Origin of the sequence: Marinobacterium aestuariivivens (assembly GCF_042661465.1) — a bacterium.
Taxonomy (GTDB): domain Bacteria; phylum Pseudomonadota; class Gammaproteobacteria; order Pseudomonadales; family Balneatricaceae; genus Marinobacterium_A; species Marinobacterium_A aestuariivivens.
In genome coordinates, this window is record NZ_JBHSWE010000001.1 from 3,342,837 (window position 1) to 3,456,756 (window position 113,920).

Sequence of the window (113,920 nt, forward strand, 5' to 3'; positions counted from 1 at the left end):
GGTCTCAAGCAGGGCCTGTTCACGCATCAGGCGGTGGACTATACCGGCGAGGTCGAGTTCGACAGCCTGCTGGTGCCCGAGGCTGTCTACGAAGAGGTGCCGGTCAGTGCCTTCCGCACCCAGGCCGAGGATCTGGCCGCGGCCCTGGGACCGCGGCCGCGCAGCAGTCACAAGGGCGGTTTCGGGCATGTGCTGGTGATTGGCGGCGATCGCGGTTACGGTGGCGCCGCGATCATGGCGGCCCAGGCGGCGCTGCGGGCCGGTGCCGGGCTGGTGTCGCTGGCGACAAGGCGCGAGCATCTGACCGCGGCGCTGGCGCGCCAGCCGGAGCTTATGGTCAATGGCGTCGAGTCGGGACAGGATCTGGAACCGCTGCTCGAGCGCCCCGACCTGCTGATCGTCGGGCCGGGTCTCGGCCGCCGGGCCTGGGGTGACCAGTTGCTGCAGCAGGCGCTGGAGTCCGGCAAGCCGATGGTGATGGACGCCGACGGTCTGAACCTGCTGGCGGAAAAGAGCTGGCTGCAGGGCGCTCGCCGGGATAACTGGATACTGACGCCTCACCCTGGCGAGGCGGCCCGGCTGCTGGATGAGGATGTCGCGACCATCAACCGGGATCGTTTTGAATCGGTGCAGCGCCTGCAGGCCCAGTGCGGAGGTGTTGCGGTCCTCAAGGGAGCCGGGTCCCTCAGCAGTGACGGCGATGCGCTGCACCTGTGCTCGGCCGGCAATCCGGGCATGGCCTGTGGCGGCATGGGCGATGTGCTCTCTGGCATTGTCGGCGGGCTCTGGGCCCAGGGACTGAAGCCGGTGGATGCGGCCAGACTCGGCGTTTTCGTGCATGCCTCGGCGGCCGACCGGTGCGCGCACCGGCGCGGCGAGCGGGGGCTGATGCCGACGGATCTGCTGGGTATCATTCCAGCAGTCATCAACGGGTGGGATGAAACAGCGAAGGACAGGTAACGTTAAAACATGGCAGAGACACTGGAATATATCGCCGACGACGAGGCGGCGATGGTCCACTTCGGCGAGGTGCTGGGCCGGGTGAGCGGCGGACGGGGCGTGATTTTCCTCGAGGGCGACCTGGGTATGGGCAAAACCACCCTGTGCCGCGGGGCGCTGCGGGCCTTCGGTCATCGGGGCGCGGTGAAGAGCCCGACCTATACGCTGGTCGAGCCCTATGAGCTGGGCGCGCACAGGCTGTATCATTTCGATCTGTATCGTCTTGCCGACCCAGAGGAGCTGGAATATCTCGGCATTCGGGATTATTTTGCTGAACAGGAGCTCTGTCTGGTCGAGTGGCCGGAACGCGGTGCCGGCTGGCTGCCGGTGCCCGATCTGCAACTGCGGATCGAGGTTCAGGGGGCGGGCGGCGCATTCGCTGCCGGGCAATGACAGAACGGGGGCGGCAACTGATTGGCGCCCTGCAGGAACAGATCGCGCAACAGGAGTAGAACCATTGAGCGGTATCGCGAAGGGGATCGGATGGCTGCTGCTGGGCCTGTGCCTCGGCTGGCAGTCCGCGATGGCGGCTGATATTCAGAATGTGCGGCTCTGGCTGGCGCCGGACCATACGCGGCTGGTGTTTGACCTGTCGGGGCCGGTGCGGCACAAGGTGTTCGCGCTGGACAACCCCGATCGTCTGGTGGTGGACATGGCCGGGTCGCGGCTGAGCGCCAGCCTGGACAGCCTCGGCATCGACGACAGCCCGATCAGTCGCATCCGGCACTCGCGCCAGCCCGATGGTACGCAGCGCATCGTGCTGGACCTGAGTCGCGGCATCAAGCCGCGCAGCTTCGCGCTGGCGCCCAACGATCAGTATGGCCATCGGCTGGTGGTGGATCTGCTCAATAACGGCACCTCGGGGCCGACCAATCGCATTGGGCCTGAACCCGCGACGGTTGTGGACGACCCGGGCGTTCTGCGCGATATCGTGGTGGCGATCGACGCTGGTCATGGTGGCGAGGATCCGGGGGCGCTCGGGCCTGGCGGGTTGCGGGAGAAGGATGTGGTCATGGCCATTGCCCGCGAGGTATACCGGCGGCTGGAGGCGACGCCGGGATACAGGCCGGTCATGGTGCGCGACGGCGATTATTACGTCAGCCTCAGAGGGCGCACCAAGCTGGCGCGACGCACCAATGCCGACCTCTTCGTCTCGATTCATGCCGATGCCTTCAAGGACAAACGTGCCAATGGCGCCTCGGTATGGGTGATCTCCGATCGCGGCGCCACCAGTGAAGTGGGCCGCTGGCTGGCCCAGAAGGAGAACGGCGCGGACGCCATCGGGGGCGTGGTCAGTCTCGACGACAAGGACGAGGTGCTGGCCAGTGTCCTGCTGGACATGTCTATGACCTTCAGCATGGAGGGCAGCCGCCAGGTCGCCGAGCGGGTGCACCGCAATATTGGCAAGTTCGCCCGCATGCACAAGCCCTTCGTCGAGCAGGCCGGTTTCGTGGTGCTGAAATCGCCGGGCATCCCGTCGATACTGGTTGAAACCGGCTTCATCTCCAACCCGGACGAAGCGCGCAAGCTGAAATCCAGGAGCTACCAGCGTGAGATGGCGGCGGCGATTGCCGACGGCATCCAGGACTTCTTCTGGAACCGTCCTCCGGCGATGACCCATATCGCCCACCGCAAGAGTGGCGGTCAGCTGCCGACGCTGGCTGCGCGGACCTACAAGGTGGCACGCGGCGACACCCTGTCGGTGATCGCGGTGCGCAACGGCGTTACCCTGGCAGACCTGAGGGCCGTCAATGGTCTCTCGAACGACACCATCCGGGTGGGGCAGGTGCTGAAGATTCCGTCCAGTTAAAACGGGTCGCCTGTGGTAGAGTTTGCCTTTTCAAACCAGGCACCGGTGCGAGGCTTGTTCTGCCTTGCCCGGGGCCCGTCATCCGATAAGTTGTCTATGTCACGAATTCATCTGCTGTCGCCGCGTCTGGCCAACCAGATCGCGGCCGGCGAAGTGGTCGAGCGTCCCGCCTCGGTCATCAAGGAATTGCTGGAAAACAGTCTCGATGCCGGCGCCACCCAGATCGAGATCGACGCCGAGCAGGGGGTCAAGCTGATGCGCCTGCGCGACAACGGCGACGGTATCGAGCAGGAGGACCTGCCACTGGCGCTGAGCCGGCACGCCACCTCGAAGATACTGGCGCTCGAGGACCTGGAAGCGGTCTGCAGCCTGGGCTTTCGCGGCGAGGCCCTGGCCAGTATCAGTTCGGTCTCGCGCCTGACGCTGACGTCGCGCCGGACGGGAGCCGACAATGCCTGGCAGGTCCAGACCGAGGGGCGGGACATGGAGCCTAGCGTCAGTCCGGCTGCGCACCCGCAGGGGACCAGCGTCGAGGTACGGGATCTGTTCTTCAATACCCCGGCGCGGCGCAAGTTCCTGCGCACCGAAACCACCGAGTTCAAGCACCTCGAAGAGGTGGTCAAGCGGCTTGCTCTGAGCCGTTCCGATGTCGCTTTCCAGTTGCGCCACAACGGCCGTGTGATTCATCAGTTGCGCCCGGCGCAGACCGAAGCGGAACACGAGCGCCGCATCGCCTCGGTCTGCGGACCGGCCTTCATCGATCAGGCGCTGTCGCTCGATGTCAGCGCCGAGGCCAGCGGGCTGAGGCTCTGGGGCTGGATCGGGCTGCCGACCTTTTCCCGCAGTCAGGCCGATCTGCAGTATTTCTTCGTCAATGGTCGCATTATTCGCGACAAGCTGGTCGCCCATGCGGTGCGTCAGGCGTATCAGGACGTGCTCTTCCATGGCCGGCATCCGGCATTCGTGCTCTATCTCGAGCTGGATCCCAAGCTGGTTGATGTCAATGTACACCCGACCAAGCACGAGGTGCGCTTTCGCGAAGGCCGTCTGGTTCATGATTTTATTTTCCGCACCCTGCACCGGGTCATTGCCGATGTACGGCCCGAGGCGGCCCCGGCCGGAGCGGCGGCCCCGCCACTGCAGCCGGCGCCGGGGGCCGCCTTCAGCGAACCGCGCTACGAGCAGGGGCGGATGCCGCTGAGCAGCGGTGCCGCCACGCCGTCCCCGTCGGCGGTGCGGGACCAGATCAGTGCCTATGGCGCCCTGCATCAACCGGCGCCGATGCCAGTGGCACCGGGGGTTAATGGCACTCCGGTACCCGGCGCACAGCCCGCGCCGCTGCCGTCCGATGACGCCGGGACGCCACCTCTGGGCTATGCGATCGCCCAGCTTCATGGTGTCTACGTACTGGCGCAGAACGAGCAGGGGCTGGTGCTGGTCGATATGCATGCGGCCCACGAACGTATTGTCTACGAGCGCATGAAGCAGGCATGGGAGAGCGAGGCGGCACGTTCCCAGCCGCTGCTGGTGCCGCTGAGTATCGCGGTCAGCCAGCGCGAAGCCGATTGCGCCCAGGAGCAGGACGGCGTATTCAGGCGCCTGGGCTTCGAGCTGTCGCGCATGGGCGAGGAAAATTTGCTGGTACGACAGGTGCCGGTGGCGGTAGCCAGGGGCAATGTCGAGCAGCTGATCCGTGATGTGCTGTCGGACATGCTGACCTACGGCAGCAGTCAGCGCGTCGAAAACCACATCAACGAACTGCTGGCGACCATGGCCTGTCACGGCGCGGTGCGTGCCAACCGTCAGCTGACGATCCCGGAGATGAATGCGCTGCTGCGGGACATGGAAATTACCGAGCGCAGCGGCCAGTGCAATCACGGCCGCCCGACCTGGACCCAGCTGTCGATGGGCGAGCTCGACAAGCTGTTTTTGCGGGGGCGCTGATGTCATGAGCGAACAGAAACGGCTGCCGCCGGCGATCTTCCTGATGGGGCCGACGGCATCGGGCAAGACGGCGCTGGCGATGGCGCTCCACGACCGTCTGCCCTGCGAGATCATCAGTGTCGACTCGGCGCTGATCTATCGCGGCATGGATATCGGCACCGCCAAGCCGACACCCGACGAACTGGCGCGCTATCCCCATCGGCTGATCGATATCCGCGATCCGGATGAAAGCTATTCCGCCGCCCGGTTTCGCGACGATGCGCTGGAGGAGATGGCGCGCATCACCCGGGCCGGGCGCATACCGCTGCTGGTGGGGGCACCATGCTCTATTTCAATGCGCTGCAGCATGGGCTGGCGGACCTGCCCGGAGCCGATGCCCGGGTGCGGGCGCGGCTGGAGCGGGAGGCCTCCGCCCATGGTTGGCCGGAAATGCACCGCCGTCTGGCGCAGCTCGATCCGGAGTCTGCGGCGCGACTCAAGCCCGGTGACGCCCAGCGCATCCAGCGCGCACTGGAAGTCTGCGAGTTGAGCGGGCGCGCGATGAGCGAACTCTGGCGCGAGCAGCAGCGCAGCGCGCTGCCGTACAGCCTGGTATCGCTGGCCGTGATGCCGCCCGAGCGCGCCGAGCTGCACCGGCGTATCGAGTTGCGCTTCGGGCAGATGCTGCAACAGGGGCTGGTCGAGGAGGTCGAGCGGGTGCTCTGGTCGCGAGGCGATCTGGATCTTGCGTTCCCGTCGGTGCGCTGTGTCGGTTATCGCCAGGTGTGGGAGTATCTGGAGGGGCGCTGGGACTATGAAACCATGCGGTACAAGGGTATTGTAGCGACCCGCCAGCTGGCCAAGCGCCAGATTACCTGGCTTCGAGGCCGTGACGATCTCCACTGGCTCGAGACGAATGATCCCCAGTTGCTGTCTAAAGCCTTGAAATTAGTGGACTCAGCCATTATATAATGAGCGGCTGGCAGAACTTTGCCTGTGCAAGGCTGTCACTTTGAGGTCGGGGTGCCGGAAGGGGGTAACAAACGGTCCCGGCCCGATAACCTATAACGATTTTTCAGGAAGGAGTTTGCAATGTCAAAAGGGCAGTCTTTACAAGACCCTTATCTCAATGTGCTGCGCAAAGAGCGCGTACCGGTTTCCATCTTTCTGGTCAACGGCATCAAGCTGCAGGGGCAGATCGAGTCTTTCGATCAGTTCGTCATCCTGCTGAAGAATACCGTCAGCCAGATGGTCTACAAACATGCGATCTCGACCGTCGTACCTGCACGTCCGGTGAAACTGCCGCAGGGTGACGAGAAGCAGCCGGACTGAGGCCATCTTGTTTTTCGAACGTCCCGAGTCTGGAGAAAAGGCGGTTCTCGTTCACATCGATTTTGGTGACGAGGACAAGGCTGAAAGTCCCCAGGAGCTCGAAGAGCTCGCACTCTCGGCAGGCGCGGATCCGGTAGAATTTCTGCTCGGAAGCCGCGCCCATCCGAGCCCCAAATTTTTCCTCGGCAGCGGCAAACTGGAAGAGCTGCGTGAACTGGTCAATCTTCACCAGGCCGAGCTGGTTATCTTCAACCATGCACTGTCGCCGGCCCAGGAGCGCAATATCGAGCGCGAGATCAAGTGCCGGGTGCTGGATCGCACCGGACTGATCCTCGATATCTTCGCCCAGCGGGCGCGCACCCATGAAGGCAAGTTGCAGGTCGAGCTGGCGCAGCTCGATCACATGTCGACGCGCCTGGTACGCGGCTGGACTCACCTCGAGCGCCAGAAGGGCGGTATCGGTTTGCGCGGGCCGGGCGAAACCCAGCTCGAGACGGACCGGCGTCTGCTGCGTGCGCGCATGAAAAGCATCCACAAGCGGCTTGAGAAGGTGCGTCGCCAGCGCGACCAGGGGCGGCGGGCGCGTCAGCGCGCCGAAGTGCCGACGGTGTCGCTGGTCGGCTATACCAATGCCGGCAAGTCGACGCTGTTCAATCGCCTTACGACGGCCGACGTCTATGCTGCCGACCAGTTGTTCGCGACCCTGGATCCGACCCTGCGCAAGATTCAGCTGGCCGATGTCGGGCCGGCGATCCTGGCTGATACGGTGGGCTTCATTCGCCACCTGCCGCACAAGCTGGTCGAGGCTTTCCGGGCGACGCTGCAGGAAACGTCCGAGGCGACATTGCTGCTGCATGTGATCGACTGTCACGACGATGAGCGTACAGGGCATATAGAACAGGTCAAACGGGTGTTGCAGGAGATCGGTGCGGACGAGATCCCGGTGCTGGAGGTGTACAACAAGATAGACCTGCTCCCGGGGCAGGAGGCGCGTATCGACCGTGACGAGGAGGGTCGCCCCTGGCGGGTCTGGCTGTCGGCGGTGTCTGGCGAGGGAGCCGATCTGCTGTTTCAGGCCGTCAGTGAGCGTCTGTCGGACGATCTCTTCCACGACACTCTGTGTCTGGAGCCCGGCGAGGGGCAGTTGCGCGCCCACCTCTATGAGCAGGGGGCGGTGGTGCGCGAGCGCACCGACGAAGCCGGCCAGATGCTGGTGGAGGTGCGCCTGCAGCGCAAGGATCTGTTGCAGTTGTTGAGTCGGCTCGGGATTCCGTCCGACCGTTACCTGGTACGGGCGGCGTCCTGAAACAGGTGACGACCGAGGTTGCACCTGTTACGGTGGCTACCTACAATTTTCTGAGTTGAATCAAGTATTTTGTAACGGAGAACGGTATGGCTTGGAATGAGCCCGGCGGGAACGGAGATGGCAACAACCATGACCCCTGGAGCGGCGACAGTCGTGGCGGCGGCAAACGCGGCGGTGGCAATCGGGGTGGTGGCGACCAGGGGCCGCCGGATCTCGACGAGGCCCTGCGCAAACTGCAGGAGAAGCTGAGCAGCATCTTCGGCAAGTCCGGCTCCGGTGGTTCCGGCGGTGGCAGCGGCAGTGCGTCAGGATCGGGCTTCATCTGGGTGCTGCTGGTCGTGGTGGCCCTGGGTTGGGCCGGTATGGGGTTCTATACCGTCGACCAGCAGGAGCAGGGTGTGGTGCTGCGTCTGGGCAAGTACTACGAGACCGTCAATCCCGGTCTGCAGTGGAATCCGCCGCTGATCGACGAAGTGACCAAGGTCAACGTCACCCGTGTCCGTACCCATGACCACCGGGCGCTGATGCTGACCGAGGACGAAAACATTGTCGATATCGACATGACCGTCCAGTATGTGGTCAGGGACCCCAAGGCCTATCGACTCAACGTGCGCGATCCCGAAAACAGTCTGGCCCATGCCGCCGAATCGGCTCTGCGTCAGGTTGTCGGTACATCCGAGATGCATTCGCTGCTGACGGAAGGGCGTGAGGCGCTGGCCGTCAGCGTGCTCGGGTTCCTGCAGAACTACATGGAAACCTACGGAACGGGTTTGCGCATCTCCAAGATCAACGTCAAGAACGCCCAGGCGCCGACTCAGGTGCAGGATGCCTTCGACGACGTGATCAAGGCGCGGGAGGACGAGCAGCGTGTCAAGAACGAGGCCGAATCCTATGCCAACGGTATCGTGCCGGAGGCGCGTGGTGAAGCCCAGCGTATGCTCGAGGAGGCCAACGCTTATCGCGAGCAGGTGGTCGCCCGGGCGGATGGTGAGGCCAAGCGTTTTCTGGCGCTGCTCGGCGAATACCAGAAAGCGCCGGACGTGACGCGCGAGCGCCTCTATCTGGACATGATGCAGACCGTGCTGGAGAAGAATCCAAAGGTGCTGGTCGATCTCGAGGGCGGCAACAACATGATGTATCTGCCGCTGGACAAGTTGATGCAGGACAGTGCGGTGCGTCGCGAAGCCGCGCGTTCGGGTCAGCGGCTGGATGACCAGAGTATGAGAGATTTAACGGACAGGGTGGTCGAAGAGTTGCGTCAGCGCCAAAGCACCACGACGCGTAGGGAGGGTCGGTAATGAAACCCAGGTCTATGTTTGTACTGGCCGTGCTGCTGCTGGTGGTGATGGCTGCCTCGAAGTCGATCTATATCGTCAAGGAAACCGAACGTGCGGTCCTGTTGCGTTTCGGTGAAATTGTCAATGACGACGTGCAGCCGGGGCTGCATTTCAAGATCCCGTTCGTTAATGTGGTGCGCAAGTTCGATGGCCGGGTGCTGACCCTGGATGCTCGTCCGCAATCCTTCCTGACGCTGGAGAAGAAGCGTCTGGTGGTCGATGCCTTCATCAAGTGGCGTATTCAGGATGTCGGCAAGTACTACACCGCAACCTCGGGCGACGAGTTCCGTGCCGGTGATGTCCTGTCGACCCGTGTCGAGAACGAGCTGCGTAACCAGTTCGGTGCCCGTACCCTGAACCAGGTCGTCTCCGGCGAGCGCGAGGAGCTGATGGAGGAGGTGATTCGCCAGCTGAGTGTAGTTGCGCAGGACGAGCTGGGGATCAATATCATCGATGTCCGGGTCAAGCGGGTCGAGCTGCCGGCCGAGGTGTCGGAATCGGTGTACCAGCGCATGCGCACCGAGCGTGAGCGTGAGGCGCGGGAGCTGCGCGCGCGCCGCGAGCTGGCCGAAGGTATCCGAGCCGATGCCGATCGCCAGGTAACCGTGATCAAGGCCGGGGCCTATCGCACGGCGGAAGAGCTTCGCGGTGAGGGCGATGCGCTGGCGGCGAGCATCTATTCCGAGGCCTTCAATCGCGATCCGGAGTTCTACTCCTTCTACCGCAGTCTCAATGCGTATCGCCAGTCGTTCGGTGGCGAGGGGGCGATGTGCTGCTGCTGGATCCAAGCAGCGACTTTTTCAAGTACCTGTCGCAGCCGATGGGGCGCTGACCTCCGGCGAGAAAGCAGGCTAAAACCACGGAAGCGGGTGCAATTTGGCACCCGTTCCGTGGTAGAATCCGCGAACCGGGCACAGACCCGGTTTTTTTGTGGCAGTGTGGCGCCGGTGGACGAGGTTTCCAATGTCTTCGGTTTTTTGGCGTGAGTTGTTAATCGGCTTCTGCCTGATGCTGGTGCTGGAGGGGTTGATGCCTTTTCTGTATCCGCAGCGCTGGCGCAGGATGGTGCAGCAGCTGTCACAGATCGATGACAGGGCGCTACGCTTTTTCGGTCTCGCGAGTATGCTGACCGGGGTGGCGTTGCTGTACTGGATCAACTGAATCTGAATACCGGGATAGTTTTGGAGTACTGCATGGCATTGGCAGATCGCTGGTTGTTGCCGGATGGCGTTAAAGACATACTGCCGCCCCGGGCGCGCCAGATCGAGGCGCTGCGCCGTAGACTGCTGGATCTCTACGACAGCTGGGGCTATGAGCTGGTCATGCCGCCGCTGATGGAGCACCTTGAATCCCTGCTTACCGGCGTCGGCCGGGATCTGGATCTTGATACGTTCAAGGTCACCGACCAGGTCAGCGGACATCTGTTGGGCATTCGTGCCGATATCACCCCTCAGGTTGCGCGCATTGACGCTCATCGCATGCGTAGTCAGGGGGCCAGTCGACTCTGCTACTGCGGTTCCGTGCTGCATACGCGGCCAGCCAATATGCTGGCGTCGCGCAATCCGCTGCAGGTCGGGGCCGAGCTCTACGGTCATGCCGGAATCGACAGCGATGTCGAGGTGATCGCGCTGATGCTCGAGACGCTGCTGGCGTCCGGCATCGAGGCACCGATCAGTCTGGATCTCGGTCATGTCGGTATCTTCCGCAATCTGATGGCGGACGCCGGGCTCAGCGATGCCCAGGAGGCCGAATACCTCGAGAAGCTGCAGCTCAAGGCTCTGCCCGAGATCGAGGTGTTCCTCAACGAGCTCGAGGCCGACGCCCGTCTGCTGGATCGTCTTGCAGAGCTGCCGCGCCTGCATGGTGGTGTCGACGTGCTCGCCCGTGCCCGGGTGCTGTTCGCGGATGCCTCGCCTGCGGTGACCGAGGCTATCGACTATCTTGAACAGCTGGCCGATCGTGTCGGGCGGCGTTACCCGCAGGTTCGCCTCTATTTCGATCTGGGCGAGCTACGCGGCTACAACTATCACACCGGTATCGTTTTTGCGGCCTATGCCGCAGGTTTTGGTCAGGCGATCGCCAAAGGTGGTCGCTATGACGAGATTGGTCGCGATTTCGGTCGCGCCCGGCCGGCGACGGGCTTCAGCTCCGATCTGAAAAGCCTGTCCGACCTGTCTGCTTCCGTGCTCGAAGTGCGCGGTGGCGCTATCCTGGCGCCGGCGGGGCAGGACCCCTTGCTGATCGAGCGGATCGGGGAGTTGCGTGCTCAGGGTGAGCGCGTTATTCAGCAGTTACCGGATGTGACGCTGGCGAATCTGTCCAGCTGTGATCGCCAGTTGCTGCGCCAGGAGATGACTGGGTCCTCGCGGCCCTGTAAGCGAATTTTCGATTAACGCTAAACACTTAGAGACAACAATGGGCAGAAACGTAGTTGTTTTGGGGACCCAGTGGGGTGACGAAGGCAAAGGTAAGATCGTCGACCTGCTGACCGAGCGGGTTGCTGCGGTAGTGCGTTTTCAGGGTGGTCACAATGCCGGCCATACACTGGTTATCGACGGCAAGAAAACCGTCCTGCACCTGATTCCGTCCGGTATCTTGCGCGAGGGGGTGCTCTGCCTGATCGGCAACGGTGTCGTGCTGTCGCCGGAAGCGCTGCTGAAGGAGATCGAAGGTCTGGAGCAGGCTGGCGTGCCGGTGCGCAACAGCCTGCGTCTGAGCCCGGCCTGTCCGCTGATCCTGCCTTATCATGTGGCCCTGGATCAGGCTCGCGAACAGGCGCGCGGCGAGAGCAAGATCGGCACGACCGGGCGCGGTATCGGGCCGGCGTACGAAGACAAGGTTGCGCGTCGCGGGCTGCGTCTTGAGGATCTGATGCATCCGGAGCGCTTTGCGGCCAAGCTCAGGGAAGTGATGGAATATCACAACTTCGTGCTGCAGAACTACTACAAGGCGGAGCCGCTCGATTATGATACGGTGCTCGAGCAGGCGCTGGCGATGGGCGAACAGCTGCGCCCGATGGTGGCCGATGTGACGGCCATTCTGCACGATCTGCGCAAGCAGGGTGCCAGCATCATGTTCGAGGGTGCCCAGGGCTCGCTGCTGGATATCGACCACGGCACCTATCCATTCGTGACCTCGTCCAACACCACGGCCGGTGGTACTTCGACGGGGTCGGGCTTCGGTCCGCTTTACCTTGACTACATTCTCGGTATCACCAAGGCTTATACCACCCGTGTCGGCGGCGGTCCTTTCCCGACCGAGCTGGGTTGCGAAGTGGGCCGGCGGCTGGCCGAGCGCGGTCACGAGTTCGGAGCGACCACCGGACGTGCCCGTCGCTGTGGCTGGTTCGACGCCGTTGCGCTGCGGCATGCCATCCAGATCAACTCCATTTCCGGTATCTGTCTGACCAAGCTCGATGTGCTGGACGGGCTGGAAACCATCCGGATCTGTACCGGCTACCGCGATGCCGAAGGCAATGTGGTGACTTCGCTCAGTGGCAGCGAGGACTACGAAGTGGTCGAGCCGATTTACGAAGAGATGCCGGGCTGGCAGGACTCCACCGTTGGTGCGAAATCGATCGATGCGTTGCCTGCCAATGCCGTCGCCTACATCAGGCGGCTGGAGCAGCTGATCGAGGCGCCTGTGGATATCATCTCCACCGGTCCCGATCGTGCCGAGACCATCGTGTTGCGTGATCCCTACGCGGGCTGAATGTAGCAGGCACAAAAAAACCGGCTGATGCCGGTTTTTTTGTGCCTGGATATGCTTCCCTGAAAGTTGCTCCTGCACTTTCAGGATTTCCACCATCCCTGGTGGTTGTCCTGCGAATGCAGGGATGTGCAGGAGCAGGGTTTGTGTCTGTGTAGGTCGGGCGGAGGTCTGCGGTTTTTACGCGTTACCTGCCATCCGTTCACCGGGTTATTTCAGGCGCTCGCCCAGTGCCGGGCGGATCACCTGCAGCAGTGCCTTGAACATTTTCGGATTGCCCGCAACCAGGTTGCCGCTGCTGCGGTAACTGTTGCCGCCGCTGAAATCGCCGACCAGTCCGCCTGCTTCCTGCAGCAGCAGGATGCCGGCTTCCATTTCCCACTGGTTGAGCCCGCTCTGGTAGAAGCCGTCGAGGCGTCCCGCCGCGGTGTAGGCCAGGTTCAGTACCGGTGAGCCGCCGCTGTAGATGCTGCCGCCCCCGAGGCTGATATTCTTGAACATCTCGAGAAATTCGTTGAGGTAGGGCTTGTCGCTGGTGCGACCGAAGAAGCCGCTGCCAATCAGGGCGCCTTCGATGGTCTTGCGGTTGCTCACGCGCAGGCGCTTGCCGTTGAAGTGGGCGCCATAGCCGCGGCTGGCCGTGAACTCCTCGCCGGCAATGGGGTTGATCACCACGGCATGCTCGATGCGGTTGTTGTGGTGACCGGCAATGCTGAGGGCGAACACCGGCAGGCCGTTGGCGAAATTCAGAATGCTGTCGACCGGATTGATGTTCCAGGTGAAGGCCGGGCCTTCCTTCAGCGGCGGATGCTGGCCGGTGTATTCGCCGACTAGGGTATGGCTGGGATAGGCTTTCTGAATCGTATGGACGATGGTCTGCTCGGCGTGCTTGCAGGTCTCGTTCAGGAACTCGGCAACGCTGGGCTGCTCGGATTTGATCAAATCAAGCCGCTCTACGGCGCGAGCGATCTGTTCTCCTGCAAGGCGTGCTGCGCGCAGGGCAATGTTAACCATCGGTTGCATCAGTCGGGAACCTAATCATCATCGAACCAAACGCGACATTATACAGAACCAGGGCGGTGGGCAGAATAGTCTTTCGCCATACTTCTGGTAGAATGTTGGCCCCTTGAAATCTTAAGGCTGGAAGATGCTCGAGAATATTCGCATCGTGCTCGTCAATACCACTCATCCTGGCAATATCGGCGGGGTGGCGCGGGCCATGAAGAACATGGGGTTGTCGGATCTCTGTCTGGTGGCGCCCAAATCCTTTCCCAGCGAGGTGGCCGACGCTCGTGCCTCGGGCGCCACGGACGTGCTGGAGCGGGGGCGGGTGGTCGACAGTCTGGAGCGGGCTGTCGAGGACTGCCACCTGGTGGTGGGGACCAGTGCGCGGGGGCGGCACATTCCCTGGCCGGTGATCGATCCCCGTGAGCTTGCCGGCATCGTCTCCGAAGTGCGTCCCGGGCTGCGGGTCGCGATCGTTTTTGGTCGCGAGGACCGGGGGCTGACCAATGAAGAGCTGCAGTGCTGTCATCATCATGTGCATATACCGGCGCAGGAGGGTTTCAGTTCGCTGAATCTCGCGGCGGCCGTGCAGGTCATTGCCTACGAGTTGCGGATGATGGTGCTGTCGGGCCATCCTGTCGATGCGCCGCGCTGGGGTACGGCCTGGGATATCGATCTGGCCGAAAGCGGTGAGCTCGAACGGATGTTCGACCATCTCGAGCGCACTCTGGTGGAAATTGAGTTTCTGGATCCGGATAATCCGCGCCAGTTGATGCCGAGACTCAGGCGTCTGCTGTTGCGGTCGGTGCCCGACAAGGTCGAGGTCAACGTCCTGCGCGGCATACTGACGGCGGTCAACAAGAAGGCCTCCGGCGATTGAGTGGGGGTGTTGCCGGTCGTCGTCGGGCAGGTTCGTGGCGTGCGGGCGTCGGTGCCGGCAGTCCGTCGTGCTACCATGGTGCCGAATGTCTTGATTAGTCGACTATTTTACTAGGTTAAATAGTTGATCGTTTTTGTAGGCTATTGCATAATGCTCGCAAGAATCGCCTGGTGTCGAGAGGAAGCTTATGCGATTAACCACCAAGGGGCGCTACGCCGTGACGGCAATGCTGGATCTGGCGTTGCACGAGGGCAAGGGGCCGATCAGTCTGGCCGATATTTCGGAACGTCAGGGGATATCCCTGTCGTACCTCGAGCAGCTGTTCGCCAAGCTCAGGCGTAACGAACTTGTCCGCAGTGTCCGGGGACCCGGTGGTGGTTATCAGCTGAGCCGGGAGCAGAAGCGCATCAATGTGGCTGAAGTGATCGATGCGGTCAACGAGTCCGTCGATGCCACCGGCTGTAACGGCAATGGTGGCTGTCAGTCCGGTCAGACCTGCCTGACGCATCACCTCTGGTGTGATCTGAGCGACCAGATTCATGCGTTTCTGAGCGGCATCAGTCTGTTTGATCTTGTGCAGCGCAAGGACGTGCAGGAAGTCGCATTGCGACAGGATCTGAAGCGTACGGACCAGCTGATAATGAGTACGGGTGAGCCATCGTCTGCCGAGCGCAAGGCAGCGGTTTAACCATTTTGTACCGGAGATAGAGAATGAAGTTGCCGATTTATCTGGATTATTCTGCCACCACCCCGGTCGATCCGCGGGTTGCAGAGAAGATGATTGACTGTCTGACAATGGAGGGTAACTTCGGTAACCCCGCTTCGCGCTCCCACCTGTTCGGCTGGAAGGCCGAAGAGGCGGTCGAGAACGCGCGTCGTCAGGTGGCAGACCTGATCAATGCGGATCCGCGGGAGATCGTCTGGACTTCAGGGGCAACCGAGTCCGACAACCTGGCGATCAAGGGTGCGGCGCATTTCTATCAGAAGAAGGGCAAGCACATCATCACCTCCAGGATCGAGCACAAGGCGGTGCTGGATACCACGCGCCAGCTGGAGCGCGAAGGCTTCGAGGTGACCTATCTGGAGCCCAGCAAGGAAGGCATTATCGAGCCTTCGGCTGTTGCGGATGCGATCCGCGAGGACACCATTCTAGTGTCGCTGATGCACGTCAATAACGAGATCGGCACCATTACGGATATCGCGGCGATCGGCGAGATCACCCGCTCGAAGGGGATTATTTTCCACGTCGATGCGGCTCAGAGCACCGGCAAGGTCGAGATCGACCTGGATAAGATCAAGGTCGATCTAATGTCGTTCTCCGGCCACAAAACCTATGGGCCCAAGGGTGTTGGTGCGCTGTACGTGCGTCGCAAGCCGCGTGTTCGCATCGAGGCACAGATGCACGGTGGCGGGCACGAACGGGGCATGCGCTCAGGCACGCTGGCGACCCATCAGATCGTCGGCATGGGTGAGGCGTTCCGTATCGCCAAAGAGGAGATGGCTCAGGAGCACGAGCGCCTGGTCGCTCTGCGCAACCGTCTTCTGGATGGCGTCAAGGACATGGACGAGGTGTACGTCAACGGCTCTCTGGCTCAACGGGTTCCGGGCAACCTGAATATCAGTTTTGCGTTCGTCGAGGGCGAGTCGCTGCTGATGTCGCTGAAGGATCTTGCCGTGTCTTCGGGTTCGGCCTGCACCTCGGCGAGCCTGGAGCCCTCCTATGTGCTGCGCGCTCTGGGATTGAACGACGAGCTGGCGCACAGCTCGATCCGCTTCTCCATCGGACGTTTCAGCACCGAGGAAGAGATTGATCACGTTATAGCGCAGATCCGGACCGCTGTGGGCAAGCTGCGTGAGCTGTCGCCGCTCTGGGATATGTACCAGGATGGCGTGGATTTGAGCAAGGTCGAGTGGGTTCACCACTAAAGCATCCGCGGACGAATTGAGGAGGTCGATTGTGGCTTACAGCGAACAGGTAATAGATCATTACGAAAACCCGCGTAACGTCGGCAAGATGGACGCGGCTGATGCCAGTGTCGGTACCGGCATGGTCGGTGCACCGGCATGTGGCGACGTCATGCGGCTGCAGATCAAGGTCAGCGAGTCGGGTGTCATCGAAGATGCCAAGTTCAAGACCTACGGCTGCGGCTCGGCGATCGCGTCGAGTTCCCTGGTCACCGAGTGGGTCAAGGGCATGACGCTGGACCAGGCGGCCGATCTGAAAAATACCCAGATTGCCGACGAACTCGCACTGCCGCCGGTCAAGATTCACTGTTCGGTTCTGGCTGAAGATGCCATCAAGGCGGCAATCCAGGACTACAAGCAGAAACAGGGCAAGTAAGCAGCGCTCTGGAATTTTAAATCTGAAGCACCGCTCGCGGCGGTGCGGGGATGTTTGAGCTATGGCAATTTCCATGACGCCGGCGGCTGTACAGCATGTGGTCGGCTATCTTGAAAAACGCGGGCACGGAGCGGGCATTCGTCTGGGTGTCCGAACCACCGGCTGCTCCGGGATGGCCTACGTGCTCGAGTTTGTTGATGAAATTCAGGACGAAGACCAAGTTTTCGAAGCTGATGGCGTCAAGGTCGTGGTGGATCCGAAGAGCCTGATCTATCTGGACGGGACCGAGCTGGACTATGTGCGCGAAGGGTTGAACGAGGGTTTTCAGTTCAACAACCCGAACGTGCGTAACGAGTGTGGTTGTGGCGAAAGCTTTAACGTCTGATCGGAGCCCCGGTTGCCCGGAGTCGCATGGATATCAAACAAAACTACTTTGAGTTTTACGGCCTGCCCGAAGCTTTCGATCTGGACCTCGGGCAGCTGGCCGACCGCCATCTCGAGCTGCAAAAGCAGCTGCACCCCGACCGTTTTGCCCATCTTTCCGACCAGGAGCGCAGGCTGTCCGCGCAATATACCGCCTATCTCAACGAGGGCTACGCCACGCTGCGCTCGCCGCTGTTGAGGGCGCAGTATCTGCTCAAGCTGCGGGGTATCGATACCCATAATGAAAGCAGCGCACCGGTCGATCCGGCTTTCCTGATGCAGCAGATGGAGCTGCGCGAGCGGGTCGAGGAGGCGCCCTCCCATGCCGACCCCGACTCCGAGCTGGAAGCCCTGGCAGAGGAGGTGTCCAATGCCATGGAGCAACTGAGGCTCGAGTTCCGGCGCGAGATTTCGCAGCCAGGCGAGACCTCGCTGCAGGGCGCCGCGGCGGCCGTACGGAAAATGCAGTTCCTGGACAAGCTGAGTCGCGAAATCGAGCGGCTCGAAGACGAGTTGTACTGATATCGAGTTGATTACATGGCCTTGTTGCAAATAGCTGAACCCGGACAGAGCCCGGATCCCCACAAGCGCAAGCTTGCAGTCGGGATTGATCTGGGTACCACGAACTCACTGGTGGCAACGGTGCGCAGCGGCGAAGCTGTCACCCTGGCTGACGCGCAGGGTCGCCATACCCTTCCGTCTGTCGTGCGCTACCTTGCGGAAGTCGCGCCCGAGGTCGGCTACGAGGCCCATGCCAGGGCGGTTCAGGATCCGCACAATACGATCCAGTCGGTAAAGCGCCTGATGGGGCGCGGGGTTGCCGATGTCAAGAAGCTGGGGGATGAGCTGCCCTATCGCTTCGAACGCACCGATGAGGGCATGCCCTATCTCGTCACGGCGGCCGGGGCCAAGAGTCCGGTCGAGGTGTCGGCTGATATCCTGCGCACATTGCAGCACCGTGCCGAGCAGTCCCTTGGCGGGGAGCTGTCGGGGGCGGTGATCACGGTGCCTGCCTATTTCGACGATGCCCAGCGTCAGGCGACCAAGGATGCCGCGACCCTGGCGGGGCTGAAGGTGCTGCGCCTGCTGAGCGAACCTACGGCCGCTGCCGTCGCCTATGGGCTCGACCAGAGCGCCGAGGGCATCATTGCCGTATACGATCTGGGTGGCGGTACCTTCGATATCTCGATCTTGCGCCTGAACAAGGGTGTGTTCGAGGTGCTGGCGACAGGCGGCGACAGTGCTCTCGGCGGTGACGATCTTGATCTTGCACTGGCCAACTGGCTGGTCAGCGAGCTGGGTATCGATCCCGGCTTCTCTTCCGCAGAGGCGCGTTATCTCACCGAGCAGGCGCGCCGTATCAAGGAGGGACTGACCGACGAGCCGGTGCTGGAAGTCGAGCTTTCGATCGCCGGCGTCAGCAAGAAAATCCGCATCACCCGGGATATTTTCGGCGAACTGATCCAGCATCAGGTCGCCCATACCATTCGGGCTTGCCGGCGTGCGCTCAAGGATGCCGGTGTCAGCACCGAAGAGGTCAAGGACGTTGTGATGGTCGGGGGTTCGACCCGGGTACCCCAGGTGCGCGAAGCAGTCGCAAAATTCTTCGGCAAGCCGCCCCATATCGATATCGATCCGGACCGCGTTGTGGCTCTGGGGGCGGCGCTGCAGGCGGATGTCCTGGTGGGCAACAAGCCCGACAGCGACATGCTGCTGCTGGATGTGATTCCGCTTTCCCTGGGTCTCGAAACCATGGGCGGGCTGGTCGAAAAGCTGGTGCATCGCAATACCGCGATTCCGGTGGCCAAGGCTCAGGAGTTCACCACCTATCAGGATGGCCAGACGGCGATGGCCATACATGTCGTTCAGGGTGAACGCGAACTGGTCGACGACTGTCGCTCGCTGGCGCGCTTTGTGCTGAGAGGGATTCCGCCGATGGCGGCCGGTGCGGCCAAGATCCGCGTAACCTTCCAGGTCGATGCGGATGGTCTGCTCAGTGTCGCGGCGCGGGAGCTATCGACCGGCGTCGAGAGCAGCATCCAGGTCAAGCCGTCCTATGGTCTGAGCGACGGCGAAATCGAACGGATGCTCAAGGATTCCTACAGTCATGCCCAGGAGGATCTGGTGCTGCGCAGCCTGCGCGAGCAGCAGGTCGAGGCCGATCGGCTGCTGCAGTCGCTGGAGCAGGCGCTGGAACAGGACGGTCAGAGTCTTCTGTCCGGCGAAGAGCGGCGGGCGCTGGAAGCCTCGATGGCCGAGCTGCGTGCGCTTCGTGAGGGTGGCGACCACAAGGTGATCGAGGCGGGTGTCAAGGCACTGGCTAAAGAGAGTGACGAATTTGCCGCGCGGCGCATGGATGCTGGAATTCAGCGTGCGCTGCAGGGGCATAGTATTGAAGAAATTGAGGAGGGTCGTTGATGCCGCAGATTATATTCCTGCCCCATGAGGAGCTTTGTCCGGACGGCAAGGTGATAGAAGTGGAGCCGGGTGTGACGGTCTGTGATGCGGCGCTGGCCCACGGATTGGAGATCGAGCATGCCTGCGAGAAATCCTGTGCCTGCACCACCTGTCACGTGATCGTGCGCGAAGGCTTCGAGACTCTCGACGAGGCCGACGAGCTGGAAGAGGACATGCTGGACAAGGCCTGGGGGCTGGAGCCGGAGTCCCGTCTGAGTTGTCAGGCCGTGGTGGGCGATGATGACCTGGTGGTCGAGATCCCCAAATATACCATCAACCAGGTGTCGGAGCGGCACTGAGCAGGAGGCGGTGATGAGCCTGAAGTGGGTGGATGTCAATGATATCGCCATTGAACTCTGTGATCGCTTTCCCGATGTGGATCCGATGGCGGTGAGTTTTCCGGACCTCTATCGCTGGGTGATGGAGCTGGACGAGTTTGATGACGATCCCGCACATTGCGGGGAAAAGATTCTCGAGGCCATACAGATGGCCTGGATCGAGGAATCGGATTGAAAATCAGAGCCCGGCCAGCGCCGGGCTCTCTGTTTGTGGGCCCTGCTGTTTTCTGTCATGGGCTTGGCGTATAATGCCGCGTTTAATTTTTGAACTGCCGTTAATTGGGGAAATACCATGGCTATCGAACGTACTCTGTCCATCATCAAGCCCGATGCCGTTGCCAAGAACGTGATCGGCGAGATCGTCACCCGCTTCGAAAAGGCAGGCCTGAAGGTCGTTGAGATGCAGATGAAGAGCCTGTCCAAAGAGGAAGCCGAAGGCTTCTACGCCGAGCACAAGGAGCGTCCTTTCTTTGGCGATCTGGTGAGCTTCATGACCTCCGGTCCGGTTGTCGTGCAGGTGCTGGAAGGCGAGAATGCAATTGCCCTGAACCGCGACCTGATGGGTGCAACCAACCCGAAAGATGCAGCCGAAGGCACCATTCGTCGCGACTTCGCCGAGTCCATCGACGCCAACGCCGTTCACGGCTCCGACTCCGCGGCTTCCGCAGAGCGCGAAATCGCCTATTTCTTTGGTAAATAAGGCTTCGGCAAGCAAGGCTTCGGCCACTTAGACCGAACCCCGTGTCCGGTGCGCCCGCGGGCGCCCGGACACAACCTAGAATACCGAGTGACTCCGATGACTGAATCCGTAACCAAAACCAATCTGCTGGGGTTGTCCCCCGTCAAGCTGGAGGCTTTTTTGCCGAGCTGGGCGAAAAGCGTTTTCGTGCCACCCAGGTGCTGAAATGGATTCATCAGTTGGGCGCCGAAAGCTTTGATGAAATGACCAACATCAGCAAGGCGCTGCGCCAGAAACTGTCGGACGTCGCCGAGATAAGGCCGCCGGAAGTGGTGTCCCAGGATATTTCCCGCGACGGCACCCGCAAGTGGGTGATCCGGGTCGAGGGTGGTTCCTGCGTCGAAACCGTACTGATTCCGGACGGTGACCGCAAGACTCTCTGTATTTCGTCCCAGGTCGGCTGTTCGCTGAACTGCAGCTTCTGCTCGACCGGGAAGCAGGGCTTCAACCGCAACCTGACTGCGGCCGAGGTGATCGGCCAGGTCTATATTGCGATCAAGTCCTTTGGCCCGATGGATCCATCCGCCGAAAGACGCGTCACCAATGTAGTGTTGATGGGCATGGGCGAGCCGCTGATGAACTTCGAGAATGTCGTCGATGCGACCCAGTTGATGATGGACGACAACGCCTACGGTCTCTCCAAGCGCCGTGTTACGCTGAGCACCGCCGGTGTGGTGCCAGCGCTGGACCGCCTGCGGGAGGTGAGTGACGTGTCGCTGGCGATTTCGCTGCACGCGCCCAACGATGAGCTGCGTGATGTGCTGGTGCCGATCAATCGCCGCTATCCGATCAACGAGCTGATCGATTCCTGCAATCGCTATCTCGAAGGCTTGAGCGACAAGCGGGTCGTGACGGTTGAGTATACCCTGATCGCCGGTGTCAACGATCAGCCCCAGCATGCCCGGGAGCTGGTCAAGGTGCTGCGCAGACTGCCGTGCAAGCTTAACCTAATACCGTTCAACCCTTTCCCGAATTCCGGTTACGAGCGCCCGAGCGAAGAGGCGATCCAGGCCTTCAAGCAGGTCATGCTCAATGCCAGCATCATTACCACGGTGCGCCGTACCCGTGGCGACGAGATCGATGCGGCCTGTGGCCAGTTGGTCGGTCAGGTGATGGACCGGACCCGGCGTAGCCAAAAAATCATCCCTGTGGTACAAGAGGAGGCCGGTCGATCCGCCGACCGCAGAGTCTAGACCGGGAGGTGTGGTTTGAAAGGGATGCGCACGGCAGTATGGTTGTTTCTAACGTTTTTGCTGGCGGGCTGCTCCGGCCTGTCGCAACAGACCAACGACAATGGCGCATCCCCGGAAAAGGCACTGGAGGCGTACTCTCAACTGGGGCTCCAGTATCTGCGCGCCGGTGATACCGCCAGTGCCAAGGATGCGCTGCAACGCGCGCTGGAGATCAGCGATGACCATGCCGGCACCTACAACGGGCTGGCGCTGGTATTTCAGATCGAGCAGGAATACCAACTGGCTGAGAAGCATTTCCGACGGGCGGTATCGCTGGACCCGGATTCGGCTGTTTTTCACAACAACTTCGGTGCTTTCCTGTACGCCCGTGGTCTCTACGAGGAGGCCTGCGTTGAGCTGGGGCGGGCGACCGAGGATCCGTTTTATCCTCGCCGTGCCCAGGCGTTCGAAAACCTCGGTCGCTGTTTCCGCATGATCAACCGGGAGGACGCGGCGCTGCATGCGTTCGAGCGCTCGTTGCGGCTGGGGGCCAATCGTCCGGTAGCGCTGCTGGAACTCTCGGACCTGCACCTGCAGGCCGGGCGTGAACAGGAGGCGCAGCAATATTTCGACCGGTTCTCGACACTGATCGACAGCCGGCAGGTCGAGCACAGTGCCCAGAGTCTGTGGCTCGGTATCCGGTTGTCGCGCCTTAACGGCAACAGCACGCGGGCGGCAACCTATTCGCTGTTATTGAAGAACCTCTATCCGCAGTCCGCGGAATATGCTTTGTACAAGGAGTCGATGCAGTGAGCGACGTTTCCCCCCGGGCAGGACTCGGTGGATGCGGGCTTTTCCGGAGGCAGTTTGGTCGGTGCCCGTGAGCGGCTTGGCCTGTCGGCGCAGCAGGTCGCGGCCGAACTGCGCCTGCCGCTGGAGCAGGTCGAGGCGCTCGAGCGGGCAGACTTCGCCAGGTTGCCCAGTGTGGTCTTTACCCGTGGATACATCCGCGCCTATGCCCGGCTGGTCAAGCTCGATGGCGATGAGCTGGTGCGTCAGTTCGATCGCTGCTACGGCGGTGAAAGCCAGCCGGCCTCGATCCGCACTGTCAGCCGGGTGCGGCCGTCCGGATCGAGCGGTCCTGCAACATTCGGTTCCATGCTGCTGCTGGTGCTGGTGATCGTCGGCGCGACCTTCTGGTGGTGGAAAACCCAGTACGGGCACGAGGTGGCCGTCGAGGATCTGCCCGAACCCGCGGTGGCGGTCGAAACGGCGGACGGTGAAACGCTGGTCTTTACCACACCGGATGTGCCGCTGGAGGGCGAAGAGGAGTCCATGGTGCCGCAGGATGAGGCTCTGGCGTGGACTGCAGGGGACAGCCTGGCCGAAGGCGAGGTCGAATCGGATGTCCCGGCTTCAGGGGCGCAGCCTCTTCTCGACGGGATCGTACCGGCGCTAGGCGTGGCTGGTGAAGAACTGGCCGCTGCGGAATCCCGGGAGCCGGTTCCGGCGGAAGCGGAATTGGCCGTCGAGCCGGTCGCTGTCAGTGAGGGGCTCTATCTGCGATTCAGCGACGATTGCTGGGTGACGATCAAGAATGCCGACGGCAAGACGCTTTACAACAATCTCCGCAAGGCGGGGCAGGAACTTCGTCTCGAAGAGGGCGGTTCCATGAATGTACTGCTGGGTCGGGCTTCCGCGGTCAGCGAGTTCACTTTCGACGGCAATGCGGTTGACCTCGCGCCTTTCAGCAACAAGAATGTGGCGCGTCTGACGCTTCCCGTCAGTCAATAGACAGCCGTTTACGATTTAGCAGGGTTTGATTTTGGCCAAGATTAAAGCCATTCGTGGTATGAATGACATTCTGCCGGAGCAGACACCGGTCTGGCAGTATCTGGAGCAGCAGGTTCAGGCGGTTCTGTCGTCCTACGGTTACAGCGAAATCCGCACGCCGATCGTCGAGCAGACCGATCTGTTCAAGCGTTCGATCGGGGAAGTCACCGACATCGTCGAGAAGGAGATGTATACCTTCGACGACCGCAATGGCGACAGCCTGACGCTGCGCCCCGAGGGCACGGCCAGCTGTGTCCGTGCAGCCGAGGAGCATGGTCTGCTGTACAACCAGGTCCAGCGACTCTGGTATCGTGGCCAGATGTTCCGCCACGAGCGCCCGCAGAAAGGGCGTTATCGCCAGTTTCACCAGATCGGTGTCGAAGCCTTCGGCATGCAGGGGCCGGACATCGATGCCGAGGTGATACTGCTGACTGCCCGCCTCTGGCGCGAGCTCGGCCTGATCGATGCGGTGACGCTGCAGCTCAATACCCTTGGCAGTGCCGAGGCGCGAGCCCTCTTCAAGCAGGATCTGGTCGCCTATCTCAGCGAACACAAGGATCAGCTCGATGAAGACAGCCTGCGGCGTCTGGAAACGAATCCGCTGCGCATTCTCGACAGCAAGGACGCCTCGACCCAGTCGTTGCTGAACGATGCACCTGACTTTCACGACTACCTCGACGAGGAATCCCGTCAGCACTTCGACGCACTGAAACGCCTGCTCGACAAGGCAGGGGTCGTCTACGAGGTCAACCCGCGGCTGGTGCGTGGTCTGGACTATTACTGCAAGACCGTATTCGAGTGGGTCACCGATGAACTCGGTTCCCAGGGGACTGTCTGTGCCGGCGGTCGTTACGACGGTCTGGTGGAGCAGCTCGGTGGCAAGGCGACGCCGGCCGTTGGCTTCGCGATGGGCATCGAACGCCTGGTGCTGCTGCTGGAGACCCTTGAGGCAATCCCTGCCTCGGTTCGCCAACTGGTCGATGTCTATATCGCTTCGATGGGTGACCGGGCGGCCGAAGAGGCGCTGTTGCTGGCCGAACGTCTGCGCGGGCAGGGCGGGTTCAGGACGCAGCTGCACTGCGGTGGCGGCAGCTTCAAGAGCCAGATGAAAAAGGCCGACAGAAGCGGTGCGGCCGTGGCACTGATTCTCGGCGAAGACGAGGTCGCACAGGGCGAGGTGACGCTGAAGCCGCTGCGCGGCGAAGGCGAGCAGCTGAAAGTCGCCAATGAACGGCTCGTCGGCGAGCTGACACGAATCATTAACGCTTAATAGCACTGGGCATAGGAGTCGCACGTGGCGGAGCTGCGTACAGAAGAGGAACAGGTAGAGGCGCTCAAGCGGTGGTGGCAGACCAATGGCAAGTCGCTGCTCCTGACCGTTGCGCTGGCGCTGGCGCTGGTGATGGGCTGGAAAGCCTGGCAGCAGCGTCAGGAGGCGGCTGCGGCCAACGCGTCGGTGGTCTATCAAAACCTGCTCGAGGCGGTGTCCGGCGTGCTCGGAGCCCAGTCGTCGCCCGAACTTGTCAGTACCGCGGAGCAGCTGGCATCCACGCTGAAATCGGACTACGGGGACAGTGCCTATGCCCGCCTCGGTGCGCTGTTGATGTCTCGCGTCGCAGTTGAGCAGGGACAGCTTGACCAGGCGCTGAGCGAGCTGGACTGGGTGCTGGCACAGGAGCCCGAAGGCCCGCAGCGCGTGGTTGCCCAGATCCGCAAGGCTCGCTTGCTGGCGGAGCAGGGTAATACCGGGGACGCCCTGGCGCTGCTCGACACTGTACAGCCGGGAGAGTTCGAATCCAGCTATCAGGAGCTGAGAGGGGATCTGCTGCTGCGCGATGGCCGGGAAGCGGATGCCCGCGAAGCCTATCGTCTGGCGATTCAGGCAGCCGAGGCCGGGGGTGCGCGTCCACTGTTGAAAATGAAACTGGATAATCTCGCAGTCGAGGAAGGTTAAATGAACAAGCTGTTCCGTGTACTGACGGCCGGGATGCTGGCGGCTTCACTGACCGGCTGTAGCCTCTGGGGTGCCAACGACGAGATCGAACCCAGCGAACTGGTCGACTTCGAGCCGGAAAGGCAGGTTCAGGTCCTCTGGAGCGCCCGCGTCGGAAGCGGCCTGGGAGACAAATACCACCAGTTCGCGCCTGCCTCCGACGGCGTGCGTATATATGCCAATGATACCGAGGGCACTGTTGCAGCGTTCGACCTGAATACAGGCCGACGGATCTGGGAGACGGAGCTGGATACGGTGATTGGTGCCGGTGTCGGTGTGGGTCTTTCCCAGGCGGTGGTCGTGGCGGAGTCGGGTGAAGTCATAGCGCTGAACAGTAGCGACGGCCGCGAACTCTGGCGTCGACAGCTGAGCTCCGAAGCGGTGGCTGCGCCGCAGTTGAACCGTGATCTCGTGGTGGTGCAGCTGGTCAACGGCAAGGTCACTGCGCTGGACGCGGCAAGCGGTCAGCATCGCTGGACCTATGACAGCCAGGTGCCGAGCCTGAGTCTGCGGGGTACCGCGGCGCCCGTCGTGGCGGCTGACGTGACCTTCACCGGATTCGCCAATGGCAAGCTGGTCGCGATCGCAAACAGCAATGGCAAGATGGTCTGGGAGCAACGCGTGGCCGAGCCTCAGGGGCGTTCCGAACTCGAGCGCATGGTCGATGTGGACGGCCGGCCGCTGCTGGCCAGCAACATGCTCTATGTCAGCAGCTATCAGGGCCGTCTGGTCGCCATCAATCCGTTCAATGCCCAGATCCAGTGGGCACGGGAGTCGTCGAGCTACCGTAGCCCGGTGGCCGGTTTCGGTAATGTCTATGTGGCCGAGGCGAACGATCATGTTCAGGCCTTCGACGCCGGCAGCAGTGCCAGCGTCTGGAGTCAGCCGCAACTGGAGCATCGGGGTATAACCTCGCCTGCATTGTTGGGCAATTACCTGGTTGTCGGTGATCGGGAAGGCTACCTGCATTTCCTCTCCCAGATCGATGGTCATTTTGTGGCGCGCTACCGCGCCGACTCGGAGGGCGTTGTCGGTGACATGCTTTCCGTCAATGATGTGCTCTATGTACTCGACAATGACGGCCGTCTGCTGGCATTGCGCCTGAACTGAGCACTCCTGAATTTCACAGGCGGCTATTCGTATGTGCGAATAGCCGCCGTTTTCGTTTCGGTAAATAAAAGATGCTGCCGGTTATAGCGCTTGTCGGCCGACCCAATGTCGGTAAATCAACCCTCTTCAACCGACTGACCCGATCCCGGGACGCCCTGGTGGCCGACCTGCCGGGCCTGACCCGTGATCGCAAGTACGGCGAGGGGCGTGTGGGTGAACGCGATTACCTGGTGATCGATACCGGTGGTATAAGCGGTGACGAGCAGGGGATCGACTCGGTGATGGCCAGGCAGTCGCTGCTGGCGATCGACGAGGCCGATATTGTGCTGTTTCTGGTCGACGGCCGGGCCGGGCTCAATCCTGCCGATGAAATGATCGCCGACCATCTGCGGCGCAGCAGCAAGGACTGCCATCTCGTCGTCAACAAGACCGACGGCCTCGATCCTGACGTTGCGATGGCCGAGTTTCACGGGCTTGGTCTGGGACAACCGCTGCCCATCGCCGCCTCCCAGAACCGCGGCGTGCGACTGCTGATCGAAGAGGTGCTGGGCGAGTTGCCGGAGGAGGAGGCGGAAGAGGTCCCCGAAGAAGTCGAGAAGAGTATCCGTATTGCCGTTGTCGGTCGTCCGAATGTCGGCAAATCCACCCTGGTGAACCGCATGCTGGGCGAAGAGCGGGTGGTGGTGTTTGACGAGGCAGGGACGACCCGGGACAGTATCTATATTCCCTATGAGCGGGAGGGGCAGGCGTATACTCTGATCGATACCGCAGGTGTGCGCCGGCGCAAGAACATCACCGAGGCCGTCGAAAAGTTTTCGATCATCAAGACCCTGCAGGCCATTGAAGATGCCAACGTGGTGGTGTGCGTCATCGATGCGCGTCAGGGGGTGACCGATCAGGATCTGCACATGCTCGGTTTCGTGCTTGACGCCGGACGGGCGCTGGTTGTGGCACTGAACAAGTGGGATGGCATGACCGAGGAGCAGAAGCTCAAGGTCAAGGAACAGATTCAGCGTCGGCTCGAGTTTGTCGGCTTTGCGCGCTTCCACTTCATCTCGGCGCTCCATGGCAGCGGTGTCGGTGAAATGTACCGCTCGGTCGATGAGGCCTACGGATGTGCTATGGCCAAATGGCCGACCAACCGCCTGACGCGTCTGCTCGAGGATGTGGTAGCCGATCATCAGCCACCGATGGTGCACGGGCGGCGCATCAAGATGCGCTATGCCCACCAGGGTGGGTCGAACCCGCCTATAATCGTGGTGCACGGCAACCAGCTCGATGAGCTGCCCAATTCCTACAAGCGGTATCTGCAGAACAAGTTCACCGAAGTGCTGGGGATTCGCGGCACGCCGGTACGGTTCGAATTCAGGGTGGGCGAGAACCCCTATGAGGGGCGCAAGAACAAGCTGACCGCACGGCAGGTGGCGAAGAAGCAGCGCTTCAAGCTGCATGTGCAGGATCTCAAGAAGCAGTCCAAGCGCAAGGCTCGCAAGAAGTGAACACCGGGTTCGACCGCCGTCGCCTTCCCATTGGCGTATTCGACTCCGGTGTGGGCGGGCTGACGGTGCTGAATGAGCTGAGGCGGCTGTTGCCCCAGGAGAGTCTTATCTATCTGGGGGATACCGCAAGGGTGCCCTATGGCACCAAAAGCTCGCTATCGGTCACGCGGTATGCCGAGCAGGCAGCGCGACTGCTGATCGAACGTCAGGTCAAGTTGCTCGTCATTGCCTGCAATACCGCCTCGGCTGTTGCCGTGGAACCCCTGACGCTAAGATTTCCAGGCGTGCCAGTTGTCGGAGTGATCGAGCCGGGCGCCCGGGCCTGTTGCGCCGAGACGCGAAGCGGTCATGTCGGGGTGATTGCAACCGAAAGCACTGTGAATAACCTGGCCTATCAGAAAGCGATTCTGGCCCAGCGGCCCGATATACGCATTCGTGCGCAGGGCTGTTCACTCTTCGTCTCACTGGCTGAGGAGGGGTGGCACGATGGCGAACTGGTCGAACAGATCGTCGCCCGCTGCATGGCGCCTCTGCTGGATGAGGCTGAGGGTGATGCCGGTATCGATACGCTGGTGCTGGGTTGTACGCACTTTCCTGCGCTCAAGGGGGCGATTGCCAGGGTGGTCGGAGAGGGCGTTCGCCTCGTTGATTCCGCTGTCACGACCTCGAAGGTCGTGCGGGAGCATCTGATCGAGCGTGGTCTGGATCGCCCGGAGTCGGAGACCGGGCATGTCTCCTTCCTGGTCACCGATGGGCCGGAGCGCTTTGCCCGGGTCGCATCCTACTTCTTCGATGAGCAGGTGAATGCGGCTCAGGTCGAGCTCGTCGACCTGCAGCATTTTGCAACTGCCTGAGCGGCCCGCCGGTTGTCACCGGACTATAATGAATAGTATGGATGGGCTGGCGGAAAGCGGCTTTTCTGAATATTTTTTTCAGGGGCTGTTGACTCTCCCGCTGGGGTCTGTAGAATTCGCCTCCTCGCTTGGGGAGACAGCCGGAAACGGTCATCGAAACAGGCGGCGGGGTCGGAAATAAGTGGTTGATTTTCAATGAAAATTAACGATAATGACCGGCCTCTGAAGCAACTCCGATTCACAGTCGCCACGGCGACGAAAGTTGAAAAAAAGAGTTGACTTCGAAACCGGGTGCGCTAGAATATGCGCCCACTTGAGACGAAAGGCCAGTTCATCGGTCGCTTCTCGAGACGCTCTTTAACAGATTGATCAGGTAATTCGTGTGGGCGCTTGTCGGGATAGGGCAAACAAAAGCTTTATCAAGATAAGCAACCTTACATGTGAATTCATTTAAAGTTGTTTTAACTTGAGTCAGATTTAGAAGTGTTTCGGCATTTCGAAAATTTAAACTGAAGAGTTTGATCATGGCTCAGATTGAACGCTGGCGGCAGGCCTAACACATGCAAGTCGAGCGGTAGCACAGAGAGCTTGCTCTCGGGTGACGAGCGGCGGACGGGTGAGTAACGCGTAGGAATCTACCGAGTAGTGGGGGATAGCCCGGGGAAACCCGGATTAATACCGCATACGCCCTAAGGGGGAAAGTGGGGGATCTTTGGACCTCACGCTATTTGATGAGCCTGCGTAGGATTAGCTAGTTGGTAGGGTAAAGGCCTACCAAGGCGACGATCCTTAACTGGTCTGAGAGGATGACCAGTCACACTGGGACTGAGACACGGCCCAGACTCCTACGGGAGGCAGCAGTGGGGAATATTGGACAATGGGGGCAACCCTGATCCAGCCATGCCGCGTGTGTGAAGAAGGCCTTCGGGTTGTAAAGCACTTTCAGTGGTGAGGAAAGGTGTGTGGTTAATACCCGCATACTGTGACGTTAGCCACAGAAGAAGCACCGGCTAACTCCGTGCCAGCAGCCGCGGTAATACGGAGGGTGCGAGCGTTAATCGGAATAACTGGGCGTAAAGCGCGCGTAGGTGGTTGAGTCAGTCAGATGTGAAAGCCCCGGGCTTAACCTGGGAACTGCACCTGATACTGCTTGACTAGAGTACGGTAGAGGGCAGTGGAATTTCCTGTGTAGCGGTGAAATGCGTAGATATAGGAAGGAACACCAGTGGCGAAGGCGACTGCCTGGACTGATACTGACACTGAGGTGCGAAAGCGTGGGTAGCAAACAGGATTAGATACCCTGGTAGTCCACGCCGTAAACGATGTCGACTAGCTGTTGGGAGACTTGATCTTTTAGTAGCGAAGTTAACGCGATAAGTCGACCGCCTGGGGAGTACGGCCGCAAGGTTAAAACTCAAATGAATTGACGGGGGCCCGCACAAGCGGTGGAGCATGTGGTTTAATTCGAAGCAACGCGAAGAACCTTACCTACTCTTGACATCCAGAGAACTTGCCAGAGATGGCTTGGTGCCTTCGGGAACTCTGAGACAGGTGCTGCATGGCTGTCGTCAGCTCGTGTTGTGAAATGTTGGGTTAAGTCCCGTAACGAGCGCAACCCTTGTCCCTATTTGCCAGCACGTAATGGTGGGAACTCTAGGGAGACTGCCGGTGACAAACCGGAGGAAGGTGGGGACGACGTCAAGTCATCATGGCCCTTACGAGTAGGGCTACACACGTGCTACAATGGCCGGTACAGAGGGTCGCGATCCTGCGAAGGGGAGCCAATCTCAGAAAACCGGTCGTAGTCCGGATTGGAGTCTGCAACTCGACTCCATGAAGTCGGAATCGCTAGTAATCGCGAATCAGCATGTCGCGGTGAATACGTTCCCGGGCCTTGTACACACCGCCCGTCACACCATGGGAGTGGACTTCACCAGAAGTAGGTAGCTTAACCGCAAGGGGAGCGCTTACCACGGTGGGGTTCATGACTGGGGTGAAGTCGTAACAAGGTAGCCGTAGGGGAACCTGCGGCTGGATCACCTCCTTAAACGACCTTGTCCGTCCCGGCACAGCGTTCACACGAATTACCTGATCGACGTTAGAGAAGAGCAAAAACGCTTATGTAGGCTTGTAGCTCAGCTGGTTAGAGCGCACCCCTGATAAGGGTGAGGTCGGTGGTTCAAGTCCACTCAGGCCTACCAATCATCCCCGGATGGTTGAAGTGGCTCAGCTGGTTAGAGCGCACCCCACTCTTTACAGGGAGAAAGGGGTGAGGTCGGTGGTTCAAATCCACTCAGGCCTTGCAGTCGTTCAAGCACGGTTGATGCTGTTACCTGGTCAATGGAATACTCCTGACTCAGGACGTACTGGGGCTATAGCTCAGCTGGGAGAGCGCCTGCTTTGCACGCAGGAGGTCTGCGGTTCGATCCCGCATAGCTCCACCATCTACGGATGGATGAAGTTTGGAATTGCACGCAGGAGGTCTGCGACGGAAGGCCGCCCCGTTCGATTCCGCATAGCTCCACCATTTCCCGCCACTCGGCGTTGGATACCTCGTCGCATAGCAGGCTATGCGTCCTCGGCATCCGCCTTGATTGGCGAAAAATGGTCGCTCCAGAGAGTTTTAAAAATTAATCACCTGCGCGGTGTTTAACTTTTAAAGCTTTACGCTTTAAACGCTCTTTAACAATATGGATTCGAATTCAATTCGAGATAAGTCTTGTACTGAGTACAAGCGCCAATGGCGAAAAATCTTATCGTACTCTCGTCCTTGACAGACGCCTTCGGGTTATATGGTCAAGTGACGAAGCGTGCACGGTGGATGCCTTGGCAGTCAGAGGCGACGAAAGACGTGGTAGCCTGCGAAAAGCTTCGGGGAGGTGGCAAACAACCTTTGATCCGGAGATCTCTGAATGGGGAAACCCACCCGCTTTGCGGGTATTCCTTTCCTGAATACATAGGGATTGGAAGGCGAACCCGGGGAACTGAAACATCTAAGTACCCGGAGGAAAAGAAATCAATTGAGATTCCCTTAGTAGCGGCGAGCGAACGGGGACCAGCCCTTAAGCTCAGTTGTTGTTAGCAGAACGCTCTGGAAAGTGCGGCCATAGTGGGTGAAAGCCCCGTATGCGAAAGCGGCAATTGAGTGAAATCGAGTAGGACGGGACACGTGTTATCCTGTCTGAACATGGGGGGACCATCCTCCAAGGCTAAATACTCCTGACTGACCGATAGTGAACCAGTACCGTGAGGGAAAGGCGAAAAGAACCCCTGTGAGGGGAGTGAAATAGACCCTGAAACCGTGTACGTACAAGCAGTGGGAGCAGGCTTCGGCCTGTGACTGCGTACCTTTTGTATAATGGGTCAGCGACTTAATTTCAGTAGCAAGGTTAACCGTCTAGGGGAGCCGTAGGGAAACCGAGTCTTAATAGGGCGTTTAGTTGCTGGGATTAGACCCGAAACCGGGCGATCTATCCATGGGCAGGTTGAAGGTTGAGTAACATCAACTGGAGGACCGAACCGACTACCGTTGAAAAGTTAGCGGATGACCTGTGGATCGGAGTGAAAGGCTAATCAAGCTCGGAGATAGCTGGTTCTCCTCGAAAGCTATTTAGGTAGCGCCTCATGTCTCACCACCGGGGGTAGAGCACTGTTTCGGCTAGGGGGTCATCCCGACTTACCAACCCGATGCAAACTCCGAATACCGGTGAGTGCAATCATGGGAGACACACGGCGGGTGCTAACGTCCGTCGTGAAAAGGGCAACAACCCAGACCGCCAGCTAAGGTCCCAAAGTTATCGCTAAGTGGGAAACGATGTGGGAAGGCTCAGACAGCTAGGAGGTTGGCTTAGAAGCAGCCACCCTTTAAAGAAAGCGTAATAGCTCACTAGTCGAGTCGGCCTGCGCGGAAGATATAACGGGGCTAAGCGATACACCGAAGCTGCGGATGCCACTTGTGGCATGGTAGAGGAGCGTTCTGTAAGCCGTTGAAGGGGAAGCTGTGAGGCACCCTGGAGGTATCAGAAGTGCGAATGCTGACATGAGTAACGATAATGGAGGTGAAAAACCTCCACGCCGGAAGACCAAGGGTTCCTATCCAACGCTATTCGAGGTAGGGTGAGTCGGCCCCTAAGGCGAGGCAGAAATGCGTAGTCGATGGGAAGCGGGTTAATATTCCTGCACCGGCTGTAACTGCGACGGGGGGACGGAGAAGGCTAGGCCAGCGCGGCGTTGGTTGTCCGCGTTTAAGGATGTAGGTTGAGGAGTTAGGCAAATCCGGCTCCTTAAGACTGAGATCTGATGACGAGGTCCCATGTGGACCGAAGTGGTTGATGCCAAGCTTCCAGGAAAAGCCTCTAAGCTTCAGGTTACAGCTGACCGTACCCAAAACCGACACAGGTGGTCAGGTAGAGAATACCAAGGCGCTTGAGAGAACTCGGGTGAAGGAACTAGGCAAAATGGTGCCGTAACTTCGGGAGAAGGCACGCTCCTGACGGTGACCCCCTGCGGGGTGAGCGGTTGGGAGTCGAAGATACCAGGTGGCTGCGACTGTTTATTAAAAACACAGCACTCTGCAAACACGAAAGTGGACGTATAGGGTGTGACGCCTGCCCGGTGCCGGAAGGTTAATTGATGGGGTTAGCGCAAGCGAAGCTCTTGATCGAAGCCCCGGTAAACGGCGGCCGTAACTATAACGGTCCTAAGGTAGCGAAATTCCTTGTCGGGTAAGTTCCGACCTGCACGAATGGCGTAACGATGGCCACACTGTCTCCACCCGAGACTCAGTGAAATTGAAATAGCTGTTAAGATGCAGTTTACCCGCGGCTAGACGGAAAGACCCCGTGAACCTTTACTATAGCTTCACAGTGGACTTTGACATTACTTGTGTAGGATAGCTGGGAGGCTTTGAAGCGTGGACGCCAGTCTGCGTGGAGCCGACCTTGAAATACCAGCCTGGTACTGTTGAGGTTCTAACTCTGGACCGTGATCCGGTTCGAGGACATTGTGTGGTGGGTAGTTTGACTGGGGCGGTCTCCTCCCAAAGCGTAACGGAGGAGCACGAAGGTACCCTCAGCATGGTCGGAAATCATGCAATGAGCGCAAGAGTAAAAGGGTGCTTGACTGCGACACAGACACGTGGAGCAGGTACGAAAGTAGGTTCTAGTGATCCGGTGGTTCTGTATGGAAGGGCCATCGCTCAACGGATAAAAGGTACTCCGGGGATAACAGGCTGATACCGCCCAAGAGTTCACATCGACGGCGGTGTTTGGCACCTCGATGTCGGCTCATCACATCCTGGGGCTGAAGCCGGTCCCAAGGGTATGGCTGTTCGCCATTTAAAGTGGTACGCGAGCTGGGTTTAGAACGTCGTGAGACAGTTCGGTCCCTATCTGCCGTGGGCGTTTGAGATTTGAGAAGAGTTGCTCCTAGTACGAGAGGACCGGAGTGAACGAACCTCTGGTGTTCCGGTTGTGATGCCAATCGCATTGCCGGGTAGCTACGTTCGGACGGGATAACCGCTGAAAGCATCTAAGCGGGAAGCCCCCTTCAAGATAAGATCTCACCGGGACCTTGAGTCCCCTAAAGGGCCGTTCGAGACCAGGACGTTGATAGGCTGGGTGTGTAAGCGTTGCGAGGCGTTGAGCTAACCAGTACTAATTGCCCGTGAGGCTTGACCATATAACGCCCAAGGCGTTTGGGGTCGGGAGTTCAGGTGAAGAGCCTGAGATAAGATTTGAGCATTGGCTGAAGCTTGTGCACAGACAGGACAGGCGCGAGAAAGCGCTGAAAAATCCGAATTGAAGACTGGGGATATACCGGCCAATCACAGGTTATCCACAGGCAAAAGAATCCATATTGTGCCAGTTTTGCTTGGCGACCATAGCGAGGTGGAACCACCTGATCCCATCCCGAACTCAGTAGTGAAACGCCTTAGCGCCGATGGTAGTGTGGGGTCTCCCCATGTGAGAGTAGGTCATCGCCAAGCATCTAATTAAACAAAAGCGCCCCGGCCTCTGGTCGGGGCGTTTTTGTTTTATATGCTCTGACCTGCTCTCACATGGGGCATGTGAACAGCGTAAGCGTTGACTGGTTACACGTTGTTTCAGAATACGTGAGATGTGAAGTTCCCATTTAAAAATAGATGGGAACGTAACATGCCTGAATCCACACTACCGCCTCGCCGTCGATACCTGCCAGAACTCAAACTGAAAATCGTCCGCGAAGCGCTGGATGGGCCTCTGTCCAAGGCCGCTGTTGCCCGCAAATACAACATCAATGCCAATATGGTGTCGAACTGGATTCGTGAGTATCGCGACGAGGCGCGCTGGGTCAAAAAAGCGAAGGCACCGATATTGCCTATTGTCGTGGATGATGCGGCCACGGCTGATCCCACAGCATTAACACCAGCAACACAGGTTCATGTACCGGAACCGATCCGGCCAATCGAAGCGACCCTGACGATCCAATTCACCTCAGGCCATCAAATAACCGTCAGCAATCCGAGCGAGACCCTGGTCCGCCAAATACTGAGTACACTGGCATGATCGGTTTACCCTCCGGAACGCACGTCTGGCTGGTCGCAGGCTATACGGATATGCGAAAGGGCTTTGACGGTCTTGCCGCCCATGTTCAGTACCAGATCGATAAAGATCCCTTCTCAGGGCATCTCTTCGTGTTCCGAGGTCGGCGAGGTGATCGCATCAAAGTGCTCTGGTGGGATGGTCAGGGGCTCTGCATGTTTTACAAGCGTCTTGAGCAGGGACGTTTTGTCTGGCCGCAGGCACAGAACGGTGTCATTCACCTGTCGTCTGCACAGCTGTCCATGCTACTCGAAGGGATCGACTGGCGGACGCCGAGGCGCACTGAACGCCCTGTTCTATCAGCATAAAACCCAATAAATACGGGGTCTCCAGGCAGGTTCATGGTAAAATTAACGCCATGAAATTGACCGCTGACTCCCTGCCAAGTGATCCAGAACTGCTTAAGCAGATGGTACTTGCTATGCAGCAGGACATGGCCAGTTTGCAGCAGGACCTCACCGCAGAGAAGACTCGGACAGAGCGCCTCGAACTCCGCCTGGCTGCATTGCTTCGGAATCGCTTTGGTCGCTCCAGCGAACGATCTGGAAGCTCAGACCAGCTCGATCTTCTGATCGAAGATACCGAAACGGCCCTCGCGCAAATATCACCGAGTTCCAACATCTCGGCAACGCTGCCGTCTACCTCGCGCAGCCGCAAACGCTTCAGCGAATCGCTTCCCCGCGAGGAGCGTCGTTACGAACCCTCCAGTTGTAACTGCCCCGACTGTGGTGGGGATATGAAGCTGATCGGAGAAGATACCTCTGAAATGCTGCATGTGGTTCCAGAACAGTATGTCGTTATCCGGCAGGTTCGGCCTAAATATAGCTGTAGTGCCTGCGATCGAATCGCCCAGGCACCTGCACAGGAGCGTGTGATCGATAAGGGGATCGCTTCGGCGGCGCTGATCGCGCAAGTGATCGTTGATAAATACGCTGATCATCTACCTCTCTACCGTCAGGAAGAGCGCTTCAGGCGTGCGGGTATCGATCTGGATCGCTCCACGCTGGCGGGCTGGGTGGGTCGTGCCGGTGCACTGTTGGAACCCCTGGTCCAGGCAATCCGCAGCCATGTCATGGATGCGGACAAGCTCCATGCCGACGACACCACAGCGCCCACGCTCAAGCCTGGGAACAGTAAAACCCTGACGGGACGCTACTGGAACTATGTGCGTGATGATCGTCCCTGGGCTGGTGATGCCGCACCGGCGGTCTGGTTCCAATACAGCACAACGCGATCTGGGAAAGAGCCAGCCGCTCACCTGAAAGGGTATTGCGGCATTATCCAGGCAGATGCCTATGCGGGTTACAACCTGGCGGTTCAATCAGGCATCACGAGAGCCGGTTGTTGGGCGCATGTGAGAAGAAAGTTCTTTGAACTGGCAGAATCCACACAAAGTCCTGTAGCACAGGAGGCCGTTGATCGAATCAACGCGCTGTATAGCGTAGAGAAACAGATCAATGGCCGGCCACCCGATGAACGGCAAGCTTATCGAGCAGGACAGGCCAAACCGTTAATGGATGATCTGCATGCCTGGCTGGATCAGACGCTTCGGCAATGCTCTAAAGGCTCTGCCCTGGGGAGAGCGATCAACTATGCCCGTAAGCAGTGGGATAGCCTGACGCTGTATCTCAACGATGGTCGAGTCGAGATCGATAACAATGCCGCTGAACGTGCCATCCGTCCCTTGGCCTTGGGGCGGAAAAATCATCTTTTTGCTGGATCTGAGGATGGCGGGCATTACGGTGCGGCGCTCTACAGCATCATGGGTACAGCGAAGTTGAACGGTATCGATCCGAAAGCTTACCTGACAGCCGTACTGAAACGGATCAACAATACCAGGGCATCAGACGTCGAAAGCCTGCTCCCCTGGAACATCAACCTCGACGACTCGCAGGTTGCTGAGGCCATCTAGGGTGTAAGCAGTCAACGCTTACTGAACAGCGCCGCTTGCGGCCGCCTTACCCATGTAGAGTAGGGTCAAAACGGGACTTGTCGAAGCCTGCTTCGACCCGTTTTGACGGCTGCGGCGTGCATCGCCCGCGGGACGGCTCAGGCTCCGCCTGAGGCGCCAAGCATCCCGTCCGGATACTCCGGCTTCAGGCCGAAGCGCCAGTATCAGACCCTGCCCAGGCATCTCGTCGCCCGAAACCATTCGCTGCGGGGCGCAGCTCCTACGCCGTTTTGACGGCCGCGACGTGCATCGCCCGCGGGACGGGCCATTGCCAAGCATCCCGTCAGGATACTCCGGCTTCAGGCCGAAGCGCCAGTATCAGACCCTGCCCAGCCATCTCGTCGCCCGAAACCATTCGCTGCGGGGCGCAGCTCCTACGTCCGTTTTGACGGCTGCGGCGTGTATCGCCCGCAGCATGGCTCGCGCGTGCGCGAGGCGCCAAGCATCCCGTCCGGATACTCCGGCTTCAGGCAGAAGCGCCAGAATCAGACCCTGCCCAGGCATCCCGTCCGGTTAGCAGGGACTGATTCGCGGTGCCAACCTCCCAGCGGAAAGCACTCGCTGCGGGGCGTAGCTCCTGCGCCCGTTTTGACGACCGCGGCGTACCCGCCCGCGAGGACAAAATTGTCGGGAGCAATTTTGAACGTCGCCATTTATGGCGGCGGCCCCGCAGGGGCGAGGAAAGATCATCATTTTAGGAATTTTTCCTAGAGCGCGAACCGAAAGCCTTGGCCATACTGTTCTTGCTGGGATTCAGAAGGATCTGATGGCGGCAGGGTGCCGTCAGTAGAGGCATGGATAGCCGGTAACATCCTCAGCAGTAGCCCCCAGAACCAGGGATGGTGCGGGGGCTCTTTATTGTCTGCAGGTCTGCGCTCGATACTTGCTCTACAGGCGCCATTAAGCCGGTTGTTTTGTTGCTACCCTTTGCACCTTCTATCCCAGATAGCGGCTTTCTTTTCGATAACCTGATCAGTTCGCTTTTCCGAACTGCAGCTAACATGGTAAAAACTCAGCCGGTTCCGAAACTGATATAAGGGAGTCCCATGTATAGCGATGAAGATATCCGGCGCCTGAAGTGGCAGAGCCGCCGGGGCATGCTGGAATTGGATGTGTTGCTGGTACCTTTCGTCGACGAGGCTTTTCGTCAGTTGCCACTGGATGATCAGGACCGGTTCGTGAAATTGCTTGCCTGTGAGGATCAGGATCTCTTCGCCTGGTTCATGCAGCGTGCGGTTCCGGAGGATCCGGATCTTGCGCGGATGGTGAAGATTATTCTGGACCGTGTTCAGCCCGGTTGAGGTCTCGATCCGGCCTTCGCGGCAGCTGCAGTGGCTGAATGGAATCAGCCACGTCTGCCTGCTTGGGCTTATGGTATTCAGCCTCGCGCCCCCTACCTGAAACCCTTTCTCGCATTGGGCGCTGTGGCCAGCGCTGTCCTGGCTCAGCGTGCCATAGGTTCGGCTGCATTGATGTTGCGCTGGGATGTCGATCGGCGAACCCTGAGCGTTCGCAGTGGCTCCGAGCCCTGGCAGCCTGTAGAGCAACTGGAGTCTACGATGGTCTTGCCCTGGTGCGTACTCATGCGGCTGCGGCTTGCGCATGGCCGTATCCGTCTTGTAGTCGTACCGGACAGCGTTTCCTCGGCCGGATACCGACGTCTATCTGTCCTTGCCCGGCTTGCTCCGTTGGCGCTCAATGTGTCTGATCCGGCCACTCGTAATTGATCGGCGTCAGTATGCTGTCCCGTGCTTCTGGCGCAAGGCCCGGATAGTCCAGCGTGTAGTGCAGGCCTCGGCTCTCCTTGCGCTGCATGGCAGAGCGGATAATCAGGTCCGAGACCAGCGCCAGGTTGCGCAACTCCAGCAGGTCCTTGGTGACACGATAGTTGCTGTAATACTCAGTAATCTCCTGCTGCAGCAGGTCGACCCGATGCTTTGCGCGCTGCAGTCGTTTGGTTGTGCGTACGATGCCCACATAGTCCCACATGAAGCGGCGCAGCTCGTCCCAGTTGTGGGAAATAATCACATCCTCGTCGGAGTCTGTGACCTGGGAAGCATCCCATTCGGGAACTTCGAACTCATGATCAGGTGAAACATCTTGCTGAGCGGCAATATCGGTGGCGGCAGCCGAAGCGAATACCAGGCATTCGAGCAGGGAGTTCGAGGCCAGGCGGTTGGCGCCATGCAGTCCGGTGAAAGCGGTTTCGCCGATGGCGTAAAGTCCGGGTATGTCGGTCCGCCCCTGAATATCGGTCATGACACCGCCGCAGGTATAGTGCGCCGCTGGGACAATGGGGATCGGCTCGCGGGTGATGTCGATCCCATACTCAAGGCACTTCTGGCGGATGGTCGGGAAATGCGACTGGATGAAGTCGGCGCTCTTGTGCGAAATGTCCAGGTAGAGGCAGTCGGAGCCCAGGCGTTTCATCTCGTGGTCGATGGCCCGCGCGACGATGTCGCGGGGCGCGAGCTCCTCGCGCTTATCGAAGCGGGACATGAAGCGGCTGCCGTCGGGCAGCAGCAGGTGTCCGCCCTCTCCGCGTACCGCTTCTGTAATGAGAAAGGACTTGGCCTGGGGTGGTAAAGGCAGGTCGGGTGGAACTGGTTGAACTCAAGGTTCGCGACCCTGCAGCCGGCGCGCCAGGCCATGGCGATGCCATCACCCGAGGCCCCGTCGGAATTGCTGGTGTAGAGATATGCCTTGGACGCTCCACCGGTGGCCAGCACTACGTGGCCGGCACGGAAGAGATTCACCTCTCCCGTTCTGTTATCGAGCACATAGGCTCCGACACAGCGGTTCTTCGGCAACCGCAGTTTGCGTCGGGTGATCAGGTCAACGGCAATGCAGGACTCGAAAAGATCGATATTGTCAGCGGCCCTTGCCTGCCGGACCAGGGTTTCCTGTACTGCCTGGCCGGTGGCATCGGCGGCATGGATGATGCGGCGATGGGAGTGGCCGCCTTCCTTGGTCAGGTGATAATGGCTGTCTTCGCGGGTGAAGGGCACGCCCTGGTCGATCAGCCACTGGATGCTTTCCCGGCCATGGGCGACGGTATATTCGACGGCAGCCTGGCGACTCAGGTTGGCGCCTGCGGTCATGGTATCGGAGACATGAGCGATCGCCGTATCGGTCTCGTCGATGACGGCGGCGATCCCCCTTGCGCAAGCCAGGTCGAGCCGCAGGTCAGGTCGCCTTTGCTCAGCACCGCGATCTGCATGTGCCCGGGCAGTCGCAGCGCGAGACTGAGGCCAGCTGCACCGCTGCCAATGATCAAAACATCATAAATATGCTCGCTGGTCATGATGAGCCCTGATTGCTGGATTTGCTGGGGAGGGTAGAGGCTTCCGATTATGCCCTGCCGGTACCGCTTTCGTGAATCTTTTGTGTCATTGGCACGGAATTTTTACAACCGGCCCGGAACTTAAAATTCACCTCAGGTTCATACAAGTTAGCTTGCGCTACCCGGATTCCAAGAGGTTGCAATGATGTAGCCGCCACCGCCATACTTCACGACATTATTCCCCGCACAGGGGTAAAAAATACCGTGGATATTAAGGATCCGGAGTGTCAAACGAGAGTCAGAGCGCGATTGACGAGCAGCTGGTGAAGCGCGTCCAGGCGGGTGACAGTCGGGCGTTCGATCTGCTGGTCAAGAAGTATCAGCACAAGATCGTCGGCCTGATCGGTCGCTATGTTTATGATCATCATGAAGCGCTCGATGTGGCACAGGAAGCCTTTATCAAGGCTTACCGAGCGTTGCCCAAATTCCGTGGTGACAGTGCCTTTTATACGTGGCTGTACCGGATTGCGATCAATACGGCGAAAAACCACCTGGTCGCCAAGGGACGCCGGCCTCCGGATGTGGATGTGACCGTCGAGGATGCACACTATTTCGGCGGCGACAGCGAGCTAAAGGATATAGAGACCCCGGAGAACAATCTGTACCGGGACGAACTTGAGGCAATGGTCAAGCGGGTGCTCGACCGGTTGCCGGAAGACCTCAGGGTTGCGCTCACCCTGCGGGAGTTCGAAGGACTGAGTTACGAGGACATCGCCAATGTCATGGATTGCCCGGTGGGGACTGTACGCTCCCGCATTTTCAGGGCGCGAGAGGCGATTGACAAAGAGATAGAGCCTTTCCTCGCGGAATGACGGACTGCTGCGGGAGACGAGTGGAAATGTGTTTGAGGAACAACCATGGGTGATCAGTTCAGCGACTCCCTATCTGCGCTTGTAGATGGCGAAGCCAGCGAGTTCGAAGTACGCAGGCTGCTCGACCGTCTGGATCAGCAATCGGAGCTGGGACGGAAATGGCAGCGATATCACCTGATTCGCTCCGTTATTCGAGGTGAACACGACAACGTCCGAACCGACATCAGTCAGACGGTGATGGCACGGATAGGTAAGGAACCGCTCGAGGGCGTGACTTCCGAACCGCAGGCGGCCGTTGGAAACGCTGCTTTGTCGCCGGGCCGGCCCGGGCGTGGCGCCGGAGGAGGCTGGAGGTCTCTGGTGAGTATGGCAACAGCCGCTTCGGTCACCGCAGCGGTCATACTCGGCGTCCAGGGCTTCAACAGTGAGCCGGTCACCGACATGGCGGATAGCCAGCGTCCACAATATGTTCTGCCCGGCATTGCGGGGCCCGATGATTTTATTCGCGCTCAGTTCGGTCAGGAGCGTACCCTGTCCGGGCTGGCCCCTCAGGGCGAGGTGATACGGCTGTCACGCGGCCTTGAACGCTACATCGACCAGCATCAGCATATGTTGACCGCGAAACAGCCCGGATGGCAGGCGCGCTGGTTGCCTGACGGTTTCCAGAATGTTCGTCATGAAGTGCTTCCGGAGTCTGAGGTGATGCTGTTCTCGGACGGGCGTCACGCGGTATCGGTTTGCATCGAGCCCTTCGGACGACAGTCCGTCGCCGAAGGCGTTACGCAGTCGAGCGACATGGTCGCGGTCGGCAAACGCCAGGGGCAGTACTTCGTGACCGTCGTGGGTGACGTCCCCTTGATGATCGCCGACCGCATCGCATCCTCCGTCCAGGTCCGCAACTGAGCATGCTGGAAGAAAACGGGCAGGTCGTGGCGGTCGAGCCGGGCGTTATCTGGATCGAGTCGAACCGGACCAGCAGCTGCATGTCCTGCAGCGCCAGCAAGGGTTGTGGCCAGCGCGCGCTGGCCGAATATGCCAGCCGGCGCACTGAGCAGCTGCGGGTCGAGAATCCATCGGAGCTGGCTGTCGGCGTCGGGGACCGGGTGCTGATCGGTATCATGGAGGGCAGTTTTCTCAAGGCCTCTCTGCTGCTCTATACCCTGCCGCTGCTGCTGCTGTTTCTGGGCGGCTATCTCGGCTCCCTGCTGAGCGAATCGGAAGGGCCTGCGATTGCCGGTGCCTTGGCGGGGCTCGTCGGAGGTCTGATGCTGGCTCGCATGTGCGGCCAGCGACTGGGGCGCTCCTGCCGATATCAGCCCATATTGCTCAAAGTCTTACCCTAGGTATTCAGAAGGTTGGAATTCATGCAGTCGATGAGAATTGTGCTCAGCTTGCTGTTGTGCCTGGCCTGGTTCCCGGCTCAGGCAGAACTGCCCGATTTCAAGACGCTGGTAAAAGAGGCCGCTCCGGCGGTGGTCAATATCAGTACGGTGCCCAGGGAGCGGGGCGACGATGTCTACTCCTTCAATCCCTTCGAAGGGCCGGACGCCGAGCAGATTCCCGAAATGTTCAAGCACTTTTTCCGGCAGCTGCCGGAGCTGGAGGAGCATGCCCGCCCGACGCCACGCTCCCTTGGCTCGGGATTTATTATTAGCAAGGACGGCTATATCCTCACCAACCATCATGTTGTCAGCGGGGCCAGCAAGGTGCTGGTCAGGCTGAGCGATCGACGCGAGCTCGAGGCGGAGCTGGTCGGTAGTGATGAGCGCTCGGATATAGCATTGCTCAAGATCGACGCCGGCGACCTGCCGTCGGTGCGTCTGGGATCGTCCGAAAAGCTCGAGGTTGGGGAGTGGGTGCTGGCGATCGGCTCGCCATTCGGTTTTGATCACTCCGTCACCGCCGGCATCGTCAGTGCGACCGAGAGGGCGCTGGCCAACGAGACCTATGTGCCCTTTATCCAGACCGACGTCGCCATCAATCCGGGTAACTCCGGTGGCCCGCTGTTCAACCTGGAGGGTGAGGTCGTTGGTATCAATTCCCAGATCTATACCCGTTCCGGCGGTTTCATGGGACTTTCCTTTGCCATTCCGATCGATGTCGCGATCGATGTGGCCGATCAGCTCAAGTCCCAGGGCATGTCACCCGGGGCTGGCTCGGGGTGATTATCCAGGAGGTCAGTCGAGAGCTGGCCGAGTCCTTCGGTCTTGAAAAGCCCGCCGGCGCACTGATCGCCAAGGTGCTGCCGGGCAGCCCGGCGGAGGATGCCGGCTTTCAGGAGGGGGACGTGATTTATCGCTTCGATGGCAAGGCCATCGATCTGTCCTCCGATCTGCCGCCCCAGGTCGGGCGGGTAAAGCCGGGCGAAACCGTGTCGGTCGATGTCATGCGGGCTGGAAGGCATGAGCGCCTGAAGGTGACGATCGGAGAGTTGCCCGAGGACGAGCAGGTCGCTTCGATACACCCGGGAAGTACCCCAGAGCAATCGGCTCAACCTGGTCGTCGCAGAACTGGACGAGGATCGCAAGGCCAAGTGGAACCTGCGCTCCGGCGTGGTCATACAGCAGGTCAAACCGGGCCCGGGCGCCGATGCCGGGCTGGTGGCCGGGGATGTGATTACCATGTTGAACGGTCAGGTGATCGACACCGTTGGCCAGTTCGAGCAGACAGTGGAGGGCCTTCCCGCAGACCGGCCGGTGCCGTTGCGAATCGTACGCCGCGGCAGCCCCATGTTCATCCCGCTCAAGCTCAATTGACACCTCGGCCGCTGTCCGCGGCTTCTGTTGCGCCCGCTGCCGACCCGCGTCTGTAGCGGGCGCTGTCCTGCCCGATAGCCGTGCCCCGGTAAATGCGGTAAACTTCGGCGCTTTGAATGGCCATCCTCAGTCCAGGATCCAGGGATCCCGAGTATTCTTAACGTGAGCAACCTCGATCATATTCGCAACTTCTCCATCATCGCCCATATCGACCACGGCAAGTCGACGCTCGCCGATCGGTTTATTCAGACCTGTGGCGGACTTACCGAAAGGGAAATGGCTGCGCAGGTTCTCGATTCCATGGATCTGGAACGTGAGCGCGGAATCACCATCAAGGCCCAGAGTGTCACACTCAACTATACGGCAAAGAGTGGTCGAACCTACCAGCTGAACTTTATCGATACCCCGGGGCACGTCGACTTTTCCTACGAAGTGTCCCGTTCACTGGCTGCCTGCGAAGGTGCGTTGCTGGTTGTGGATGCGGCCCAGGGCGTCGAGGCGCAGTCGGTCGCGAACTGTTACACCGCGCTGGATCAGGGGCTCGAGGTTCTGCCGATTCTGAACAAGATGGATCTGCCCCAGGCCGAGCCCGAACGTGTTCGTCAGGAGATCGAGGAAGTCATCGGCATCGAGGCGGACCACGCGGTACCCTGCTCTGCCAAGAGCGGTCTTGGTGTTGAGGACGTGCTCGAGGCGCTTATCGAAAGGATCCCGGCACCGGAAGGCGACCTTGAAGCGCCGCTGCAGGCGCTGATCATCGATTCCTGGTTCGACAAGTATCAGGGCGTGGTGTCTCTGGTGCGCGTCAAGCACGGCGTATTGCGTAAAAAGGACAAGATTCTGGTCAAGTCGACCGGTCAGACCTATCCGGTCGACCAGGTCGGTATCTTCACACCGAAGCAGACCGCGACCGGTGAGCTGAAGGCCGGTGAAGTGGGCTTTGTCATTGCCGGCATCAAGGATATCCACGGCGCGCCGGTCGGCGATACGCTAACGCTGGCGAAAACACCGGATGTTCCAAGTCTTCCGGGGTTTCAGAAGGTGCAGCCGCAGGTCTACGCCGGCCTGTTCCCGACCGACGCCGACGACTATGAAGACTTCCGCGAGGCGCTCGACAAGCTGACGCTCAACGATGCCTCACTGTTTTTCGAACCGGAAACGTCCGACGCTCTGGGCTTCGGGTTCCGGTGCGGCTTCCTCGGCATGCTTCATATGGAGATCATCCAGGAGCGCCTGGAGCGGGAGTACGATCTCGACCTGGTCACGACAGCACCGACGGTTGTCTATGAGCTCGAGCTGAACAATGGCGACGTGATCCATATCGACAGCCCGTCAAAACTGCCGGACCCGGGGGCAATCCGGGAAATGCGCGAACCGATCGTCGAGGCCAATATCCTGGTGCCGCAGGAGTTCGTCGGACAGGTGATCGGCCTCTGCGTCGAGAAGCGTGGCAGTCAGATCAACATGCACTACGTCGGTCGCCAGGTACAGCTCAAGTATGAGCTGCCAATGGCCGAGGTGGTGCTGGATTTCTTCGATCGGCTGAAATCCGTCAGTCGTGGCTATGCCTCCCTGGAGTACAATTTCGTCCGTTTCGAAGCGGCGAAACTGGTGCGCATGGATGTTCTGATCAATGGCGAAAAGGTCGATGCTCTGGCCGTGATTCTGCACAAGGATAACGCCCAGTACCGGGGCCGTCAGCTGTGTGAAAAGATGAAAGAGCTGATTCCGCGGCAGATGTTCGACGTCGCCATTCAGGCCGCACTCGGTGGCAAGGTCATTGCCCGTACCACCGTCAAGGCGCTGCGCAAGAACGTTCTGGCCAAGTGTTACGGCGGCGATGTCAGCCGCAAGAAAAAACTGCTGGCCAAGCAGAAAGAGGGCAAGAAGCGGATGAAGCAGGTGGGCCGGGTCGAGATCCCGCAGGACGCCTTCCTCGCCGTACTCAAGGTGGACAGTTAAGGACCGACGATGAACTTTGATTTTGCTCTGGTGCTGGTAGTTGCGACCCTGCTGACAGCGATCGGCTGGATGTTCGACCGGTTCTGGCTGGCGCCGGCGCGACAGGAGCGCATCCGTGCGGCCGGTACGCGATTGGCCGGCAAGGTGCCGGAGGAGACGCTGGTCAGGCTGAGCCATGTACCGGGGTGGGTTGATCTGTCACGCTCGCTGTTTCCCGTGCTGCTGCTGGTGCTGGTGCTGCGCTCCTTTCTGGTGGAACCCTTCCAGATTCCCTCGGGCTCGATGCTGCCGACCCTGCAGGTCGGCGATTTCATCCTGGTGAACAAGTATCACTACGGCCTGCGGCTGCCTGTCCTGAACACCAAGATCGTCGATGTCAACGACCCCAAGGCCGGTGACGTGGTGGTGTTCAAGTACCCCAGGGATCCATCGGTCAACTACATCAAGCGTGTGGTCGGCCTCCCGGGTGATCGGATCCGCTATCAGAACAAGACCCTGTTCGTGAACGGCAAGCCCCAGCCCCAGCAGTTGCTGGCGCAGCTGCCTCCGCTGAATCCCCAGCAGTTGCTGCTGGTGGAGAATCTGGACGGGGTTCAGCACCGGGTCTACCATGATGTAGCAAGTCCAGGGCTTGTCGGCGAGTGGGTGGTACCCGAAGGCAAGTACTTCGTGATGGGCGATAATCGCGATAACAGCAATGACAGCCGTTACTGGGGATTCGTGCCGGATGAGTTGTTGGTAGGGAAGGCATTCGCGGTCTGGATGCACTGGGAAACCTTCTTCAGCCTGCCGAGTTTCGGTGATGTGCGCCTGATAGACTGACAGGGGTATAAAAGATGGCCGTAGGCAACAGGGAAAGAGGCGCGTCGTTTTTTTCCATCATGATGGGGTTGATCATTGCCGGCATTTTTTTCGCCGTCGGCTTCAAACTGTTCACGCCCTACAAGGACCATGCGACCTTCAGGTCAATACTGGAAAACGTGATCCACGATAAAGACCAGATCAGCAAGGAGTTTCGCTCCATACGCCGCACCATTTATGACCGGGCCATCATCAACCAGGTTCGGGCCGATTTGTCGCGGGATGAGTTTCTCAAGATCGAAAACAAGGATGGCGTCCTGAATTTCGATCTTGTTTACGAAGAGCGGGTTCCGATGTTCTACAACGTCGATGCCGTGGTTAAATTCAAAGAGCATTACGAAGTTACCAAACCTTGATCAAGCCCACTGCAGACCTGAGCCGGCGTATCGGCTATGAATTCAGAGACCCGGCGCTACTGGAACTGGCCCTGACGCATCGCAGTTGCGGCAAGCGCAACAATGAGCGGCTGGAATTTCTCGGCGACTCGATCGTCAATTTCGTTATCGCCGATGCGCTGTATGCGCGTTTTCCCGCGGCACGCGAGGGGCAGTTGAGCCGCCTGCGTGCACGTCTGGTCAAGGGTGAAACCCTGGCGGAGATCGCCCGTGAGCTCAATCTGGGGGATTATCTTCGCCTGGGTTCCGGCGAACTCAAGAGCGGTGGCTTTCGCCGCGATTCCATACTGGCCGACGCCACTGAGGCGGTGATGGGCGCGATCTATCTCGACAGCGACCTGGAATGTTGCCGCGGTTTCATACTGCGCTGGTTCGAGGAGCGACTCGACGAACTGGATCTCAACGAATCGTTGAAAGACTCCAAGACCCGTCTGCAGGAGCACTTGCAGTCCCGTCGTCTGGCATTGCCGGAATACGAACTGGTGGCTGTCGAGGGTGAGGCCCATTCCCAGACCTTTCATATCCGCTGCCATGTGGCCGGGCTGCCGGGACCGACCGAGGGGTCGGCAGCAGCCGTCGCCAGGCGGAGCAGGAATCGGCCCGCAAGGCACTGGTCGAACTTCAGCTGGAGCAACACTGATGAGCACCGAGTTCGAGCTCCCGGAAATACCGGAATACGAGGGCGATCAGCGTTGCGGTTATGTCGCGATCGTCGGCCGACCCAATGTCGGCAAGTCCACGCTGCTTAATCGCATTCTCGGTCAGAAACTCAGCATCACCTCGCGCAAGCCGCAGACGACGCGCCATCAGATTCTGGGCATCAAGACCGAAGACGATCTGCAGGTGATCTACGTCGATACCCCCGGACTGCACAAGGATCAGGGCAAGGCCCTGAACCGTTACATGAACAAAGCCGCCTCCGATGCCCTGCGGGACGTCGATCTGGTGATATTTTTGGTCGATCGCACGGCCTGGACCGACGAAGACGAACTGGTGCTGCAAAAGATCTCCCGTGTGCGCTGCCCCGTCGTGCTGGCGGTCAACAAGGTTGACCAGCTGAAGGACAAGACGGAGCTGCTGCCGCACCTCGAGGTACTGACCGCCAAGATGGACTTCGCGGAGATCGTGCCGCTGTCGGCAAAAAGTGGTCGCAACGTCGACCGGCTCGAAGCGATAGTGGCGGCGCAGATGCCCGCCGGAATGCATTTCTATCCGGAAGATCAGATTACCGATCGCAGCTCGCGCTTCGTCGCCGCTGAGCTTGTACGAGAGAAGCTGATGCGCAATCTGGGCGATGAAATACCCTACGGCACCACCGTCGAGATCGAGGAGTTCGTTCAGCACGAGGACGGTCTGCTCACCATCAGCGCGCTGATACTGGTCGAGCGCGATGGCCAGAAACGCATCGTCATCGGCGACAAGGGTGCCCGTCTCAAGACCATCGGTCGCGATGCGCGCCTGGAGATGGAGCGAATGTTCGACAGCAAGGTGATGCTGAATCTCTGGGTCAAGGTGCGCAAGGGCTGGGCCGACGACGACCGGGCCTTGCGCAGTCTGGGGTATGACGACTCGCTCTGAGGGCGAAATCGCAACGCCTCCGCTTCTCCGCTTGAACGCCGGCCTGTCATTGATGCCGCCACTCTGAACCGGGTATCGCGATGGATTATCGTCTGGATGGCCAGGCCGCCTACGTGCTGCACGCGCGGCCCTATCGGGATACCAGCCTGCTGGTGGACTGTTTTTCGCTCGAGCATGGCAAGGTCAGTCTGGTGGTGCGGGGGCGCGGCGCCCGGGCTCGCGCCTCAGGTCCTGTATTCAGCCCTTCGTGCCGTTGCAGCTGGGCTGGCAGGGGCGGCAGGAGCTGAAAACCCTGAATCTTGCCGAGGCCGTTGCGCCACCGATGTTTTTGCAGGGACGTTCCCTGCTCTGTGGCCTCTATGTCAACGAGCTGCTGCAGCGTCTGCTTCAGCCGCTGGATCCGCATCCCAGACTCTATCTTTATTATCAGTATGTGCTCAACGAGCTGGTCAGCGGCGAGGATATCGAAAGCGCGTTGCGGGCCTTCGAGCGACAGCTGCTCGATGAGGTCGGCTATGCGCTGGATCTGCGCGATATCGATTCGGCGGCGCTCTATCTGTTGCAACCGGAGGGTGGGCTGCAGCGAATTGCGTCCGTTACTGCGGGTGTGGCGCCGCGCTGTTTCAGTGGCAGTCAATTGCTGGCCATCGCCGAAGACGACTATCGCGAGCCGAGCAATCGCCGGGCGGCGAAGCGCCTGATGCGGTTGCTGATCGACCAACTGCTCGGCGGGCAGGCGCTGAGAAGTCGCGAGCTGTTCCAGCGGGCGCAGCCCCGGGACAAGAGTGCCGGAACCAACGTCCAACCAGAAGGAGTCAATCATGATTGAGCCGAGCCGGCTGTTGCTGGGGGTCAATATCGACCATATCGCCACCCTGCGCCAGGCGAGGGGCACCCGCTATCCCGACCCGGTCCAGGCGGCCATCCTGGCAGAAGAGGCCGGGGCCGATGGCATTACCGTGCATCTTCGCGAAGACCGTCGCCATATCCAGGACCGGGATGTCCGGCTGCTGACGGAGGTTCTGCAGACGCGGATGAACTTCGAGATGGCGGTGACCGAAGAGATGCTGAGTTTCGCCGCCGAAATCCGTCCGGCACATTGCTGTCTGGTACCGGAGAAGCGGGAGGAACTGACGACCGAGGGCGGGCTCGATATCGTCAGTCAGGAAGCCAGGATCAAGGCCGCCTGCGAACGGCTGGCCGCCGACAATATCGAGGTGTCGCTGTTTATCGATCCGGACCCTGCACAGATCGACGCCACCATCCGTTGCGGTGCCGCCGTCATCGAGCTTCATACCGGCGCCTACGCCGACGCCACTTGTGCGGCGGAGCAGCAGGCGGAGCTTGCGCGCATTCGCGAGGCGGCCCGCTATGCCTGGGATCGCGGTCTGATCGTCAATGCCGGTCATGGTCTGCATTATCACAACGTCGAACAGATTGCCGAAATTCCACAGCTCAACGAGCTCAACATCGGTCATGGTCTCATCGCCCGTGCGCTTTTTGTCGGGTTGAAAGAGGCGGTTGCCGAAATGCGCCGCCTGATGCTCGAGGCCCAGGCCCGGGTGCAGCCGCAGCGGGATGCGCTCAGCCGATGATCTTGGGCATTGGCACCGATCTGGTCCAGATCGACAGGATCGCCAGCGCCCTGGCCCGTACGCCGGCGCTGGCGCAGCGGGTGCTGACCCCGGCGGAGCAGTCCGGTTTCGAAGCCAGCCGGGATCCTGCGCGATTCCTGGCCAAGCGCTTTGCCGCCAAGGAGGCGGCGGTCAAGGCACTGGGAACCGGGATCGGCCGGGGGTCAGCTGGCAGCATCTGGAGGTGGGCCATGACGCCCTGGGTAAGCCCTGCCTGCAGCTTAATGGTGGTGCCGAAGCACGCGCCCGGGAGTTGGGTATTGGCCAGCTCCATCTTTCCTACAGCGACGAGCAGCAGCTGGTGGTCGCCTTTGTCGTTGCCGAGCAGGGCTCCGATTTCTGACTGGCATCCCCCGTTCGGTTGCGCTTATGCTTGTCATTATCTTTAGTGCCCGGCAGGACGAGAGCTGTCGCCGGGCCCTGGCATTTGGGGCCAAGCACAAGAAGCACTGATGCATAGCGATGATCACGAGAGCTCAACGACCATAGCCGGTAGGATTGCCGCAATCTACCTGGTTCTGGCCGTGTCCTGGATACTGCTGTCTGGCCAAGTGCTGGAGTGGCTTGATCTGGCACCTGGCGTCCGGGCCTGGGTCGAAACGGTCAAGGGGCTCGGCTTCGTCATCCTGACCGCCGTTATGCTGTTTCTGCTGATCTATCGCTATGTCCGCCGACTCAACCGTCTGCTTGGCCGGCAACAGCGGGATCAGCAGCTGCTGCGAGACAGCGAACAGCGCTGGATACTGGCACTCGAGGGCGCCGGTCACGGCGTCTGGGACTGGAACGCCGAGACCGGCCGGGTTTATTTTTCGCCGCAGTGGAAGCGCATGCTCGGCTACGGGGATGACGACATCGGCGACAGTCTCGAAGAGTGGTCATCGCGGGTACATCCGGACGATCTGGAGCGCTGTTATGCGGATCTGCAGCGTCATTTCGATGGCGAAGCGGATGTCTACCGCAACGAGCACCGTATGCGCTGCAAGGATGGCAGTTATCGCTGGATCATCGATTCCGGTACCGTCTGCAGTCGGGCTGCCGATGGCAAGCCGCTGCGGGTGATCGGCACCCACACCGATATCAGCCGTCTCAAAGAGGCGGAGTCCAAGTTGCATCAGGCTGCGATCGTGTTCGAAAGCACCCAGGAAGGGGTGATGATCACCGATGCCGATACCAGGATCATGGCCGTCAATGGCGCCTTTTCCCGTATCACCGGCTACAGCGAAGCCGAGGTGCTGGGGCAGACGCCCCGTATCCTGCGCTCCGGGCGCCAGGACAGGGCGTTTTACCGGCAATTGTGGCAGAGCCTTGGCAATACCGGCGGTTGGCGGGGCGAGATCTGGAACCGCAGCAAGGACGGTCGTCTCTATCCCCAGCTCCTGACCATCAATGCGGTTCGCGATGACAAGGGCAGGGTCAGCCATTATGTCGCGGTGATGTCCGATATCAGCCAGCTGAAGCAGACCGAGCAGGAGCTCGAGCACCTGGCTCATCATGATTCGCTGACCGGGTTGCCGAACCGTGTGCTGCTGCGTGCGCGGATGGAACAACTGATGCCGGTGGCCCAGCGCGAGGGTCATCACCTGGCGATCCTCTTTCTCGACCTCGATCGCTTCAAGCATATCAATGACAGTTTCGGTCATGGTGTCGGTGACATGCTGTTGTGCCAGGTGGCAAGACGCCTCCAGTCGAGCGTGAGGGCCGAGGATACGGTGGCGCGCTCCGGGGGCGACGAGTTCCTGGTGCTGATGGCGGGACTGCGGGATGGCTATGACGCCAATGTGCTGTCCAGGAAGCTTAACCGGGTGCTGGACCACCCGTTCCGTATTGACGGCCAGGAACTCTTTATCGGTGCCAGTATCGGTATCAGCCTGTTTCCCGACGACGGTTGCAGCTTCGGTGAGCTGATGCAGTACAGCGATGTGGCCATGTACGAAGCCAAGAAAGCCGGCGGTGGCTGCTACCACTTTTACGCCAGCGCCATGACCGAGCAGTCGCAGTTGCGGATCCGGCTGGAAGCCGATCTGAGGCGAGCCCTCGAGCGCAACGAGTTCGAACTGCATTACCAGCCGCTCCTGCGTCTGCAGGACGGGACTCTGGCAGCTGTCGAGGCACTGGTGCGCTGGCAGCACCCCGACAGGGGGCTGATAATGCCTGACAGCTTTATCCCGCTGGCCGAGGAGAGCGGTCTTATCAGACCGCTGGGTGAATGGGTCCTGCGGGAGGCCGCCCGCCAGGGCAGGGCCTGGCTCGACGGCGGTTTCGACTTTGGCGCCATCGCGGTCAATGTCTCGTCGCGGCAGCTCGAACGTGGCGACCTGACGGCGACGCTCAGCATGATTCTGTCCGAAACCGGTTTGCCGGCGCAGTATCTGGAGCTGGAGCTGACCGAAACCACGGTGATGGATCAGCCTGAGCAGGCGCGCGATCGGCTGTACGAACTCCGTGCCATGGGCGTCGAGCTGTCGATTGACGACTTTGGCACCGGCTATTCGTCGATGGCTTATCTCAAACAGCTGCCGTTCGGCAAGCTGAAGATCGATCGCAGCTTTATCCGGGACATCCCCGATGACAGCAACGATGTCCAGATTACCAGCGCGATTATTGCCCTCGGGCATTCTCTTGGCCTGAACATCGTCGCAGAGGGTGTCGAAACCGAGCAGCAGCGTGCACTGCTGCTGGAGCTGGGCTGCGACATCGCCCAGGGTTACCTGTACGACCGGCCGCTGCCGGCCCAGGCGCTGTTGCAACGTTGGCTCAAGGCGCGCCCCGAGCAGGTGGCCGGCAGTTGAGGCAGGCGTTGGCGGCATTGACGGATCGACCGCGATTCTCCTATGATGCCCGCTCCTCAATAGGCATATTCGACACCTGTTTATATGTCTTTTGGTTATAAGCTTTTAACGGTCTCCGGTGATAGCCATGAGTCATGAGTTTCCCACGATAGAAGAATTTGTAGGCAAGACGCCTCTTGTCCGGCTTCAGCGCCTGCCCGGAGACAGCTCCAACATTATCCTGTGCAAGCTCGAAGGCAACAATCCGGCCGGTTCGGTCAAGGATCGCCCGGCGATGAGCATGATTCAGCAGGCTGAGGCCCGGGGCGATATAAAACCCGGTGATACCCTGATCGAAGCGACCTCCGGCAATACCGGTATCGCCCTGGCGATGGCAGCCGCGATCAAGGGCTACAGGCTGATACTGATCATGCCGGACAATGCCAGCGAGGAGCGCAAGGCTTCGATGACCGCCTACGGTGCGGAACTCATCACCGTAACCCCCGAGCAGGGAATGGAAGGGGCGAGGGACCTGGCGGACCAGCTGGAGACCGAGGGACGTGGCCGGGTGCTCGACCAGTTTGCCAACCTTGACAACCCCGATGCCCATTATCTGGGGACCGGCCCCGAAATCTGGCAGCAGACTCACGGCAGGGTGACCCATTTCGTATCGTCGATGGGCACGACCGGCACCATCATGGGGACGTCCCGCTATCTCAAGGAGCAGAATCCGAAGATCCAGATTATCGGCCTGCAGCCCAGCGACGGTGCCCATATTCCTGGCATCAGACGCTGGCCCAAGGCCTATCTGCCGAAAATCTTCGATCCGGCCCGGATCGATCAGGTGCTCGATATCGGCCAGCAGGAAGCGGAAGACTGCATGCGGGCGCTGGCGCGGCAGGAGGGGATCTTCTGCGGCGTATCGTCCGGCGGTGCGGTGGCTGGCGCGCTGCGCCTGTCGCAGCAGGTCGAGAATGCGGTAATCGTCTGCATTATCTGCGATCGTGGCGACCGCTACCTGTCCACCGGCGTGTTCAGTCAGCCCTGAGCCCAGGCTCCTGCACCGAGCGACGAAAGGCCTTGCGGGGCCTTTCGTCGTTTTCTGCACCGGGCCACGGCGGTGCATGGAACTTGCTCGCGATTGCGGGTCGAAACGACTAGAATGTGCCGCTTGGTCGCCGGGCCTTTTGCCGGTCCCGCGAACGCAGAATAATAAGAGCGCAAGGTGAGTGGCAGCCGGACGTCATTGCCTGGGGCAATGGCCGTGCCAGCGGGAACGGAAGCAAAGGTTCCCAGAATACAGGAGTGGCTTGGTGCCATGGTAAAAGTGAGAGAAGACCATCCGGTTCGCGAGGATGGCACCGTGGATCTGGATCTGTGGCTCGAGATGCTGGGGCAGCAGGTCGAAATATCCGATATCGACGAAATACGCCGGGCCTGCGAACTGGCCAAGGCCGCCGAAGAGCAGGCGAGCGCAGACCGGGACGACGAAAGCGACTGGTCCAACCACACCATCGGCAGCTATCGCACCGGCCTCGACATGGCCAGCATCCTGGCCGAGCTGCAGCAGGACCAGGTCACACTGATTGCGGCGATTCTCTATCGCGCGGTGCGCGAGCGTAAACTGCCGATCGCGCGCGTTGCGGAACTGTTCGGATCGGAAGTGTCGCAGCTCATCGACGGTGTGCTGCAGATGGCCGCCATCGGTACCCGCAAGAATCCGCGTTTCGAGGAAACGGTGCTCGGCACCGGGGTCAACCAGGTCGACAATGTCCGCAAGATGCTGGTGGCCATGATCGACGACGTCCGGGTGGCGTTGATCAAGATCGCCGAGCGTACCTGCGCCATCCGCGGCGTGAAAAAAGGTTCCCGTCGCAAGCGTTATCTGGTGGCGCGTGAGGTTTTCGATATCTACGCCCCGCTGGCCCACCGTCTCGGAATCGGCCATATCAAATGGGAGCTCGAGGACCTCTCCTTCCGTTACCTCAAGCCCAACGATTACAAGGAGATCGCCAAGCTGCTGGACGAAAAGCGGCTCGACCGGCAGCAGTACATCAACAGCGTCGTCGAGCTTCTGAAGGGCGAGCTGCAGGCGGTCCACATCGACGGCGAGGTGATGGGGCGCGCCAAGCATATCTACAGCATCTGGCGAAAGATGCAGCGCAAGAATATCGAGTTCAGCCAGGTCTACGACGTGCGCGCCGTGCGCATCCTGGTGCCTGAAACCCGCGACTGCTATACCGCCCTGGGAATCGTGCACGGGCTCTGGCGCAATGTCCCCCACGAGTTCGACGACTACATCGCCTCGCCGAAGCCCAACGGCTACCGGTCCCTGCATACCGCCGTGATCGGGCCCGAGGGCAAGGTGCTGGAAATTCAGATCCGCACCCACAACATGCATGAAGAAGCGGAGCTCGGCGTCTGTGCCCATCACCTCTACAAGGGCACCGATACCAACAGCCGCAGCAGTTCCTACGAGGACAAGATCGCCTGGCTGCGCCAGGTCCTCGAGTGGCATGACGACCTCGGGCAGAGCGAGGCCTTCGGTGACATGCTGCGCGGCGACGTCGCTCAGGACCGGGTCTATGTCTTCACCCCGGACGGCCATGTGCTGGATCTTCCCCATGGCGCCACGGCCCTCGATTTCGCCTACCGCGTACATACCGAAATCGGCCATCGCTGCCGGGGAGCCAAGGTCAACGGCCGCATCATTCCGCTGACGCGGCCGCTGCAGACCGGCGACCAGGTCGAGATCATGACCTCCAACGAGGAGCGGCCGCGACGCGACTGGCTCAACACCAATCTCGGCTATATCACCACCTCGCGGGCGCGGGCCAAGATCTCCCACTGGTTCAAGACCCAGGCGCGGGAGCAGAACGCCGAGGCCGGTCGTCATATTGTCGAGCGCGAGTTCAAGCGCCTGGCGCTCGATATCCGTGAAATCGACCTCGGGCAGGTTGCCCGGGAGCTGCATTACCGCAGTGTCGATGACATGTTTGCCGGGCTCGGAGCGGGCGACCTGCGGCAGTCTCAGATCATCAATGCCGCGCAGCGGCAGGTGGAGGTCGATCAGCACGACGAACAGCTGGATCTGGCACTGCCGACGACGGCGCCCCGGGACAAGGGGAGCAAGGACGAGGGTATCCGCATTCGCGGTGTTGGCAATCTGCTCACCAAGATGGCCAGTTGCTGCAAGCCGGTACCGGGAGACCCCATCGTCGGCTATATCACCCAGGGGCGGGGTGTGTCGATTCATCGCGAGGACTGCATCAATGCCCTGGCGCTGCGCGAGCAGGAGCCGGAGCGCATGATCGAGGTGGACTGGGGCGAGAAGACCGAAGCCACCTACCCGGTGGATATCATGATCGAAGCCTACGATCGCTCCGGCCTGCTGCGCGATATCATGATGGAACTGGCCAACAGCAATCTGAATGTGCTGGCGGCCAATACCCTGACCGACCGCAAGAGCAATGTCGCCCGTCTCTCGATCACGGTCGAGATCGCGCGACTCGAGCTGCTGGGGCGGATCATGGACAAGATCAACCAGGTACCCAATGTCATCGACGTGCACCGCCAGCGCAGTGGCTTTAGCGCCTGAGTCGTAGGGTGTCTATAAGCGTAGGGTGGTAATGAGCGGAGCGAATTCCACCATTGAGGCGTTAGGCGTTAGGCGTTAGGCGTTAGGCGTAAGGCGTAAGGCGTTAGGCGTAAGGCGCGACTATCAATTGACGAATGAAGCGGCTAATAGGGAAACCATGACGCAGTACAGTATCGACGACCTCATCACCCTGATGGCCCGGCTGAGGGACCCCCGGGACGGTTGTCCCTGGGACCTGAAGCAGAGCTTCGCCAGCATCGTGCCCCATACGCTGGAGGAGGCCTACGAGGTGGCCGATGCCATCGAGCGGGAGGACTGGTCACATCTCAAGGACGAGCTCGGCGATCTGCTGTTCCAGGTGATTTTCTATGCCCGTCTCGGCGAGGAGACGCGTCATTTCGACTTCGCGGCCATCGTCGACAACCTTGTCGAGAAGCTGCTGCGTCGCCATCCCCATGTCTTCCCGGCCGGCACCCTGGATTCCCGTGCCGGCGACCAGGTACGCAGCGAAGCGCAGATCAGGGAGGCCTGGGAGGCGATCAAGCAGCAGGAGCGGGATGACAAGGCCAGGGGCGGCGTGCTCGACGATGTGCCGGTTTCGCTGCCGGCACTGAGCCGGGCCGCCAAGCTGCAAAAACGTGCGTCCCGGGTCGGCTTCGACTGGAACGACCCGCTGCTGGTGCTCGACAAGATCGAAGAGGAGATCGCCGAACTGCGCGAGGCGATCGGCCGTGGCGCCGAAGCGGAGATTGTCGACGAACTGGGGGACCTGATCTTTGCCCAGGTCAACCTGGCGCGTCATCTGGGCGCCGACCCCGAAGTGGCCCTGCGCGGCACCAACGCCAAGTTCGTGCGCCGCTTCGCCCATATCGAACAGGCGGTTGTAGCCTCCGACCGGGACTGGGACGACTTCACCCTGGCCGAGCTCGATGCCCTCTGGAACGAAGCCAAGGCCAAAGGCCTCTGACGCCCCGGTCAACTGTTTACTGTCCTTCTGTCCACTTCCTTTAACGACATCAAATCTATTATGGTCGATGTATGGGAAGGGCCGGCATCTCCGGTCCGTGAAGGGGGAGACGGAATGACCGATTTGCACGAAGCATTGCGTGACGATGTACGAATGCTGGGCGACTGCCTGGGACGGACCATCGAAAACCAGTTGGGGGAAGACTTCCTCAACAACAAGGTGGAGCATATCCGCAAGCTCGCGAAGGCCGGGCGCCTGGCTGAAGACAGCGACCAGGACGAACTGATCGATGCGCTCGAGACGCTGAGCGAGGACGAGGTACTGCCGGTGGCGCGTGCCTTCACCCAGTTTCTCAATCTTGCCAATATTGCCGAGGAGCACCACCGGGTCCGCCGGCACATCGAGGCTTCGGGGCAGGGAACGCCCGAGTCGATCGGCCAGCTGTTCCGGCGTCTGGCCGACAGGGGCTGCAGTGTGCAGCAGATCGTCGACGGGCTCCATGGCATGTCGGTGGACCTGGTGCTGACGGCACACCCGACCGAAGTCAACCGTCGCACCCTGATCCAGAAATTCGATGGCATTGCCGACTGCCTCAAGCGTCTCGACCGCGGCGAAAAGGTACAGCACCGGCTGCGCGAACTGGTCAGCCAGATCTGGCATACCGACGAGATCCGCCAGCAGCGCCCGACCCCGGTCGAGGAGGCCAAGTGGGGCTTTGCGGTAATCGAAAACTCCCTCTGGCAGGCGGTGCCGAAGTTCCTGCGCGAGCTCGACGAGCAGCTGCAGGAGGTGCTGGGGGTCTGTCTGCCCCTGGACTGCTGCCCCGTGCGCTTTGCCTCTTGGATGGGGGCGACCGCGATGGCAACCCCAATGTCACCGCGACGGTGACAGAGGAGGTGCTGCTGCTGTCGCGCTGGATGGCCGCCGATCTTTACTACCGCGATATCGATCAGCTGCGCGCGGAGCTCTCGATGGACCGCTGCAACAGCGAGCTGCGGGCCCGCGTCGGCGACGCGGCCGAACCCTACCGCGAGCTTCTGGCCGGGGTCAGGGAGTCTCTGGGCCGCACCAAGGCATGGATCAAGGCGCGACTCGATGGCCAGGCGCAGGTGCCACAGCAGGTGCTGCTGCAGGAGGACGAGCTGCTCGAGCCGTTGCTGCTCTGCTACCGCTCGCTGAGCGACTGCGGCATGCAGATCATCGCGGAGGGGATGTTGCAGGATATGATCCGGCGTGTTGCCTGTTTCGGCATGACCCTGGTGCGGCTCGATATCCGCCAGAACGCCGACCGTCATCAGGAAGTATTCGACGAACTCACGGACTTCTATGGCCTGGGCCGTTACAGCGACTGGGACGAGAACCGGCGCTGCGAATACCTGCTCGGCGAGCTGCGCAGCCGGCGGCCACTGCTGCCGCGCCACTGGCAGCCCGGTGCTGCTGTTCAGGAGGTGCTCGATACCTGCCGGGTGGTGGCCGCGGCCGAACCCAACTCGCTCGGCAGCTACGTCATATCGATGGCGAGTCGTCCGTCGGATGTGCTGTCCGTCCTGCTCTTGCTGCAGGAGATGGGCATTGGCCACAATATGCGCGTGGTGCCGCTGTTCGAAACCCTGGACGATCTCGACGGTGCCAGCGACTGTATCGATGCGTTGCTGTCACTGGACTGGTACAAGGCGTATATCCAGGGTCACCAGGAGGTGATGATCGGCTACTCGGACTCGGCCAAGGATGCCGGGCAGCTGGCGGCCGCCTGGGGGCAGTTCAAGGCCCAGGAGGCGCTGACGGCGCTGTGTCGGCGACATGAGGTGCGCCTGACGCTGTTCCACGGTCGCGGCGGTACGGTGGCCCGGGGTGGTGGTCCGAGCCACACCGCCATTCTGGCTCAGCCGCCGGGATCGGTCGACCACAGCCTGCGCGTGACCGAGCAGGGCGAGATGATCCGTTTCAAGTTCGGTATTCCCGAGATCGCCACCCGCAACCTGGAGCTTTATGCCGGCGCGGTGCTGCAGGCGACGCTGGATCCGGCACCGGGACCCGAGCCGCAGTGGCGCGAGCAGATGGAAAGCATGGCGCAGCTGGGCATGCGCGAATACCGCGCGGTGGTGCGCGAGGACGAACACTTCGTACCCTATTTTCGTGCCGCCACGCCGGAGCTCGAGCTGGCGAAGCTGCCGCTGGGGTCGAGGCCGGCGAAACGTCGCGCCGAAGGCGGTATCGAAAGCCTGAGGGCCATTCCCTGGATCTTTGCCTGGACCCAGATCCGGCTGATGCTGCCGGCCTGGCTCGGTTCCGACAGCGCACTGGAGGCGGCGATCGCTGAGGACCAGTTGCCGCTCCTGCATCGGATGTACCGCGACTGGCCGTTCTTTCACGCCAACATCGATATGCTTGAGATGGTGCTGGCCAAGAGCGACCCCGAGATTGCCGCCTACTACGACGCCCGCCTGGTCTCGGAGGAGCTGCGGGTGCTGGGCTCAAGCCTGCGGAGCCGGCTGCGCAACACCATCGAACTGGTCAACCGCATCAAGCAGCAGTCGCAGCTGCTGACGGACAATCCGGTGATCCGGCAGTCGATCGATGTGCGCAACCCCTATATCGATCCGCTGCATTTCCTTCAGGCGGAGCTGCTGTTGCGTGACCGGACTCAGCCGGACAGCCGTCTCGAAAGAGCCCTGATGGTGACGATGTCGGGCATTTCCGCCGGAATGCGCAACACCGGGTAGGAGCCCGGCCCTCCGGGCGAATGGCCTGTTCGGCGTAAGGCGTAAGGCGTAAGGCGTAAGGCGTAAGGCGGGGGAGGCGGCTCCCTTGCCGGACGCTGTTCGTGGGTCTTTGCTATTGGCCGCTAACCACGCGCAGCCTTTCCCCTTGATGCCAGCCCCGCTTTTGGCGTACTCTCAGTACCCTTTTGGCTCTCCTGTATGGGGGCTGAAAACAGCGTGCTGACGAAAAATCGCGTGACCGATTCACCGGCGTCATCCGGTATTAAGCGGCCTTTTTCCTCAGCGCGTTAGTGCTAATGTCGAATTGTGACCCCGTCTGCAGCTGGTTAAGTTGCGGAATGATCATGTCGCTGCCGGCAGCGCCACGCGAACAGTTTCCGATTGTAAATTTAAGAGTAGGAGTTCATCTGCATGCGTATTATCCTTCTGGGCGCACCCGGCGCCGGCAAAGGCACCCAGGCGCAGTATATTACCGAGAAGTTCAACATCCCCCAGATTTCCACCGGCGACATGCTGCGTGCGGCCGTCAAGGCCGGTACCCCGCTGGGGATCAAGGCCAAGGAAGTGATGGACGCCGGTCAGCTGGTGTCCGACGATATCATCATCGGCCTGGTCAAGGAGCGTATCGCCCAGGATGACTGTGCCAATGGCTTCCTGTTCGACGGCTTCCCGCGCACCATTCCCCAGGCCGACGCCCTCAAGGACGCTGGCGTCAGGATCGATGCCGTGGTCGAGATCGATGTTGCCGACGAAGAGATCATCAAGCGCATGAGTGGCCGGCGCGTGCACCCGGGCTCCGGACGCACCTATCATGTGGTGTTCAATCCGCCGAAAGTGGAAGGCAAGGACGACGTCACCGGCGAGGATCTGATCCAGCGCGACGACGACCAGGAAGATACCGTGCGCGAGCGCCTCAAGGTCTACCATGACCAGACCGCACCGCTGGTCAGCTACTACAAGGGTTGGGCCGAGGCGGATGCCGAAGCCGCGCCGCGTTATGTCTATATCCCGGGCGTGGGCTCGGTCGAGCAGATCCGCGACAGCATTTTCGCGGCGCTCTGATCGGATCCCGCCGAACCCGGAAGGCCGCTCATCGCAGCGGCCTTCTTGCATACTGGGTGAGGCGTTACGCCTGACAGCGAACGGAGTAAAGACCGCATGCAGCGCCGAGAGCTGATCAGACGGCTGGCGATGGCAGTAACGGCGCTGGCGCTGATGCCGCTGCGCAGTCTGGCCAACTGGAACAGCGGGGCCTTTGCCAGCCAGCTGCCCGAGGAGGCGCTGAAGGCGGCCTTCGGGCGCAGTGACACCCTGCCTGCCGTCGAAATCGAGCTGAAAGTGCCGACCACGGCCTATCGGGGCGCCCTGGTTCCGGTGATGGTATCGGCCCGGCTGCCCCGGGTGACGCGGATGGCGCTGCTGGTGCATGGCAATCCGCAGCCACTGGCGGCGCTGTACGAATTCGGTCCCCGGGCCCTGCCCGACATGGCGACGCGGATAAGGTTGCTCGGTTCCAGCGAGGTGTCGGTGGTGGTTGAGTCCAATGGTACGCTGTTTCGCAACAGCCAGCCGGTACGGGTTCTGCTGGAGGGTTGTTCGGGCGAGCCCGCGCAGGAGATGCCGTCATGAAAGTCGACACCCGCGTGCTCGGCGATATCGTCACGGTGCAGCTGTTTCTGGAGCATCCGATGGTTCCCGGGACGCTGTGTAACCGGGACGCCGCGCAGGCTCACTTTATTCGGCAGCTCGAGGTGCGTTATGACGGCGAGCGCATATTCAGTGCCGACCTCTCGGAGGCGGTGTCGGAAGATCCCTTTCTGCGTTTTCGCTTCCAGGGCCGTCGCGGTGGGCGTCTCGACATCCGCTGGCGTGACAACCGCGGGCAGGCGCAACGCAAAGGCGTCGATATCTGAACGCCAGATCGGCGTTTTGCGGCATAATAGGCGCCCTGTCCGGGCTTGACAGCGTCCGCGGCGGGCCGTTAACCGCTCGACTCCCCGGCTCTGAAAACAGTAATTGGAGAATGGCTCAATGCAGGATGAAATCCTTTTCGGCCAGCACGCGGTACGCACGGCGCTGAAAAAGGACGCCAAGCGGATCAAGCGTCTGCTGGTGCAGCAGGGGCGCAATGACGAGCGCATGCAACAGGTGCTGGAGCTGGCGGCCGGCGCCCGCATCAGGGTGGAGCGGGTCAGCCGCCAGGACCTGGAACGCCTCGCCGAAGGCGGCGTGCATCAGGGCGTGCTGGTGGTGTGTGAACCGATAAGATCCCACGACGAAGCCTATCTCGAACGACTGCTCGAGGGCCTCGATTCGGAGCCCTTTCTGCTGGTGCTCGATGGCGTCACCGATCCGCACAACCTCGGGGCCTGTCTGCGCACGGCCGACGCCGCGGGCGTGCAGGCCGTGATCGCGCCCAAGGACAAGTCGGCACCGCTGAATGCAACCGTCTCGAAGGTTGCCTGTGGCGCCGCCGAAGCGGTGCCCTATGTTCAGGTCACCAACCTGGCGCGCACGCTGCAGTCGTTGCAGCAGCGCGGCATCTGGATTACCGGCACCGCCGGCGAAACGGAACAGCTGGTCTACCAGGCCAACCTGAAAGGCCCGATGGCGCTGGTGATGGGCGCCGAAGGCAAGGGCATGCGCCGCCTGACCCGGGAGCACTGCGACCAGCTGGTGAAAATTCCGATGGCCGGGGAGGTCAGCAGTCTCAACGTCTCGGTCGCCGCCGGTATCTGTCTGTTTGAAGCCGTGCGCCAGAGACGTTTGTAGGAGCGGCGCCCCGCCGCGAACCTATCCGGCACCGAGCTCATCTGTTTACTGTCTACTCTCCTCTAGCTTCTCCAAAACATGCTGCGCGATCATGGCGCCTTCGTGGGTCGGGATGACCCAGACCTGGACGCGACTGCCCGCAGTGCTGATGCGCTCGTCACCGCGCGCATTGGCCGCTTCGTCGAATTCGACGCCGAGCCACTGCAGTCGTGTCAGCATGCGGGCGCGAACATCGGCGTCGTTTTCCCCGACGCCGCCGGTGAATACCAGCCGGTCGCAGCCTTCGATCGCCGCGCTGAGGCGGCCCGCCTCGAGTGCCGCCCGGTAACAGAACATTTCGATGGCTTCATCCGCCAGCGGATCCGCGCTTTTATGCAGCTCCAGCATCTGCGAACTGATGCCGGAGACGCCGAGCCAGCCGCTCTGCTTGTACAGCAGATGCTCCAGCCCATCGACGTCGAGTGCATAATGGCGCATCAGGTAAATCAGCACGCCTGGATCGATGCTGCCACAGCGGCTGCCCATCGGCAGGCCCTCGACCGCCGTGAAGCCCATGCTGGAAGCGATCGAGCGGCCGTCGCGGACACCGCACATGCTCGCGCCGGCGCCGAAATGACAGAGCAGGGAGCGGCCAAGGCCTTCGCCCCGGGCCTCGAGCTGGCGCTGAATGAACTCGTAGGACAGACCGTGGAAGCCGTAGCGCTGGATACCGTCCTCGGTGTAGCGATGCGGTAACGCATAGTGGCGCTCGATCCGGGACTGGCCGACATGGAACATGGTGTCGAAGCAGGCGACCTGCAACAGCCCCGGGAGACGCCTGCGGCAGCCCTCGATCAGTTCGATGTTGAAGGGCTGGTGCAGCGGCGCCAGAGGGCTGAAGCGCTGCAGCGTCGCGATCAGTTCGTCGTCGACCCGGGTTGGCGCGGCCAGCAGCTCGCCGCCATGGACGACCCGGTGACCGGCGGCCATCAGCCGGCAGTCCGGCAGGTTGGCCTGGATCCAGTCCAGCACCAGGTCCAGGGCGGCCAGGTGCCGCTGACTGCTCGCGATGCGGCTGAAATCGGGGGACAGCTGCTCGAGCGAGCGGCCAGTGCCATCGCGGATATCGAGGCGGGGTGTTCCCATCGCATCGCCCAGCTGAAAGCGGTAGCGCAGCAGGGGTACGCCGTCTGCCGGTTCGTAGAGACCGCACTTGAGGCTGGAGGAGCCGCCGTTGACGGCCAGAATACAGTTCATCGTCTATTTCATCCTGATCTGTTCGACCTGGTGAACAATATGGGACGCCAGGGCGCAGGAAGCCAGGCGGGCGAGGGGCTTGTCGGAGCGGCTGGTCAGGATGATCGGTACCCGGGCGCCGAGCGCCAGACCGGCCGATTTGGCGTTGGCCAGGTAGACCAGTTGCTTGGCGATCATGTTGGCGGCCTCGAGATCCGGCGCCAGCAGAATATCGGCCTCGCCCGAGACCGGTGATTCGATATGCTTGTCGAGCGCCGCTTCGCGGGAAATCGCGTTGTCGAACGCCAGCGGACCGTCCAGTATGCCACCGGTGATCTGGCCCCGGTCCGCCATCTTGCACAGCGCCGCGGCATCGAGGGTGCTCTGCATGCCTGGCTTGACCTTCTCCACCGCCGCCAGAATCGCGACCCGGGGCACCTTGATCCCCAGCACCTGGCAGAACTCGATCGCGTTCTGCACGATATGCCGTTTCACGGTCAGGTCCGGCGCGATGTTGATCGCGGCATCGGTGATCACCAGGGTTTATGGTAGTTGGGGATATCGAACACGAAGACATGGCTGAGCCGGCGTTCGGTGCGAATGCCGTGGGTCTTGTGCACGACCGCGCCGAGCAGTTCCGACGTACCCAGATCGCCCTTCATCAGCGCTTCGGCCCTGGCCTCGCGAATCAGTTGGCACGCGGTTTCGGCGGCGGCATGGCTGTGGGGGCAGTCGACGATCTCGATGCCCTCGAGCCCGAGCTGCTCATGGTCTGCCGCCGCCCGGATGCGAGCCTCGGGACCGACCAGCACCGGCTCGATCAGTCCCTGCTGGGCCGCTTCCAGGGCTCCGACCAGGCTGTTGTGGTCCACCGGATGGACCACCAGGGTGCGAATCGGTCGGACCTTCTGCGCCTGGCGGATGAAAAACTCCAGCTGATTGTGAACGGGGGTTGTTCGGTCACGAGCATGTCGTCCTTCCTGTATCGGGGTAGGCTGTTGATAGCAGCATTATGTTGCAGAGCAATAAAATGACCGTCTGATCTGGATCATGCAAGCCTCGATCAGGGGTGAGTCAGTACCGGATGAGCCGAGAACGGCTCGAGGAACTGTTCGGCGCCACGCAGCAGGGTGTCGGTCAGGCGCCGCGCCAGCGGTGTTTTCAGGTTCCAGACATGCCAGTAGAGCGGCACCGCCAGGTAGTTTCCGGGGCCATGTCGACGACCTGGCCTCTTTTGAGGAAGGCCCGGCTCTGCTGATCCGGCACCATGCCGGCTCCGAATCCGCGTACGATCAGGTCGAGGAAGGCCTCGGGCGAGGGGACGCGATGGCGGGGAAGTCGCCGGGCGCCAGACCATAGAAGCGTTCCAGGTAGCGATAGTGCAGGGCGTCCTTGTGGTTGTACTCGATCGCCGGTGCCAGACGAAGGTTGTCCGCGTCGGGGCCTCCGGGCAGGTAGCGTTTGACGTAGCCAGGTGATACCAGGCAGCGATAGGGCATCACGCCCAGCGGGATGCAGTTGCAGCCCTGCATCGCTTCGGGACTGGCGGTGATGCAGCCGATCACCTCGCCGGTGCGCAGCAGATGGTGGGTCTGGTCCTGGTCGTCTACCTTCAGCTCCAGCAGCAGGTTTTCGCGCTCGAGCAGCGGCTGCAGCGCAGGCAGAAACCAGGTGCTGAGGCTGTCGGCATTGAGGCCGATCGACAGCCGGGTGAAGCTGCTGTCCTCGGCATCGTAGATCTCCTGCAGCAGTTCCTTCTGCAGCAGACTGACCTGGCGATAGTGTTTCAGAACCTGTTGTCCGGCCGGTGTGGCCCGGACCGGGCTGGTGCGGATCACCAGGGCCTGGCCAAGCCGCTCTTCCAGCTGCTTGAGGCGCTGGGAGACCGCGGACTGGGTGATGTGGAGCTTGGCGGCGGCACGATCGAAGCTCTGCTCTTCGATCACGGCAGCCAGGGCCTGTATTTGACGGTAATCGAGCATTATCAGTTTTGCTAATCGTTTATAGATATCATTAGTTTTACTTGCCTGATCCGGCGGGTCAAGATGGCGCCATCCAAACGAGAACTGGTATCTGGGAGATTCCCGAATGATCACTGCACTTCAGTCGACCATCTTGCTGCAGGGGTTCCTGACCGGGGGCGGCCTGATCGTGGCGATCGGGGCCCAGAATGCCTTTGTGCTGTCCCAGGGCGTGCGACGCCAGTATCACTGGCCGGTGGCACTGCTCTGCGTTCTCAACGATACGCTGCTGATCAGCCTCGGTGTGCTCGGCATGGGGGCATTGATCAGCGATTCGCCGGTCCTGCTGCAGGTGGCCCGTATCGGCGGCGCGCTCTTTCTCGGCTATTACGGCTTCAGGGCCCTGCGCTCGGCGCTGAGGCCGGTCGGGCTCTCGGCCGGGCAAAGCGGCGCCCGCACGCTCCGTTCGGCGCTGCTGACCGCTCTGGCTGTCAGCCTGCTCAATCCGCACGTCTATCTCGATACGGTGGTGCTGCTGGGCAGTATCGCCACTCAGCATGGCGCGCAGCTGCGTTTCTGGTTCGGTGCCGGCGCCGTGCTGGCCTCCTTCTGCTGGTTTCTGCTGCTGGGGCTCGGCGCGCCGCGTCTGGCGCCGCTGTTCGCCAGCCCCCGTGCCTGGCGTGTGCTCGATGGCATCATCTGCCTGGTAATGTGGAGTATCGCCGTCCGTCTGGTCGTCTGAGGCTGTGCAGTCTCTCCCGGCTGCTATTCTGTAGTGGCTGGACGACGGGAGGGACGATGATCCAGATACGTGAAATAGATCACCTGGTTTTGCGGGTCCGGAAGCTGGAGCCGATGCTCCGCTTTTATCGCGATATTCTGGGCTGCGCGCTCGAGCGGGTGCTCGAGGACCAGGGGCTTTATCAACTGCGTGCCGGCCGCGGACTGATCGACCTGGTGACCGTAGCGGGGCCGCTCGGGCGGGCCGGCGGCGCTCCGCCAGGCGCCGACGGGCACAATCTCGACCATCTCTGCCTGCGTCTCGAGCCGTTTGATGCCGAGGCCATCCGGGAATACCTCGAGGGGCTGGGCGTCGAGGTCGGACCGGTGGAGCGCCGCTACGGCGCCGAAGGAGCGGGCCCCTCGATCTATATTCAGGACCCCGAAGGCAATACCGTCGAGCTCAAGGGACCGCCCGACTAGCTCCATACCGTACCCGGATGAGCCGCTCCCGGCTTTCGTATCCAGCCCCTGAAACAGCTTTAACCGACCGGGGGACCCCTCGGACAGGAGAGACCTGATGACGCATGACAGCTTCGATGCCCTTGGCACCCTGGACGTCGGTGAGCGGACTTATCGCATCTACCGCCTCGATGCGCTGGAGCACCTGTACGATATCGGCAGGCTCCCCTATGCGCTGAAAATACTGCTGGAGAACCTGCTGCGTCGCGAAGACGGCCGCACGGTGCGGGCCGAGGATATCGAGGCGCTCTGCCGGTGGGATCCCCGGGCCGAGGCCTCGCAGCAGATCGCCTTCACGCCGTCGCGGGTGATACTGCAGGATTTCACCGGGGTGCCGGCGGTGGTGGATCTGGCGGCGATGCGCGATGCGATGCGCGAGCTCGGCGGCGACCCCGAGCTGATCAATCCCCAGGAGCCGGTGGATCTGGTGATCGACCATTCGGTGATGGTCGACCATTACGGCAGCCCTGAGGCGCTGGATCTCAATACCCGGATCGAATTCGAACGCAACGCCGAACGCTACCAGTTTCTGCGCTGGGGGCAGACGGCCTTCGCCAACTTCCGGGTGGTGCCGCCGGGTACCGGCATCGTACATCAGGTCAATCTCGAATATCTGGCCTCGGTGGTGATGACCCGTCAGCAGCCGGATGGCACCAGGGAGGCCTATCCGGACACCCTGGTGGGGACCGATTCCCATACCACCATGATCAACGGCCTCGGCGTCCTGGGCTGGGGCGTCGGTGGGATCGAGGCGGAAGCCGCAATGCTGGGGCAGCCGGTGACGATGCTGCTGCCCCAGGTCGTGGGGTTCCGGCTCAGTGGGCGCCTCAGCGAGGGGGCGACCGCTACCGACCTGGTGCTGACCGTCACCGAAATGCTGCGTCGGCACGGCGTGGTCGGCAAGTTTGTCGAGTTTTTCGGCGAGGGACTCGACGAATTGCCGCTGGCCGATCGGGCGACCATCGCCAATATGGCGCCGGAGTACGGGGCCACCTGCGGCATTTTCCCGGTCGATGTCGAAACCCTGCGCTACCTGGAGCAGACCGGGCGCAGCGAGGAGCAGCGCGCCCTGGTGGAGGCCTATGCCAGAACGCAGGGGCTCTGGCGTGACAGCGACAGTGCCGTTGCCGAATACAGCGATATCGTCGAGCTGGATCTCGGCGCAGTGGTACCCAGCCTTGCCGGACCGAAGCGGCCCCAGGACCGGGTTCCGCTGAGCGAGGCCAAGCGCAGTTTCCTCAGTGCCCTGCGCAGCGAGCGCGGTAGCGTCGACCCCGGCGTGCCGCTGCAGGATGGCGGCGTATCGTTCGAACTCGACGCAGAGCAGCACCTGCTGCGTCACGGTGATGTGGTGATCGCCGCCATCACGTCCTGCACCAATACCTCGAACCCGGCGGTGATGCTGGCGGCGGGGCTGGTGGCACAGAAGGCGCACGCCCGGGGGCTGAAGACCAGACCCTGGGTGAAAACCTCCCTGGCGCCGGGCTCCCAGGTCGTGACGGACTACCTGCGGCAGGCGAACCTGCTCAAGCCGCTCGAGGCGCTGGGCTTCAACCTGGTCGGGTACGGCTGCACCACCTGCATCGGCAATTCCGGGCCGCTGAAGCCGGAAATCAGTCAGGCGATCCGGGAGGGCGACCTGGTGGTGGCGTCGGTACTGTCCGGCAACCGCAACTTCGAGGGACGCATTCATCCGGAGGTGCGGGTCAACTACCTGGCCTCGCCGCCGCTGGTGGTGGCTTACGCCCTGGCCGGCACCATGGCGCTGGATCCCTACCAGGAGCCGCTGGGACGGGATAGCAAGGGGCAGGATGTCTATCTCAAGGATCTCTGGCCCACTCAGCGGGAAGTGCAGTCGCTGATGGGTCGGTGCATCAGCTCGCAGATGTACAGCCGCCGCTATGAGCGGGTATTCGAGGGGCCGGAGTTCTGGCGGCGTCTGCCGCTGCCCGAGGGCAAGACGTACGACTGGCCCGACTCCTCCTACATCAAGCATCCACCCTATTTCGAGGGTATGAGGCTCGAGCCCGAGCCGCTGCAGCCACTCGGGGTGCCCGCTGCCTGGTCCGGGTCGGTGACTCGATCACGACCGACCACATCTCGCCGGCCGGCTCGATCAAGCCCGACAGCCCGGCCGGTCTTTATCTGCAGCAGCAGGGCATCGTACCAGCGGACTTCAACAGCTATGGTTCCCGTCGCGGCAATCACGAAGTCATGGTACGCGGCACCTTCGCCAACGTGCGCTTGCGCAACCGGCTGGCGCCGGGAACAGAGGGCAGCTGGACCACCCATTTCCCGTCGGGGGAGCGCCTCAGCATCTTCGATGCGGCCATGCGTTACCGGAAGGAGAAGGTGCCGTTGCTGGTGCTGGCCGGCGAGGAGTACGGTACCGGTTCGAGCCGGGACTGGGCCGCGAAAGGCACCCGTCTGCTGGGCGTGGGGGCGGTTATCGCCCGCAGTTTCGAACGTATTCACCGCTCGAACCTGGTCGGGTTCGGGGTGCTGCCGCTGCAGTTTGTCGATGGCGAGTCGGCCGAGTCGCTGGAGCTCAAGGGAGACGAGCAGTTCGATCTTCAGGCCCTCGACGGGGAGCCGGAAGAGATCGAGGTCCGTGCCACCGCGCCGGACGGCCAGAGCAGGCGCTTTCGGGTACGGGTGCGTATCGATACGCCGGTCGAGTGGGACTATTACCGCCATGGCGGCATACTGCATTTCGTGTTGCGCCACCTGGCGGGCGAGGCATAGTCCTCAAACAACCGTTTCGGGCTGGTCTACACTTAGACTCATCGTCGACCACCCGGGTCTTGCAGTCGTCATATTGATGAAGACCTCCAGCCGCAGGGAGGCTTGTCAATGGCTGAGAGGATCAGTGCACCCTTCTATCCGGTCATCTACGTGCGCGGCTATGCCGCGACCATGGAGGAGATCGAGAATACCACCGCCGATCCCTACATGGGGTTCAACCGCGGCTCCACCCTGCTACGCCAGGATCATGCCAAACGCCCGCTCAAGTTCATCTTCGAGTCGCCGCTGCTGCGCCTGCTCAAAGACCATCAGTATCGGGATGCCTACCGTCAGGGCAGTGACGACTACCGGCCCGGCGAAGCCGATGCGCGAACCGTATGGGTATTCCGCTATTACGAGCAGGTGTCGAAATCCCTCGGAAGTGGTGAGCGGCGCAGCATGGAACAGTTCGCGGCGGATCTGCGGGCCTTTGTTCTCAAGGTGCGCGAGTCGGTCTGCGCCACCGACGAGGCGAGGCAGCAGTTTCGCGTCATCCTGGTGGCCCACTCGATGGGTGGCCTGGTGTGCCGCTGCTACCTGCAGAACATATGTCGTTTCGGCGCGCCGGATCCGGCCGACAATCCAGGTCTGGAGCTGACGCCGGGGCAGGCCAACGACAGCCTGGTCGACAAGGTCTACACCTATGGTACGCCCCATAACGGCATCGACATCCTGGGCGTCAACGTGCCGGATCTTGGCGGGCTGGACCGGATTCAGCTGGGCAATTTCGATCGCGACCGGATGCGCCGCTATCTGCGCCTGCCCGAGGATCAGGAAGCCGTCAACGACCTTGGCGGCGCCTTTCCACCGGAGCGTTTTTTCTGCTTTATCGGCGCCAATTACCATGATTACCAGGCCTTTTTCGGCTTCGCGAAACGCACGACCGGTCCGCTGAGCGACGGCCTGGTACTGATGGAAAACGCCTGGGTGAAAGGCGCGCCGAGGGGTGTGGCCTACCGCAGTCATTCGGGCCCCTACGGCATCGTCAATTCCGAATCCGGCTACCAGAACCTGCAGCGCTTTCTGTTCGGCGACCTCAGGGTCAGGGTGACGCTGACGTTTGACGAGCTGCTGCTGCCGCGGTCGGTGCAGGAACAGAAGAACAGCGGGAAAAAGGTGCGTGGATCCTACTATATCGACGCGGTCACCCGGGTGCGCGGGGCGGCCACCTACGTCCTCAACGAGCGCCGGTTCGACCAGGAGTCGGCGATTCTCAAGTCCTACGACGAGCTGATAGGCGAGCACAAGTCTGTCTATCTGTTCACCGGCTACCTGTCGAAGGCGGCCATCACCCATGGCACCGGACTCACCTTCAGTCTTGAGCTGGCGGTCAGGGTACCCCAGTTCGAAATCGACAACCGGTTCTGGTTCGACGACCATATCGAGGGCTTTCTGTTCAGCGAAAGCTATACGTTTGCCGTGCGCGACAGCACGGTCCGGTACGGTACTGCGAGCGAACAGGGGCACGGTCTGGCGACCCGGGCGCTCAGGGTCGAGGATCTGGGCGGTGGCCGGCGTGAGGTCAGTGTTCCGGTCAGCACCCGGGCCGGCATCCGTCCCGGGCTCAAGGCGAAGCTGGTGCTGAGCGTCGATCCTCGACCTGACCGGCTCAGGCCGCTTCGGCCTCGCGCGGTTGCGTGCAGGTCGTTGTGGCGGGCGGCGGCTTTCCGGCCGCGGCATAGGTCAGCACGGCGAGAATGCCGCAGGCTGACATCACCAGGGTCATCGGCATGCCGCTGCCATCATGCAACAACCCCACGGCGGCGCCGCCGAGGGAGCCCGTGCCGAAGCGCAGGGTACCGCCGACAGCGGAGGCACTGCCGGAAATGCCGGCGAAGCGGTTCATCACCACCGACATCGTGTGGGCGCTGATGGCGCCGTAGCTGCCGATAAAGAACATGGCGCCCAGCACCACCAGTACCAGCGGAGGATCCGGTATCAGGCTCAGTGCGATCAGCAGCGAGCAGACCAGGGCGATGATGGCGAAGGCCGTTGTCAGGATGCGTTTCGATCCCTGATGAGTGAAGCGGTTGGCCAGCATTGTCAGGGTCATCAGCGTGATGATATTGAGGCCGAACAGAAATCCGTAATACTGCTCGGGTACCCCGTAAAGCTCGATGTAGACAAAGGGCGAGGCGGCGACGAAGGCCATCATGCCGGCGAACATGAAGCCGGCACTGAGCATGTGGCAGAGCGCATGACGGTCGCCGAGCAGCCGCCGGTAATTGTCCAGCTGTTTCCCGAGATGCAGGGGGCTGCGTTTTTCGATCGCCAGCGTCTCGTCGATATAACGATGGAACAGCAGCAGTCCCGCCAGTGCAATCAGGGCCAGCACCCAGAATATCAATCGCCAGCCGCCGACGGTCAGCACCAGTCCGCCCATCAGTGGCGCCAGCAGGGGGGCCACGGCCATTACCATCATGATGAAGCTCATGGTGCGGGCGAAGGACTCCTGACTGTAACGGTCCTTGACCAGGGCGGGCACCGTGACCGCCATCGCCGAAGCCCCGGCCGCCTGGAGTGCGCGGGCAACCAGCAGCCAGGTGATATCGCCGGCCAGGGCGCAGAGCAGGCTGCCGCCGATAAAGAGACCGAGCCCCGTGAGAATGACGAAGCGTCGGCCCAGGGCGTCGGACAACGGGCCGAAGATCAGCTGCGGCAGCGAGAAGGCGATCAGAAAGACCGTCAGGCTCTGTTGAACCGCCTCGGTGGATGCGCCGAGGCCGCTGGCGATGGCCGGCATGCTCGGCAGGTACATGTCGATGGCCAGCGGCGACAGACCGATCAGCAGGCCGAGCAGGGCTATAAAGGCTTTTTCAGTTCTCATCGATCGGGCAACTGTCATCTGAAAATGGGCCGCCGGCATGGCGGCTGACGGTAAAAACGAACAACGCTCGCGGCGGGCGGGAATAGCCCGGCTGGATCGGGGCAGGCGTCACTGCAGGAAAAAGCGCGCTATGCTGGAAATGCTGCCAGGCAAGCGTCGATCATGATAGCACCGAAACAGGGCACTGGATGCGGGCGTCCCGACAATTGACTGTTGCAATTTTTGATTTAAATGTCTTCCGATTTTTCCAGAATACGAATAGGTAGGCAGTCATGGCTACTTTTGCTGAGCGTCTGGTGGCGCATCGCGGCTATGCCGCCCGTTATCCCGAAAATACCCTGAAGGCCGTAAGAGAGGCACTGGAGGCCGGTGCGCGTTTCGTCGAAGTCGATATTCAGCTGACCGCCGACCGGGAGCCGGTGCTTTTTCATGACGGGACGCTGCAGCGCCTGTGCGGCGAGCCGGGTGCCATTCATTGTATGAAGGCGGAACGGCTGGCGGCACTGCGCAGCCATTACCCGGGCCGCTTCGGCCTGCGTTTTACCGATGAGCCGATTGCCCGTCTGGCACAACTGACAGAGCTTATTCTAGCCAACCCTGCGGCGGAGTTCTTTATCGAGCTCAAGCCCGAGGCGATCGGTCATTTCGGGCGCGACGAGGTGCTGCAGGCGGTGACGGCCGAGCTCGAGCCCTGCCGGAGGCAATGCATACTGATCAGCTATGACCGGGAGATATTGCGGCTCGCGGCGGCGGCCGGCTGGCGCATCGGTGCCGTCGAAAAGCGCTGGCCTTCGCCGGGCGACCGACAGTACCGGTCCCTGGCGCCGGAGTTTCTGTTCGTGGATTTTCGCGACCTGCCGAACGGCAGCCTGAAACTCGACGGCGTTCGCCTGGCGGTGTTCGAAGTCGCGGAACCGGGACTGGCCAGGGCACTGATGGCACGCGGCGTCGAACTGGTCGAGACCTTCGAGATCGGCGAGATGCGCAGGGCTTTGACGCGTAACGCGTCACCATGACTTCACACCGGCGTTTTCAGCGTCTCGGCATAGGGCGGCCAGCCCATCGGCTTGCCGCCGAGGACATGCAGGTGGATATGGAAGACGGTCTGGCCGCCATGGCTGTTGCAATTGAGAAGGGTGCGGTAGCCATCTGCGGCGAAGCCATGCTCTTCGGCCAGCTTGGCCGCCACCAGCACCAGGTGGCCGACGGTTTCGCGGTCCTCGGTTGTCAGCTCGTTGAGACTGTGGATATGGCGTCGGGGAATCACCAGCGCATGGAAGGGCGCCTGGGGATTGATATCGCGAAACGCGATGGCCCGGTCATCCTCGTAAATGACATCGGCCGGTATTTCCTTTTCCAGGATCTTGCAGAACAGACAATCCATACCATTCCTCTAGTGGTCGCTGTACGGTCGTGTGGCCGCGCTCAGAGCGTTTCGAGCACTTCGCGTGGCGGGCAGTGGTGTTGGGCACAGACGGTGCCGTCGGGTTTCACCGACTCCAGGCGGACGTCGAAGCCCCAGAGCCGGTGCAGGTGCTTGAGCACCTCGTCCGCACTGTCCCCAAGCGGCTGATTATTATACATATAGTGGCGCAGTGTCAGCGACCGGTCGCCGCGGACGTTGACGTTGTAGACCTGAATGTTGGGCTCGCGGTTACCCAGGTTATACTGCGCCGAGAGGTCCTCGCGGATGCGCTGATAACCCGACTCGTTGTGTATCGCCGAGACCTTGAGGGTCGGGCTCTCGGAGTCGTCCATGATGGTGAACAGCTTGAGCTCGCGTATCAGTGTCGGCGACAGATATTGCTGGATGAAGCTTTCATCCTTGAAGTTCCGCATGGCGTAATGCATCGCATCGAGCCAGGGGTGCCGGCCAGTTCCGGAAACCACTCGCGATCCTCGTCCGTCGGGCGTTCGCAGATGCGGCGTATGTCCTGCATCATGTTGTAGCCGATGGTATAGGGGTTGATACCGTTGAAGTAGGGCGAGTCGAACGGCGGCTGGTAGACGACGCTGGAGTGGCTGTGCAGGAACTCCATCATGAAACCGTCGGTCACGAGCCCTTCGTCGTAAAGGCCGTGCAACAGGTTGTAGTGCCAGAAGCAGGCCCAGCCCTCGTTCATGACCTGGGTCTGCTTCTGCGGATAGAAGTACTGCGAGACCTTGCGCACGATACGCACGATCTCGCGCTGCCAGGGCTCCAGCAGCGGGGCGTTTTTCTCGATGAAGTAGAGAATGTTTTCTTCCGGCTCCTTCGGGAAGTGGATCTCCCGGGCCGTTTCCGGGACATCTTTCTGCGGAATGGTGTTCCAGAGCTCGTTCAGGTGCCGCTGGATATACTCTTCCCGGTCCTGCTGGCGCTTGCGCTCCTCGTCCGCGGTGATGGGTTTCGGGCGCTTGTAGCGGTTGACGCCGTAGTTCATCAGCGCGTGACAGGAATCGAGCAGCTCCTCGACGGACTCGGCGCCGTAGCGTTCCTCGCAGTCGGTGATATATTTTTTCGCGAACAGCAGATAATCGATGATCGCCGTGGCGTCGGTCCAGGTCCGGAACAGGTAATTGCCCTTGAAAAAGGAGTTGTGGCCGTAACAGGCATGGGCAATCACCAGCGCCTGCATCGTCATGGTATTCTCTTCCATCAGGTAGGCGATGCAGGGGTCGGAGTTGATGACGATCTCGTAGGCCAGTCCCATCTGGCCTCGTTTGTAGCGTTGCTCGGTTTCGACGAACTGCTTGCCGAAAGACCAGTGGTTGTAGTTCAGTGGCATGCCGATCGAGGCATAGGCATCCATCATCTGTTCCGAGGTGATGACCTCTATCTGGTTGGGGTAGGTGTCGAGCCCGAACCCCTCGGCCAGCCGGCCGATTTCACGGTCGTAGGCCTCGATCAGTTCGAAGGTCCACTCGGAGCCGGTGGACAGCGGCTGCTTCTTCCTGGTGCGTGTGGCTGTCATGCAGCACCCTCCATCTTGCGGGCGAAGAGCTTGCGGAACACCGGATAAATGTCGGAAGCCTCTTCGATCTGGTGCATGGCAAAGGTCTCGGGGAAGGCTTCGCGAACCCGCTCATATTCCAGCCACAGGTTCTGGTGGGGGCCTGTGGTGATCTCGACATAGGCGTAATACTGCACGTGGGGCAGCACGCGGTTGACCAGGATCTGGCGGCAGGCGTCGGAGTCGCCGTCCCAGTTGTCGCCATCGGAGGCCTGGGCGACATAGATGTTCCAGTCGCCAGCCGGATAGCGGTCGCGGATCACGTCGGCTGTCAGCGTCAGGGCGCTGGAGACGATGGTGCCGCCGGTTTCGCGGGAATAGAAAAACTCCTCCTCGTCCACTTCCTTGGCATGGGTGTGGTGGCGGATGAAGACCACTTCGATCTGCTTGTAGTTGCGGGTCAGGAACAGGTAAAGCAGGATGAAGAAGCGCTTTGCCATATCCTTGATAGCCTGGGTCATAGAGCCCGAGACGTCCATCACGCAAAACATCACGGCCTTGCTCGAGGGCACAGGGATGCGCACCAGGTTGTTGAACTTGAGGTCGAAATCATCGATGAAGGGCATCTTGCGCACCTTCTTCTCGAGCGCCTCGATCTCGGCCCGCAGGGCATCGATCTGCTCCTTGGTATCGGGACCTGACTCGCTTTCCTCCAGCGCCCAGAGCTCCTTTTTCAGCTCGCGGATACGACGCCGTTCGCTGCCCGACAGGGCGATGCGACGGGCATGGGCGGCCCTGAGCGAACGCACGATATGCAGTTTCTCCGGAGAGCCTGAATTGGTGAAGCCGGCGCGCCGGGTTTCGAACTGGGTGGCATCACGCAGCTTCTTCTTCACCATGTAGGGCAGTTCGAGCCCCTCGAACAGGAAGTCGAGAAACTCGTCCTGATTGATATTGAAGGTGAAGTCGTCCATGCCTTCGCCCTGGTTGCTGGCCTTGCCCTTACCGGCGCCGCCACCACCGCCGCCCTGGGGGCGACGGAACTCGTCGCCTTCGACAAACTCCTTGTTGCCGGGGTAGACGCGCTTGCGCTGGCCGCCGTCACCGTGGTGAAACACCGGCTCGGAAATATCCCGGCTCGGGATCGTGACCTGTCCGCCCTGATCGATATCCCGGATCGAACGCTGATTGACCGCCTCTTCGACTGCCCGCTTGATATGCTTGCGGTACCGCCGAAGGAAGCGCTGCCGGTTGACGGTGCTCTTCTTCTTGGCGTTCAGGCGACGATCAATGATGTAACTCATACCCTACTCCTTAACCGGTTGCGCTCCGGCGCCGGCGGATCCGGCGCCTGTGAAACGGAGCGACAACCTGACCGGGAAAACAACCGGTAGCGTTACTGGGACTTGCGTACGCGGATATACCATTCGCACAGCAGGCGGACCTGCTTCTCGGTGTAACCGCGGTTGATCAGGCGTTTGACGAACTCCCCGTGCTTGCGCTGGTCCTCGGACGAGGCCTTGGCATTGAAGGAGATGACCGGAAGAAGGTCCTCGGTGTTGGAGAACATTTTCTTCTCGATGACCGAACGCATCTTTTCGTAGCTCATCCAGGTCGGATTCTTGCCGTGGTTGTTGGCCCGGGCGCGCAGCACGAAGTTGACGATCTCGTGGCGGAAATCCTTCGGGTTGCTGATACCGGCCGGTTTCTCGATCTTCTCCAGCTCCTCGTTGATGGCCTGGCGGTCGAGGATGTCGCCGGTTTCCGGATCACGGTATTCCTGGTCCTGAATCCAGAAGTCGGCATAGGTGCAGTAGCGGTCGAAGATGTTCTGACCATATTCCGAGTAGGACTCGAGATAGGCAGTCTGAATCTCCTTGCCGAGGAAGTCGATATATTTCGGCGCGATGAACTCCTTCAGGAAGCCGATATAGCGATCCTGGGTCTCGGCCGGGAACTGCTGCTGCTCGATCTCTTTTTCCAGCACGTAGAGCAGGTGTACCGGGTTGGCCGAGACTTCGGTCGGGTCGAAGTTGAACACCTTCGACAGGATCTTGAAGGCAAAGCGGGTCGAGAGACCGTTCATGCCTTCATCGACACCGGCGGCATCCTTGTACTCCTGCAGCGACTTGGCCTTGGGATCGGTATCCTTGAGGTTCTCGCCATCATAGATGCGCATCTTCGAGTAGAGGCTGGAATTTTCCGGCTCCTTGATGCGGGACAGGGTGGTGAACTGCGCCAGCATGTTGAGGGTGTCCGGTGCGCAGGGCGCTTCGTTGAGCGAGCTGTTTTCCAGCAGCTTCTCGTAGATGCGGACCTCTTCGGATACGCGGGTGCAGTAGGGCACCTTGACGATATAGACACGGTCGATGAAGGCTTCATTGGTCTTGTTGTTCTTGAACGACTGCCACTCGGATTCGTTGGAGTGCGCCAGCACAATGCCGTCGAACGGAATGGCGCCCATGCCCTCGGTGCTGTTGTAGTTGCTCTCCTGGGTGGCGGTCAGCAGCGGATGAAGCACCTTGATCGGTGCCTTGAACATCTCGACGAACTCCATCATCCCCTGGTTGGAGCGGCACAGCGCACCGGAGAAGCTGTAGGCATCCGGGTCATGCTGCGGGAACTCCTCCAGCTTGCGGATATCGACCTTGCCCACGAGGCTGGAAATGTCCTGGTTGTTCTCGTCGCCCGGTTCGGTCTTGGCCAGTGCGATCTGATTGAGGATCGACGGGTAGAGCTTGACCACCTTGAACCGGCTGACATCGCCGCCGTATTCCTTCAGGCGCTTGACCGCCCAGGGCGACATGATGCCCTTGAGGTAGCGCCGCGGAATGCCGAACTCCTGCTCCAGGATCTCGGCGTCCTCTTCCGGGGTGAAGAGTCCGAGTGGCGACTCGAACACCGGCGAGCCCTTGATGGCGTAAAAGGGGACATGTTCCATCAGGTGCTTGAGTTTCTCGGCGAGGGAGGATTTGCCGCCACCGACAGGGCCGAGCAGGTAGAGGATCTGCTTGCGCTCCTCGAGCCCCTGGGCCGCATGCTTGAAATAGGAAACGATGTTCTCGATCGCCTCCTCCATACCGTAAAATTCGCTGAAGGCCGGATAGCGCTTGATCACTTTGTTGGAAAAGATGCGGCTCAGACGCGAATCCCTTGAAGTATCCACGGTTTCCGGCTCTCCGATCGCCTTGAGCATGCGCTCGGCCGCGTTGGCGTAGGCCAGCGGATCCGTCTTGCACAGCGCAAGGAACTCATGCAGGCTCATCTCTTCCTGCTGCGTCGCTGAATAGCGCGCTTTGAAGTGTTCAAAAATACTCATAATTGGCTACCTTCCTGTCTCATTACCACCTTGATTGGTAAGGTTTTTACGGTCCTATTCTGTCCTTTTCTGCCTTCCTTTGAATCTAGTGTAGCCCACCTTTGGTGTGCCGATCGGTGTTCGCGAAAGAAATGCTGAAACTGATCTTCGTCAAACCTTTGATACGGCGTGGCGAAGCAAGTTCAGGGCCCTGCGCTCAAGTTTTTTCCTGCAATGTCTCGATCATTGCCTGCATAAATCGGGCCGCTTCGCCGCCGGTTGCTGCCCTGTGGTCGAAGGTAACCGACAGAGGCAGGATGCGGTGGCCCTCTACCCGGTTGTCGATCCAGACCGGTTCCCGGCGAATTTTGCCTGCGCCGACAATTGCCACCTGGGGCGGCATCACCACCGGTGTCGCGTGGCGCCCGCAAAGGGTGCCGAAATTGCTGAGCGTGATGCTGGCCCCCTGCAGCTCCGACGGCGGAATGGTGCGCGCCCTGACATCGGCACGCAGCCGGTTCAGTCCTTCGCGCAGGTCATCGCTGTCGCGGTTGCCGATATCCCGCAGTACTGGCACGAAGAGGCCCTGGTCGGTATCGACGGCGACACCCAGGTTTACGGTCTGCTGCAGCCGCCGGTTCAGGTGCCGGCCATCGAACCAGGCATTGAGGGCGGGCTCGCGCGCACAACCGGCGGCGATCGCCCGCACCAGCTGCATGGTGATATCGCTACCCTCGTGCCAATGCTCGATATCGACGTCCTCGAACAGGGTCACGGGCACCACCTGTGCATGGGCCTCGGCCATGTTGCGTGCCATCTGCTTGCGCACGCCGCGCAGCGGTTCCGGTGCGCCGAGGCTGCGATTGATACTGGCGGCCTGCTCCACATCATCCGCGGTGATCAGGCCCTGGCGGCCGCTGCCGGACAGCGACGAGATATCCACCCCCAGGCGCTGTGCCAGGCTGCGCACCGCGGGTGTCGCCTTGCCGACCTGGTGCGCCCGGGAACTCGGCGAGGCGCCGATGATGAAGTCGTCCCGGCCGCCTTCGCCCTGACCGCGCTGGATCTGGCCCACCACGGTGCCGCTGTCCTCCTGTTCGCCGCTTTCGAACTCGATCAGGGGTTCGCCGGTATGGATGCTGTCGCCGGCGCACCAAATAGATGCGCGATAACGCCATCCTGGGGCGAGGGCACCTCGATGATCGCCTTGGCCGTCTCCACCGATACGACGATCTGGTCGGTCTTGACGCTGTCCCCTTCCTTGACGTGCCATTCCAGAATCTCGGCCTCGGGCAGGCCTTCGCCCAGGTCCGGTAGCTTGAAATATTTCATGCGAACTCCAGTGTCTGTCGGGCCGCTTCGATAATGTCTTGCGCATTGGGCATATAGTGATTTTCAAGACGGTAGTACGGCATGACCGTGTCGTAGCCGGTGACCCGGGCTATCGGCGCCTGCAGATCGAGCAGGCCGCGCTCCGACAGGGTCGCGGCGATCTCGGCGCCCATGCCGCCGTGGCGCGGCGCCTCGTGAACGATGACGCAGCGCCCGGTCTTGCTGACCGATGCCAGCAGCGTCTCCTGATCGAGCAGGTTGAGGGTGGCGACATCGATGACCTCGGCACTGATACCGTCCTCGGCCAGCGCATCGGCGGCCTCGAGCGTCTCCTTGACCATGGCGCCCCAGCTGATCAGGGTGATGTCGCTGCCTTCGCGCAGTGTGAAGCAGCTATCCAGCGGCAGCGCTTCGCCGTTGTCCTCGACCGGCTGCTTCACTGCGCGGTAGATGCGCTTCGGCTCGAGGAAGATTACCGGGTCGGGACTGCGGATCGCCGCCAGCAGCAGGCCATAGGCCCGGGCCGGCGACGACGGGATCACCACCCGCAGGCCCGGAATCTGCGCCAGCAGCGCCTCGGTGCTCTCGGAGTGGTGCTCCGGCGCGTGGATGCCGCCGCCGAAGGGCGCGCGTATCACCAGCGGGCAGCTCAGGCGGCCGCGGGTGCGGTTGCGCATGCGGGCGGCGTGGCCGATGATCTGCTCCATCACCGGAAAGATGAAGCCCATGAACTGGATCTCGGCGACCGGCTTCAGTCCCTGGGTCGCCATGCCGACCGAGAGCCCGGCGATCAGGTTTTCCGCCAGCGGGGTATCCATGATGCGACGCGGACCGAAGCGTTCGAGCAGTCCGACAGTGGCGCGGAAGACGCCGCCGTTGGTGCCGATATCCTCGCCCAGCAGCACCACCTGCTCGTCGCGGTCCAGCTCGTGGGCGAGCGCCAGGTTGACCGCTTCGACCAGCGTAATCGATTGACTCATCGCGGCATCCTCCCCTTCAGTCCTGCTCATGATGGCTGCCTCCCGCGGCGGACCGGGCCAGTGCCAGCTCCCGCTGTTCGGTGAGCTGGGGGGCAGCTCGGCGTAGATATGGTCGAAGATCGCGCCGACCGCATCCGGCGGTGTCGCCAGGTAGTCGTCGACCGCCTGCTGCACGATGCGGCTGATCTCGGCCTGCCAGCTCTGCTCCTGCTCCTCGTTCCACCAGCCGCGGCCATGCAGGTAGTTGCGCAAGCGTTTGACGGGCTCGTGTTCCCAGGCCGCCTTGAGTTCCTCGTTGCTGCGATAGCGGGTGGCGTCGTCGGCGGTGGTATGGTCCGACAGCCGATAGCTGATCGCCTCGATCAGGCTCGGCCCCTTGCCGTTGCGGGCCCGCTCCAGGGCGCGCGCGACGGCCTCGTGCACCGCCACGACGTCGTTGCCGTCGACCTGTTCGCCGCGGATGCCGGCGCCGATCGCCTTCTGTGCCAGCGTCGGGGCGCCGCACTGCATTGCCCGGGGCACCGATATCGCCCATTGATTGTTGTTGACGATCATCACCAGCGGCAGTTGCCGGCGCCGGCGACGTTGAGCGCCTCGAGAAAGTCGCCCTTGGAAGTGGCGCCGTCGCCGCAGAGGGTCACGGCGACCCTTTTCTCGTTGCGGATGCGAAAGGCCGCGGCAACACCGCAGGCATGCAGGCACTGGGTCGCGATCGGCACGCAGTTGGGCAGGTCCTGGCGCTGCGCCGGGTTGGCGCTGCCGCGCTCGTCTCCGCCCCAGTACAGCAGCACGTCGCGCCATTCGCTGCCCCTTATCACCTGCATGGCGTGGTTGCGGTAGTAGGGGATCAGCACATCCTCCTCCCGCATCAGGCTGGCGGTGGGTATATCGATCGCCTCGCTGCCCAGCAGTGACGGGTAGGTGCCGAGCTGGCCGGTGCGCTGCAGCGCGATCGCCTTGGTGTCGAACTGCCGGGCCAGTGTCATCTGGCGGTAGTATTCGACCAGCGTATCGGCTTGCGCGGCCCAGTCGGGCAGCTCTGCAACGGGCTGTCCGGCGGCATCGAGGAAGCGTGAAAAGCGTATCTCACCCTGATAGGCGATGGTCGTCATGGCGATGATCCTCTTATATCGAACCCGGGATTCAGGCCGCGCTGTGGTGCGCGCCGGCGTCGGCGGCGGCACTGGCGATAATGGATTCGGCACGGCTGTCGGCGACCTCGCTGGTCGGCCGGCGTTCGCGGTCGGCCTGCTCGAACAGCGCTTTCAGCTGATCGCCGATCCCCCTGACCTTGTTGTCGATCGCCCGGGCGGGGGCCCTGGCATGATGCAGCGCGACGAAGATGAGTCCGCCGGCATTGATCAGGTAATCCGGCGCATAGAGAATGCCGCGATTGCGCAGCTGCTCGCCGTGGCGCGGCTCGGCCAGCTGGTTGTTGGCCGAGCCGGCGACGATCGCGCACTGCAGCTGGGCGATGCTGACGTCGTTGAGCACGGCGCCAAGGCCGCAGGGACAGAACACATCGGCAGGAGCGGCATAGATCTCCTCCGGGGCCACCGTGCGGGCGCCGAAGGCCTGGATGGCCGCCGTTACCCGCTGTGGGTCCAGGTCGCAGACGATCAGCCGGGCGCCGGCATCGTGCAGATGGCGGGCCACGGCAAAGCCGACATGGCCGAGCCCCTGCAAGGCGACCCGCACGCCACTGAGCTGGTCGCGGCCCAGGCGGTGACGCACGGCCGCGCAGATGCCTTCGAATACACCCCGTGCGGTATAGGGGGATGGGTCGCCGGCGTCGCTGGTGCAGCTGACCCAGCGGGTCTCGGTGGCGATGGCGTCCATATCGGCGACCCGGGTGCCGCTGTCCATGGCGGTGATGTAGCGTCCGCCGAGCGTCTCGACGAAACGGCCGAAGCTGCGCATCAGTGCGTTGCGGTCAAAATCGCCGGGGGCTTCATCACCACGGCCTTGCCGCCGCCGTGGGGCAGGTCAGCCAGTGCGGCCTTGTAGCTCATGCCTCGGGCCAGGCGAATCGCATCGGTGATCGCTGCCTCGTCGGACGCATAGTCGATAAATCGACAGCCGCCGATTGCCGGGCCTCTCAGGGTGGAATGGATGGCGATAATGGCGTTGAGGCCGCTCTGGGGATCGGATGCGAAATGAAGATCGGCCAGGCCTGCGCTTTCCATCTGCTTGAACATGACGGGGTCCTCCGTAGACAGTTGACGCCGGAGCGTCCTTTGTCGGGCCTTGTGGGCCCGGGGAGCCCTTGGCGCCGTCACCCGGGGTGTTGGCGACGGCCGCTTGCAAGACTCCCGGTTACCTTTTGGATAGCACAGGTTTTGCCAAAGTTCAGGGACCTGACTGAAATTAAGTGTTTGATTTTGCGAGTGCGAAAAGCCAGGCGGCACTGCTGAAAGGCAGGTGGATGTCTGGTGGCGGAGGCGGTTAAAAGCGCACGAAAGTACCGGCTTCAGGGTTTCTGCGGCGTCTCTACTCGCTGCGTTCGGAGCTGATCAGCCAGCGGTTGTCGTTGCGAACCAGGGTCAGTTCGCGGCGGACAGGCTGGTCGGCACCCTGCGCTCTGGCGATCAGCGTGACTTCGACCCAGTCCGGGCTCATCACGGCCAGCTCATATTCCTGCAGCTGCAGCGGGTCTGCGGCCGGCGGCAGGGAGGACAGCCAGTCACGGTGGCTCGTTTTGGCGTCGGAACGGTAACCGGGGATATAGAGGCTGGCACGCTGTGCGGGCGTGAATGCGGGGCTTTGCGCCCAGTGTTCCAGCTGTGTGCCGACGCGGGCGGCGATGCTGTCGTCGTCGTTGGCATCCTGGGCGGCATCGAGGGCTTTCAACTCGGGCCGACCACGCACGCGCTTGAGTCCCAGGGCATCGTAATAGGTATTGCCGGCCAGTGCCCCGTAGAGGCTGCGCAGGTTGTCATGTATCCGGGCATAGTGGGGGTGGGTGTCGAGGGCCTTTCGCAGCTGCTCGAGGGCGGCGCTGTACTGGCCCTGTTGCGCCAGCAGAACGCCGAGGTTGTTGTAGGCCTCGGGGCGTTCGGGGAACTGCAGAATCAGCTGCTCAAGACCGATGCGAACCTGGTCGATGTGGCCCTGGCGCTGCGCTTCGGCGGCCTGCTGCAGGGCCTCCCGGTAGCGCGCGTCGGCCAGCAGGCTGGGCAGCGGCGGTGCCGGTGCCGGTGCCGGTGCCTGAGCGGGCCCCGCCGGTTCCGGGGGCAGTCGGATGTCGCCGCTGCCGGTGCCCGCCGGACTGTCGCTCAGCGCCGCCTTTTCGCTGCTGAGCCAGCTCTTGATCTCGGCCAGCCGGGCGTAGAGTTCGGCATCGTCGATGTCGCGCTCGACGGGAGTCGGGTCCTCCGGGGCCTGCTGCTTCTGCGGGTCGCAGCTGAATGCCTCGTCGCTGCCGCCACGCAGGCAGTAGGGGAGTCCGGCGGCTCGACCTGGTCGTGAACGGACATGCCGCCGCAACCGGCGAGGCTCAATATGAGCGGAACGACCATGGCATGACGTGCAAATTTGGACATCGCTTACCTACATCCCTGTCAGCAGATTCAATGGCGGCCCAGTATACGATGCAGCCGCCGTTGCCTGAAGCCGGTGTTCAGTGCTGGGCGCCCGAGAGCACGAGACCTGCGCCGATCAGGGCGCTGCCGGTGACGCGGTTCTGGGTACGGCGGGCGCACTCGTCGCGCATCCAGAAGCGCAGTCTCGATGCCAGCAGACTGTAACCGGTCATGACCCCCAGTCGACGGCCACCAGGGTGCCGCCGATGATCAGCAGTTGTGGTGCCTGGGCCGCATGGGGATCGAGGAACTGCGGTATCAGTGCCACCAGGAACACCAGACCCTTGGGGTTGGTGATGTTGATCAGCAGGCTTTGCAGGTAGGCCCGGCGCCAGTGCACGGTCTTCGCTGCGCCGAGACTGAATTCGCCTTTCTCGCGCCATTTCTGGATACCGAGCCAGACCAGATAGGCGACACCGGCCCACTTGATCAGGGTGAACAGCGTGACCGAGGCGGCGACCAGGCTGCCAAGACCGACGCCGACGATCAGAATCTGGGTGCCGTAACCGCTGATCAGCCCGAGGATGGCGGGCTGTGCCCGGCGTACACCCTGGCTGAGGCCATGACTCATCGCCGTCACGGCCCCGGCGCCGGGGGAGAGACTGATCAGGATCGCCGCGGCCAGCAACGTCAGCCAGATACTCAGTGTCATGATGCCGATACCTCGAAAATGAAAACAGCCACCCTAAGGTGGCTGTTGGTATGCAGGTTGTCAATCGTGGCCGTAGGGTGGCAATGAGCGTAGCGAATTCCACCGGTGAATCGTATTCCGGGTGGCGTTCCACCGGCGGTATCGGGCACCAACGGTGGAATTCGCACCTTCGGTGCTCATTCCACCCTACAAGACCGTTAACCTGCCGCCTTTTCCCGAGCGATGGCACGGTAGGCGATGTCCGTTCGGCCAGATAAAGAGCGCGTCCTTCCCGCCTTGTTACTTGGTCGCCTTTTCCCGAGCGATGGCGCGATAAGCAATATCCGTTCGGTAGTAGGCATCTTTCCAGCTTACCTGCTCGAGCAGCGCATAGGCGCGCTGCTGGGCATCGGTGACGCTGTCGCCGAGGGCCGTGACGCAGAGCACGCGACCGCCGGCGGTGACCACCTGACCGTCGACAAGCCTGGTACCGGCGTGGAAGATCTTGCTGTCGGCCGGGCATTCGGCCGGCAGGCTGATGTGGTCACCCTTGCGGTAGTCGCCGGGATAACCGCCGGCGGCCATGACCACGCCCACCGACGGGCGCGGGTCCCAGTCGGCGTTGACCCGGTCGAGACGACGCTCGATCGCGGCCTGGCACAGTTCGACCAGGCTGGACCTGAGGCGCAGCATGATCGGCTGTGTTTCCGGATCACCGAAGCGGCAGTTGTACTCGATCACCTTGGGGGTGCCGTCGGCCATGATCATCAGACCGGCGTAGAGGAAGCCGGTGTATTCGTTGCCCTCGCTCGCCATGCCGCGCACCGTCGGCATGATGACTTCGTCCATCACCCGCTGGTGGATGTCCGCAGTCACGACCGGTGCCGGGGAGTAGGCGCCCATGCCGCCGGTATTGGGGCCGCTGTCGCCGTTGCCGACACGCTTGTGGTCCTGACTGGTAGCCATTGCCAGAACGTGCTCGCCGTCGACCATGACAATGAAGGAGGCCTCTTCGCCGTCGAGGAACTCCTCGACCACGACGCGGCTGCCGGCGTCACCGAAGGCATTGCCCGCCAGCATGTCGCGGATCGCCTCTTCGGCCTCTTCCAGCGTCATCGCCACGATAACGCCCTTGCCGGCGGCCAGGCCGTCGGCCTTGATCACGATCGGGGCACCCTTCTCGCGCACGTAGGCGATGGCGGGATCGATCTCGGTGAAGTTTTGGTACTCGGCCGTCGGAATGGCGTGACGGGCGAGGAAATCCTTGGTGAAGGCCTTGGAGCCTTCGAGCTGGGCGGCCGCGGCGGTCGGGCCAAAGATCGGCAGGCCGGCTGCGCGGAAGCGATCGACGACGCCGGCGACCAGCGGCGCTTCCGGTCCGACGATGGTCAGGCCGATGGCGTTGTCGCGGGCGAAGGCGACCAGAGCGTCGAGGTCCAGCACGTCGATGGCGACGTTTTCCAGCTTGGCTTCGGTCGCGGTGGCGGCATTGCCGGGGGCGACGAAGACTTTTTCGACTGCGGCGTCACGGGCCGCGGACCAGGCCAGGGCGTGCTCGCGTCCGCCGGAGCCGATAACCAGTACTTTCATGATTACTCCTTAAACGCACAGAGCCCCGCCTGGGCGGGGCTGCTGTCCAGATCAGTGGCGGAAGTGGCGCATGCCGGTGAAGACCATGGCGATGCCGGCTTCGTCGGCCGCCTGGATCACTTCTTCATCGCGCATCGAGCCGCCCGGCTGGATTACCGCGGAGATGCCAACCTTGGCGGCATTGTCGATGCCGTCGCGGAACGGGAAGAAGGCGTCGGACGCCATGACCGCGCCCTTGACCTCGAGACCGGCGTGCTCGGCTTTGATCGCGGCGATGCGGGCGGAGTTGACGCGGCTCATCTGGCCGGCACCGACGCCGATGGTCTGACGGTTTTTGGCGTAGACGATGGCGTTGGACTTAACGAACTTGGCCACTTTCCAGGCGAAGACCAGGTCGTGGATCTCCTGCTCGGTCGGCGCACGCTTGGTCACCACCTTGAGGTCGTCTGCGGTGATCATGCCGATATCGCGGCTCTGTACCAGCAGGCCGCCGTTGACGCGCTTGTAGTCGAGGTCGGCGTGACGCTCGGCCGGCCACTCGCCGCACTCGAGCAGGCGCACGTTGGCCTTGGCGGCTACGGCTTCGCGGGCCTCGGCACTGATGCGCGGTGCGATGATCACCTCGACGAACTGACGCTCGACGATCGCTTTGGCGGTGTCGCCGTCAAGCTCGCGGTTGAAGGCGATGATGCCGCCGAAGGCGGATTCGGTGTCGGTGGCGTAGGCCAGCTCGTAGGCCTGGCGGATGCCGCCTTCGGGGCTGACGCCGACGCCGCAGGGGTTGGCGTGCTTGACGATGACGCAGGCCGGCTTGGTGAAGCTCTTGACGCACTCCAGCGCCGCATCGGTGTCGGCGACGTTGTTGTACGACAGTTCCTTGCCCTGCAGCTGGCGCGCGGTGGCGATGCTGGCTTCGGCCGGGTTTGCCTCGACGTAGAACGCGGCCTTCTGGTGAGGGTTCTCGCCGTAGCGCATCTCCTGCGCCTTGACGAACTGGGTGTTGAAGGTGCGCGGGAAGTCGGCAGGTGTCTGCTCGCTGCCGTCGACGATGGCGCCGAGATAGTTGGCGATCATGCCGTCGTAGGCCGCGGTGTGCTCGAACGCCTTGACCGCCAGGTCGAAGCGGGTCTTGTAGCTCAGGCCGTCGTTATCGGTCAGTTCGGCGAGGATGGCATTATAATCGCTGGCGTTGACGACGATGGCGACATCCTTGTGGTTCTTCGCGGCAGAGCGCACCATGGTTGGACCGCCGATGTCGATATTTTCGATCGCCAGCGGCAGATCGCAGTCGGGGCGGGCGATGGTCTCGGCAAACGGGTACAGGTTGACGACCACCATGTCGATCGGCGCGATGCCGTGCTCGGTCATGACCGCGTCATCGGTGCCGCGGCGGCCCAGGATGCCACCGTGGATCTTCGGATGCAGGGTCTTGACGCGACCGTCCATCATTTCCGGGAAACCGGTGTGGTCCGATACTTCGACAGCATCGATGTTCTGTTCGCGCAGCAGCTTGAAGGTGCCGCCGGTGGAGAGGATCTCAACACCGCGGGCGGCCAGTGCCCGGGCGAAATCGACGATGCCGGTCTTGTCCGAGACGCTGATCAGCGCGCGACGGACCTGAGTACTCTGTTGCTCTGCCATGGTAATTCGGGGTTCCGGTTAGCGAGGAAATCGGTTACAGCAGTCCGTACTGCTTCAGCTTCTTGCGCAGCGTGCCACGGTTCAGACCGAGCAACTGAGATGCCTTGGTCTGGTTGTCCTTGGTGTAGGCCATGACGGTCTCGAACAAGGGGGCCTCGATCTCGGCCAGTACCATCTGATAGACGTCGGTGACCGGCTGACCGTCCAGCTGCTTGAAGTAGTTCGTCAGCGACTGGTGAACGTTGTCACGCAGTGTCTGGGTCCGAATGTCCTGCGGCTGCTGGGGGCGAGCGTCGGCTGTTTAAGTTCTTTAATATCCACTTTGGGTGTCTGTCCATTGCCTGCGATCAGGCTGCCGTCTTGGCCTTTGCCACCTGGGCAAAGAAACCGTCGATGGCGGCGAACTGATCTTCTGCTGTTTCCAACTGATTGAAAGCCTGTCTGAAGACACGGCCGTCCTGTTCGGCCTGCAGGTACCAGCCGACATGCTTGCGCGCGATACGCACGCCCATGTACTCACCATAGAACTGGTGCAATGCCTGCAAATGCTCGACCAGGATCTCCCTGATTTCGGTTCTAGACGGCGCCTCTGTCCGGTGCCCATTGCGCAGGTAATGGTCGATTTCGCGCAGCAGCCAGGGCCTGCCCTGGGCCGCGCGGCCGATCATCACCGCATCGGCACCGGTGTAATCCAGTACCCGGCGGGCCTGCTCGGGACTGTCGATATCGCCATTGGCGAAGACCGGCAGTGCGACGGCCTGTTTGATTGCTCTGATGGTGTCGTACTCGGCCTCGCCCCTGTAACCGCAGGCACGGGTGCGGCCATGGACGGCCAATGCCTGGATTCCCGCCTGTTCGGCGATGCGCGCCACGCGGAGCCCGTTTCGGTTGTGCGGATTCCAGCCGGTGCGTATCTTCAGGGTGACCGGGACATCGACGGCGTCGACAACGGCCTGCAGGATATCCCGTACCAGGGCTTCATCCTGCAGCAGGGCTGAGCCTGCGGCCTTGTTGCAGACCTTCTTGGCCGGGCAACCCATGTTGATATCGATGATCTGGGCGCCGCGCGCCACGTTCATGCGCGCGGCATCGGCCATCATCTCCGGATCGCCGCCGGCAATCTGCACGGAGCGGGGTTCGGGCTCGCCTTCGTGGTCGAGCCTGAGGGCGGATTTGCGGCTGTTCCATAGCCGGGTATCGGAGGTGACCATCTCCGATACCACCATGCCGGCGCCGAGTCGTCGGCAGAGCTGACGAAAGGGCCTGTCGGTGACGCCTGCCATCGGTGCCAGTACGACCTGACTGTCAATGGTGTAGGGACCGATCCGGAACATGGCTGACCTTATTTCAGAGAAAAACACCGCGAAGCCTCGTGGGCTCCGAACCTGGTTCACTCAAGGAAGGCGAGCAATGATACCGCTTCGGACCGGGCTCTCCAACCCGTCGGTGATGAAAAAATGAGCAAAAACGCTCTTGCGCTAAAGGCTGGCTGGTGCTAACCGGACCTCGTAACTGACGGCGCGCCGCCCCGGGTCCAGGATGTCGACGCTGATCTGGTAGGGCAGGGCGGGCGTCATGTTCAGCGGGTCGAGCGAGTCGTCGAGGTAATCGGCCGGCTGCAGGCGCCGGCTGGCGACGGTACGCCCGCGGATATCGGAAAACATAAGGTCGATGGCCGGAAATGGCTGACGGAAGTCGGCAGCATTCTCCAGCAGCAGATGTACGCTCAGCGCATCCTTATATTCGGGGTGTGCCCGTACCACGAGCTGATGATTGCGGATCTGCGTGACCGACTGGCGTGGCGGGATACCGCAGATCACCTGGTTGCAGAGAACTTCGTAGAAGCCGTCGAGTTCGGGCTGGCGCGACAGTTCGATGCGATTGAACCAGAGAAGCTGAGCGGCCAGCAGCAGCAGTGCCGCCGCGCAGCCGAGGCTCCAGCCCAGGATGGCGCCGGGTGGCTCGGGTTCGGGCCCCCGCTCAAGCTCCAGCGGCTCGGCATGCAGGTCGCTCAGCGACAGGGTGGGCAGGGCTGCCGGAGCGGTTTGGGCGCGCTCTGTTGTCCCTGTGATGTCGCGACCGGGCATTGCCGTCGACCGGTCTGGCGCAGGCTCGGTTGCGGGCGGCGAGGCCGGGCGTCGAGGGGCTTCGGGTTGCGATCGTCCGGGATCCGGTGTCCAGTAGTATACGTCTGCCCTGTGCCGGGCGGTCTCCGCTTCCTGGCGCGGCGGCTGTTCCGGGGGCTGCTGCGACATCGGACCGTCCGGGAGAAAGGTCACCGGTAGCGGGGTCTCGATCTCGAGTCTGTCCGCGTCGTCGTCCGCGTCCGGGGCGCTTTCGGAGGAGCGCATCAGCCGGCTCCGGTTCGGTTTCCGGCGCCGGTTCCGGTTGATGCCGCTGTTCCGGCCCGTCGCCCGAGTAGGGCTGGTGTGCACGGGCATCGAACACCGTCAGGCAGGCACCGCAGCGCACCTTGCCGTCGGCCAGCCGGAGCTGGCCGTCACTGACGTTGAAGCGTGTCTCGCATTCGGGACACTCGGTGACGATGCCGTTGTGCATGGCTCAGAGCCTCGTGCCGGAGATCCTGATCCAGCCGTCCCGCTCCACCACCGGGTCGAGGCTGAACCACTGGCCATAGGCCGCACGGATTTCGTCGGCCTGCTGTTCGAGCAGTCCGGACAGGGCGAGGCGGCCGCCGCTGCGAACCCTCCCGGCCAGTGTTGGCGCGAGCTCGACCAGGGGCCTGCGAGAATATTCGCCACCAGTACATCGGTCTCCCGTTGCGGCGCCTGTTCCGGCAGGCTGGCGTCGAGGCGCTCCGGTGCCTGGCCGTTGCGTTCGAGATTGCTGCGGGTGGCCTGCAGTGCCGGGGTCTATGTCGACCGCCAGCACCGAACGGGCGCCCAGCAGCAGCGCGGCGATGCCGAGGATGCCGGAGCCGCAGCCGTAGTCGGTGACGGTCCTGTCGTCGAGCGGCTCCGCATCGAGCCATTCGAGGCAGAGTGCGGTGGTTGGGTGGGTGCCGGTACCGAATGCCAATCCGGGGTCCAGCATCAGGTTCACCGCATCGGGCTCCGGCGCTTCGCGCCAGCTGGGGCAGACCCATAGCCGTTGGCCGAAACGCATCGGATGATAATTGCTCATCCACTCGCGCTCCCAGTCCTTGTCCTCGAGAATCTCGGCCCGCAGTTCCGGTGCTGGCTGATCGGGAAACAGCTGTTCATGGGCCTGACGGACGATCTCTTCGGTGTGCTTCAGGTCGTGCTCGGCGGCGAACAGCCCGGTGATGGTGGTGTTGGACCAGAGCGGCGTGGTGCCGAGGTCCGGCTCGAAGATCGGCTCGTCCGCCGAGTCCTGATAGGTCACGGCTGCGCAGCCGGCCGCCAGCAGGATGTCTTCATACTGCTCCGCCACATCGGGTTTGATCGAGAGCTTGATTTGTAGCCAGGGCATAAGGGGTCCGTATTGCTCGTGTAAAAGGAATAAGGATGAGTATGGCGGATCGGGCGCGGCTGTGAAACCTCATGTAGAAGGTAACAGGTTACGCGTTACGCGTTACGTGTTACGCGTAACCCCGCAAAAAAGCCCGCGGCTGCGGGCTTTTGCTGGATGCAGCTTGTCGCCTGTCGCTACAGGCTTGCCGCTTCTGTCAAAGACCCAGCTTCTTCTCCAGGTAGTGGATATTGACACCACCTGTGCTGAACCTGCCGTCACGCACGATATCCTGATGCAGCGGGATGTTGGTGCGGATGCCTTCGACCAGCATCTCGTCGAGCGCATTGCGCATGCGGATCAACGCCGTTTCGCGGTCTTCGCCGTAGGTGATCAGCTTGGCCACCAGGGAGTCGTAGTTCGGCGGTACCGTGTAGCCGCTGTAGAGGTGCGAATCCACCCGTACACCGAATCCGCCCGGGGCATGGAAATGCTTCACATGGCCGGGACTCGGCAGGAAGGACTTCGGGTCCTCGGCGTTGATGCGGCACTCGAAGGCATGGCCGCGGCAGACGATATCGTCCTGGCTGTAGGACAGCTTGTGTCCGGAGGCGATGCGCAGCTGCTCCTTGACGATATCGACACCGGTGACCATTTCGGTGACCGGATGCTCGACCTGTACGCGGGTATTCATCTCGATGAAGTAGAAGCCGCCGTCCTCGTAGAGGAACTCGAAGGTGCCGGCACCGCGGTAGCCGATGGTGAGGCAGGCGTCGATACAGGACTGCAGTACGCGGTGACGCGCCTCTTTGTCGATCAGCGGTGCAGGCGCTTCCTCGACCACCTTCTGATGACGGCGCTGCATCGAGCAGTCGCGGTCGTAGAGGTGGATCGCATTGCCCTGGCCATCGGCCAGTACCTGTACCTCGACATGGCGCGGGTTCTCGAGGAACTTCTCCATGTAGACCGTATCATCGCCGAATGCCGCGGCGGCCTCCGAACGGGTGATATGGATCGAGTTCAGCAGTGCCGCTTCCGTATGCACCACGCGCATGCCACGGCCACCGCCGCCGGCTGCGGCCTTGATGATCACCGGATAGCCGATGCGTTCGGCAATGGCATAGATCTCGTCGGCTTCTTCCGGCAGCGGACCATCGGACCCCGGCACTGTCGGTACGCCGGCCTTCTTCATCGCTTCGATGGCGGACACCTTGTCACCCATCAGGCGAATGACGTCGGCGGTCGGACCGATGAACTTGAAGCCGGAACGTTCGACCTGCTCGGCGAAGTTGGCATTTTCGGCGAGGAAGCCGTAGCCGGGATGAATGCCGCTGGCATCGGTCACCTCGGCGGCGCTGATGATCGCCGGAATATTGAGATAGCTCGCCGGAGACGGTGCCGGACCGATACAGACGGCTTCATCGGCCATGCGGACATGCATCAGGTCGCGGTCCGCAACGGAGTGTACCGCCACGGTCTTGATGTCGAGCTCCTTGCAGGCCCGCAGTATCCGCAGCGCGATTTCGCCTCGGTTGGCTATGACGACTTTTTCAAGCATCTGTTAAGTTCCTTGATCTGATGCTGCGGCACTTAGACGATGGTGACGAGCGGCTGGTCGTATTCGACCGGCTGGCCGTCTTCGACCAGAATGGCTTCGATCACGCCGGACTTGTCGGCTTCGATCTGGTTCATCATCTTCATCGCCTCGACGATACAGATCACGTCACCGGCCTTGACGCTCTTGCCGACGTCGATGAATGCCGGCGAGCTCGGAGACGGCGAGCGATAGAAGGTGCCGACCATCGGCGAGCGGACAACGTGTCCGTTGTGCTCGGGCGCGGCGGCCGGCTCTGTGGTGGCCGGTGCCGGGGCTGCTGCCGGCGCGGTCGGGGCGATGGCCTGCTGCGGGTAGGCCGGCATCATCATCTGTGCCGGTGCGACCTGGGAAAGGCGGCTGATGCGAACGGATTCCTCGCCCTCCTTGATCTCGATTTCATTGATATTGGATTCTTCCAGCAGCTCGATCAGCTTCTTGACTTTGCGGATATCCATTCTGTTCTCGTCTTGATTCGAAGTGGCATTGATATAGGGATGGAGTGGCGTCTTATGCCAGGCTATCGGTCACGGCCTTTAGCGCAAATTCATACCCCTGACTGCCGAAGCCGCAGATCACCCCCGGGCCACATCCGAAAAATAGGAGTGGTGACGGAAGGCTTCGCGCGCATGCACGTTGGAAAGGTGGACCTCGTAGAACGGGATGTCCACTCCCAGCAGTGCATCGCGAAGCGCCACGCTGGTGTGCGTGAAAGCCGCCGGGTTGATGATAATGAAGGCGACGCCTTCATCCCGGGCGGCATGAATGCGCTCAATCAGCTGATATTCGGCGTTGCTCTGAAAACTGCTCAGCTCATGCCCCGCCGCCCGGGCCTGGGATGCCAGTCGCAGGTCGATATCCTGCAGCCGGGTCGCGCCGTAGATTTCGGGCTCGCGGGTACCGAGCAGGTTCAGGTTGGGTCCGTGCAGAACCAGGATTCTGGCCATCCAGATGCCTCGGGAAACAGCAGTCAGGGAGAATTGACCGCCTAGTGTGCATGAAAGTCCAATAGCTGTCTATCGAAACCCCGAATTTGCGGTGTTAGCGGCTATTTCCAAGAAGTTAAGGCAGATTTCCCCGTCTCTTCGTCTCGCCGTCTGGCCTTTTTATGAGCAGTTCAGGTGCCCTTCAGCCCGCTTTGCGGGCGTTGCGCCGGGGCCGGCGTTGACGCTGTTGGGCAAATCGGTGATAGTGCGTTGCAGCATTATAGGGACGCAACCGTAGCTGCGTCCCCTGACAGGACTCGGGATAGGGAATGGCATTGGAGAAACTGCAACGGTGGTGGCTGGTCCGCTGGGATGGCCTGAGTGCGCGGTTCGGCTCGTCGGGCTGGGCGAAGTGGCTGGCGGGACTGGTCGGCGTCTATCTGCTCGCATGCGTGATTACCGGCATGTTCTGGAGCTGGGAGCCGGGACGCTTCGATGTCCGGGAGGCCGCCGTCGGCGGGACGGCCGTTGCGACTCCGGTCGTCGGCAGTCATACAACCGGGGCGCTGATCAATATCGTCGAGACGCTGCTCGACAAGCCCGGCGGCTACATCAGCAACGACCGTCTGCCGCCCGGAGTCTGGCTCGACAATGTGCCGAGCTGGGAATTCGGTGCGCTGGTGCAGGCGCGCGACCTGAGCCGGGCGCTGCGCAAGGATTTCAGCCGTTCCCAGTCGCAGTCCACCGAAGACCCCGATCTGGCCAAGGGCGAGCCGCTGCTGCATTTCAACAACAGGAGCTGGCTGCTGCCCTCGAGCGAGGGTGAATACCGCAAGGCCGTGGCGCATTTCCGGGCCTACCAGCGCCGGCTGGCCGACCCGGCCCAGACCCAGTCGCAGTTCTATGCCCGGGCCGACAACCTCAACGACTGGCTCGGCGATGTCTCCACGCGCCTCGGCAGTCTGTCGCAGCGCCTCAGTGCCAGTGTCGGTCAGCGCCGCCTCAATACCGATCTGGCTGGTGAGGCGGGGGCACAGCAGTCGACCGCCACCGGCGCCGAAATGGATATCAAGACACCCTGGTCCAGGCTCGACGATGTCTTTTACGAGGCCCGGGGTACCGCCTGGGCGCTGATTCATATCCTCCAGGCCGTGGATGCCGATTTCGCCACCGCGCTGGAGAAAAAGAACGCCCGGGTCAGCCTGGAGCAGATCGTTCGAGAGCTGGAGGCCACCCAGGAGACCATCTGGAGCCCGGTGATCCTCAACGGTACCGAGTTCGGCCTGGTCGCCAACCACTCGCTGGTCATGGCCTCCTACATCTCCCGGGCCAATGCGGGCATCATCGACCTGCGCAAGTTGCTGACGCAGGGGTGAGTGGTTAATGGAGAACGAGGCATGAAGCGTGTCGTTTTCAATCAGAAGGGTGGCGTAGGCAAGTCCAGCATCACGACCAATCTGGCAGCGATAAGCGCTGCCCGGGGCTGCGTACGCTGGTGATCGATCTGGATCCGCAGTGCAATTCGACCCACTACCTGCTCGGCGAGAATGCGGCCCACACCCAGACCGACATCCGCGACCTGTTCGAGCAGATGCTGAGCATCCAGCTGAAGCCGGCCGGCGCCGACGAATACGTGCATGAAACGCCCTACGAGAACCTGTACCTGATTCCGTCGAACCGGGATGTCGGCGATCTGCAGGCCAAGCTCGAGGCCAAGCACAAGATCTACAAGCTGCGCGACGCGCTGAACCGGCTCGACGATTACGATGCGATCTATATCGATACGCCGCCGGCGTTCAATTTCTTTACGCTGTCGGCGCTGGTGGCTGCCGAGCGCTGCCTGATTCCGTTCGATTGCGACGAGTTCGCGCGCCAGGCACTCTACAGCCTGCTGGACAACGTGCGCGAAACCCAGATCGACCATAACGAAGGTCTTCGGGTGGAGGGCATCGTCGTCAACCAGTACCAGCCCCGTGCCTCGCTGCCACAGCGCATGGTGCAGGAGCTGACGGCGGAAAACCTGCCGCTGCTGAACAGCCGCATCTCGTCATCGGTGAAGATGCGTGAATCCCACAACGAGGCGCGGCCGCTGATCCATCTGGCGCCGAATCACAAGCTGACGCAGGAATTCGTCGCGCTGTTCGACGAGCTTCATCCGTAGGAGCGCCGCCCCGGTGCGAACAACCTCGGTACCGGACCGTTTCGTCCGGAGCGGGCTCCTGCGGGGGCGCTGAAATTTCCATGGGAGCCAGTAGCCTGGAATGAGCGCAGCGAATTCCGGGTCCCAACCGCCGTGTCATCTCCAGGTGGCGCGCCACCCGATGGATCGCCACCCGATCGGAATTCACCCCTTCGGGGCATCAGTCCAACCTGCGGTCAAAGCCCCTTGACGGCGAAGATGCCCGGCGCATTACGCCAGTAGCCCTTGTAATCCATGCCGTAACCGAAGACATAGCGGTCTTCGGTTTCGAGTCCGACGAAATCGGCCTTCAGGTCCGGGCGTGCCTTGCGGTCATGCTTCTTGTCGATCAGCACCGCGGTGAACACCTCCCCGGCGCCCTCGCGGCGGCAATAATCGACGATCTCCACCAGGGTGTGACCCTCGTCGAGGATGTCGTCGATGATCAGCACCGGGCGGCCGCGGAAGTCCACCATCGGCGGCACCTTCCATTCCAGCGCATGACCGCTGGTGCTGTTGCGGTAGCGGGTCGCGTGCAGGTAGCTCGATTCGAGCGGAAACTCGAGCCGGGTCAGCAGCTTGCCTCCAATGACCAGGCCGCCGTTCATGATGCTGAACAGCACCGGGTTGCGGTCGCCCAACTTTTCGCTGATGGCTTCGGCCATCGCATCTATCGATGCCTCCACCTCGGCTGCGCTGTGCAGCAGGTCGGCTTCGGCATATACCTGTCGGATATGGTCCAGATCGGTTTCGGTCATGGTTCTTGTCGGTTGCATCAATGGAAAAGTCCGCGGGCCCCGGCAGGCACCAGGCCAGCGGTTAGTAGTCCAGCGGTTAGTAGTATAGCCGCGCGCGCCTGGGCGGGGGCGGGCGAAGAAAAAGGCCTCAACGATACTGTCCGTTTGGTCAAAAGGCAAGATGACAAAGTGGCCGACTTTGGCTAGGATTCACGCACTTTTCGCGGCACCCTACCGGGTGCGGAAGTGGGCGCCCGCTTACCCGGTGGGTGCCAGGACAGAGACTACAGAGGGTTATCGATGAGCGTCCATGAAATCCGACATCCGCTGGTCCGGCACAAGCTGGGTCTGATGCGGTCCGCCAAACTCAGCACCCGCAGCTTCCGCCAGCTGGCCTCGGAAGTCGCCTGCCTGCTGACCTACGAGGGTACCAAGGACCTGGAGCTGGAGACCTACGAGGTCGAAGGCTGGTGCGGAACGGTCCAGGCCGAACGGATCAAGGGCAAGAAGATCACGGTGGTGCCAATCCTGCGTGCGGGCATCGGTATGCTCGATGGCGTGCTGGAGCTGGTACCCAGTGCCAAGATCTCGGTGGTCGGGCTTTACCGCGACGAGAAGACCCTGGAGGCGGTACCCTATTTCGAGAAGCTGGCCCATGACATCGACGAGCGCATGGCGCTGATCATCGACCCGATGCTGGCGACGGGCGGCACCCTGGTCGCGACCATCGACATGCTGAAGAAGGCCGGCTGCAGCACCATCCGCGTGCTGGTGCTGGTGGCGGCGCCCGAGGGTATCGCAAAGGTGCAGCAGGCTCATCCCGATGTCGAAATCTTCACCGCCTCGATCGACGAGCGGCTCAACGACCAGGGCTACATTATCCCGGGACTCGGCGACGCCGGCGACAAGATTTTCGGCACCCGATAGGAGCGGCGGATGAATAACCCTGGCGAATACCGGGTCACCGGCTGGCGCAGCGCGCTGGCCGGATCCCAGATGCTTTTCGTAGCCTTCGGCGCCCTGGTGCTGGTGCCGCTGCTGACCGGGCTGAATCCCAGCGTCGCGCTGTTCACGGCCGGCGTCGGCACCCTGATTTTCCAGATCGCCACCGGCCGCACCGTGCCGGTGTTTCTGGCGTCCTCCTTCGCCTTTATCGCCCCCATCATCTACGGCGTCCAGACCTGGGGCATTCCGGCGACAATGGGTGGCCTGATGGCGGCCGGTGTGCTGTACCTGCTGCTGTCGCTGGCGGTAAAGCTGCGCGGCGTCGGGTTCATTCATCACCTGATGCCGCCGGTCGTTACCGGGCCGATCATCATGGTCATCGGGCTGGGTCTGGCACCGGTGGCGGTCAACATGGCGATGGGCAAGACCGGCGACGGTGGCGCCGAGCTGTTTCCCTACGCCGAGGCGATGACGGTGTCGATGGCCGCACTGGTGACCACCCTGGTGGTGGCGGTGTTCGCCCACGGCATCTTCCGCCTGGTGCCGATTCTCTCCGGCGTGCTGGTCGGTTACCTGGTGGCGCTGCTGCTGGGCATGGTGGACTTCACGCCGGTCGGGGAGGCGGCCTGGTTGTCGGTGCCGGCCTTCGTGACCCCGGAGTTCAACTGGCAGGCGATCCTGTTCATGCTGCCTGTGGCGATCGCGCCGGCGATCGAGCATGTCGGCGATGTCCTGGCGATCAGCAGCGTCACCGGCCGCGACTATCTGAAAAAACCGGGGCTGCACCGCACGCTGCTGGGCGATGGTCTGGCGACCTCGACGGCGGCGTTGCTGGGCGGGCCGCCCAACACCACCTACTCGGAAGTCACCGGTGCGGTGATGCTGACCCGCGCCTTCAATCCGGCGGTGATGACCTGGGCGGCGATCTTCGCCATCGCGCTGGCGTTCGTCGCCAAGGTCGGCGTGCTGCTGCAGACCATTCCGGTGCCGGTGATGGGGGGATCCTCATTCTGCTGTTCGGATCGATCGCGGCGGTGGGCATGAACACCCTGATCAAGGCTCATGTGGATCTGGCCGAGCAGCGCAATCTGGTCATCGTCGCCACGGTGCTGGTGTTCGGTATCGGCGGCATGGTGATGGGGCAGGGCGCCTCCAGCCTTCAGGGCGTGGCGCTCAGCGGCATCGCCGCGATCGTGCTGAACCTGGTGCTGCCCCGCGCGAAACCCGACCGGGACGACCTTGGCGAAGAGAAAGAGGTGGTCGACGACATTATCGAACACAGCCGCTGACAGCGGGCCGGCCCCTGTGCAGGGGCCGGCCCAACTTGACGATCCGGGCCTCAGTCAGTACCTTAGCTGCTTTTTTGCACATGCGAAAAGTCATGGACGACTCCTGACCGGCCTGGTGCTCGGACCACCCCGACGTTGCCGCCTGTGCGGCGATTTCCGTTTCGCATCAGCGGCCGCCGGCCGGTCTCTCCCGTGTTGCCGCATCTGCCGTGCGCACCGACTTCTCCGCGTTCCGGACAGCATCCGTAGCGCCGTTCCCCGATATGCTGACAGGTAACAGATGATTAACTCGATAAAACGCGACTGGTTCTCCAATCCGCGCGGCGACCTGCTCTCCGGCGCCGTGGTGGCGCTGGCACTGATCCCCGAGGCGATTGCCTTCTCGATCATTGCCGGCGTCGACCCCAAGGTCGGCCTCTATGCCTCCTTCTGTATCGCCGTGATCATCGCCTTTGCCGGCGGTCGGCCCGGCATGATCTCCGCCGCCACCGGCGCCATGGCGCTGCTGATGGTGACCCTGGTCAAGGAGCACGGGTTGCAGTACCTGCTGGCGGCGACGCTGCTGACCGGGGTGTTCCAGATCATCGCCGGCTATCTGAGGCTTGGCAGCCTGATGCGTTTCGTCTCCCGCTCGGTGGTCACCGGCTTCGTCAACGCGCTGGCGATCCTGATCTTCATGGCGCAGCTGCCGGAGCTGACCAATGTCAGCTGGCATGTCTATGCGATGACCGCGGCGGGGCTGGGGATCATCTATCTGTTCCCCTACCTCACCAAGGCGGTGCCGTCGCCGCTGGTCTGCATCCTGGTGCTGACGGCCGTCTCGATGGTGCTGGGGCTGGACATCCGCACCGTCGGCGACATGGGCGAGCTGCCCGATACGCTGCCGATCTTCCTCTGGCCCGAGGTGCCGCTGAATTTCGAGACGCTGCAGATAATCCTGCCCTACGCACTGCCGCTGGCGGTGGTCGGCCTGCTGGAGTCGATGATGACCGCGACCATCGTCGACGACCTGACCGATACCACTAGCGACAAGAATCGCGAGTGCAAGGGGCAGGGCATCGCCAATATCGGCGCCGGCCTGCTGGGCGGCATGGCCGGTTGCGCCATGATCGGTCAGTCCGTGATCAACGTGAAGTCCGGCGGCCGGACCCGGCTGTCGACGCTCTTCGCGGGCATTTTGCTGCTGATTCTGGTGGTCTTCCTGGATGAATGGGTGGCGCAGATTCCGATGGCGGCCCTGGTGGCCGTGATGATCATGGTATCGATCGGTACCTTCAGCTGGGATTCGCTGCGCAACCTGAAAAAGCATCCGCTGTCGACCAATATCGTCATGGTCGCAACCGTGGCGGTGGTCGTGGCGACCCACAACCTGGCCTACGGCGTCTTCGTCGGGGTGCTGCTGGCGGCGATGTTCTTCGCCAACAAGGTCGGACATTTCATGCGTATCGACGCGAGCATCGATGCGCCGGGGCGCGTACGGGAATATCGGGTCAGCGGGCAGGTGTTCTTCGCCTCGGCCGACAAGTTCATTGCGGCCTTTGATTTCAAGGAAGTGCTCGATAAAGTGGTGATTGACCTGACCCAGGCGCATTTCTGGGACATCACCGCCGTATCGTCGCTCGACAAGGTGGTGATCAAGTTCCGGCGGGAAGGTACCGAGGTCGAGGTCTGCGGCCTGAACGAGGCCAGCTCGACCATCGTCGACCGCTTCGGTGTTTACGACAAGCCGGGCACCGCTGAAGACCTGATTGGGCATTGAGTGCCATAGTTAACAGCTAACAGCTCGAATAGAGGGATCGACATGAAGCAAGTACTGGCCTGTATCGGTGCCACTGCCTCCTCGGCCGCCGTCTGCGATTGCGCGGCCTGGGCCAGTGAGCGGCTGGAAGTTCCGCTGACGCTGCTGCATGTGCTCGATCGCAGCGAATATCCCACAGAGGTCGATCTGAGCGGCAATATCGGCCTGGGCAGTCGCGAGCACCTGCTCGAAGAACTTGCATCTCTTGACGAGAAGCGCGGCAAGATCGCGATCGAGGCCGGCCGGGCGATGCTCGATGCCGCCAGCGAAAGGGTCCAGGCGGCGGGCCGGCAGGCGCCGTCGCTGCTGCAGCGTCACGGCGACCTGGCTGAAACTCTGGCCGGGCTCGAAGCCGATATCCGGCTGCTGGTAATCGGCCTGCACCGCAGCCAGGCCCACAGTCCCGGCATGCCGATTGGCAGCCATGTCGAGAGCGTGATCCGCACCATGCACCGGCCGATCCTGGTGATCCCGGGGACGTTCGAGGTGCCCGGGAATCTGATGCTGGCTTTCGATGGCAGCGAGACAACCCGCAAGGGCGCGCAGATGCTGGCGCAGAGCCCGCTGTTCCGCGGGCTGCCGATCCATCTGGTGATGGTCGGCGAGAATGCCGAACGTCAGGCGGCGCTGGACGAGGCCGGAGCGACGCTGGAACAGGCCGGTTTCGAGGTCAGTCGGGCGGTGCTCGAGGGCGATGCAGAGCCGGCGCTGCACGCGTATCAGCAGCAGCACGGTATCGATCTGCTGGTCATGGGCGCTTATGGCCATTCCCGCATCCGCCAGTTCCTGGTCGGCAGCACCACCCGCAATATGCTCAACAACAGCGCCGGTCCGGTATTGCTGCTGCGCTGATCGTTGCGATCGCCGGCGCTTTGTGCCGGCGGTGTGACAAGGCCCCGGGCGTTGAATACAGCGCGCCGGGGCCTTGTCGTATCAGGGCGCCATTTCGTCGGAGCGGTCCCAGAGGTTGGGCAACTCGTCGTTCGAATAGCCGGAGATGAAACGCTTCTGTTCGCCGCTCCGGGGGTCATAGCTGTGGCGGCTGACGGCACCGATATTGGCGCCATAGACATGGATGCTGACGGTCGGCTCGTCCGTCAGCGCATTGGAGACCCGGTGCACATCGCCGATGCGCGGCGAGACCAGGTCGATGCTGCCCGGGTGAAGGTCATGGCTGCCCAGGGCCAGCAGCTTGCCGCTCTGGGGGTCGGGGGCGAACTCCTCGCAGCGCTCGACGCCGCGCAATACGCCGACCATGCCCCAGACGGTATGGTCGTGAACCGGCGTTTGCTGGCCGGGCCCCCAGACGAAACTGACGACGGAGAACCTTTCCATCGGATCGCAGTGCAGCAGGTACTGGCGATAGCCGCCTGAATCCGGTCGGCTGTAGGCCTCCGGCAGCCAGTCGTCGTGGCGGATCAGGTCGGCCAGCAGCTTTTCGCCGGCATCGAGCATCCGGGCCTCGTCGTCACCGGATTCATTGACCAGGGCTGTGAATGCCTGAATGAAATCTCGAAGGCGGGAAAGATTCGACATGCTCTTCTCCTTTGCATTGACTACTGTGCAAGCCTAACAGAGCCTCGGGCTTTCTGCGTGACAGGGATCAACTTCCGGTTTCGGCTGTCAGCCCCAGCACGATATCGAAACGGGCCGAAAGCTCATCGGGCGAGTCGGGCAGCGGCACGAAATCGACCAGGACGGTTTCCCGAACGGCCGGATCGCGGATGCGGTTGAGCAGCACATCCCGGGCGTTGTGCGGCTCGCCGCGGATATAGCACTGGGTCGTGAAGCGGGGCTGTCCCGATCTCGTCACGGCGATATGAATATGGGGTGTGCGCCCGGGGTAAGGCACTGGGCGGACGGTACGGAAATAGTATTCTCCGCTGCTGCCCGTCTCAAAGCGGCCGTAGCCCTGGAAATGGCGGTCACGGCGCTCGGCGCCGAAGCTGCCGCTGTGAAGATAGACGCCGTTGGCATCGACTTGCCAGATCTCCACGAGGGCGCCGCGCAGTGGCCGGCCGTGCAGGTCGAGGATGCGCCCCCGCAGATGAGTGACAGCCCCACTGGCCGGCGTCAAGCTGTCTTCTACGATGATCAGGTCATTGTCACGGTCCAGTGGTAGCCGGTCGGGGTAGAAGGGACCGGCAGACTGGCGCACCGTGGCTGTCAGCTGTTCGGCAAGCACGCCCGGTACCCAGAGTTTTGACGTAACCAGCAGGGTAAAGCCGGCGCTCAGCCGGCCGAGTAGACGGCGACGATCGGGGGAGTGGGAAGGCATCAGGATCTCCGGTGATTGCGTATAACCCTATCCAAAGCATAGCTCGACGGGGCTCTATACTGTGACGCGTGACAAGTGACGGGTGACGGGGCATGGGCGAGGTTCTGATACAGGCGCAGGATATCTGCAAGTCGTACCGCACAGGCCGGGAAAGCGTCAGGGTGCTGCACGGGCTGTCGCTGGAGCTTCGTCGCGGGGAGGCGGTGGCGGTGGTGGGGCCTTCGGGAGCCGGCAAAAGTACCCTGTTGAACCTGCTCAACGGCCTGCTGCAGGCCGATAGCGGTCAGCTGCAGCTGTTCGGCCGGGATACGGCGTGGCTCGACGACAACGGCTGGTCCGAGTGGCGACGCACGCGCATTGCTACCCTTTTCCAGGAAGGCAACCTGATTCCGACCCTGACGGTGGCCCGCAACCTGGCCTTTCGCTGCGCCCTGGCCGGCCGTGAGACCAATGGCGAGCAAAAGTTGCTCGAGGCGCTCGACATCGATGCCACCGCCGACCGCTATCCCGATCAGCTGTCCGGCGGTCAGCGCCAGCGCGCGGCTCTGGCCTGCGCCTTCGCGATGCAGCCGGCGCTGATGCTGGCCGACGAGCCCACCGGCAGTCTCGACGAGAACACGGCCCGGCGGGTGATGCCGCTGTTCTTCGATGCCGTTCGCGAGCGCGACCTCGGCGCGCTGATCGTGACCCACAATACCGAGCTGGCGCGTCGCTGCGACCGGATGCTGGAGCTCAGGGACGGAGTGCTGAGGCCATGGGACTCGGTTACGTCTTCCTGAGCCACTACCGGCGTCATCCGGGACAGCTCGCAGGTCTGCTGCTGATCCTGATCTGTGCGGCGATGCTCTGGAGCGGCGTACAGTCGCTGACCGACCGCGCCGCGCGTTCGGCGAGCGGGGCCCGGACGGCGCTGGAGCCGCTGCTCAGTCTGATACGGCTGGATGGCCGGGCCGTCACCGCAGAGGACTTCGCGCGCCTGCGTCTAGCCGGTTTCTGTATCACGCCGCGGCTGGAGGTTCGCTTTCCCGGCACGGACCGACCGCTACTGGTCGGTATCGATCCGTTCAGCGCCGCTTGCCTGCGACAGCCGCAGCGGCAAGCGCCGGTTGTCGCCACGCTGATCGACGGGCTGGACCTGCCGCTGCTGCTCGGCAGCCCCGGGACCTGGCGCGCTGGCGCCAGCAGGCGCCGCCGGGCGATTACCGACTGCAGGCGGTCGAGGGCGTGCCGTCCGGCCGGTTGCTGGCCGATATCGCCGTCGTGGCGGACCTGCAGGAACAGGGTGATGCCCGGCTGTCGCTGCTGCTGCCGGCCGCCGCCCTGGACGACCGGCGCCTGCCCGCAGGCTATGACGTCGAGGTCGAAGACTATGGCGTTGAGTCGGAACCGCTGGTCGACGCCTTCCTGCTCAGTCTCGATGCACTGGCACTGCTGGCGCTGTTGGTGGCGGCGCTGCTGGTGCGCAGCGTCTACCGTTTCGCGCTGGAGCAGCGTCGGCAGAGCCTCGTGATCCTGCGTCGCATCGGCGTGCCGCGCTGGCGTCTGCGTCTGACGCTCGGCGCAGAGGTGCTGCTGCTGGCGCTGGCGGGCGGTTCCGCCGGCGTCTGGCTCGGCGGCCGGCTTGCGGCGGTGCTGGCCGACGGCTTCCGCAGCACCCTCAGAGGTCTCTTCGACGTCGACAGCCTCGCCGCGACAGCGCCGCCGCTCGAGGCCTGGCTGGGCATGCTGGCGATCCTGGCGCTGCTGACGGCCTGGGCAGCGCTCGATCTGTTGCGCACTGGTCGAGGGCGGATAAAGGCGGTGGCTCAACACTGGTTGGCTGCCGCGGCGCTGCTGCTGGTCGGTCTACCGGTGCTGATACTGGCAGGCCGGCTGTGGCTGATATTCGTCGCCACCGGCCTGAGTCTGGCCGGTGCGGGCATGTTGCTGCCGCAGCTGCTCGGCCGCCTGCTGGCCGTTCTCGAACGGCGTAGCCGGCGTCCTCTGCTGGAGTGGTCCTGTTCGGAAATGCGGGCGCTCTGCCGGCTGCTGTCGCTGCCGCTGATGGCGCTGGCCTTCGCCATCGCGGCGGCGATCGGCGTACAGGCCATGGTGGCCGGGTTCGAGTCGACCTTTTCCCGCTGGCTCGATCAGCGTCTGCAGGGCGATCTCTACATCGATCCCGGCCGTCCGGTTGCCGTCGCTGACTGGGTGGAACGGCTGGATGCTCTGCCGGGTGTTACGGCGGTATTGCCGATGGTACGCGGGCGTGGGCTGCAGGATGCCGTATCGGTCGATGTGCTGGCGGTGGATCCGGCTTCGCCGCTGCTGCGTGGCTGGCGTTTCCTCGATACCCTGCCGGAGCCTTGGGTGTCGCTCGAACCCGAAGGCTTGATGGTCAACGAACAGCTGGCACGTCGCCGCGGCTTGGCGCCGGGCGACCTGGTGACCATCCGGCTCGGGCGGAGCGAGCAGCGTCGGCGACTGATCGCCATCTACGCCGACTACGGCCGTCCCGCAGGCGAACTGCTGCTGCCGCTCGCGGCGCTGCCGGCCGATCTGCCCGGGCGACAGGTCAGCTTCGTGCTGGGCCTGGGGACCGCAGCCAGCGACGACTGGCGTCGCTGGCCCGAACGCCGTCCCTGGCTGGCCGGCAGTCGGTTGCGCGACCAGGCGACGTTGAAGGAGGGGCGCGGGCGGCCTTCGAGCGTACATTCCAGATGACCCGGATCCTGACGGTGCTGACACTGGTGCTGGCCGGCACGGCACTGGGATTGATGGCGCTGGCGATCTTCCGGCTGCGCCAGCACAGCTACAGTCTGCTCTACGTCTACGGCATAGCAAGACCGCGGCTGCGCCGGCGGCTGCTGGCCCATGCGATGCTGCTCACCGGGATGCTGGGGGTACTGTCGACGCCGCTGGGCATCTTCCTCGGCTGGGTTCTGGTGGCCCGGGTCAACCCCGCGGCCTTCGGCTGGGCGCTGCCGCTGGAGCTCTATCCCGGCTTCTGGCTGCAGGTCTGGCTGGCCTGCCTGCTGATCGGCGCGCTGGTCGGGTGGCTGCAGGGCGATCCGGTCAGGCTGGAGACGTTGAAAAATGAATAGCACGATACGCACGGCCATAAAAAGACGCGGGGGCTGCTCCTCTCCCGTCATGGGCTCCCTGCATCGACTGCGCCGCCTGGGCGGGCTACTCTGCATCCTGCTGTTAGCGGGCTGTGGCGAGCCGTCCGGACAGCAGGACGGTATGGAGTCTCTGAGCGAACCGCTGCAGGGCTTTACCCTGGCCGCTCCGGGGATGGCGATCGAACTGCCTCGGGACCTGGGGCCGCATCGCGACTTCCGCCTCGAGTGGTGGTATCTGACCACCAATCTGCAAAGCCGCGACGGCAAGCGCTTCGGCGTGCAGTGGACGCTGTTTCGCGTCGGTCTGCGCCCCGGTCCCTACCACGACCGGGCGCCAGACTGGCGCCGCGACGAAGTCTGGTTCGCCCACGCGGCCCTGAGCCGTCCCGATGACCATCGTTTCGCCTCCCGCAGTGGTCGCGGCGGTACCGGTCAGGCCGGTGCTGTGGCGAACCCCTTCCGGGCCTGGATCGACCACTGGCAGCTCGACGGCAGCCAGCGCCCCTGGTCGCTGAGGGTAGCGGCCGACGACTTCCGCTATCGCCTGCAGCTACAGCCGCAAAAGCCGCCGGTCTTCCATGGCGACCGGGGATTCAGCGCCAAGTCGGCCGATGGCGGCGGTTCGATGTATTTCAGCTATCCGTTGCTCGAGATCGACGGCGAACTGGAACTCGACGGCGAGCGCTTCGAGGTGGCCGGGCGGGGCTGGTTCGACCGCGAGTGGAGCAGCCAGTATCTGCAGCCGGATCAGCAGGGCTGGGACTGGCTGGCGCTGCATCTGGACGACGGCCGTCAACTGATGCTGTTCCGCATCCGCGGCAGCGAGCCCTATTACACCGGCACTCTGGTCGCGTCGGACGGCAGCGCCCGTCCGCTCGGTGCCGACGATTTCAGCCTGCAGCCGAGCCGCTATCGCGACAGCCGCTTCGGGCCGGTACCGGTGGACTGGCGCCTCGAGCTGCCCACCGCGGGTTTGAGTCTCGATATTCGCTCCTGGCCCGGAGACTACTGGAACCCGGGGCGCCTGCGCTATTGGGAGGGGCCGGTCCGCGTCAGTGGCAGCAGTGACGGGGAAGGCTATCTGGAGATGACCGGTTATGGCGATTGAACGTCACTGCGGGTGATCACGGCGCCCGGTTCGCGCTATCCTTGAGCGTCCGCTTCAAACATACTGCAGCAGGGATGACATGACGCTGTTTCTTCAGCTGGCCTGGTTTTTCCGCCGCCACTGGCGCACCTATCTGCTGGCCCTGCTGATGCTGGCGGCCGTGGCGGTGCTCAACATGCTGGTGCCCTGGCTGATCGGGCGGGCCATCGACAGCCTGGTCGCCGGCTCCACCGGAGGGCCGGGCAGCCTGACCGGTTATCTGCTGATACTGCTGGTGCTGGGGCTCGCGGTCTATGGTCTGCGCTTCGGCTGGCGGCTGATTCTGTTCGGTACTTCCTATCGCCTGGGCAACCTGTTGCGGGCGCGTTACTACCAGCGCCTGACCCGCCAGGGGCAGGCGTTCTACAACCTTCACAATACCGGCGACCTGATGGCGCGCGCCACCAACGATATCGACGCCATCGAGCTGGCGGCCGGCGAGGGCGTGCTGTCCGGGTTCGACGGCCTGCTGACCTTCGTGCTGGTCCTGCTGATGATGTTCGTGGTGATTGACTGGCGGCTGGCGCTGGTGGCGCTATTGCCCTTTCCGCTGATGGGCCTGGGCTTCTATCGTATTTCCAGCGCCATTCACCATCAGTTCCAGCGCGCGCTGGAACAGTTCTCGCGGCTCAACGACCGGACCCAGGAAGCGCTGTCGGGGATTCGGCTGGTGAAAGCGATGGGGCGCGAGGAAGCCGAGAGCCGCACCTTTTGCGAGATTGCCGAGGAGGCGGCGCAGAGCAACTATCAGGTCGCGCGCAGCGAAGCGCTCTACGAACCGGTGATCTTTCTGAGCATGGCGGCGGCACTGGCGCTCAGCGTCGGTTTCGGGGCCTGGCTGATCGTGCAGCAGTCGCTGACCATCGGTGCCCTGGCCAGCTTCATCATGTACCTCGGTCAACTGATCTGGCCGATGTTCGCTTTCGGCTGGCTGCTCAATATCGTCGAACGCGGCAGTGCGGCCCTGAAGCGGGTCGACAGCCTGCTGAAAACGCCGGACAGTATCGGGGACAGCGGCGAACGGCTGCCGGATGGCGCCGATATCGTGGTTCAGGGGCTGGGTTTCAATTATCCCGACAGTCGCGAACCGGCGCTGAAACAGATCGACTTCAGCCTGCCGGCCGGTACCATGCTGGGGCTGGCAGGGCCCACCGGCGCCGGCAAGAGCACCCTTATTCAGCTGCTGATGCGCTACTGGGAGGCCGGCGAGGGCGAGATTCATCTTGGCGGTCAGCGTCTCGCCGGGCTGCGGCTGTCGGAGGTGCGCGGCAGCTTTGCCTACGTGCCCCAGGACGCCTTCCTGTTCAGTCTCAGCATCGCCGAGAATATCGCGCTGGCATGTCCCGATGCCGCGCCCGCCCGGATCGAGGCGGCGGCGCGTCTGGCCGCGGTGCACGAGGATATCCTCGCCTTTCCCGACGGTTACGCCACCCTGGTCGGCGAACGCGGCGTCACCCTTTCGGGCGGTCAGCGTCAGCGCCTGGCGATCGCCCGGGCACTGCTCACCGATGCGCCGGTGCTGGTTCTGGACGATGCGCTCTCGGCCGTCGACGTGCATACCGAGCAACGCATCCTGGAGGCGCTGGCGCGGAAACGTCGCGGCAAGAGCTGCATCGTTATCAGCCACCGACTCTCGGCGCTGCAGCGGGCCGATGAGATTCTGGTGCTGGCCCATGGCGAAGTGCTGGAGCGCGGCCGGCATGAAGAGCTGGTGCAGCGGGACGGCTGGTACGGCCGGATGCTCGCCTATCAGCAGCTGGAGGCATCCCTCGATGAACGCTGACCGCGAATCCCTGGCCAAAGCCGATCGCCGCGGTGCGTTCCGGCTGCTGAGCGAGCACATTCTGCGCGACCGGCCGCTGCTGGCCCGGGCGCTGTTGTTGCTGCTGCTGGCGACCGCGGCGGACGTTGCCGGGCCGATGCTGATCAAGGTCTTTATCGACGATCATCTGCTCAGGGAAGATTTCGAGCCCCGTGCGCTGGCGCTTCTGCTTGCGGCTTATCTGTCGACCCAGCTGGCGGCCGCCTGGCTGCGCTACCGGCAGACGCTGCGTTTTTCCCAGATGGCGCTGGGGGCGGTGCTGGATATTCGCGAACGGCTCTTTGCCCATGTGCTCAGGCTGCCGGTGGCCTTCTTCGACCGGGCGATCACCGGTCAGCTGGTGAGCCGGATCACCAACGATACCGAGGCGATCAAGGATCTTTACGTGCAGTTCCTGGCGGTGGTGCTGACCAATCTGATTCTGCTGGTCGGCATCATCGTGGCGATGGGGCTTCTGGATGTCCGCCTGATGCTGATCTCGCTGCTGCTGGTGCCGACCGTGGTCGGCGTCATCTACCTCTACCAGCGCCTCAGCGGACCGGCCGTGAGCGAAACCCGGCAGCTCAGGTCCGACATCAATGCGTCGATCAGCGAATCGATCGCCGGGATGCCGGTGATCCAGGCCGGCAATCAGCAGCAGCGCTTCTGTTCCGGCTTCGGGCAACTGAACGAGCGCTACTACCGGGCACGGATGAAGAGCATTCGCGCCAGTGCCCTGCTGTTGCGTCCGGCCATCGATCTGCTCAGCATCCTGGTGCTGATCGGCGTGATCTGGGGCTTCGGCGTGCAGGTCCAGGCCGGTGTCGCCGAGGTCGGGGTGCTCTATGCTTTTCTCAATTACCTCGGCCGCTTCACCGAACCCTGGCCGAGATCACCCAGCGCTTCAACCTCTACCAGCAGGCGATGGTGGCCGGCGGCCGCGTCTATCATCTGCTGCAGGAGCATGAGCAGTCGTGGCACGAAACGCCGGCACGGATCAGTGCGGGTGCGGTCTCGATCCGGGGGCTGGACTTTCATTACAGCGCGGACAAGCCGGTGATCAGGGCACTCGATCTCGAGATACCGGCCGGCGGCTTCCATGCCATCGTCGGTCATACCGGCAGTGGCAAGAGCACGCTGCTCAATCTGCTGCTGAAGTTTTACCGTCCCTCGGGCGGGGAGATCCGGATCGATGGTCAGCCGCTGGAGGATATTGGCCGCGAGGCGATGCGCAGCGGCATTGGCCTGATCCCCCAGGAGCCTTTCGTGCTCGCCGCGAGCATTCGCGACAATATCGACATGGGGCGGGGGCTTCCCGCCGCCGCTATCGAGCGGGCTGCGCGCCAGGCGCACCTGCATCGGCTGATCGAGTCGATGCCGCAGGGGTATGACAGCCTGTTGGGCGAGCGCGGTACCCGTCTCTCCACCGGACAACGGCAGCAGCTGATCATCGCCCGGGCGCTGGCGGCTGCGCCGCGCATTCTGTTGCTCGACGAAGCCACAGCCAGCGTCGACAGCGAAACCGAACAGGTGGTGCAGCAGGCGCTGGCCGAACTGCATGGCGAGGTGACGATGATCGTGGTGGCGCACCGCCTCTCGACCATCCGCCAGGCGGACCGCATCCTGGTGTTGTCCCATGGCGAATGTGTCGAGGCCGGCTGTCACGACGAACTGATGGCGTTGCCGGAGGGACTGTACCGCTCGATGTACCGGTTGCAGCAGCAGGCGCACCGCATCGAGGAGATGGCGCTCTGACGTCCAGGACGCCGCCAACAAGTCCCGCTGTCTTCGGCGAACTATTTTCGGTTTCTGCAATCTATTGATACCCATTGGGTTTTCTATCCGATGAAGCCTTCAATACTTTGCTGTCAGTCCCTTTTTCAGGCACTGGCCACCGTCCGCATCATCTCGGGTGCCAGCGACCGTGGCCGCAGCCACAAGGAGAGAACACGATGAGACGAAAGGTCCGTTTTCTGGCGATGCTGATGTTGGTTGCCCTGTCCTTCGGTACAATGGCGGCCCTGCCGACGAGCGACCCGCAGGGGCGCGAGCTGCCGTCGCTGGCGCCGATGCTGGAGCAGGTCAATCCGGCGGTGGTCAACATCGCCACCTATGCCCGTCAGCAGGAGCAGAATCCACTGCTCAGCGATCCCTTCTTCCGGCGCTTTTTCAATATTCCCGATGAGCAGGCACGTCCCCGGGCTCAGCGTCGTCAGGCCAGTGCCGGGTCTGGCGTGATTCTGGATGCCGGTGGCGGCACCATCGTCACCAATTTCCACGTGATCAAGGGCGCCGACGAGATTCAGGTGTCGCTGGTGGATGGCCGCACTTTCGAGGCGGAGCTGGTCGGGGCCGATCCCGAGGTCGATATCGCGGTACTCAGGATCGAGGCCGATAACCTGTCCGAGGTGAAGATGGCCGATTCCGACAGTCTGCGGGTCGGCGACTTCGTGGTTGCGATCGGCAACCCCTTTGGCCTGGGCCAGACCATCACCACCGGGGTGGTCAGCGCCCTGGGCGGACAGGCCTCGGCATCGAGGGCTACGAGGATTTCATCCAGACCGATGCGTCGATCAATCCGGGCAACTCCGGCGGTGCGCTGGTGAATCTGCGTGGCGAGCTGGTGGGCATCAACACCGCCATCATCGCGCCGGGAGGGTAATGTCGGTATCGGTTTCGCCATTCCGGTCAACATGGCCCGCACCAGCGTCGAACAGATCGTCGAGCATGGCGAGGTCAAGCGCGGCCAGATCGGGGTCGCGATCCAGGACATGAACCCGGCACTGCGCAAGGCGTTCAAGCTCGGCAACGGTCAGCACGGCGTGCTGGTGACCGATGTCAAAAAGGACTCCGAGGCCGACAAGGCCGGGCTGCAGGCCGGAGACCTGATCATCGCGGTCAACGGCAAGCCGACG

At 62.0% G+C, this 113,920-nt stretch carries 101 protein-coding genes, 2 tRNA genes, 3 rRNA genes and 15 pseudogenes (2 of these 121 only partly in view); 86 read left to right on the forward strand and 35 right to left on the reverse strand.

From position 1 onward, the window contains the following. The 12 genes and pseudogenes from ACFQDL_RS17410 to ACFQDL_RS17465 all read left to right on the forward strand — a co-directional run. Nucleotides 1-960, forward strand: partial view of an NAD(P)H-hydrate dehydratase gene (locus ACFQDL_RS17410; RefSeq protein WP_379910141.1) — the 3' portion only. Its footprint begins 576 nt before the window's first position; 960 of the gene's 1,536 nt are visible here — the last part of the coding sequence; its start codon lies beyond the left edge, outside the window; the stop codon is at nt 958-960. 9 nt (nt 961-969) lie between these two features. After that, the gene (gene tsaE, locus ACFQDL_RS17415; RefSeq protein ID WP_379910142.1) at nt 970-1,392 is read left to right on the forward strand and encodes a tRNA (adenosine(37)-N6)-threonylcarbamoyltransferase complex ATPase subunit type 1 TsaE; all 423 of its coding nucleotides are present in this window, start codon (nt 970-972) and stop codon (nt 1,390-1,392) included. 64 nt (nt 1,393-1,456) lie between these two features. Next, complete coding sequence (locus ACFQDL_RS17420) at nt 1,457-2,809, forward strand: N-acetylmuramoyl-L-alanine amidase (protein WP_379910143.1); 1,353 nt, start codon at nt 1,457-1,459, stop codon at nt 2,807-2,809. Between the two features lie 96 nt (nt 2,810-2,905). Further along, nucleotides 2,906-4,753: a DNA mismatch repair endonuclease MutL gene (mutL, locus tag ACFQDL_RS17425; protein WP_379910144.1), complete on the forward strand. Its 1,848-nt coding sequence runs from the start codon at nt 2,906-2,908 to the stop codon at nt 4,751-4,753. Between the two features lie 4 nt (nt 4,754-4,757). Beyond that, a pseudogene (gene miaA, locus ACFQDL_RS17430) lies at nt 4,758-5,704 on the forward strand (tRNA (adenosine(37)-N6)-dimethylallyltransferase MiaA). 120 nt (nt 5,705-5,824) lie between these two features. Beyond that, nucleotides 5,825-6,064 (forward strand): RNA chaperone Hfq, encoded by a 240-nt coding sequence (gene hfq / locus ACFQDL_RS17435; RefSeq protein WP_379910145.1) that lies wholly within the window; start codon nt 5,825-5,827, stop codon nt 6,062-6,064. Nucleotides 6,065-6,071: 7 nt separating this feature from the next. After that, nucleotides 6,072-7,370 (forward strand): ribosome rescue GTPase HflX, encoded by a 1,299-nt coding sequence (gene hflX / locus ACFQDL_RS17440; RefSeq protein ID WP_379910146.1) that lies wholly within the window; start codon nt 6,072-6,074, stop codon nt 7,368-7,370. Nucleotides 7,371-7,456: 86 nt separating this feature from the next. Continuing rightward, on the forward strand, nt 7,457-8,668 hold the full coding sequence (hflK, locus tag ACFQDL_RS17445) for an FtsH protease activity modulator HflK (protein WP_379910147.1): 1,212 nt from the start codon (nt 7,457-7,459) through the stop codon (nt 8,666-8,668). Beyond that, nucleotides 8,668-9,693 carry a protease modulator HflC gene (gene hflC / locus ACFQDL_RS17450; RefSeq protein WP_379910148.1) on the forward strand — a complete coding sequence of 342 codons (1,026 nt, stop codon included), beginning with the start codon at nt 8,668-8,670 and terminating at the stop codon, nt 9,691-9,693. The genes hflK and hflC overlap by 1 nt, the downstream gene beginning before the upstream one ends. Continuing rightward, on the forward strand, nt 9,671-9,868 hold the full coding sequence (locus ACFQDL_RS17455; protein WP_379910149.1) for a DUF2065 domain-containing protein: 198 nt from the start codon (nt 9,671-9,673) through the stop codon (nt 9,866-9,868). Before hflC ends, ACFQDL_RS17455 begins: the two co-directional genes overlap by 23 nt. A 32-nt stretch (nt 9,869-9,900) precedes the next feature. Then, entirely contained in the window at nt 9,901-11,100 is a 1,200-nt protein-coding gene (locus tag ACFQDL_RS17460) for an ATP phosphoribosyltransferase regulatory subunit (RefSeq protein WP_379910150.1), read from the forward strand. Between the two features lie 22 nt (nt 11,101-11,122). Then, a complete protein-coding gene (locus ACFQDL_RS17465) occupies nt 11,123-12,418 on the forward strand; it encodes an adenylosuccinate synthase (RefSeq protein ID WP_379910151.1) in 1,296 nt (431 codons plus the stop codon). Between the two features lie 207 nt (nt 12,419-12,625). Here ACFQDL_RS17465 and ACFQDL_RS17470 read toward each other — a convergent pair whose 3' ends face one another. Further along, a complete protein-coding gene (locus ACFQDL_RS17470; protein ID WP_379910152.1) occupies nt 12,626-13,438 on the reverse strand; it encodes an inositol monophosphatase family protein in 813 nt (270 codons plus the stop codon). A 124-nt stretch (nt 13,439-13,562) separates the two neighbouring features. Here ACFQDL_RS17470 and ACFQDL_RS17475 point away from each other — a divergent pair, with 124 nt between their 5' ends. The 28 genes and pseudogenes from ACFQDL_RS17475 (at nt 13,563) to ACFQDL_RS17610 (ending at nt 39,318) form a co-directional block, all read left to right on the forward strand. After that, complete coding sequence (locus tag ACFQDL_RS17475) at nt 13,563-14,300, forward strand: RNA methyltransferase (RefSeq protein WP_379910153.1); 738 nt, start codon at nt 13,563-13,565, stop codon at nt 14,298-14,300. 187 nt (nt 14,301-14,487) lie between these two features. Continuing rightward, nucleotides 14,488-14,988, forward strand: a complete 501-nt coding sequence (gene iscR / locus ACFQDL_RS17480; protein WP_379910154.1) for a Fe-S cluster assembly transcriptional regulator IscR — start codon at nt 14,488-14,490, stop codon at nt 14,986-14,988. 23 nt (nt 14,989-15,011) lie between these two features. Then, entirely contained in the window at nt 15,012-16,226 is a 1,215-nt protein-coding gene (locus ACFQDL_RS17485) for an IscS subfamily cysteine desulfurase (protein ID WP_379910155.1), read from the forward strand. A 31-nt stretch (nt 16,227-16,257) separates the two neighbouring features. Beyond that, complete coding sequence (gene iscU / locus ACFQDL_RS17490; RefSeq protein ID WP_379910156.1) at nt 16,258-16,641, forward strand: Fe-S cluster assembly scaffold IscU; 384 nt, start codon at nt 16,258-16,260, stop codon at nt 16,639-16,641. Nucleotides 16,642-16,702: 61 nt separating this feature from the next. Beyond that, a complete protein-coding gene (gene iscA, locus ACFQDL_RS17495) occupies nt 16,703-17,026 on the forward strand; it encodes an iron-sulfur cluster assembly protein IscA (RefSeq protein ID WP_379910157.1) in 324 nt (107 codons plus the stop codon). 26 nt (nt 17,027-17,052) lie between these two features. Then, nucleotides 17,053-17,586 (forward strand): Fe-S protein assembly co-chaperone HscB, encoded by a 534-nt coding sequence (gene hscB / locus ACFQDL_RS17500; protein WP_379910158.1) that lies wholly within the window; start codon nt 17,053-17,055, stop codon nt 17,584-17,586. A gap of 15 nt (nt 17,587-17,601) precedes the next feature. Beyond that, complete coding sequence (gene hscA, locus ACFQDL_RS17505; protein ID WP_379910159.1) at nt 17,602-19,482, forward strand: Fe-S protein assembly chaperone HscA; 1,881 nt, start codon at nt 17,602-17,604, stop codon at nt 19,480-19,482. Beyond that, nucleotides 19,482-19,820, forward strand: coding sequence for an ISC system 2Fe-2S type ferredoxin (fdx, locus tag ACFQDL_RS17510; RefSeq protein ID WP_379910160.1), 339 nt, complete (start codon nt 19,482-19,484; stop codon nt 19,818-19,820). Before hscA ends, fdx begins: the two co-directional genes overlap by 1 nt. A gap of 13 nt (nt 19,821-19,833) precedes the next feature. Beyond that, the gene (iscX, locus tag ACFQDL_RS17515) at nt 19,834-20,034 is read left to right on the forward strand and encodes a Fe-S cluster assembly protein IscX (protein WP_379910161.1); all 201 of its coding nucleotides are present in this window, start codon (nt 19,834-19,836) and stop codon (nt 20,032-20,034) included. 117 nt (nt 20,035-20,151) lie between these two features. After that, nucleotides 20,152-20,559, forward strand: coding sequence for a nucleoside-diphosphate kinase (gene ndk / locus ACFQDL_RS17520; protein ID WP_379910162.1), 408 nt, complete (start codon nt 20,152-20,154; stop codon nt 20,557-20,559). 96 nt (nt 20,560-20,655) lie between these two features. Next, nucleotides 20,656-21,791 (forward strand): annotated as a pseudogene (gene rlmN, locus ACFQDL_RS17525) (dual-specificity RNA methyltransferase RlmN). 42 nt (nt 21,792-21,833) lie between these two features. Continuing rightward, nucleotides 21,834-22,583: a type IV pilus biogenesis/stability protein PilW gene (gene pilW, locus ACFQDL_RS17530; RefSeq protein WP_379910163.1), complete on the forward strand. Its 750-nt coding sequence runs from the start codon at nt 21,834-21,836 to the stop codon at nt 22,581-22,583. A gap of 54 nt (nt 22,584-22,637) precedes the next feature. Beyond that, nucleotides 22,638-23,564 carry a RodZ domain-containing protein gene (locus tag ACFQDL_RS17535; protein ID WP_379910164.1) on the forward strand — a complete coding sequence of 309 codons (927 nt, stop codon included), beginning with the start codon at nt 22,638-22,640 and terminating at the stop codon, nt 23,562-23,564. A 58-nt stretch (nt 23,565-23,622) separates the two neighbouring features. Then, nucleotides 23,623-24,873, forward strand: coding sequence for a histidine--tRNA ligase (gene hisS, locus ACFQDL_RS17540; protein ID WP_379910165.1), 1,251 nt, complete (start codon nt 23,623-23,625; stop codon nt 24,871-24,873). A 24-nt stretch (nt 24,874-24,897) separates the two neighbouring features. After that, nucleotides 24,898-25,557 (forward strand): YfgM family protein, encoded by a 660-nt coding sequence (locus tag ACFQDL_RS17545; RefSeq protein ID WP_379910166.1) that lies wholly within the window; start codon nt 24,898-24,900, stop codon nt 25,555-25,557. Beyond that, nucleotides 25,558-26,706 (forward strand): outer membrane protein assembly factor BamB, encoded by a 1,149-nt coding sequence (bamB, locus tag ACFQDL_RS17550; RefSeq protein ID WP_379910167.1) that lies wholly within the window; start codon nt 25,558-25,560, stop codon nt 26,704-26,706. Nucleotides 26,707-26,777: 71 nt separating this feature from the next. Further along, entirely contained in the window at nt 26,778-28,205 is a 1,428-nt protein-coding gene (gene der / locus ACFQDL_RS17555; protein WP_379910168.1) for a ribosome biogenesis GTPase Der, read from the forward strand. Further along, nucleotides 28,202-29,059, forward strand: coding sequence for a glutamate racemase (gene murI / locus ACFQDL_RS17560; RefSeq protein ID WP_379910169.1), 858 nt, complete (start codon nt 28,202-28,204; stop codon nt 29,057-29,059). Before der ends, murI begins: the two co-directional genes overlap by 4 nt. Before the next feature lie 506 nt (nt 29,060-29,565). After that, nucleotides 29,566-31,106: ribosomal RNA gene (locus ACFQDL_RS17565) — 16S ribosomal RNA — on the forward strand. Nucleotides 31,107-31,183: 77 nt separating this feature from the next. After that, nucleotides 31,184-31,260: transfer RNA gene (locus ACFQDL_RS17570), tRNA-Ile, on the forward strand. Between the two features lie 167 nt (nt 31,261-31,427). After that, a tRNA-Ala gene (locus ACFQDL_RS17575) sits at nt 31,428-31,503 on the forward strand. Between the two features lie 350 nt (nt 31,504-31,853). Next, a 23S ribosomal RNA gene (locus ACFQDL_RS17580) occupies nt 31,854-34,738 on the forward strand. 191 nt (nt 34,739-34,929) lie between these two features. After that, nucleotides 34,930-35,045 (forward strand): 5S ribosomal RNA (gene rrf, locus ACFQDL_RS17585). Together the 16S, 23S and 5S rRNA genes with 2 tRNA genes alongside form the textbook arrangement of a ribosomal RNA operon. A 169-nt stretch (nt 35,046-35,214) precedes the next feature. Further along, nucleotides 35,215-35,604 carry an IS66-like element accessory protein TnpA gene (tnpA, locus tag ACFQDL_RS17590; protein WP_379910170.1) on the forward strand — a complete coding sequence of 130 codons (390 nt, stop codon included), beginning with the start codon at nt 35,215-35,217 and terminating at the stop codon, nt 35,602-35,604. Next, nucleotides 35,601-35,948: an IS66 family insertion sequence element accessory protein TnpB gene (tnpB, locus tag ACFQDL_RS17595; RefSeq protein WP_379910171.1), complete on the forward strand. Its 348-nt coding sequence runs from the start codon at nt 35,601-35,603 to the stop codon at nt 35,946-35,948. Before tnpA ends, tnpB begins: the two co-directional genes overlap by 4 nt. Before the next feature lie 50 nt (nt 35,949-35,998). Beyond that, entirely contained in the window at nt 35,999-37,552 is a 1,554-nt protein-coding gene (tnpC, locus tag ACFQDL_RS17600; RefSeq protein ID WP_379910172.1) for an IS66 family transposase, read from the forward strand. 1,085 nt (nt 37,553-38,637) lie between these two features. Next, entirely contained in the window at nt 38,638-38,892 is a 255-nt protein-coding gene (locus ACFQDL_RS17605) for an FAD assembly factor SdhE (protein ID WP_379910173.1), read from the forward strand. Between the two features lie 30 nt (nt 38,893-38,922). Beyond that, nucleotides 38,923-39,318, forward strand: coding sequence for a protein YgfX (locus ACFQDL_RS17610; protein WP_379910174.1), 396 nt, complete (start codon nt 38,923-38,925; stop codon nt 39,316-39,318). On the opposite strand, the pseudogene nadB reads toward ACFQDL_RS17610, so the two are convergent. Beyond that, nucleotides 39,287-40,895: pseudogene (gene nadB / locus ACFQDL_RS17615) on the reverse strand (L-aspartate oxidase). The gene ACFQDL_RS17610 and the pseudogene nadB sit on opposite strands and share 32 nt — an antisense overlap. A gap of 263 nt (nt 40,896-41,158) precedes the next feature. Between nadB and rpoE the strand changes: the two are divergent. The 25 genes and pseudogenes from rpoE to rlmB all read left to right on the forward strand — a co-directional run bounded on the left by rpoE (nt 41,159) and on the right by rlmB (nt 63,760). After that, entirely contained in the window at nt 41,159-41,746 is a 588-nt protein-coding gene (gene rpoE, locus ACFQDL_RS17620; protein WP_379910175.1) for an RNA polymerase sigma factor RpoE, read from the forward strand. 45 nt (nt 41,747-41,791) lie between these two features. Continuing rightward, nucleotides 41,792-42,649 (forward strand): MucB/RseB C-terminal domain-containing protein, encoded by an 858-nt coding sequence (locus ACFQDL_RS17625; protein WP_379910176.1) that lies wholly within the window; start codon nt 41,792-41,794, stop codon nt 42,647-42,649. A gap of 2 nt (nt 42,650-42,651) precedes the next feature. Continuing rightward, nucleotides 42,652-43,089 carry a SoxR reducing system RseC family protein gene (locus tag ACFQDL_RS17630; protein WP_379910177.1) on the forward strand — a complete coding sequence of 146 codons (438 nt, stop codon included), beginning with the start codon at nt 42,652-42,654 and terminating at the stop codon, nt 43,087-43,089. A gap of 21 nt (nt 43,090-43,110) precedes the next feature. Beyond that, the gene (locus ACFQDL_RS17635) at nt 43,111-43,911 is read left to right on the forward strand and encodes a trypsin-like peptidase domain-containing protein (RefSeq protein ID WP_379910178.1); all 801 of its coding nucleotides are present in this window, start codon (nt 43,111-43,113) and stop codon (nt 43,909-43,911) included. Beyond that, nucleotides 43,908-44,108, forward strand: a pseudogene (locus ACFQDL_RS17640) (PDZ domain-containing protein); the annotation flags it as partial. The gene ACFQDL_RS17635 and the pseudogene ACFQDL_RS17640, both read left to right, overlap by 4 nt. A gap of 178 nt (nt 44,109-44,286) precedes the next feature. After that, on the forward strand, nt 44,287-44,502 hold the full coding sequence (locus ACFQDL_RS17645; RefSeq protein WP_379913144.1) for a PDZ domain-containing protein: 216 nt from the start codon (nt 44,287-44,289) through the stop codon (nt 44,500-44,502). A 162-nt stretch (nt 44,503-44,664) separates the two neighbouring features. Next, on the forward strand, nt 44,665-46,464 hold the full coding sequence (lepA, locus tag ACFQDL_RS17650) for a translation elongation factor 4 (RefSeq protein WP_379910179.1): 1,800 nt from the start codon (nt 44,665-44,667) through the stop codon (nt 46,462-46,464). Nucleotides 46,465-46,473: 9 nt separating this feature from the next. Further along, nucleotides 46,474-47,286, forward strand: coding sequence for a signal peptidase I (gene lepB / locus ACFQDL_RS17655; protein WP_379910180.1), 813 nt, complete (start codon nt 46,474-46,476; stop codon nt 47,284-47,286). Between the two features lie 14 nt (nt 47,287-47,300). Beyond that, nucleotides 47,301-47,681 (forward strand): DUF4845 domain-containing protein, encoded by a 381-nt coding sequence (locus ACFQDL_RS17660; RefSeq protein ID WP_379910181.1) that lies wholly within the window; start codon nt 47,301-47,303, stop codon nt 47,679-47,681. Next, nucleotides 47,678-48,360: pseudogene (gene rnc / locus ACFQDL_RS17665) on the forward strand (ribonuclease III). Before ACFQDL_RS17660 ends, rnc begins: the two are co-directional and overlap by 4 nt. Next, on the forward strand, nt 48,360-49,298 hold the full coding sequence (era, locus tag ACFQDL_RS17670) for a GTPase Era (RefSeq protein WP_379910182.1): 939 nt from the start codon (nt 48,360-48,362) through the stop codon (nt 49,296-49,298). The pseudogene rnc and the gene era overlap by 1 nt, the downstream one beginning before the upstream one ends. An 80-nt stretch (nt 49,299-49,378) precedes the next feature. Next, entirely contained in the window at nt 49,379-49,585 is a 207-nt protein-coding gene (recO, locus tag ACFQDL_RS17675; RefSeq protein ID WP_379910183.1) for a DNA repair protein RecO, read from the forward strand. Then, a complete protein-coding gene (gene recO / locus ACFQDL_RS17680) occupies nt 49,546-50,127 on the forward strand; it encodes a DNA repair protein RecO (protein WP_379910184.1) in 582 nt (193 codons plus the stop codon). The genes recO (ACFQDL_RS17675) and recO (ACFQDL_RS17680) overlap by 40 nt, the downstream gene beginning before the upstream one ends. Beyond that, on the forward strand, nt 50,120-50,893 hold the full coding sequence (pdxJ, locus tag ACFQDL_RS17685; protein ID WP_379910185.1) for a pyridoxine 5'-phosphate synthase: 774 nt from the start codon (nt 50,120-50,122) through the stop codon (nt 50,891-50,893). The genes recO (ACFQDL_RS17680) and pdxJ overlap by 8 nt, the downstream gene beginning before the upstream one ends. Beyond that, a pseudogene (locus ACFQDL_RS32980) lies at nt 50,890-51,051 on the forward strand (4'-phosphopantetheinyl transferase superfamily protein); the annotation flags it as partial. The gene pdxJ and the pseudogene ACFQDL_RS32980, both read left to right, overlap by 4 nt. Nucleotides 51,052-51,116: 65 nt before the next feature. Next, nucleotides 51,117-51,275 carry a holo-ACP synthase gene (locus ACFQDL_RS32985; RefSeq protein ID WP_465264022.1) on the forward strand — a complete coding sequence of 53 codons (159 nt, stop codon included), beginning with the start codon at nt 51,117-51,119 and terminating at the stop codon, nt 51,273-51,275. A 109-nt stretch (nt 51,276-51,384) separates the two neighbouring features. Next, nucleotides 51,385-53,721: a putative bifunctional diguanylate cyclase/phosphodiesterase gene (locus tag ACFQDL_RS17695; protein WP_379910187.1), complete on the forward strand. Its 2,337-nt coding sequence runs from the start codon at nt 51,385-51,387 to the stop codon at nt 53,719-53,721. A 127-nt stretch (nt 53,722-53,848) separates the two neighbouring features. After that, nucleotides 53,849-54,748 carry a cysteine synthase CysM gene (gene cysM / locus ACFQDL_RS17700; RefSeq protein WP_379910188.1) on the forward strand — a complete coding sequence of 300 codons (900 nt, stop codon included), beginning with the start codon at nt 53,849-53,851 and terminating at the stop codon, nt 54,746-54,748. A 270-nt stretch (nt 54,749-55,018) separates the two neighbouring features. Then, complete coding sequence (relA, locus tag ACFQDL_RS17705) at nt 55,019-57,298, forward strand: GTP diphosphokinase (RefSeq protein ID WP_379910189.1); 2,280 nt, start codon at nt 55,019-55,021, stop codon at nt 57,296-57,298. A 157-nt stretch (nt 57,299-57,455) separates the two neighbouring features. Next, nucleotides 57,456-58,265, forward strand: a complete 810-nt coding sequence (gene mazG / locus ACFQDL_RS17710) for a nucleoside triphosphate pyrophosphohydrolase (protein WP_379910190.1) — start codon at nt 57,456-57,458, stop codon at nt 58,263-58,265. A gap of 114 nt (nt 58,266-58,379) precedes the next feature. Beyond that, nucleotides 58,380-60,988: pseudogene (gene ppc, locus ACFQDL_RS17715) on the forward strand (phosphoenolpyruvate carboxylase). 411 nt (nt 60,989-61,399) lie between these two features. Then, complete coding sequence (adk, locus tag ACFQDL_RS17720) at nt 61,400-62,050, forward strand: adenylate kinase (RefSeq protein WP_379910191.1); 651 nt, start codon at nt 61,400-61,402, stop codon at nt 62,048-62,050. Nucleotides 62,051-62,146: 96 nt separating this feature from the next. Next, nucleotides 62,147-62,617, forward strand: coding sequence for a thiosulfate oxidation carrier protein SoxY (locus tag ACFQDL_RS17725; protein ID WP_379910192.1), 471 nt, complete (start codon nt 62,147-62,149; stop codon nt 62,615-62,617). Continuing rightward, nucleotides 62,614-62,901 carry a thiosulfate oxidation carrier complex protein SoxZ gene (locus ACFQDL_RS17730; protein ID WP_379910193.1) on the forward strand — a complete coding sequence of 96 codons (288 nt, stop codon included), beginning with the start codon at nt 62,614-62,616 and terminating at the stop codon, nt 62,899-62,901. Before ACFQDL_RS17725 ends, ACFQDL_RS17730 begins: the two co-directional genes overlap by 4 nt. Before the next feature lie 118 nt (nt 62,902-63,019). Then, complete coding sequence (gene rlmB, locus ACFQDL_RS17735; RefSeq protein WP_379910194.1) at nt 63,020-63,760, forward strand: 23S rRNA (guanosine(2251)-2'-O)-methyltransferase RlmB; 741 nt, start codon at nt 63,020-63,022, stop codon at nt 63,758-63,760. A gap of 45 nt (nt 63,761-63,805) precedes the next feature. On the opposite strand, the gene ACFQDL_RS17740 is transcribed toward rlmB, so the two are convergent. The 5 genes from ACFQDL_RS17740 to ACFQDL_RS17760 form a co-directional block, all read right to left on the reverse strand. Next, nucleotides 63,806-64,996: an acetate/propionate family kinase gene (locus ACFQDL_RS17740; RefSeq protein WP_379910195.1), complete on the reverse strand. Its 1,191-nt coding sequence runs from the start codon at nt 64,994-64,996 to the stop codon at nt 63,806-63,808. A 3-nt stretch (nt 64,997-64,999) separates the two neighbouring features. Further along, nucleotides 65,000-65,512, reverse strand: a complete 513-nt coding sequence (locus tag ACFQDL_RS17745) for a bifunctional enoyl-CoA hydratase/phosphate acetyltransferase (protein WP_379910196.1) — start codon at nt 65,510-65,512, stop codon at nt 65,000-65,002. Next, entirely contained in the window at nt 65,509-65,847 is a 339-nt protein-coding gene (locus tag ACFQDL_RS17750) for a phosphate acetyl/acyltransferase (RefSeq protein WP_379910197.1), read from the reverse strand. Before ACFQDL_RS17750 ends, ACFQDL_RS17745 begins: the two co-directional genes overlap by 4 nt. A gap of 191 nt (nt 65,848-66,038) precedes the next feature. After that, nucleotides 66,039-66,167, reverse strand: coding sequence for a hypothetical protein (locus ACFQDL_RS17755; protein ID WP_379910198.1), 129 nt, complete (start codon nt 66,165-66,167; stop codon nt 66,039-66,041). Nucleotides 66,168-66,267: 100 nt separating this feature from the next. Beyond that, nucleotides 66,268-66,957: a LysR family transcriptional regulator ArgP gene (locus tag ACFQDL_RS17760; protein WP_379910199.1), complete on the reverse strand. Its 690-nt coding sequence runs from the start codon at nt 66,955-66,957 to the stop codon at nt 66,268-66,270. Nucleotides 66,958-67,063: 106 nt separating this feature from the next. On the opposite strand from ACFQDL_RS17760, the gene ACFQDL_RS17765 reads away from it, so the two are divergent. The 3 genes and pseudogenes from ACFQDL_RS17765 to acnA all read left to right on the forward strand — a co-directional run bounded on the left by ACFQDL_RS17765 (nt 67,064) and on the right by acnA (nt 70,923). Beyond that, nucleotides 67,064-67,678: a LysE/ArgO family amino acid transporter gene (locus ACFQDL_RS17765; RefSeq protein ID WP_379910200.1), complete on the forward strand. Its 615-nt coding sequence runs from the start codon at nt 67,064-67,066 to the stop codon at nt 67,676-67,678. 56 nt (nt 67,679-67,734) lie between these two features. Next, nucleotides 67,735-68,139 carry a VOC family protein gene (locus ACFQDL_RS17770; protein WP_379910201.1) on the forward strand — a complete coding sequence of 135 codons (405 nt, stop codon included), beginning with the start codon at nt 67,735-67,737 and terminating at the stop codon, nt 68,137-68,139. Between the two features lie 97 nt (nt 68,140-68,236). Beyond that, nucleotides 68,237-70,923: pseudogene (acnA, locus tag ACFQDL_RS17775) on the forward strand (aconitate hydratase AcnA). Nucleotides 70,924-72,571: 1,648 nt separating this feature from the next. Here the strand turns inward: acnA and ACFQDL_RS17780 are convergent. Beyond that, nucleotides 72,572-73,789 carry a Bcr/CflA family multidrug efflux MFS transporter gene (locus ACFQDL_RS17780; RefSeq protein ID WP_379910202.1) on the reverse strand — a complete coding sequence of 406 codons (1,218 nt, stop codon included), beginning with the start codon at nt 73,787-73,789 and terminating at the stop codon, nt 72,572-72,574. A gap of 272 nt (nt 73,790-74,061) precedes the next feature. Here ACFQDL_RS17780 and ACFQDL_RS17785 point away from each other — a divergent pair, with 272 nt between their 5' ends. After that, nucleotides 74,062-74,805, forward strand: coding sequence for a glycerophosphodiester phosphodiesterase family protein (locus ACFQDL_RS17785; RefSeq protein ID WP_379910203.1), 744 nt, complete (start codon nt 74,062-74,064; stop codon nt 74,803-74,805). A 2-nt stretch (nt 74,806-74,807) separates the two neighbouring features. Here the strand turns inward: ACFQDL_RS17785 and ACFQDL_RS17790 are convergent, their stop codons facing one another. The 24 genes and pseudogenes from ACFQDL_RS17790 to aroQ all read right to left on the reverse strand — a co-directional run bounded on the left by ACFQDL_RS17790 (nt 74,808) and on the right by aroQ (nt 95,748). Next, the gene (locus ACFQDL_RS17790; RefSeq protein WP_379910204.1) at nt 74,808-75,173 is read right to left on the reverse strand and encodes a histidine triad nucleotide-binding protein; all 366 of its coding nucleotides are present in this window, start codon (nt 75,171-75,173) and stop codon (nt 74,808-74,810) included. 41 nt (nt 75,174-75,214) lie between these two features. Beyond that, nucleotides 75,215-76,743: pseudogene (locus tag ACFQDL_RS17795) on the reverse strand (SpoVR family protein). Next, complete coding sequence (locus ACFQDL_RS17800) at nt 76,740-78,026, reverse strand: YeaH/YhbH family protein (RefSeq protein WP_379910205.1); 1,287 nt, start codon at nt 78,024-78,026, stop codon at nt 76,740-76,742. The pseudogene ACFQDL_RS17795 and the gene ACFQDL_RS17800 overlap by 4 nt, the downstream one beginning before the upstream one ends. A gap of 92 nt (nt 78,027-78,118) precedes the next feature. After that, nucleotides 78,119-80,041, reverse strand: coding sequence for a PrkA family serine protein kinase (locus ACFQDL_RS17805; protein WP_379910206.1), 1,923 nt, complete (start codon nt 80,039-80,041; stop codon nt 78,119-78,121). A 196-nt stretch (nt 80,042-80,237) separates the two neighbouring features. Beyond that, entirely contained in the window at nt 80,238-81,098 is an 861-nt protein-coding gene (locus ACFQDL_RS17810) for a dihydrolipoamide acetyltransferase family protein (RefSeq protein ID WP_379910207.1), read from the reverse strand. A gap of 38 nt (nt 81,099-81,136) precedes the next feature. Beyond that, nucleotides 81,137-81,352, reverse strand: coding sequence for a biotin/lipoyl-containing protein (locus tag ACFQDL_RS17815; RefSeq protein WP_379910208.1), 216 nt, complete (start codon nt 81,350-81,352; stop codon nt 81,137-81,139). After that, nucleotides 81,349-82,332 carry an alpha-ketoacid dehydrogenase subunit beta gene (locus ACFQDL_RS17820; protein ID WP_379913146.1) on the reverse strand — a complete coding sequence of 328 codons (984 nt, stop codon included), beginning with the start codon at nt 82,330-82,332 and terminating at the stop codon, nt 81,349-81,351. The genes ACFQDL_RS17815 and ACFQDL_RS17820 overlap by 4 nt, the downstream gene beginning before the upstream one ends. 213 nt (nt 82,333-82,545) lie before the next feature. Then, nucleotides 82,546-82,887, reverse strand: a pseudogene (locus ACFQDL_RS32990) (thiamine pyrophosphate-dependent enzyme); the annotation flags it as partial. Further along, on the reverse strand, nt 82,887-83,444 hold the full coding sequence (locus ACFQDL_RS32995; protein ID WP_379910209.1) for a thiamine pyrophosphate-dependent enzyme: 558 nt from the start codon (nt 83,442-83,444) through the stop codon (nt 82,887-82,889). The pseudogene ACFQDL_RS32990 and the gene ACFQDL_RS32995, both read right to left, overlap by 1 nt. 31 nt (nt 83,445-83,475) lie before the next feature. Further along, the gene (locus ACFQDL_RS17835) at nt 83,476-84,252 is read right to left on the reverse strand and encodes a Glu/Leu/Phe/Val dehydrogenase family protein (protein WP_379910210.1); all 777 of its coding nucleotides are present in this window, start codon (nt 84,250-84,252) and stop codon (nt 83,476-83,478) included. Further along, a complete protein-coding gene (locus ACFQDL_RS17840) occupies nt 84,252-84,530 on the reverse strand; it encodes a Glu/Leu/Phe/Val dehydrogenase dimerization domain-containing protein (protein WP_379910211.1) in 279 nt (92 codons plus the stop codon). Before ACFQDL_RS17840 ends, ACFQDL_RS17835 begins: the two co-directional genes overlap by 1 nt. Before the next feature lie 292 nt (nt 84,531-84,822). After that, the gene (locus tag ACFQDL_RS17845; RefSeq protein WP_379910212.1) at nt 84,823-85,818 is read right to left on the reverse strand and encodes a tetratricopeptide repeat protein; all 996 of its coding nucleotides are present in this window, start codon (nt 85,816-85,818) and stop codon (nt 84,823-84,825) included. 133 nt (nt 85,819-85,951) lie between these two features. Continuing rightward, nucleotides 85,952-86,086, reverse strand: coding sequence for a hypothetical protein (locus ACFQDL_RS17850; protein ID WP_379910213.1), 135 nt, complete (start codon nt 86,084-86,086; stop codon nt 85,952-85,954). Further along, nucleotides 86,083-86,565: a LysE family transporter gene (locus tag ACFQDL_RS17855; protein ID WP_379910214.1), complete on the reverse strand. Its 483-nt coding sequence runs from the start codon at nt 86,563-86,565 to the stop codon at nt 86,083-86,085. Before ACFQDL_RS17855 ends, ACFQDL_RS17850 begins: the two co-directional genes overlap by 4 nt. A gap of 279 nt (nt 86,566-86,844) precedes the next feature. Then, the gene (gene purD, locus ACFQDL_RS17860; protein WP_379910215.1) at nt 86,845-88,134 is read right to left on the reverse strand and encodes a phosphoribosylamine--glycine ligase; all 1,290 of its coding nucleotides are present in this window, start codon (nt 88,132-88,134) and stop codon (nt 86,845-86,847) included. Between the two features lie 51 nt (nt 88,135-88,185). Further along, entirely contained in the window at nt 88,186-89,775 is a 1,590-nt protein-coding gene (gene purH / locus ACFQDL_RS17865; protein ID WP_379910216.1) for a bifunctional phosphoribosylaminoimidazolecarboxamide formyltransferase/IMP cyclohydrolase, read from the reverse strand. 34 nt (nt 89,776-89,809) lie between these two features. Next, a complete protein-coding gene (fis, locus tag ACFQDL_RS17870) occupies nt 89,810-90,043 on the reverse strand; it encodes a DNA-binding transcriptional regulator Fis (RefSeq protein ID WP_379913148.1) in 234 nt (77 codons plus the stop codon). 79 nt (nt 90,044-90,122) lie between these two features. Next, on the reverse strand, nt 90,123-91,109 hold the full coding sequence (gene dusB, locus ACFQDL_RS17875) for a tRNA dihydrouridine synthase DusB (protein WP_379910217.1): 987 nt from the start codon (nt 91,107-91,109) through the stop codon (nt 90,123-90,125). A gap of 144 nt (nt 91,110-91,253) precedes the next feature. Beyond that, the gene (locus ACFQDL_RS17880) at nt 91,254-92,126 is read right to left on the reverse strand and encodes a DUF3426 domain-containing protein (protein ID WP_379910218.1); all 873 of its coding nucleotides are present in this window, start codon (nt 92,124-92,126) and stop codon (nt 91,254-91,256) included. 94 nt (nt 92,127-92,220) lie between these two features. Further along, nucleotides 92,221-92,334, reverse strand: a pseudogene (locus tag ACFQDL_RS17885) (MJ0042-type zinc finger domain-containing protein); the annotation flags it as partial. 3 nt (nt 92,335-92,337) lie between these two features. Beyond that, nucleotides 92,338-93,228, reverse strand: a pseudogene (prmA, locus tag ACFQDL_RS17890) (50S ribosomal protein L11 methyltransferase). A 196-nt stretch (nt 93,229-93,424) separates the two neighbouring features. After that, nucleotides 93,425-94,765, reverse strand: a complete 1,341-nt coding sequence (gene accC / locus ACFQDL_RS17895) for an acetyl-CoA carboxylase biotin carboxylase subunit (protein WP_379910219.1) — start codon at nt 94,763-94,765, stop codon at nt 93,425-93,427. A gap of 32 nt (nt 94,766-94,797) precedes the next feature. Next, nucleotides 94,798-95,259: an acetyl-CoA carboxylase biotin carboxyl carrier protein gene (accB, locus tag ACFQDL_RS17900; RefSeq protein WP_379910220.1), complete on the reverse strand. Its 462-nt coding sequence runs from the start codon at nt 95,257-95,259 to the stop codon at nt 94,798-94,800. A gap of 52 nt (nt 95,260-95,311) precedes the next feature. After that, nucleotides 95,312-95,748, reverse strand: a pseudogene (aroQ, locus tag ACFQDL_RS17905) (type II 3-dehydroquinate dehydratase). A 308-nt stretch (nt 95,749-96,056) separates the two neighbouring features. Here aroQ and ACFQDL_RS17910 point away from each other — a divergent pair. After that, nucleotides 96,057-97,103, forward strand: a complete 1,047-nt coding sequence (locus ACFQDL_RS17910; RefSeq protein WP_379910221.1) for a DUF2333 family protein — start codon at nt 96,057-96,059, stop codon at nt 97,101-97,103. Between the two features lie 21 nt (nt 97,104-97,124). Continuing rightward, nucleotides 97,125-97,888: pseudogene (locus ACFQDL_RS17915) on the forward strand (ParA family protein). Between the two features lie 215 nt (nt 97,889-98,103). On the opposite strand, the gene ACFQDL_RS17920 reads toward ACFQDL_RS17915, so the two are convergent. Next, on the reverse strand, nt 98,104-98,664 hold the full coding sequence (locus ACFQDL_RS17920; protein WP_379910222.1) for a hypoxanthine-guanine phosphoribosyltransferase: 561 nt from the start codon (nt 98,662-98,664) through the stop codon (nt 98,104-98,106). Between the two features lie 279 nt (nt 98,665-98,943). Between ACFQDL_RS17920 and upp the strand changes: the two genes are divergently transcribed. The 4 genes and pseudogenes from upp to ACFQDL_RS17940 all read left to right on the forward strand — a co-directional run bounded on the left by upp (nt 98,944) and on the right by ACFQDL_RS17940 (nt 103,527). After that, nucleotides 98,944-99,570, forward strand: coding sequence for a uracil phosphoribosyltransferase (upp, locus tag ACFQDL_RS17925; protein WP_379910223.1), 627 nt, complete (start codon nt 98,944-98,946; stop codon nt 99,568-99,570). A gap of 9 nt (nt 99,571-99,579) precedes the next feature. Next, nucleotides 99,580-100,877, forward strand: a pseudogene (locus ACFQDL_RS17930) (uracil-xanthine permease family protein). 280 nt (nt 100,878-101,157) lie between these two features. Continuing rightward, nucleotides 101,158-102,636, forward strand: coding sequence for a SulP family inorganic anion transporter (locus ACFQDL_RS17935; protein WP_379910224.1), 1,479 nt, complete (start codon nt 101,158-101,160; stop codon nt 102,634-102,636). 42 nt (nt 102,637-102,678) lie between these two features. Continuing rightward, nucleotides 102,679-103,527, forward strand: a complete 849-nt coding sequence (locus tag ACFQDL_RS17940) for a universal stress protein (RefSeq protein WP_379910225.1) — start codon at nt 102,679-102,681, stop codon at nt 103,525-103,527. Between the two features lie 81 nt (nt 103,528-103,608). Here the strand turns inward: ACFQDL_RS17940 and ACFQDL_RS17945 are convergent, their stop codons facing one another. Together ACFQDL_RS17945 and ACFQDL_RS17950 are read right to left on the reverse strand one after the other, a co-directional pair. Next, the gene (locus ACFQDL_RS17945) at nt 103,609-104,211 is read right to left on the reverse strand and encodes a cysteine dioxygenase family protein (RefSeq protein ID WP_379910226.1); all 603 of its coding nucleotides are present in this window, start codon (nt 104,209-104,211) and stop codon (nt 103,609-103,611) included. A gap of 67 nt (nt 104,212-104,278) precedes the next feature. After that, nucleotides 104,279-104,953, reverse strand: a complete 675-nt coding sequence (locus ACFQDL_RS17950) for a dioxygenase family protein (RefSeq protein ID WP_379910227.1) — start codon at nt 104,951-104,953, stop codon at nt 104,279-104,281. Nucleotides 104,954-105,045: 92 nt separating this feature from the next. On the opposite strand from ACFQDL_RS17950, the gene ACFQDL_RS17955 reads away from it, so the two are divergent. The 11 genes from ACFQDL_RS17955 to ACFQDL_RS18005 form a co-directional block, all read left to right on the forward strand. Beyond that, complete coding sequence (locus ACFQDL_RS17955) at nt 105,046-105,732, forward strand: ABC transporter ATP-binding protein (RefSeq protein ID WP_379910228.1); 687 nt, start codon at nt 105,046-105,048, stop codon at nt 105,730-105,732. Continuing rightward, nucleotides 105,708-106,463 (forward strand): hypothetical protein, encoded by a 756-nt coding sequence (locus ACFQDL_RS17960; RefSeq protein ID WP_379910229.1) that lies wholly within the window; start codon nt 105,708-105,710, stop codon nt 106,461-106,463. Before ACFQDL_RS17955 ends, ACFQDL_RS17960 begins: the two co-directional genes overlap by 25 nt. Continuing rightward, a complete protein-coding gene (locus ACFQDL_RS17965; protein WP_379913150.1) occupies nt 106,412-107,656 on the forward strand; it encodes an ABC transporter permease in 1,245 nt (414 codons plus the stop codon). Before ACFQDL_RS17960 ends, ACFQDL_RS17965 begins: the two co-directional genes overlap by 52 nt. Next, nucleotides 107,653-108,036, forward strand: a complete 384-nt coding sequence (locus tag ACFQDL_RS17970) for an FtsX-like permease family protein (RefSeq protein WP_379910230.1) — start codon at nt 107,653-107,655, stop codon at nt 108,034-108,036. Before ACFQDL_RS17965 ends, ACFQDL_RS17970 begins: the two co-directional genes overlap by 4 nt. Beyond that, nucleotides 108,029-109,165, forward strand: coding sequence for a lipocalin-like domain-containing protein (locus tag ACFQDL_RS17975; protein ID WP_379910231.1), 1,137 nt, complete (start codon nt 108,029-108,031; stop codon nt 109,163-109,165). The genes ACFQDL_RS17970 and ACFQDL_RS17975 overlap by 8 nt, the downstream gene beginning before the upstream one ends. Nucleotides 109,166-109,244: 79 nt before the next feature. Then, complete coding sequence (locus ACFQDL_RS17980) at nt 109,245-110,987, forward strand: ABC transporter transmembrane domain-containing protein (RefSeq protein ID WP_379910232.1); 1,743 nt, start codon at nt 109,245-109,247, stop codon at nt 110,985-110,987. Further along, entirely contained in the window at nt 110,977-112,065 is a 1,089-nt protein-coding gene (locus ACFQDL_RS17985) for an ABC transporter ATP-binding protein (protein WP_379910233.1), read from the forward strand. Before ACFQDL_RS17980 ends, ACFQDL_RS17985 begins: the two co-directional genes overlap by 11 nt. Continuing rightward, nucleotides 112,062-112,760, forward strand: coding sequence for an ATP-binding cassette domain-containing protein (locus ACFQDL_RS17990; RefSeq protein WP_379910235.1), 699 nt, complete (start codon nt 112,062-112,064; stop codon nt 112,758-112,760). The genes ACFQDL_RS17985 and ACFQDL_RS17990 overlap by 4 nt, the downstream gene beginning before the upstream one ends. A gap of 197 nt (nt 112,761-112,957) precedes the next feature. Next, a complete protein-coding gene (locus ACFQDL_RS17995; protein ID WP_379910236.1) occupies nt 112,958-113,611 on the forward strand; it encodes a trypsin-like peptidase domain-containing protein in 654 nt (217 codons plus the stop codon). Next, nucleotides 113,578-113,667: a trypsin-like serine protease gene (locus tag ACFQDL_RS18000; RefSeq protein WP_379913152.1), complete on the forward strand. Its 90-nt coding sequence runs from the start codon at nt 113,578-113,580 to the stop codon at nt 113,665-113,667. The genes ACFQDL_RS17995 and ACFQDL_RS18000 overlap by 34 nt, the downstream gene beginning before the upstream one ends. Nucleotides 113,668-113,698: 31 nt before the next feature. Then, nucleotides 113,699-113,920 carry the beginning of a PDZ domain-containing protein gene (locus ACFQDL_RS18005; protein WP_379913154.1) on the forward strand. 384 nt of this gene lie beyond the right edge of the window, so only the first 222 of its 606 coding nucleotides appear in the window; the start codon lies at nt 113,699-113,701; its stop codon lies beyond the right edge, outside the window.

What these genes read in the sequence shown, in the direction of transcription:
- tsaE (WP_379910142.1), top strand. Translation starts at nt 970, where the DNA reads ATGGCAGAGACACTGGAATATATCGCCGACGACGAGGCGGCGATGGTC.
- mutL (WP_379910144.1), top strand. Translation starts at nt 2,906, where the DNA reads ATGTCACGAATTCATCTGCTGTCGCCGCGTCTGGCCAACCAGATCGCG.
- hfq (WP_379910145.1), top strand. Translation starts at nt 5,825, where the DNA reads ATGTCAAAAGGGCAGTCTTTACAAGACCCTTATCTCAATGTGCTGCGC.
- hflK (WP_379910147.1), top strand. Translation starts at nt 7,457, where the DNA reads ATGGCTTGGAATGAGCCCGGCGGGAACGGAGATGGCAACAACCATGAC.
- hflC (WP_379910148.1), top strand. Translation starts at nt 8,668, where the DNA reads ATGAAACCCAGGTCTATGTTTGTACTGGCCGTGCTGCTGCTGGTGGTG.
- ACFQDL_RS17455 (WP_379910149.1), top strand. Translation starts at nt 9,671, where the DNA reads ATGTCTTCGGTTTTTTGGCGTGAGTTGTTAATCGGCTTCTGCCTGATG.
- ACFQDL_RS17460 (WP_379910150.1), top strand. Translation starts at nt 9,901, where the DNA reads ATGGCATTGGCAGATCGCTGGTTGTTGCCGGATGGCGTTAAAGACATA.
- ACFQDL_RS17465 (WP_379910151.1), top strand. Translation starts at nt 11,123, where the DNA reads ATGGGCAGAAACGTAGTTGTTTTGGGGACCCAGTGGGGTGACGAAGGC.
- ACFQDL_RS17470 (WP_379910152.1), bottom strand. Translation starts at nt 13,438, where the DNA reads ATGCAACCGATGGTTAACATTGCCCTGCGCGCAGCACGCCTTGCAGGA.
- ACFQDL_RS17475 (WP_379910153.1), top strand. Translation starts at nt 13,563, where the DNA reads ATGCTCGAGAATATTCGCATCGTGCTCGTCAATACCACTCATCCTGGC.
- iscR (WP_379910154.1), top strand. Translation starts at nt 14,488, where the DNA reads ATGCGATTAACCACCAAGGGGCGCTACGCCGTGACGGCAATGCTGGAT.
- ACFQDL_RS17485 (WP_379910155.1), top strand. Translation starts at nt 15,012, where the DNA reads ATGAAGTTGCCGATTTATCTGGATTATTCTGCCACCACCCCGGTCGAT.
- iscA (WP_379910157.1), top strand. Translation starts at nt 16,703, where the DNA reads ATGGCAATTTCCATGACGCCGGCGGCTGTACAGCATGTGGTCGGCTAT.
- hscB (WP_379910158.1), top strand. Translation starts at nt 17,053, where the DNA reads ATGGATATCAAACAAAACTACTTTGAGTTTTACGGCCTGCCCGAAGCT.
- hscA (WP_379910159.1), top strand. Translation starts at nt 17,602, where the DNA reads ATGGCCTTGTTGCAAATAGCTGAACCCGGACAGAGCCCGGATCCCCAC.
- fdx (WP_379910160.1), top strand. Translation starts at nt 19,482, where the DNA reads ATGCCGCAGATTATATTCCTGCCCCATGAGGAGCTTTGTCCGGACGGC.
- iscX (WP_379910161.1), top strand. Translation starts at nt 19,834, where the DNA reads ATGAGCCTGAAGTGGGTGGATGTCAATGATATCGCCATTGAACTCTGT.
- ndk (WP_379910162.1), top strand. Translation starts at nt 20,152, where the DNA reads ATGGCTATCGAACGTACTCTGTCCATCATCAAGCCCGATGCCGTTGCC.
- hisS (WP_379910165.1), top strand. Translation starts at nt 23,623, where the DNA reads ATGAATGACATTCTGCCGGAGCAGACACCGGTCTGGCAGTATCTGGAG.
- bamB (WP_379910167.1), top strand. Translation starts at nt 25,558, where the DNA reads ATGAACAAGCTGTTCCGTGTACTGACGGCCGGGATGCTGGCGGCTTCA.
- der (WP_379910168.1), top strand. Translation starts at nt 26,778, where the DNA reads ATGCTGCCGGTTATAGCGCTTGTCGGCCGACCCAATGTCGGTAAATCA.
- tnpA (WP_379910170.1), top strand. Translation starts at nt 35,215, where the DNA reads ATGCCTGAATCCACACTACCGCCTCGCCGTCGATACCTGCCAGAACTC.
- tnpB (WP_379910171.1), top strand. Translation starts at nt 35,601, where the DNA reads ATGATCGGTTTACCCTCCGGAACGCACGTCTGGCTGGTCGCAGGCTAT.
- tnpC (WP_379910172.1), top strand. Translation starts at nt 35,999, where the DNA reads ATGAAATTGACCGCTGACTCCCTGCCAAGTGATCCAGAACTGCTTAAG.
- ACFQDL_RS17605 (WP_379910173.1), top strand. Translation starts at nt 38,638, where the DNA reads ATGTATAGCGATGAAGATATCCGGCGCCTGAAGTGGCAGAGCCGCCGG.
- ACFQDL_RS17625 (WP_379910176.1), top strand. Translation starts at nt 41,792, where the DNA reads ATGGGTGATCAGTTCAGCGACTCCCTATCTGCGCTTGTAGATGGCGAA.
- ACFQDL_RS17630 (WP_379910177.1), top strand. Translation starts at nt 42,652, where the DNA reads ATGCTGGAAGAAAACGGGCAGGTCGTGGCGGTCGAGCCGGGCGTTATC.
- ACFQDL_RS17635 (WP_379910178.1), top strand. Translation starts at nt 43,111, where the DNA reads ATGCAGTCGATGAGAATTGTGCTCAGCTTGCTGTTGTGCCTGGCCTGG.
- lepB (WP_379910180.1), top strand. Translation starts at nt 46,474, where the DNA reads ATGAACTTTGATTTTGCTCTGGTGCTGGTAGTTGCGACCCTGCTGACA.
- ACFQDL_RS17660 (WP_379910181.1), top strand. Translation starts at nt 47,301, where the DNA reads ATGGCCGTAGGCAACAGGGAAAGAGGCGCGTCGTTTTTTTCCATCATG.
- era (WP_379910182.1), top strand. Translation starts at nt 48,360, where the DNA reads ATGAGCACCGAGTTCGAGCTCCCGGAAATACCGGAATACGAGGGCGAT.
- recO (WP_379910183.1), top strand. Translation starts at nt 49,379, where the DNA reads ATGGATTATCGTCTGGATGGCCAGGCCGCCTACGTGCTGCACGCGCGG.
- pdxJ (WP_379910185.1), top strand. Translation starts at nt 50,120, where the DNA reads ATGATTGAGCCGAGCCGGCTGTTGCTGGGGGTCAATATCGACCATATC.
- ACFQDL_RS17695 (WP_379910187.1), top strand. Translation starts at nt 51,385, where the DNA reads ATGCATAGCGATGATCACGAGAGCTCAACGACCATAGCCGGTAGGATT.
- cysM (WP_379910188.1), top strand. Translation starts at nt 53,849, where the DNA reads ATGAGTCATGAGTTTCCCACGATAGAAGAATTTGTAGGCAAGACGCCT.
- relA (WP_379910189.1), top strand. Translation starts at nt 55,019, where the DNA reads ATGGTAAAAGTGAGAGAAGACCATCCGGTTCGCGAGGATGGCACCGTG.
- mazG (WP_379910190.1), top strand. Translation starts at nt 57,456, where the DNA reads ATGACGCAGTACAGTATCGACGACCTCATCACCCTGATGGCCCGGCTG.
- adk (WP_379910191.1), top strand. Translation starts at nt 61,400, where the DNA reads ATGCGTATTATCCTTCTGGGCGCACCCGGCGCCGGCAAAGGCACCCAG.
- ACFQDL_RS17725 (WP_379910192.1), top strand. Translation starts at nt 62,147, where the DNA reads ATGCAGCGCCGAGAGCTGATCAGACGGCTGGCGATGGCAGTAACGGCG.
- ACFQDL_RS17730 (WP_379910193.1), top strand. Translation starts at nt 62,614, where the DNA reads ATGAAAGTCGACACCCGCGTGCTCGGCGATATCGTCACGGTGCAGCTG.
- rlmB (WP_379910194.1), top strand. Translation starts at nt 63,020, where the DNA reads ATGCAGGATGAAATCCTTTTCGGCCAGCACGCGGTACGCACGGCGCTG.
- ACFQDL_RS17740 (WP_379910195.1), bottom strand. Translation starts at nt 64,996, where the DNA reads ATGAACTGTATTCTGGCCGTCAACGGCGGCTCCTCCAGCCTCAAGTGC.
- ACFQDL_RS17760 (WP_379910199.1), bottom strand. Translation starts at nt 66,957, where the DNA reads ATGCTCGATTACCGTCAAATACAGGCCCTGGCTGCCGTGATCGAAGAG.
- ACFQDL_RS17765 (WP_379910200.1), top strand. Translation starts at nt 67,064, where the DNA reads ATGATCACTGCACTTCAGTCGACCATCTTGCTGCAGGGGTTCCTGACC.
- ACFQDL_RS17770 (WP_379910201.1), top strand. Translation starts at nt 67,735, where the DNA reads ATGATCCAGATACGTGAAATAGATCACCTGGTTTTGCGGGTCCGGAAG.
- ACFQDL_RS17780 (WP_379910202.1), bottom strand. Translation starts at nt 73,789, where the DNA reads ATGAGAACTGAAAAAGCCTTTATAGCCCTGCTCGGCCTGCTGATCGGT.
- ACFQDL_RS17785 (WP_379910203.1), top strand. Translation starts at nt 74,062, where the DNA reads ATGGCTACTTTTGCTGAGCGTCTGGTGGCGCATCGCGGCTATGCCGCC.
- ACFQDL_RS17790 (WP_379910204.1), bottom strand. Translation starts at nt 75,173, where the DNA reads ATGGATTGTCTGTTCTGCAAGATCCTGGAAAAGGAAATACCGGCCGAT.
- ACFQDL_RS17800 (WP_379910205.1), bottom strand. Translation starts at nt 78,026, where the DNA reads ATGAGTTACATCATTGATCGTCGCCTGAACGCCAAGAAGAAGAGCACC.
- ACFQDL_RS17805 (WP_379910206.1), bottom strand. Translation starts at nt 80,041, where the DNA reads ATGAGTATTTTTGAACACTTCAAAGCGCGCTATTCAGCGACGCAGCAG.
- ACFQDL_RS17815 (WP_379910208.1), bottom strand. Translation starts at nt 81,352, where the DNA reads ATGAAATATTTCAAGCTACCGGACCTGGGCGAAGGCCTGCCCGAGGCC.
- ACFQDL_RS17820 (WP_379913146.1), bottom strand. Translation starts at nt 82,332, where the DNA reads ATGAGTCAATCGATTACGCTGGTCGAAGCGGTCAACCTGGCGCTCGCC.
- ACFQDL_RS32995 (WP_379910209.1), bottom strand. Translation starts at nt 83,444, where the DNA reads ATGACGACCATCGCCTATCAGGGTGAGATACGCTTTTCACGCTTCCTC.
- ACFQDL_RS17835 (WP_379910210.1), bottom strand. Translation starts at nt 84,252, where the DNA reads ATGCGCAGCTTCGGCCGTTTCGTCGAGACGCTCGGCGGACGCTACATC.
- ACFQDL_RS17840 (WP_379910211.1), bottom strand. Translation starts at nt 84,530, where the DNA reads ATGTTCAAGCAGATGGAAAGCGCAGGCCTGGCCGATCTTCATTTCGCA.
- ACFQDL_RS17850 (WP_379910213.1), bottom strand. Translation starts at nt 86,086, where the DNA reads ATGACCGGTTACAGTCTGCTGGCATCGAGACTGCGCTTCTGGATGCGC.
- ACFQDL_RS17855 (WP_379910214.1), bottom strand. Translation starts at nt 86,565, where the DNA reads ATGACACTGAGTATCTGGCTGACGTTGCTGGCCGCGGCGATCCTGATC.
- purD (WP_379910215.1), bottom strand. Translation starts at nt 88,134, where the DNA reads ATGAAAGTACTGGTTATCGGCTCCGGCGGACGCGAGCACGCCCTGGCC.
- purH (WP_379910216.1), bottom strand. Translation starts at nt 89,775, where the DNA reads ATGGCAGAGCAACAGAGTACTCAGGTCCGTCGCGCGCTGATCAGCGTC.
- dusB (WP_379910217.1), bottom strand. Translation starts at nt 91,109, where the DNA reads ATGTTCCGGATCGGTCCCTACACCATTGACAGTCAGGTCGTACTGGCA.
- ACFQDL_RS17880 (WP_379910218.1), bottom strand. Translation starts at nt 92,126, where the DNA reads ATGCGCTCCTCCGAAAGCGCCCCGGACGCGGACGACGACGCGGACAGA.
- accC (WP_379910219.1), bottom strand. Translation starts at nt 94,765, where the DNA reads ATGCTTGAAAAAGTCGTCATAGCCAACCGAGGCGAAATCGCGCTGCGG.
- accB (WP_379910220.1), bottom strand. Translation starts at nt 95,259, where the DNA reads ATGGATATCCGCAAAGTCAAGAAGCTGATCGAGCTGCTGGAAGAATCC.
- ACFQDL_RS17910 (WP_379910221.1), top strand. Translation starts at nt 96,057, where the DNA reads ATGGCATTGGAGAAACTGCAACGGTGGTGGCTGGTCCGCTGGGATGGC.
- ACFQDL_RS17920 (WP_379910222.1), bottom strand. Translation starts at nt 98,664, where the DNA reads ATGACCGAAACCGATCTGGACCATATCCGACAGGTATATGCCGAAGCC.
- upp (WP_379910223.1), top strand. Translation starts at nt 98,944, where the DNA reads ATGAGCGTCCATGAAATCCGACATCCGCTGGTCCGGCACAAGCTGGGT.
- ACFQDL_RS17935 (WP_379910224.1), top strand. Translation starts at nt 101,158, where the DNA reads ATGATTAACTCGATAAAACGCGACTGGTTCTCCAATCCGCGCGGCGAC.
- ACFQDL_RS17940 (WP_379910225.1), top strand. Translation starts at nt 102,679, where the DNA reads ATGAAGCAAGTACTGGCCTGTATCGGTGCCACTGCCTCCTCGGCCGCC.
- ACFQDL_RS17945 (WP_379910226.1), bottom strand. Translation starts at nt 104,211, where the DNA reads ATGTCGAATCTTTCCCGCCTTCGAGATTTCATTCAGGCATTCACAGCC.
- ACFQDL_RS17950 (WP_379910227.1), bottom strand. Translation starts at nt 104,953, where the DNA reads ATGCCTTCCCACTCCCCCGATCGTCGCCGTCTACTCGGCCGGCTGAGC.
- ACFQDL_RS17955 (WP_379910228.1), top strand. Translation starts at nt 105,046, where the DNA reads ATGGGCGAGGTTCTGATACAGGCGCAGGATATCTGCAAGTCGTACCGC.
- ACFQDL_RS17960 (WP_379910229.1), top strand. Translation starts at nt 105,708, where the DNA reads ATGGGACTCGGTTACGTCTTCCTGAGCCACTACCGGCGTCATCCGGGA.
- ACFQDL_RS17970 (WP_379910230.1), top strand. Translation starts at nt 107,653, where the DNA reads ATGACCCGGATCCTGACGGTGCTGACACTGGTGCTGGCCGGCACGGCA.
- ACFQDL_RS17975 (WP_379910231.1), top strand. Translation starts at nt 108,029, where the DNA reads ATGAATAGCACGATACGCACGGCCATAAAAAGACGCGGGGGCTGCTCC.
- ACFQDL_RS17980 (WP_379910232.1), top strand. Translation starts at nt 109,245, where the DNA reads ATGACGCTGTTTCTTCAGCTGGCCTGGTTTTTCCGCCGCCACTGGCGC.
- ACFQDL_RS17985 (WP_379910233.1), top strand. Translation starts at nt 110,977, where the DNA reads ATGAACGCTGACCGCGAATCCCTGGCCAAAGCCGATCGCCGCGGTGCG.
- ACFQDL_RS17995 (WP_379910236.1), top strand. Translation starts at nt 112,958, where the DNA reads ATGAGACGAAAGGTCCGTTTTCTGGCGATGCTGATGTTGGTTGCCCTG.